The organism is Pseudomonas sp. Root569 (assembly GCF_001427465.1).
GTDB classification, from domain to species: Bacteria; Pseudomonadota; Gammaproteobacteria; order Pseudomonadales; family Pseudomonadaceae; genus Aquipseudomonas; species Aquipseudomonas synxantha.
The window spans coordinates 115,344-230,686 of record NZ_LMGQ01000029.1 but is presented as its reverse complement, the minus strand read 5'-3'; the positions used below and the strand labels follow the sequence as shown (position 1 = coordinate 230,686).

At 60.2% G+C, this 115,343-nt stretch carries 90 protein-coding genes, 1 tRNA gene and 1 pseudogene (2 of these 92 cut by a window edge); 51 read left to right on the top strand and 41 right to left on the bottom strand.

Annotated elements, in window-relative coordinates; translation table 11 throughout:
• Positions 1-38: the final stretch of a hypothetical protein gene (locus ASD70_RS27615; protein ID WP_046071900.1), read on the top strand. It extends 265 nt beyond the left edge of the window; only the last 38 of its 303 coding nucleotides appear in the window; its start codon lies beyond the left edge, outside the window; the stop codon is at positions 36-38.
• A 90-nt stretch (positions 39-128) separates the two neighbouring features.
• A complete protein-coding gene (locus tag ASD70_RS27610; protein ID WP_056847974.1) occupies positions 129-680 on the top strand; it encodes a hypothetical protein in 552 nt (183 codons plus the stop codon).
• 15 nt (positions 681-695) lie between these two features.
• Here the strand turns inward: ASD70_RS27610 and ASD70_RS29700 are convergent.
• The 3 genes and pseudogenes from ASD70_RS29700 to ASD70_RS27600 all read right to left on the bottom strand — a co-directional run.
• Positions 696-867: pseudogene (locus tag ASD70_RS29700) on the bottom strand (ParA family protein); the annotation flags it as partial.
• Between the two features lie 121 nt (positions 868-988).
• Positions 989-1,064, bottom strand: a tRNA-Asn gene (locus tag ASD70_RS27605).
• A 60-nt stretch (positions 1,065-1,124) separates the two neighbouring features.
• Entirely contained in the window at positions 1,125-2,021 is an 897-nt protein-coding gene (locus tag ASD70_RS27600) for a LysR family transcriptional regulator (RefSeq protein WP_046071898.1), read from the bottom strand.
• Positions 2,022-2,121: 100 nt separating this feature from the next.
• Here ASD70_RS27600 and lldD point away from each other — a divergent pair, with 100 nt between their 5' ends.
• Together lldD and ASD70_RS27590 are read left to right on the top strand one after the other, a co-directional pair.
• On the top strand, positions 2,122-3,252 hold the full coding sequence (lldD, locus tag ASD70_RS27595; protein ID WP_056847973.1) for an FMN-dependent L-lactate dehydrogenase LldD: 1,131 nt from the start codon (positions 2,122-2,124) through the stop codon (positions 3,250-3,252).
• 458 nt (positions 3,253-3,710) lie between these two features.
• Entirely contained in the window at positions 3,711-4,637 is a 927-nt protein-coding gene (locus ASD70_RS27590; RefSeq protein ID WP_046071896.1) for a GGDEF domain-containing protein, read from the top strand.
• Positions 4,638-4,658: 21 nt separating this feature from the next.
• On the opposite strand, the gene ASD70_RS27585 is transcribed toward ASD70_RS27590, so the two are convergent.
• The 5 genes from ASD70_RS27585 to trhO form a co-directional block, all read right to left on the bottom strand.
• Positions 4,659-5,435 carry a TenA family transcriptional regulator gene (locus tag ASD70_RS27585; RefSeq protein ID WP_232923421.1) on the bottom strand — a complete coding sequence of 259 codons (777 nt, stop codon included), beginning with the start codon at positions 5,433-5,435 and terminating at the stop codon, positions 4,659-4,661.
• 77 nt (positions 5,436-5,512) lie between these two features.
• Positions 5,513-7,975, bottom strand: a complete 2,463-nt coding sequence (locus ASD70_RS27580) for an EAL domain-containing protein (protein WP_046071894.1) — start codon at positions 7,973-7,975, stop codon at positions 5,513-5,515.
• Between the two features lie 71 nt (positions 7,976-8,046).
• Positions 8,047-9,849: an ABC transporter ATP-binding protein gene (locus ASD70_RS27575; RefSeq protein ID WP_046071893.1), complete on the bottom strand. Its 1,803-nt coding sequence runs from the start codon at positions 9,847-9,849 to the stop codon at positions 8,047-8,049.
• Positions 9,842-10,477 (bottom strand): DsbA family protein, encoded by a 636-nt coding sequence (locus tag ASD70_RS27570; protein WP_046071892.1) that lies wholly within the window; start codon positions 10,475-10,477, stop codon positions 9,842-9,844. Before ASD70_RS27570 ends, ASD70_RS27575 begins: the two co-directional genes overlap by 8 nt.
• A gap of 3 nt (positions 10,478-10,480) precedes the next feature.
• Positions 10,481-11,422: an oxygen-dependent tRNA uridine(34) hydroxylase TrhO gene (gene trhO / locus ASD70_RS27565; RefSeq protein ID WP_056847972.1), complete on the bottom strand. Its 942-nt coding sequence runs from the start codon at positions 11,420-11,422 to the stop codon at positions 10,481-10,483.
• Between the two features lie 236 nt (positions 11,423-11,658).
• Between trhO and ASD70_RS27560 the strand changes: the two genes are divergently transcribed.
• From ASD70_RS27560 to ASD70_RS27550, 3 genes are read left to right on the top strand one after another with little or no spacing between them, the layout of a single operon-like run.
• The gene (locus ASD70_RS27560; protein ID WP_056847971.1) at positions 11,659-14,097 is read left to right on the top strand and encodes a Tc toxin subunit A; all 2,439 of its coding nucleotides are present in this window, start codon (positions 11,659-11,661) and stop codon (positions 14,095-14,097) included.
• A gap of 36 nt (positions 14,098-14,133) precedes the next feature.
• A complete protein-coding gene (locus ASD70_RS27555) occupies positions 14,134-19,011 on the top strand; it encodes a neuraminidase-like domain-containing protein (RefSeq protein ID WP_056847970.1) in 4,878 nt (1,625 codons plus the stop codon).
• Positions 19,008-23,528 carry a SpvB/TcaC N-terminal domain-containing protein gene (locus tag ASD70_RS27550; RefSeq protein WP_056847969.1) on the top strand — a complete coding sequence of 1,507 codons (4,521 nt, stop codon included), beginning with the start codon at positions 19,008-19,010 and terminating at the stop codon, positions 23,526-23,528. The genes ASD70_RS27555 and ASD70_RS27550 overlap by 4 nt, the downstream gene beginning before the upstream one ends.
• A 55-nt stretch (positions 23,529-23,583) precedes the next feature.
• Here the strand turns inward: ASD70_RS27550 and ASD70_RS27545 are convergent, their stop codons facing one another.
• The gene (locus ASD70_RS27545; RefSeq protein WP_236708748.1) at positions 23,584-26,085 is read right to left on the bottom strand and encodes an RHS repeat-associated core domain-containing protein; all 2,502 of its coding nucleotides are present in this window, start codon (positions 26,083-26,085) and stop codon (positions 23,584-23,586) included.
• A gap of 549 nt (positions 26,086-26,634) precedes the next feature.
• Between ASD70_RS27545 and ASD70_RS27540 the strand changes: the two genes are divergently transcribed.
• The gene (locus ASD70_RS27540) at positions 26,635-31,230 is read left to right on the top strand and encodes a SpvB/TcaC N-terminal domain-containing protein (RefSeq protein ID WP_056847968.1); all 4,596 of its coding nucleotides are present in this window, start codon (positions 26,635-26,637) and stop codon (positions 31,228-31,230) included.
• A gap of 141 nt (positions 31,231-31,371) precedes the next feature.
• On the opposite strand, the gene ASD70_RS27535 is transcribed toward ASD70_RS27540, so the two are convergent.
• The 3 genes from ASD70_RS27535 to ASD70_RS27525 form a co-directional block, all read right to left on the bottom strand.
• On the bottom strand, positions 31,372-34,362 hold the full coding sequence (locus tag ASD70_RS27535; protein WP_056847967.1) for an RHS repeat-associated core domain-containing protein: 2,991 nt from the start codon (positions 34,360-34,362) through the stop codon (positions 31,372-31,374).
• A 137-nt stretch (positions 34,363-34,499) separates the two neighbouring features.
• Entirely contained in the window at positions 34,500-34,793 is a 294-nt protein-coding gene (locus ASD70_RS27530) for a BolA family protein (RefSeq protein ID WP_046071886.1), read from the bottom strand.
• A 6-nt stretch (positions 34,794-34,799) separates the two neighbouring features.
• A complete protein-coding gene (locus ASD70_RS27525) occupies positions 34,800-35,318 on the bottom strand; it encodes a DUF2059 domain-containing protein (RefSeq protein ID WP_003236690.1) in 519 nt (172 codons plus the stop codon).
• 195 nt (positions 35,319-35,513) lie between these two features.
• Here ASD70_RS27525 and ASD70_RS27520 point away from each other — a divergent pair, with 195 nt between their 5' ends.
• Positions 35,514-36,896 carry a class II fumarate hydratase gene (locus tag ASD70_RS27520; RefSeq protein ID WP_046071885.1) on the top strand — a complete coding sequence of 461 codons (1,383 nt, stop codon included), beginning with the start codon at positions 35,514-35,516 and terminating at the stop codon, positions 36,894-36,896.
• On the opposite strand, the gene ASD70_RS27515 is transcribed toward ASD70_RS27520, so the two are convergent.
• The 3 genes from ASD70_RS27515 to pap form a co-directional block, all read right to left on the bottom strand.
• A complete protein-coding gene (locus tag ASD70_RS27515; protein WP_056847966.1) occupies positions 36,893-37,849 on the bottom strand; it encodes a DMT family transporter in 957 nt (318 codons plus the stop codon). The two genes, ASD70_RS27520 and ASD70_RS27515, sit on opposite strands and share 4 nt — an antisense overlap.
• 569 nt (positions 37,850-38,418) lie before the next feature.
• On the bottom strand, positions 38,419-39,603 hold the full coding sequence (locus tag ASD70_RS27510) for a thiolase family protein (protein WP_056847965.1): 1,185 nt from the start codon (positions 39,601-39,603) through the stop codon (positions 38,419-38,421).
• A 180-nt stretch (positions 39,604-39,783) separates the two neighbouring features.
• A complete protein-coding gene (gene pap / locus ASD70_RS27505) occupies positions 39,784-41,298 on the bottom strand; it encodes a polyphosphate:AMP phosphotransferase (RefSeq protein WP_046071882.1) in 1,515 nt (504 codons plus the stop codon).
• A gap of 153 nt (positions 41,299-41,451) precedes the next feature.
• Here pap and mnmC point away from each other — a divergent pair, with 153 nt between their 5' ends.
• Positions 41,452-43,443 carry a bifunctional tRNA (5-methylaminomethyl-2-thiouridine)(34)-methyltransferase MnmD/FAD-dependent 5-carboxymethylaminomethyl-2-thiouridine(34) oxidoreductase MnmC gene (mnmC, locus tag ASD70_RS27500; protein ID WP_056847964.1) on the top strand — a complete coding sequence of 664 codons (1,992 nt, stop codon included), beginning with the start codon at positions 41,452-41,454 and terminating at the stop codon, positions 43,441-43,443.
• A gap of 7 nt (positions 43,444-43,450) precedes the next feature.
• Here mnmC and ASD70_RS27495 read toward each other — a convergent pair whose 3' ends face one another.
• Positions 43,451-48,265, bottom strand: coding sequence for an NEL-type E3 ubiquitin ligase domain-containing protein (locus ASD70_RS27495; RefSeq protein WP_056847963.1), 4,815 nt, complete (start codon positions 48,263-48,265; stop codon positions 43,451-43,453).
• 310 nt (positions 48,266-48,575) lie between these two features.
• Between ASD70_RS27495 and ASD70_RS27490 the strand changes: the two genes are divergently transcribed.
• The 4 genes from ASD70_RS27490 to ASD70_RS27475 all read left to right on the top strand — a co-directional run bounded on the left by ASD70_RS27490 (position 48,576) and on the right by ASD70_RS27475 (position 53,756).
• Positions 48,576-50,348, top strand: coding sequence for an N-acetylglutaminylglutamine amidotransferase (locus ASD70_RS27490; protein ID WP_056847962.1), 1,773 nt, complete (start codon positions 48,576-48,578; stop codon positions 50,346-50,348).
• 3 nt (positions 50,349-50,351) lie between these two features.
• Positions 50,352-52,097, top strand: a complete 1,746-nt coding sequence (gene ngg / locus ASD70_RS27485; protein ID WP_056847961.1) for an N-acetylglutaminylglutamine synthetase — start codon at positions 50,352-50,354, stop codon at positions 52,095-52,097.
• A gap of 171 nt (positions 52,098-52,268) precedes the next feature.
• Positions 52,269-53,453 (top strand): osmoprotectant NAGGN system M42 family peptidase, encoded by a 1,185-nt coding sequence (locus ASD70_RS27480; protein ID WP_056847960.1) that lies wholly within the window; start codon positions 52,269-52,271, stop codon positions 53,451-53,453.
• Between the two features lie 75 nt (positions 53,454-53,528).
• The gene (locus tag ASD70_RS27475; protein WP_046071876.1) at positions 53,529-53,756 is read left to right on the top strand and encodes a YheU family protein; all 228 of its coding nucleotides are present in this window, start codon (positions 53,529-53,531) and stop codon (positions 53,754-53,756) included.
• A 10-nt stretch (positions 53,757-53,766) separates the two neighbouring features.
• On the opposite strand, the gene csrA is transcribed toward ASD70_RS27475, so the two are convergent.
• Together csrA and ASD70_RS27465 are read right to left on the bottom strand one after the other, a co-directional pair.
• The gene (gene csrA, locus ASD70_RS27470) at positions 53,767-53,970 is read right to left on the bottom strand and encodes a carbon storage regulator CsrA (protein WP_046071875.1); all 204 of its coding nucleotides are present in this window, start codon (positions 53,968-53,970) and stop codon (positions 53,767-53,769) included.
• 127 nt (positions 53,971-54,097) lie between these two features.
• The gene (locus ASD70_RS27465) at positions 54,098-54,913 is read right to left on the bottom strand and encodes an SDR family oxidoreductase (RefSeq protein WP_046071874.1); all 816 of its coding nucleotides are present in this window, start codon (positions 54,911-54,913) and stop codon (positions 54,098-54,100) included.
• A 326-nt stretch (positions 54,914-55,239) separates the two neighbouring features.
• Between ASD70_RS27465 and ASD70_RS28770 the strand changes: the two genes are divergently transcribed.
• Positions 55,240-55,392, top strand: coding sequence for a DUF3309 family protein (locus ASD70_RS28770; protein WP_015885095.1), 153 nt, complete (start codon positions 55,240-55,242; stop codon positions 55,390-55,392).
• 71 nt (positions 55,393-55,463) lie between these two features.
• Here ASD70_RS28770 and ASD70_RS27460 read toward each other — a convergent pair whose 3' ends face one another.
• The gene (locus ASD70_RS27460; RefSeq protein ID WP_056847959.1) at positions 55,464-57,551 is read right to left on the bottom strand and encodes an LTA synthase family protein; all 2,088 of its coding nucleotides are present in this window, start codon (positions 57,549-57,551) and stop codon (positions 55,464-55,466) included.
• A 719-nt stretch (positions 57,552-58,270) separates the two neighbouring features.
• Here ASD70_RS27460 and ASD70_RS29040 point away from each other — a divergent pair.
• The 8 genes from ASD70_RS29040 (at position 58,271) to ASD70_RS27425 (ending at position 65,097) form a co-directional block, all read left to right on the top strand.
• Positions 58,271-58,447, top strand: a complete 177-nt coding sequence (locus tag ASD70_RS29040) for a hypothetical protein (protein WP_156382953.1) — start codon at positions 58,271-58,273, stop codon at positions 58,445-58,447.
• Between the two features lie 77 nt (positions 58,448-58,524).
• Complete coding sequence (locus ASD70_RS27455) at positions 58,525-59,742, top strand: YcaO-like family protein (protein ID WP_056847958.1); 1,218 nt, start codon at positions 58,525-58,527, stop codon at positions 59,740-59,742.
• Complete coding sequence (locus ASD70_RS27450) at positions 59,723-60,424, top strand: TfuA-like protein (protein ID WP_056847957.1); 702 nt, start codon at positions 59,723-59,725, stop codon at positions 60,422-60,424. Before ASD70_RS27455 ends, ASD70_RS27450 begins: the two co-directional genes overlap by 20 nt.
• A 10-nt stretch (positions 60,425-60,434) precedes the next feature.
• Positions 60,435-61,169: a hypothetical protein gene (locus tag ASD70_RS27445; RefSeq protein WP_046071871.1), complete on the top strand. Its 735-nt coding sequence runs from the start codon at positions 60,435-60,437 to the stop codon at positions 61,167-61,169.
• A gap of 3 nt (positions 61,170-61,172) precedes the next feature.
• The gene (locus ASD70_RS27440; RefSeq protein WP_046071870.1) at positions 61,173-61,445 is read left to right on the top strand and encodes a MoaD/ThiS family protein; all 273 of its coding nucleotides are present in this window, start codon (positions 61,173-61,175) and stop codon (positions 61,443-61,445) included.
• Position 61,446: 1 nt separating this feature from the next.
• A complete protein-coding gene (moeB, locus tag ASD70_RS27435; protein ID WP_082561487.1) occupies positions 61,447-62,571 on the top strand; it encodes a HesA/MoeB/ThiF family protein in 1,125 nt (374 codons plus the stop codon).
• 130 nt (positions 62,572-62,701) lie between these two features.
• Positions 62,702-63,922 carry an MFS transporter gene (locus tag ASD70_RS27430; RefSeq protein WP_235577329.1) on the top strand — a complete coding sequence of 407 codons (1,221 nt, stop codon included), beginning with the start codon at positions 62,702-62,704 and terminating at the stop codon, positions 63,920-63,922.
• A gap of 41 nt (positions 63,923-63,963) precedes the next feature.
• Positions 63,964-65,097 (top strand): spermidine synthase, encoded by a 1,134-nt coding sequence (locus ASD70_RS27425; RefSeq protein WP_056847955.1) that lies wholly within the window; start codon positions 63,964-63,966, stop codon positions 65,095-65,097.
• Between the two features lie 77 nt (positions 65,098-65,174).
• On the opposite strand, the gene ASD70_RS27420 is transcribed toward ASD70_RS27425, so the two are convergent.
• From ASD70_RS27420 to ASD70_RS27405, 4 genes are all read right to left on the bottom strand, one after another.
• Positions 65,175-65,366 (bottom strand): PLDc N-terminal domain-containing protein, encoded by a 192-nt coding sequence (locus ASD70_RS27420; protein ID WP_003172956.1) that lies wholly within the window; start codon positions 65,364-65,366, stop codon positions 65,175-65,177.
• A 68-nt stretch (positions 65,367-65,434) separates the two neighbouring features.
• Positions 65,435-65,965: a hypothetical protein gene (locus ASD70_RS27415; RefSeq protein ID WP_046071866.1), complete on the bottom strand. Its 531-nt coding sequence runs from the start codon at positions 65,963-65,965 to the stop codon at positions 65,435-65,437.
• A gap of 40 nt (positions 65,966-66,005) precedes the next feature.
• Positions 66,006-66,521: an ankyrin repeat domain-containing protein gene (locus ASD70_RS27410; RefSeq protein WP_046071865.1), complete on the bottom strand. Its 516-nt coding sequence runs from the start codon at positions 66,519-66,521 to the stop codon at positions 66,006-66,008.
• Positions 66,522-66,627: 106 nt separating this feature from the next.
• Complete coding sequence (locus ASD70_RS27405; RefSeq protein ID WP_056847954.1) at positions 66,628-68,454, bottom strand: long-chain-acyl-CoA synthetase; 1,827 nt, start codon at positions 68,452-68,454, stop codon at positions 66,628-66,630.
• Here ASD70_RS27405 and ASD70_RS29035 point away from each other — a divergent pair.
• Positions 68,453-68,761, top strand: a complete 309-nt coding sequence (locus ASD70_RS29035) for a hypothetical protein (protein WP_156382952.1) — start codon at positions 68,453-68,455, stop codon at positions 68,759-68,761. The genes ASD70_RS27405 and ASD70_RS29035 overlap by 2 nt on opposite strands.
• Before the next feature lie 100 nt (positions 68,762-68,861).
• A complete protein-coding gene (locus tag ASD70_RS27400; protein ID WP_003172952.1) occupies positions 68,862-69,140 on the top strand; it encodes a DUF3509 domain-containing protein in 279 nt (92 codons plus the stop codon).
• A 58-nt stretch (positions 69,141-69,198) separates the two neighbouring features.
• On the opposite strand, the gene ASD70_RS27395 is transcribed toward ASD70_RS27400, so the two are convergent.
• The 4 genes from ASD70_RS27395 to aroC form a co-directional block, all read right to left on the bottom strand.
• A complete protein-coding gene (locus tag ASD70_RS27395; RefSeq protein ID WP_046071863.1) occupies positions 69,199-69,468 on the bottom strand; it encodes a response regulator transcription factor in 270 nt (89 codons plus the stop codon).
• A gap of 211 nt (positions 69,469-69,679) precedes the next feature.
• On the bottom strand, positions 69,680-70,210 hold the full coding sequence (locus ASD70_RS27390; RefSeq protein ID WP_046071862.1) for an acireductone dioxygenase: 531 nt from the start codon (positions 70,208-70,210) through the stop codon (positions 69,680-69,682).
• Complete coding sequence (locus tag ASD70_RS27385; protein ID WP_046071861.1) at positions 70,207-71,370, bottom strand: MFS transporter; 1,164 nt, start codon at positions 71,368-71,370, stop codon at positions 70,207-70,209. The genes ASD70_RS27390 and ASD70_RS27385 overlap by 4 nt, the downstream gene beginning before the upstream one ends.
• Before the next feature lie 58 nt (positions 71,371-71,428).
• Positions 71,429-72,520: a chorismate synthase gene (aroC, locus tag ASD70_RS27380; RefSeq protein ID WP_046071860.1), complete on the bottom strand. Its 1,092-nt coding sequence runs from the start codon at positions 72,518-72,520 to the stop codon at positions 71,429-71,431.
• Between the two features lie 143 nt (positions 72,521-72,663).
• Between aroC and ASD70_RS27375 the strand changes: the two genes are divergently transcribed.
• Entirely contained in the window at positions 72,664-73,626 is a 963-nt protein-coding gene (locus ASD70_RS27375; protein ID WP_046071859.1) for an alpha/beta hydrolase, read from the top strand.
• A 99-nt stretch (positions 73,627-73,725) separates the two neighbouring features.
• Positions 73,726-74,529 (top strand): hypothetical protein, encoded by an 804-nt coding sequence (locus tag ASD70_RS27370; protein ID WP_046071858.1) that lies wholly within the window; start codon positions 73,726-73,728, stop codon positions 74,527-74,529.
• Positions 74,530-74,684: 155 nt separating this feature from the next.
• Here ASD70_RS27370 and prmB read toward each other — a convergent pair whose 3' ends face one another.
• A complete protein-coding gene (gene prmB / locus ASD70_RS27365) occupies positions 74,685-75,593 on the bottom strand; it encodes a 50S ribosomal protein L3 N(5)-glutamine methyltransferase (protein ID WP_046071857.1) in 909 nt (302 codons plus the stop codon).
• Positions 75,594-75,834: 241 nt separating this feature from the next.
• Here prmB and ASD70_RS27360 point away from each other — a divergent pair, with 241 nt between their 5' ends.
• The 5 genes from ASD70_RS27360 (at position 75,835) to ASD70_RS27340 (ending at position 78,611) form a co-directional block, all read left to right on the top strand.
• Positions 75,835-76,425, top strand: a complete 591-nt coding sequence (locus ASD70_RS27360; RefSeq protein ID WP_043051836.1) for a cysteine hydrolase family protein — start codon at positions 75,835-75,837, stop codon at positions 76,423-76,425.
• Positions 76,426-76,560: 135 nt separating this feature from the next.
• Entirely contained in the window at positions 76,561-76,881 is a 321-nt protein-coding gene (locus tag ASD70_RS27355) for a hypothetical protein (RefSeq protein WP_056847953.1), read from the top strand.
• A 75-nt stretch (positions 76,882-76,956) separates the two neighbouring features.
• Positions 76,957-77,514: a Smr/MutS family protein gene (locus ASD70_RS27350; RefSeq protein WP_046071854.1), complete on the top strand. Its 558-nt coding sequence runs from the start codon at positions 76,957-76,959 to the stop codon at positions 77,512-77,514.
• Between the two features lie 78 nt (positions 77,515-77,592).
• Positions 77,593-78,138 (top strand): GTP cyclohydrolase I FolE, encoded by a 546-nt coding sequence (gene folE / locus ASD70_RS27345; RefSeq protein ID WP_043051833.1) that lies wholly within the window; start codon positions 77,593-77,595, stop codon positions 78,136-78,138.
• 101 nt (positions 78,139-78,239) lie between these two features.
• Positions 78,240-78,611, top strand: a complete 372-nt coding sequence (locus tag ASD70_RS27340) for a glutathione S-transferase N-terminal domain-containing protein (protein ID WP_046071853.1) — start codon at positions 78,240-78,242, stop codon at positions 78,609-78,611.
• A gap of 120 nt (positions 78,612-78,731) precedes the next feature.
• On the opposite strand, the gene ASD70_RS27335 is transcribed toward ASD70_RS27340, so the two are convergent.
• Genes ASD70_RS27335 through ASD70_RS27325 form a run of 3 tightly spaced genes read right to left on the bottom strand, consistent with a single transcriptional unit; the run spans position 78,732 to position 81,668 of the window.
• Positions 78,732-79,052, bottom strand: a complete 321-nt coding sequence (locus ASD70_RS27335; protein WP_046071852.1) for an AtuA-related protein — start codon at positions 79,050-79,052, stop codon at positions 78,732-78,734.
• Positions 79,049-80,374 carry an acyclic terpene utilization AtuA family protein gene (locus ASD70_RS27330; RefSeq protein ID WP_056847952.1) on the bottom strand — a complete coding sequence of 442 codons (1,326 nt, stop codon included), beginning with the start codon at positions 80,372-80,374 and terminating at the stop codon, positions 79,049-79,051. The genes ASD70_RS27335 and ASD70_RS27330 overlap by 4 nt, the downstream gene beginning before the upstream one ends.
• 1 nt (position 80,375) lies before the next feature.
• On the bottom strand, positions 80,376-81,668 hold the full coding sequence (locus tag ASD70_RS27325) for a CitMHS family transporter (RefSeq protein ID WP_046071850.1): 1,293 nt from the start codon (positions 81,666-81,668) through the stop codon (positions 80,376-80,378).
• Positions 81,669-81,779: 111 nt separating this feature from the next.
• Between ASD70_RS27325 and ASD70_RS27320 the strand changes: the two genes are divergently transcribed.
• Positions 81,780-82,676, top strand: a complete 897-nt coding sequence (locus ASD70_RS27320; protein ID WP_056847951.1) for a LysR family transcriptional regulator — start codon at positions 81,780-81,782, stop codon at positions 82,674-82,676.
• 676 nt (positions 82,677-83,352) lie between these two features.
• On the opposite strand, the gene ASD70_RS27315 is transcribed toward ASD70_RS27320, so the two are convergent.
• Positions 83,353-83,955: a glutathione S-transferase family protein gene (locus tag ASD70_RS27315; protein ID WP_046071848.1), complete on the bottom strand. Its 603-nt coding sequence runs from the start codon at positions 83,953-83,955 to the stop codon at positions 83,353-83,355.
• A 307-nt stretch (positions 83,956-84,262) separates the two neighbouring features.
• On the opposite strand from ASD70_RS27315, the gene ASD70_RS27310 reads away from it, so the two are divergent.
• Positions 84,263-85,609, top strand: coding sequence for an NCS2 family permease (locus ASD70_RS27310; RefSeq protein ID WP_046071847.1), 1,347 nt, complete (start codon positions 84,263-84,265; stop codon positions 85,607-85,609).
• Positions 85,610-85,675: 66 nt separating this feature from the next.
• Positions 85,676-86,305, top strand: a complete 630-nt coding sequence (locus ASD70_RS27305) for a LysE family translocator (protein WP_056847950.1) — start codon at positions 85,676-85,678, stop codon at positions 86,303-86,305.
• Here ASD70_RS27305 and ASD70_RS27300 read toward each other — a convergent pair.
• Positions 86,292-91,514: a dermonecrotic toxin domain-containing protein gene (locus ASD70_RS27300; protein WP_056847949.1), complete on the bottom strand. Its 5,223-nt coding sequence runs from the start codon at positions 91,512-91,514 to the stop codon at positions 86,292-86,294. The two genes, ASD70_RS27305 and ASD70_RS27300, sit on opposite strands and share 14 nt — an antisense overlap.
• Before the next feature lie 160 nt (positions 91,515-91,674).
• A complete protein-coding gene (gene uraH / locus ASD70_RS27295) occupies positions 91,675-92,028 on the bottom strand; it encodes a hydroxyisourate hydrolase (RefSeq protein ID WP_046071844.1) in 354 nt (117 codons plus the stop codon).
• Between the two features lie 430 nt (positions 92,029-92,458).
• Between uraH and puuE the strand changes: the two genes are divergently transcribed.
• From puuE to ASD70_RS27260, 7 genes are all read left to right on the top strand, one after another.
• Entirely contained in the window at positions 92,459-93,385 is a 927-nt protein-coding gene (gene puuE, locus ASD70_RS27290) for an allantoinase PuuE (protein WP_046071843.1), read from the top strand.
• Positions 93,382-93,897 carry a 2-oxo-4-hydroxy-4-carboxy-5-ureidoimidazoline decarboxylase gene (gene uraD, locus ASD70_RS27285; RefSeq protein ID WP_046071842.1) on the top strand — a complete coding sequence of 172 codons (516 nt, stop codon included), beginning with the start codon at positions 93,382-93,384 and terminating at the stop codon, positions 93,895-93,897. Before puuE ends, uraD begins: the two co-directional genes overlap by 4 nt.
• Positions 93,898-93,938: 41 nt before the next feature.
• The gene (gene alc / locus ASD70_RS27280; RefSeq protein ID WP_056847948.1) at positions 93,939-94,934 is read left to right on the top strand and encodes an allantoicase; all 996 of its coding nucleotides are present in this window, start codon (positions 93,939-93,941) and stop codon (positions 94,932-94,934) included.
• 145 nt (positions 94,935-95,079) lie between these two features.
• The gene (locus tag ASD70_RS27275) at positions 95,080-95,583 is read left to right on the top strand and encodes an ureidoglycolate lyase (RefSeq protein WP_005789953.1); all 504 of its coding nucleotides are present in this window, start codon (positions 95,080-95,082) and stop codon (positions 95,581-95,583) included.
• Between the two features lie 51 nt (positions 95,584-95,634).
• Positions 95,635-96,918: a urate hydroxylase PuuD gene (locus ASD70_RS27270; RefSeq protein ID WP_056847947.1), complete on the top strand. Its 1,284-nt coding sequence runs from the start codon at positions 95,635-95,637 to the stop codon at positions 96,916-96,918.
• 187 nt (positions 96,919-97,105) lie between these two features.
• Complete coding sequence (locus ASD70_RS27265; RefSeq protein WP_056847946.1) at positions 97,106-98,455, top strand: nucleobase:cation symporter-2 family protein; 1,350 nt, start codon at positions 97,106-97,108, stop codon at positions 98,453-98,455.
• 233 nt (positions 98,456-98,688) lie between these two features.
• Positions 98,689-99,474: an outer membrane protein OmpK gene (locus ASD70_RS27260; RefSeq protein ID WP_056847945.1), complete on the top strand. Its 786-nt coding sequence runs from the start codon at positions 98,689-98,691 to the stop codon at positions 99,472-99,474.
• A gap of 111 nt (positions 99,475-99,585) precedes the next feature.
• Here ASD70_RS27260 and ASD70_RS27255 read toward each other — a convergent pair whose 3' ends face one another.
• Both ASD70_RS27255 and ASD70_RS27250 read right to left on the bottom strand, forming a co-directional pair.
• On the bottom strand, positions 99,586-100,734 hold the full coding sequence (locus ASD70_RS27255; protein WP_056847944.1) for a patatin-like phospholipase family protein: 1,149 nt from the start codon (positions 100,732-100,734) through the stop codon (positions 99,586-99,588).
• 30 nt (positions 100,735-100,764) lie between these two features.
• Positions 100,765-101,700 carry a lipid A biosynthesis lauroyl acyltransferase gene (locus tag ASD70_RS27250; protein ID WP_056847943.1) on the bottom strand — a complete coding sequence of 312 codons (936 nt, stop codon included), beginning with the start codon at positions 101,698-101,700 and terminating at the stop codon, positions 100,765-100,767.
• 119 nt (positions 101,701-101,819) lie between these two features.
• Between ASD70_RS27250 and minC the strand changes: the two genes are divergently transcribed.
• The 8 genes from minC (at position 101,820) to ASD70_RS27215 (ending at position 110,030) form a co-directional block, all read left to right on the top strand.
• Complete coding sequence (gene minC / locus ASD70_RS27245) at positions 101,820-102,557, top strand: septum site-determining protein MinC (protein ID WP_034117002.1); 738 nt, start codon at positions 101,820-101,822, stop codon at positions 102,555-102,557.
• Between the two features lie 200 nt (positions 102,558-102,757).
• Positions 102,758-103,570: a septum site-determining protein MinD gene (gene minD / locus ASD70_RS27240; RefSeq protein WP_003175251.1), complete on the top strand. Its 813-nt coding sequence runs from the start codon at positions 102,758-102,760 to the stop codon at positions 103,568-103,570.
• A 3-nt stretch (positions 103,571-103,573) separates the two neighbouring features.
• Complete coding sequence (gene minE / locus ASD70_RS27235; RefSeq protein ID WP_003175252.1) at positions 103,574-103,828, top strand: cell division topological specificity factor MinE; 255 nt, start codon at positions 103,574-103,576, stop codon at positions 103,826-103,828.
• A 96-nt stretch (positions 103,829-103,924) separates the two neighbouring features.
• Complete coding sequence (locus tag ASD70_RS27230; RefSeq protein ID WP_005789965.1) at positions 103,925-104,560, top strand: RluA family pseudouridine synthase; 636 nt, start codon at positions 103,925-103,927, stop codon at positions 104,558-104,560.
• 174 nt (positions 104,561-104,734) lie between these two features.
• Positions 104,735-106,024, top strand: coding sequence for a M18 family aminopeptidase (locus ASD70_RS27225; protein WP_046071837.1), 1,290 nt, complete (start codon positions 104,735-104,737; stop codon positions 106,022-106,024).
• A 228-nt stretch (positions 106,025-106,252) separates the two neighbouring features.
• Positions 106,253-106,429 carry a hypothetical protein gene (locus tag ASD70_RS29190; protein WP_164484829.1) on the top strand — a complete coding sequence of 59 codons (177 nt, stop codon included), beginning with the start codon at positions 106,253-106,255 and terminating at the stop codon, positions 106,427-106,429.
• A gap of 72 nt (positions 106,430-106,501) precedes the next feature.
• Complete coding sequence (locus ASD70_RS27220; protein ID WP_056847942.1) at positions 106,502-108,667, top strand: mechanosensitive ion channel family protein; 2,166 nt, start codon at positions 106,502-106,504, stop codon at positions 108,665-108,667.
• A gap of 16 nt (positions 108,668-108,683) precedes the next feature.
• Entirely contained in the window at positions 108,684-110,030 is a 1,347-nt protein-coding gene (locus ASD70_RS27215; protein WP_056847941.1) for an amidohydrolase, read from the top strand.
• Positions 110,031-110,139: 109 nt separating this feature from the next.
• Here the strand turns inward: ASD70_RS27215 and ASD70_RS27210 are convergent, their stop codons facing one another.
• From ASD70_RS27210 to ASD70_RS27190, 5 genes are all read right to left on the bottom strand, one after another.
• A complete protein-coding gene (locus ASD70_RS27210) occupies positions 110,140-110,364 on the bottom strand; it encodes an MbtH family protein (RefSeq protein ID WP_056847940.1) in 225 nt (74 codons plus the stop codon).
• 82 nt (positions 110,365-110,446) lie between these two features.
• A complete protein-coding gene (locus tag ASD70_RS27205) occupies positions 110,447-111,844 on the bottom strand; it encodes an aspartate aminotransferase family protein (RefSeq protein WP_056847939.1) in 1,398 nt (465 codons plus the stop codon).
• Positions 111,845-112,105: 261 nt separating this feature from the next.
• Positions 112,106-112,873: an N-acetylmuramoyl-L-alanine amidase gene (locus ASD70_RS27200; RefSeq protein WP_046071832.1), complete on the bottom strand. Its 768-nt coding sequence runs from the start codon at positions 112,871-112,873 to the stop codon at positions 112,106-112,108.
• A 124-nt stretch (positions 112,874-112,997) separates the two neighbouring features.
• A complete protein-coding gene (locus ASD70_RS27195; protein ID WP_046071831.1) occupies positions 112,998-114,320 on the bottom strand; it encodes an ATP-binding protein in 1,323 nt (440 codons plus the stop codon).
• Positions 114,317-114,997 carry a response regulator gene (locus tag ASD70_RS27190; protein ID WP_046071830.1) on the bottom strand — a complete coding sequence of 227 codons (681 nt, stop codon included), beginning with the start codon at positions 114,995-114,997 and terminating at the stop codon, positions 114,317-114,319. Before ASD70_RS27190 ends, ASD70_RS27195 begins: the two co-directional genes overlap by 4 nt.
• Positions 114,998-115,174: 177 nt before the next feature.
• On the opposite strand from ASD70_RS27190, the gene dsbD reads away from it, so the two are divergent.
• Positions 115,175-115,343, top strand: the 5' portion of a protein-coding gene (dsbD, locus tag ASD70_RS27185; protein ID WP_056847938.1) for a protein-disulfide reductase DsbD. Its footprint extends 1,559 nt past the window's final position; 169 of the gene's 1,728 nt are visible here — the first part of the coding sequence; its start codon is at positions 115,175-115,177; its stop codon lies off the right edge, out of view.

Genomic DNA, 115,343 nt, shown 5'->3' with positions numbered 1-115,343 from the left:
AGCCACAGGATCTTCCTGGCTTGCTTGGGGCTCAATAGCGTTGAATTCATCTGACCCTGCGTTGAATCCACGCAGGCTTTTGACGGTAGAATCGCTGCGAATCGAGCTCCACCAAGGATAGGAAAGCAATGTATTTCAATTTCATCACTCTGCTCACGCTCACATTGCTCACTGGTTGTGCAGCAATCCCTTACGAAAAGCCGCAAGACCAGTTGAGCATCCAGAAAGACTTGTCATTAAAACCTGAGGAAATTGTCACAATGACCCAGGTGAATTGGTGCGCCTACGCCTATGGTGAACTGACGCCTTGCCATCCTCAGGAAGTGCTGGGGGTTCAGACTCGGACAAAATTGATATTGGCCAGTTACGACAAGCCCCACTACAAAACAATTTTTGAAGTACAAGCCAGCGATGTCATGTGCGCGCACCTACAAACGCCGGTAGACACCACTCCAAATCTGTTTTTGTTCGCGCAACACTACGCCGTGCAGATTTGGCCAGTAGAGCCGAGTTTTAAACCGGATATAGCGAAGAAAAAACTCATCGTGGACACCATGCTCCAACCAGGAAAGCGAACCTTAGTGGGCACTGAAAAGGATTATGTGAAGGCCACGGGGCATGGGAGAGCAAGCATGACGATGACCGCTATCGTAAACCTGGTTAATCCTTGTGCGCTTTGAAACCAAAAAAGGTTGGTAGGTCCCTCCCGGCGTCTCATGCGTTAGCGTATAGAACGAGGACAGTGACGGCTGGGTATCGAGATCGACGAGTACGAAGACCCGCGTCGGCGCAGAACGCGCCTGGATTAGCGCCAACCGTGGCTTTCCCCGGCCCGCCTTTGGTTGAAACGACTGCAGCGACTTTCATTGGCCTTACCTCTGAATCGAAGGATTAGAGATGGCGTCATGGGAATCGCGCTAAGCGTTTGGATTGCTGGGTCAAATCCCAGGCAAAAAAAAGCCTGCATCTCTGCAGGCTTTTCTCTATCTGGCTCCACGACCTGGACTCGAACCAGGGACCCAATGATTAACAGTCATTTGCTCTACCAACTGAGCTATCGCGGAATGCGCCGTATGTTACTGATTAAAAAGAAGAAGTCAAGCGTTCCCTGACGCTCGTCGCAATTAACTCCCATGACCGCTTGAGAACCCCGGCTCCAGGGCCAAATCCAGCCAGGCCCGCGCCGCAGGTGGCAGGTGGGCACTGGCGCGCCAGGCCAGGGCGATGTGCCAGTCGGTGTGGGGTTCGTCCAGGTGGAGCAAGGCGATGCCGGCGTGTTGATGCTTGTGCGCCAGCATGCGTGGCAGAAAGGCAACGCCTAGGCCGGCGGCGACCAGGTCGACGATAAAGTCGATCTGCCCGCTGCGGGCGGTGACTTTGGGGGTCACGCCCTTGCGCTCGCAAGCGCTGAGGATCTTGGCGTTGAGGGCGAAGCCGGCTTCGAACAGGATAAATGGCGAGTCCGCCAGGTCGGTAAAGTCGATGCGCTTGCGATGCGCCAACGGGTGACTGATAGGCAGCACGGCGATCAGGGGTTCGTTGCGTACTGGCTGGTAGTCGAAGCCTTCATCTACCGGCAAAAGCAGGGCCGCGAGGTCGACCTCCCCCGCCTCCAGGCATTCACGCAGTTTTTTACTGCCGTATTCGGTCAGTTCGATATCGATGTCCGGGTAACGGCTGCGGTAAGCGGCAAACATAGCGGCAAACAACACGCCACATCCTACGGGCGGCAGGCCAATGCGTAGCACACCACGCTTGAGGCCGCGCAGGTCATTGATTTCAGCCACCAGGTCGTTGCGTTCGGCGAGTATCACCAGGGCGCGGCGGTAGGCAATTTCACCGGCAGCGGTAAGTTCGTTCTTATGGCCGAGGCGATTAAGCAGCGGCGTGCCCAGTTCGTCCTCCAAGGTCTTGACCGCCTTGCTGACGGTGGACTGGGTCAGCGCCACCGTATCGGCCGCCTGGGAAAAGCCGCCCTGGCGCACCACCTCGACAAACGCACGCAAGGTTCGCAGGTTCATCAGTATTCCCTTTGCGACTGGATAGCAGCGATAAAAGTTGTTTTTATCATGTCACAACTTTGCTTATGGTGTAGCACTTTGCCCTGTGGAGACACCGTAGATGATCATCTCGTCCGCTTCCGACTACCGCGCTGCAGCCAAGCGCAAGTTGCCGCGCTTTCTGTTCGACTACATCGACGGCGGCGCCTATGCCGAGCACACGCTGCGCGCCAATAGTTCGGACCTGGCCGAGATCAGCCTGCGCCAGCGCATCCTGCGCAATGTCGACAACCTGAGCCTGAGCACCGAGCTGTTCGGCACTGAACTGGCGATGCCGGTAATCCTCAGCCCGGTGGGCCTGACCGGCATGTATGCGCGGCGCGGGGAAGTGCAAGCGGCCAAGGCGGCGGCCAATAAAAACATTCCCTTCTGCCTGTCGACGGTATCGGTGTGCTCGATTGAAGAAGTGGCCTCGCAAAGCCCGCAGTCGATCTGGTTCCAACTGTATGTGCTCAAGGACCGCGGCTTTATGCGCAACGCGCTGGAGCGGGCGCAAGCGGCTGGAGTCACCACGCTGGTGTTCACTGTGGATATGCCGACACCCGGCGCGCGCTACCGCGATGCTCACTCGGGCATGTCCGGCCCATACGCGGCGCAACGGCGCATGTTGCAAGCGATCACCAAACCGCAATGGGCCTTCGATGTAGGCCTGATGGGTCGCCCCCACGACCTGGGCAATATCTCCAGGTACCTGGGCAAACCCACCCACCTGGAAGATTACATCGGCTGGCTCGCCAACAACTTCGACCCGTCGATCAGCTGGAAAGACCTGGAATGGATCCGCGAGTTCTGGAAAGGCCCGATGATCATCAAGGGCATCCTCGACCCACAGGATGCCAAGGATGCGGTGAGTTTCGGCGCCGACGGTATCGTGGTCTCCAACCATGGCGGCCGCCAACTCGACGGCGTGCTGTCCACGGCCAAGGCGTTGCCGCCGATTGCCGAAGCCGTGGGCGACGACCTGACCGTGCTGGTGGACTCCGGCATTCGCTCCGGGCTCGACGTGGTGCGCATGCTCGCCCTGGGTGCCAAGGCATGCCTGCTCGGGCGTGCCGCCGCCTATGCACTGGCCGCCGAGGGCCAGCACGGGGTGGAGAACCTGCTGGATATCTTCGCCAAGGAAATGCGCGTGGCGATGACGCTGACCGGGGTTACTTCAATCGCACAGATCGATCGCAGCACCCTGGTCTAGCCTTGCTGCTCGGCGATACCTCTCGACCTTAACGTATGCCTGGATTTTATCGTGATGGGAGCCGTGCTGTATTTGCGGCTCAATCCAGATGTTTTTTTATTTTCGGCAAACAACCTGACCCGCAAAGAGTAAAACTGAGCAAGCGGTAGCAACTCTAGCTCCAACCAGCCAAATAACTGGCGCCATTGTTTGCCAGACTTTTCTGACATTAAATACAGTCGATTGATTTATAAGGAGTTTTGTTGACTGTATAAACTTGGCACGAATCTCGCTCTAATACTCTTCAAGCAGGTTGGGCGATGACAAGACGTGCGGCAGTGCCCCGGGGTTATAACCCGAGGCAAAGCGGTTTAAACTGTTTCCAATGTTTTACGGTACTGAAGGAACAGTAAGACGCTTGGCGTTCGCCACTCTCATCCCGCCTGTAAGACAGCCAAGTGCTTAGAGGCCATTCGTTTATGAAAACACCCACCCAGACCAACGCAATTGACTTCGACAGTGCCAAATTGCAGCGCCTGGGATTGGGTCAGCCTTCCCTTCGCCCACGTCGCCCTGCAACACTCACCGAACTTCGCCAGCAATTGAGCCAGCAGCTGCAAACCAGCCTTGAGCCGGAGCGTATCCTCAGTCTGTTCTTTCGCGAAATACAGCGCTTGGTACCACTGGATGCGTTGCAATATCGCCATGCCGCCAGCGACCTGCGCCTGGAGTTCGGCCATCGTGGCCACCATTCGGTGAGCTACACCTTGAGCCACGAGGGCGAGCACTTGGGCGAACTGGTATTGCGCCGTAACCAACGCCTGATCGAAGAGGAGCTGAACCAGCTCGAGGCGCTGTTGGTAACGTTGCTTTACCCGATGCGCAACGCCCTGCTCTACCGCGCCGCCACCCGCAGCGCCCTGCGTGACCCGCTGACCGAAACCGGCAACCGCGTCGCCATGGACCAGACCCTGCAACGGGAAATCGACATGGCCAGACGGCACCTGCACCCTCTGTCGTTGCTGATGCTGGACATCGACCATTTCAAAAAAATCAATGACACCCATGGTCACGCCGCAGGCGACAGCGTGCTGCGCGCCGTGGCCGGGGCGATCAAGCGCCAGTTGCGTAACGTGGACATGGTGTTCCGCTTTGGCGGGGAAGAGTTTCTGATCCTGCTGTCCAACACCGGTCGCGAGGCCGCGAGGATGGTCGGTGAACGCCTGCGCCAGGCGGCACAAGCCCAGGACTACTGGGTGGAGGGCACGCGGATCGAATTGACGGTGAGCCTGGGCTGCTCGACGCTATTGGCGGCCGAGTCGGCTGAAAGCTTGCTGCGCCGGGCAGACAACGCGTTGTACGTGGCCAAGCGCGAAGGCCGTAACCGCTTGGCAATGGCGGGGTAAACCCCCGCCATCGCACTTACCTCACGCCTCGCTGGCGACGCGCATTGGGCGCTCGCGAACCGCCGCCTTGTCTTGGTCTTTCTGCGCGTTCTCCAGGCGCATGCAGCTTTCCAGGAACAGGTACATGTAGTCATAGCTCTTGCACACCGCCTGGCGCAGCTCTTCCTGGAGCGCCTTGCTCGGGTTGGTGCCGGCCAGGGTGCAGATGATTTCCAGGGCTTCCCACGGGTGGGCATCGTCGTACTGGGCGTGCATCTTGAGCCACTTCATCGCGCGCTTGCGATCTTCCTCAGGGAAGGCGGCAGCATACACACCGGTCGAGCAGACCACGGCGGACCACTCCCCAGTCGCCCCCTCGATCGCGTAGTTGGTGGCGGCAATCGCGACGATCAACGGATCGGCCGAACTGGTGTGCCAGCACCAATGGCTCAGTGCGTGCAGTTCCGGCGGTACGTCCTGCGCCTGCAGTTCTTCCAGGCTGACGCCGTGGGCACGCGCCCAGTGCACCCAATAATCGGCATGGTTGAGTTCCACACGGATATTGCGCATCAGCCAACGTCGTGCCATGTCCTCCCCCGGGTGGCGGGCAAACTTGGTCTTGGTCAGGTTCTGCGCCATGTACAAGGCAAACTGTTCGACCACCGGCCAACCACCAATGAGGTAGTGGCGCATGGTCTGGGCGCTGAGGGCGTTGTCGCGCATGCGCTGATACAGTTCGTGCTCGACAACCCGGCGCTTGCTCTCGCTACAGGCCTGGATCAATTGCTGCGCCCAGGCGGGGTAACTCGAGGCTTCCATAAGCGGGCCGGTTCTGTTGAAGGTGTCGATCACTGTAGGGCTCCTTTTAAGTGTGATTGTACAGACCAGCAAATGTTTCAGCGGAAAGTGCCGGGCGCCTTGAATAACAGTGGCTGCGGTCGCGCAGGTCGACACTGCAAGCTATCAAAGGTAAACAACTGCGGGCGTTCAATCAGGTAGCCCTGAGCGTAATCCACACCGATCTCAAGCAACGCCTGTTCGATCTGGGGTGTTTCAACAAACTCGGCAATCGTACGCTTACCCATGACGTGGCCGATGTGGTTGATCACTTCGACCATGGCGCGGTTAATCGGGTCGTCCAGCATATCCTTTACGAAACTTCCATCGATCTTCAGGAAGTCTACAGGTAAATGTTTCAAATATGCGAATGAGGACATTCCGGCGCAAAAGTCATCGAGAGAAAAATGGCAGCCTAAGGCTTTGAGTTCATTAATAAAGCGAATCGCACTACCCAAATTGGCTATAGCACTGGTTTCAGTTATTTCAAAACAAATCATTTCTGGCGGTATGTTGTAAGTGCCGAATTTCTCACGCAAAAAACCGAGAAAGTCATCATCTCCGATAGTTATGCCTGACAGATTAATCGCACACATCGCCATAGGGCGGCCCGGACGTTCATGCATGCAACGGGCGATAATCTTGAATACGTTCTCCACCACCCAGCGATCCAGGGAAGTCATCAAGCCGTAACGTTCGGCCGCGGGGATGAAACTGTCAGGCAGGATGATTCGCCCCGCCTCATCATGCAGACGCAGGAGAATTTCGATGTGCCCGTTGCCGGCTTCGGTCTGGCCCAAAGGCGAAATTTCCTGGGCGTAGAGACAAAAGCGATCTTCTTCAAGGGCCATGTGCAGCCGCTGCACCCAGGCCATCTCACCAAAGCGCAGGGACAGCTCGGAATCGTCGGCGTGGTAGACCTGCACGCGGTTGCGGCCCTTTTCCTTGGCCATGTAGCAGGCCATGTCAGCAGCGCGCAGCGAGGTTTCCAGGGTGGTCGGGGTTTGCGAGATATGCACCAGGCCAATACTGACGGTAGTCATGAACGGCCGGCCCTTCCACACAAAGTGCAGGCTCTGCACGGTATGACGCAAGCTCTCGGCGATCTTTTCCGCCACCGCCGGCGGACAGTTCTCCAGCAGGATGCCGAACTCATCGCCGCCCAGGCGCGCCAACGTGTCGCCCTCGCGCAAGTCCGATTGCAACAGCGCACAGATGTGGCGTAGCAACTCGTCGCCCGCGGCATGGCCGCAGGTGTCATTGACCAGCTTGAACTGGTCGAGGTCGAGGAACATCAGCGCATGTCGCCCAGTTTGCTGGCGTGTGGCGTGTTGCAGCACCTGTTCAAGGCGGAACTCGAATTCGCGACGGTTGGCCAGGCCGGTCAAAGCGTCGTGGGTCGCCTGCCAGGAAAGGTTGGCGATGTACTGACGCTCCTGGGTCATATCGTGCAGCACCAGCACCGCACCACTGATCTTGCCGGCGCTGCGGATCGGCGCGCCGACCAGGGTGACCGAGACGGTGCTGCCGTCCAGGCGCTGGATCAGCTTGGAATGCTCGCTGCCGCCACTGAGCTGGCCCTTGATGATGTGCTCGATCAAGGTGAAACCGTCGGGCTCGGCGTTTTCATCCAGCAACTTGAACAATGCCGCCAGCGGCAACCCCTGGGCTTGCTCCGACTTCCAGTGGGTCAACACCTCGGCCGCCGGGTTCATATAGGCAATGGCACCGTCGACGTCAGTGGTAATCACCCCATCGCCAATTGACTCCAGAGTGATCTGTGCACGCTCCTTCTCCGCTTGCAGGGCATCGGCGAATGCATGGCGCTGGGCCAGCAACTTATGGGTGCGCAGCAGCGCCAGCACGATCAAGCCCAGGGCGGTGGCCAGGTTGGTGATCAACAACAGGCGCAGGATCACCCGCGAACCTTCGCCCAAGGCATCGCTGAACGCCTTGGCGGCTGGGGTCACTCCCTCGTTGATGGCGATAATGCGCGCCTTCCAGCTACGCACGTCATTGTCCGTGACCTGGTCAGTGCCGATGGCGCGGTGCATCTCCCGGGCCAGTTCATCCAGTTGTTCCAGATAAGCATCGCCAACTGTCCACAGTTCAATGGCTTTTTCCAGATAACTGAAATGACGGAAGTTAAGGTACAGCCAGATCAGGCTGGGGACGTCATCCGGGTGATTGCCGCCCTTGAGGATGCCCAGGCGTGCGGCAGCCAGGTCAGGCGTGGCACTGTCCAGGGCGACACGCAACTCATGCCCGCCCTGGGGCACGGCAATGGCCTGTTGGTATTTGAGGTAAGTGGCGTCGTCACGGCTATCGGCATACAGCGTCAGGTAGTAGATCGCGTCCTTCTGGCCCTTGGACCACAAGCTTTCACCAGCCACATAGCCACGCACCGCAGAAAGCACGTAGAGACTGCCGCAGCCTAACAATGCCTGGAACAAGACAACGGCGATAAAGGGCCAGACAATACCCAACAACCGTGGCGTTCCGAGAGTCCGCTTTTGCTTCATGAAGTCCCTTGCACATGCACAGCTCAATACGCACGCGAAAATCCGCTTCCGATAGCACAGCCTAAGCTAAATCAACGCACTTGTTGCAGATGTCCGTACAGTTTTGCATACAATCCGCCATCGGCGATCAGTTGTTGATGATCGCCATCCTCGGCGATATGCCCGCCATCGAATACCAGCACCCGGTCAGCCTGCTTCACTGCAGACAGCCTGTGGGCGATGATCAGTGTAGTACGCCCACTGAGAAACCGCGCCAGTGCCTGGTGCAGGTTATATTCGGTAGCCGCATCCAGCGCCGAAGTGGCTTCGTCCAGAATCACCACCTTAGGCTCGGCAAGCACCATGCGGGCGATGGCCAGGCGTTGCCGTTGCCCACCAGAAAAGCGCACGCCAGAGCGCCCTACCACGCTGTCCAGGCCCAGCGGCAGTGCCTTGACAGTAGCCTCCAACTGGGCGATTTCCAGTGCCTGCCAGCAGGCTTGGTCGGAACGCGTGCGGCCCATGGTCAGGTTGGCGCGTACGGTGTCATTGAACAGCGCCGGGTGTTGCAGCACCACCGCGACGTTCTCGCGAATGGTTTCCAGGCCGATCTCCTGCTGGGTCGCACCGCCAAAACGAATACTGCCCGCCTGCGGGGTGTAAAGCCCCAGCAACAGTTGCACCAGGGTACTTTTACCGCCGCCGCTGGCGCCGACAATCGCAACCTTCTCACCCGGTGCGATGGCCAGGTTCAATTGGTCAAGCACCAGGTCTTCGCCGTAGCCGAAGTCGAGGCCACGCACCTCGATGCCGACGGTTTGGCGCCCACTGAACGGATCTGCGCCGCCTGCGTATTGCGGTTCATCGGCACGCGCCAACAGCTCGTTGATCCGCGTCAGCGCACCACCGGCCGCGTAGTAGGCGTATTGCAGGTTCAGCAGTTGTTCCACCGGGCCGATCATGAACCACAGGTAGCTGAACACGGCGAGCATCTGGCCGATGGACAGGTCGGAAAACAGCACGGTCAGCATGGCCGCCGCACGAAAAATGTCGATACCGAACTGGAACAGCAAACCACTGGCGCGGCTGGACGCGTCGGTTTTCCATTGGGAATGAATGGCGTAGTCGCGCACTTCCTGGGCACGCTGGCCAAGGCGCCCAAGGAAAAACCCCTGGCGATTACCGGCGCGCACTTCCTGGATGGCATCCAGGGTTTCCGTGAGCGCCTGGGTAAAACGCGAAGTACTGTCGTTCTCGAGCTTCTTGAGGTGCTTGACGCGTTTGCCCAACTGCACTGTGGCGTAGATCACCAGCGGGTTGAACAACAGGATCAGCAGCGCCAGTTGCCAATGCATCCACACCAGGATCGCCGAGGTGCCGACCAGTGTCAGCATCGCTACCAGAAAACGGCTGAGGGTTTCACCGACGAACTTGTCCAGGGTATCCAGGTCGGTCACCAGGTGCGTGGTGACCGTTCCGCTGCCCAGGCTTTCGTACTCGCCCAGGGAGATGCGCTTGAGGCGCTCGATCAGGCGCACGCGGATGCGATAGACGATGTCCTTGGCCAAGCGCGCAAACAGGCGCGCCTGCACCACGTTGAACACCAGCGCGCCACAACGCAGGGCCAGGGTCACCAAGAGCATCAGGCCGATATAGCCGGCGGCTTTCTGCCAACCCAGGGGCAATGCGTGGTTCATCACCTTGAGCGCAGCGTCGCCATGGCCGAGCAGCACTTCGTCCACCAGCAATGGCAACAGCAGCGGGATGGGCACACTGCACAGGGTCGCCAGTATAGCGACACCGTTGGCGACCCACAGGGATCTCTTGTGGCGCAGGGCCAGGCGGCGGATTTCCGCCCAGGTCAGGCGGTCGGTGCGTTGGGGTTGTTCATACACAGGCGGCTCGCTCCAACCAGCGGGCGAGCAAAGGCGACAGTTCGGACAGCGATTGGTAGCCGTTGGTCAGCAAGGCCAGTTGGCCATCGCGCTCGGCCAGCAAGGTAGGGAAGCCAGCGATGCCCAAATCCTGCACCCAGGTAAAATCGGCCGCCGTCGCCGCATGCTGCTCGGCGCGGTCGAAAGCGCCGGCAAACTCGATGCGTGGTATGCCCGCCTGCTCCGCCAGTTCCACCAGCACACTGGCAAGGGTCACATCGCGGCCCCCGACATAAAATGCACGCTGGATCAGGCCCAGCAACGTCCATGCGCAATCCGGCGCCAGGCTGCGCGCCGTGACGATGGCGCGGCAGGCCGGCTCGGTGTCGTAGACAAAACCATCAGGCAGAGCGCCCTCGAGCTTGAACGGTTGGCCGGTGGCCTCGGTGACGGCCTGCCAGTGCTCCAGGATATAGCGCCGGGTGGTCGGCTCCAACGCCGCGCCGCTGCCGGTGCGCAGACCGCCCACCACCAGGTGCACGTCCACGCCGGCCGCCTGGGCCTGCTCAACCAGCGCCTGCGCTACCGGAGCAAAGCCCCAGCACCAGGAACACATCGGGTCCATTACATAGAGCAGGCGCGCGGACATGGCTCAAGCCTCGGAAGGGGTTTGCTTATAGTTGAAGCCAATCGGGTGCGGCATATTGCGGGCCTTGGCCAGTTCGATCTGTTTCTGGCGGTCGATCGCGCTGCGACGGGTCTTCTCCGGCAGCTTATCCCAGCAATGGGGGCAACTGATGCCGGCCACATAATGTTCGGATGCGCGGTCTTCGATGCTCACCGGCGTGCGACAGGCATGACATTGATCGTAGTCGCCTTCGCTCAAGTCGTGGCGTACGGTGACACGGTTGTCGAACACAAAGCAGTCGCCCTGCCATTTAGTCTCTTCCTGAGGGACTTCTTCAAGATACTTCAGGATCCCACCCTTAAGGTGGTAGACCTCATCGAAGCCTTCGCTGAGCATATAGCTCGAGGCTTTTTCGCAACGAATGCCGCCGGTGCAGAACATGGCCACCTTCTTGTGCCTGGCCGGGTCGAAGTTGGCTTTTATATAGTCGGGAAATTCGCGAAAACTGGTAGTTTTCGGGTCGATTGCGCCCTCAAAGGTACCGATGGACACTTCGTAGTCGTTACGGGTGTCGATCAACAGCACTTCCGGGTCGCTGATCAGCGCATTCCAGTCCTTCGGATCAACATAGGTGCCGACCTTCTTATTCGGGTCGACGCCTTCAACGCCCAGGGTCACGATCTCTTTCTTGAGCTTGACCTTGGTGCGATAGAAGGGCTGGTCGTCACAGTAGGACTCTTTATGGTCAATATCGACCATGCGAGGGTCTTTTTTCAGCCAGGCTATCAGGCCATCGATGCCTTCGCGGCTGCCGGAAACGGTGCCGTTGATGCCTTCTTCGGCGATCAGCAAGGTGCCTTTGATGCCGTTGTCGACCATCGCCTGCAACAGGGGCTCGCGCAGGGCGACGTAATCTTCGAGGGTGACGAACTTATACAGTGCCGCCACGACAATCGGTTGAGTCATGGGTGTTGTCTCCAGGTGGCTACCCTCGTAAGGGGTGAACCGGATGCAGAAAAATGCAGGCCAAGCCGCGCGGCGCACATTCTAGCAAAACCACAACACCACTGCATCGACACTCAGTCACCGATATTTCCCTGACTCGCTCACGGCATTGGCTGACCTCGGCCCGTACAGCCTGCGTGATAGCGTCTTGCGTCGTCCAATGGATCCACCTTTGGGCTCACAGGAAGATCGATGACATGGAAACTTCAAACCGTTCTTTATTGGCCAGACTGGTGGAACGGCCCGTCCCTCCAGGTGTTGGGAAGGTCGAGTTCAGCAGCGCCATGAACCAACTCGGCTTCACCAGCATCTTCGACATCGTCGAGCTGCCCAAGGCCGAGTTCATCCGTCAACTGGCCCGCTACAATGATGACGATGGCGCCCACGCTTACGAAAACGCGTTGTCCTACGCCACGCAATTACAATGGCTGTACGACCAACAACCAGTCAACGCTCCCCCAGCCTCCACGCGTAGCAAACGCGACCTGGGATCCAACGTACCCAGCCTGCTCAACGAGGATTGGGGGAACGTCTGTCATCCCGATGCCATCGCCGCTATCGACTCACCGGTTGCCTACCTGCGCACACTGTTTCTTTTTGCAACTCAGCTTGAAAACAACGGGACGGGAACGCAACACAAAATCCTCCTGAGCCAGCGGCGCCCGGACCTGAAAAACTTACTGATTGACCACGACACGACCTTTGCCCAGCGCCCGCTGCTGACGCTGATCGATGTCCTGTTGCGCAACCAGATCAAACACCATCACCCGCAAGAAGAGTTGCACCTGCTGCTCAGCAAGCAACACTACCCCTTGACGCTGCCTTACCACCATCATCACCTGCAATGCCGCCTGGGGCTGTCGGGAACCCAACACGCCTTGGGCGAATTGAATTATCGACTCAGCAAGCGCCTGCCGTTTGACGATGCCGGCAACGCACTGTACGGCACGGTCAAAAAGCGCAATGGTGACGCGCAATGCCTGCTAAGCGAACTGAATCCGCAGCAGCAAAAGCTGTTGACGCAACCGCCCGTCACGGAGAGCACACTATTTGAAACCTACTTTGGCAGATCCCGTGCACCGGAAAACCTTGACGACTTTTTGAAATGTACGGCGCTGGACAGTACCCAGTTGCAAGCCCTCCTGGCGCAAAACAGTTTCGCCCCCCATGCCTCCCGCTCGGCGCCTAAACAAACGTTGCTGATCTATGGTGCCCGCTATGTCAATGGCACAGACCGTCTGCCCAAGCTGGAAGTCGGCCACGCCGACGGCGGGAAAATTGCGACACTACTCAATACCAGCCCCGACCGGTTCGACCGTCTGCATCGGATGATCCGCCTGCAAAAGTGGGTCGATCTACCGTTTGCCGAACTGGATACGCTGATCGTCAACGCCATGGTGCTTGAGGGCACCGCCAACGCCGCTCTTCAGATAAGCCACACCACCCTGCGCGCACTAGGTGTCTACCGCTACCTCCGTGGGCGCTACCGGCTCAAGCCGCTGGAGTTTGCGGCGTGGCTGGATCGCCTGCCCGTACAGGCCAGCGCCAACGAGCAACCCTTATTCGATCAGGTGTTCAATCGCACACTGTTGTCCGGGCGACCACTGGCGCTGGACGACCAAGTCTTCGATTCGCATACCCGCCAGCAGCTTTGCGCCGCGTTGGCGTTGAGTGACACCCCGGATTCGCTGCAACTGCTGACAGACGTGCTCCCCACCCCTGTCCTCAGGAACCTTGTCACATACTCCCGGATCTATCGGCTGGCACGCATCGCCCAGGTTTTCGGCCTTTCTGTGCTGCACTGCAAACAGCTGGCCGACCTGCTCGGCCCGTCCACCTGGAGCAAGCTGGCCACCCCCACATTGAGCACCGAGAGGGACTTTCTCGATGTACTCATGCAGTTGGACTGGGCCGTCACCTGGCTCAGGGACAGTAACACCAGCGTAACGCAGTTGCGCCAGCGATTGCTGCTGGAACCCGCCACTGATAACCCAGCGCTCAAGCGCTGGGTCGACTTACTGCCAAAGGGACTTGAGGCGTGCATCCAACAGTTCCTGGAACACCCGGCGCCGGCCCTTTACAGCAATGAGCTTAAGCTCTACTACAACCTGCATTTCAAAAAAACGCAGACTGAGCCCAAACACCTGATCCTGCTGGCGCCGGATATCACCACGCTGTTGCCGTTGCCGGTCAACAGCGCCTCACTGCGTCAATTACTGATCAACCCCCATTGGCTTGACAGCAAAAAATCACCCACAGGACTGATCGAGCTGAGCCTGGGCACACTCTATCTATTGCAGCGTTTCAGAGACTGCTGCGATACGTATGGCCTGGCGCAGGACAGCCTCTTGGCGTACTTCCAGAGCGCCAACAGCAACGGGCCTCAACCTTTCGATACCACGCTCAGCCAATGGTTGGGGTGGGACGAAAAAGAACTGCGGGTACTCACTGAGACCTTGCCCACAGGCACGGTCAAGTCCATGGACCAACTGGATTGGATCATGCGCTGTCGACAAGCCTGCACCATCACCCGGCTCTCCAGCCAAACGCTGCTCAACACCAGCGAACTGGATAACGCCAGCGATTTCAATCAATGGAAGCTCGTGGGCGAAGCCATCATCGCCGCACATCAATAACGGCTTACTCTCTACCAGCAGACTCAAGGAATGACCATGTCTGAGCCCCTCGACCAGCGCCTCAATGAAGCCTGGCGTGATGCCATGCTGAGCTACTATCTGGCTCACTGCATCAGCCCCGCCCTTAAAGACTCGTTGCGCGCACCCAGCGACCTGTACGACTACTGGCTACTGGACGTACAAGTCAGCCAAGCGGTGCCAACCAGCCCGGTCGCCAGTGCGATCACCAGCCTGCAGCACTACATCAACCGGATTCACTCGGGCCTCGAACCAGGTTATGAAACCCAGGGCATGTCGCCTCACGAGACCCTGGCCTGGCAGAACTCCCTGCACACTTACCCCCTGTGGAGCGCCAGCCAGCAACTGCGCTATCACCCGCAAAACTTCCTCGACCCCACGCTGCGCGAGGACAAGAGCCAGAGCTTCGAGCAACTGGAAAACGAGCTCAACCAGCATCGAATCCAGCCCGACACCGTGCAGAACGCCGTACAAGGCTACCTGTCACGGTTCGAAGAGGTCGCCAACATTCAGACGCTCAATGGCTACATCGATGGCAATGTCAAACAGTGGGATACCAGCACCTATTACTTCGTCGGCAAATCCACCAGCGATGAGCTCTATTACTGGCGTTCGCTGGACCTGTCCAAACGCTCCACCGTCAAGCCCGAGGGACCTGCGCCCCTTGCCTGGACAGACTGGACACCCCTCAACCTGACGTTTTGCGCCGATACGCCCGCCCACAGTATCCGCCCCGTGATGTTCAATCATCGGTTGTTCATTGTTTGGGCCGAGAGCATCAAGCCCGCCCCCTACCAATCTTTCAAGGCACCGGGAAACGGCAATGGTGACCACGAGAACGATGACTACGACGAAAAACAACGCCAGGCTGAGTGGCTGAACAGCCGGTTCGTGAAGTTTCGCCTGTGTTTCTCCTATAAAAAACTGGATGGCACTTGGAGCCTTCCGCACACGGGCCTGGAAGAGCACTGCGTTATGCGCAGCATCAACGCGCTCACGTCGGCGCAACTAATCAGCATCACGCAGACCATTGCCGTGGTCGATAGCCGTTCCCCTCACACCCTGTTCCTAGGTATAACGGCCACTACGCTCAATCATGGCAGCGGCCAAATGGGCGAGTTCTTCCAAGCCATCAGTGTCGATCAGTCATTAGGGATAAAAATCGTCGCTTGTGCGGGCAGCCCTGGCCGATACAAGATCGTGCCGGGTTCAGAAGTTGCGCAGGAAACCGTCAGGTTGCTGGAAGCCTATGAGTCCACAAAAAATACGCCACTGCAGACCGCTTTGTTGGGCGGCGTCGATCAGGACAACGTATTTTCCAGCGTGGTGCTCCCCTCGTTCGCCCACCAATACTTCCGTCTGTTTTTCGATATAAACAAGGACAACTTACAATTCAAGACTCACGTAGCGCAGGGAGAGGACAAAAGCACGGTAGTCCTGGAAGCTCACACCCCCCAAATAGAAGATCAACAGAAGTGGAACTTTGAATCCAAAAGCACCGATATAGGCACCACCGATACTGCCACCACAAATTTTGATCCCGTCACCAACGAGTTCGTCTTTACCTCGAAAATCGCTAAGCCCTTCCTGCAGACTTACAGCATCACCCTTGCCTCCCATTACGCCCAGGTGAGCATTACCCTGGTCACCAACTCTGCGTTGCATGACCCGACTTTATCCGAAGTTGAACTCATCAACGGCTCAGTCCTGAGGATCGACTGCGCGATATTCCCCGAAGTGAAGGCTACGTATCACTCGATGTTTTTCAAAAACCCCAGGACCGGAAAAAGCTATTCCAACGCCATTTATGACAGAGGCTCCATATTGTTCAGCCTCGACAAAATAGAGACGGTAACGAGGAAAGACTTGAGAAGAGGGTATGAAGGTCAATCCTATACCGCCTTTGAATTCTCCCTGGCCGGGAAGCTTCTCAACAAAAATGCATTCCTGCACTTATATACCCATTATCAGGATCCCTTCCTGACGATACTCGACCGCTACAGCGGCTATAACCTGCCCGGTGACGAGACCGCCAACCAGAAACTGCACTTTGTGAACGACGTGAGGCTAGAGTCCACCCACACTTCCGCGCCCATTTTGCGTTTCTACAAGCATGTCATCATGCAGTCCAAACTCACCGACGTGCCGACTCCGCAAGCCATCAACAACAACACCGCCCAAATCCTTAACTACACGGACACCGAACACGAAAGTCTGGCGGGTGCCTCGCCCGAATTAGCAGCCGGGCACCTGGCGAGTACACGGATAACGTTACCCAATGAGCAACCCGCCTCAGCCATCACGGTGATCCATGGGGTCATCACGCTTGAGAGCCAAGAGAATAAGGTGAAGGTTCTCGGCTACGCGCTCAAGGCAGTCAAATGCTCCCTTGCCACATCCGTTGCCGTTGACAAGTCTGCGCATTCCCCGCGTATCACGCGCCAGCAGCAAAAAACCGGAGAGACAACCGAGCACATTGATTTTTCCACAAGCTTCGCCCCGGCTATCCCAGCAATCCGGCTCAATACCACCGTTGCGAGTAAATTGACCCAGACTGCCACGCTCGGCTTCGACCCATCACTTTTACGATACCCCGAGGACTGGACGGAACCGGCGCTGGACGCAGGTGCCTCCCCCGAGCCTCTGGATTTTCAGGGTGCCCACGGTAAAAGTCTGCGCGAACTGTTTATCTATTTACCCTGGACCATCGCCCATTACTTCAACCAGCAACAGCAATACGCTTACGCCGAAACCTGGTTGCACTACCTGCTTGACCCTCACCACCCGAACAAGGGGGCTCTCGGCGCGCTGCCAAGCCACCCCGTGGAGCTGAGCTACGCCTGCCAACACCCCGAGAGCCCGCATTACCGGGCGCTGAGTTTTCCGATATACCTGCGCAAAGCGTTGTACCACCTCAATGTGGATATTTTGATCAACCGGGGCGACGCGGCTTATCGCCAACTGAGCCCCGACAGCCTGGCAGAAGCCAAACTCTGGTACATCCAGGCGCAGAACCTGCTCGGCATGCGTCCGACGGTCACGCGCGCCGATACCTGGACGTCGCGTGATCTGAACGCACTGGCGACGACATCCTCCCAGGCAATACGCCGGTTGGAACATCAACCCGAATACACCTCGCTATTGTCCCAGCAGTGCAAATTCACCGGGCAACACGCCTGGTTTACAGACAGCCCCTATTTATACCGGCCGTTGAATACGCAACTGGTAGCACGCTGGGACACATTGGAGAGTCGCCTGCACGGGCTACGCCATCATCTGGATATTTCGGGCAAGCCTTTACGCCAGACACTTTTTGCGCCCCCCTTGTCACCTGCCGCGTTGCTGACGCGCAACGCACAGGGGGCTGCGAGTGGCGCCAGTGCCTATCTACCGAGCCGTCCTGAAGTGGGTCACTACCGGTTCCAGGTCATGCTGGGGCACGCCTTGAGTGCGGTCGACAGCCTGGCGCAGTTCGGCAATACGCTGCTCACGCTGATCGAGCGCAAGGAACAGGCGCACTACCTTGAGGTGCAACAGCAAAACGCCTGGCAGTTGGCCGAACTGGTGCTGACCCAGCAGACCCAGGCCCTGGCCATCGATGAAAAAAACAAAGACGCGCTGCGCCGCAGCCGAGCAATCGTCGAGGGGCGATTGGAATTCGTGACGCGTCAGTTGCGTGAAGGTGTCAGCACCGGTGAAATTTCGGCCGGCCAGCACTATCTGGAGAGCGCCGCGTGGGAGAGAAAAGTCGCGATTGCCGGGATGGGCGCCGGGGCCGCCATGCTCGCGCCCAATATCTTCGGTACGTCGTTCGGTGGCATGCGTTTTGAGGGCGCGTTCCATGCCTTCCAGGCCTTCGCCCAGGGCGAAGCCAACACCGCTCGCGCCAACGGTAATGACCTGGAGCGCACTGAACAGTTAAATCGTCGCGCTCAGGAGTGGGCCCATGCCGAGCAACAGGCCCGCCTTGAATTGGCCCAGATCGACACCCTGCTGCTGGTGCATGCCGAGCAGGAAAAAGCCACTCGCCTGCAACTACACAGCGCCCGCACCGCATTGGCCCAAGCCAAGTCCGCCTACCAAATGCTCGGCATGCGCTTTACCGGAGCACAACTCTATCAATGGCTCACTGCACAACTGAGCACCTTCTATTACGCGCTGTATGACAGCGTCCACTCCCTCTGCCTGGCCGCTGAAGCCTGCTGGCAGTATGAGACCGCCGACAGCCGACAGTTCTTTCAAACTGGGGCCTGGCATCACACATCCCGCGGACTGTTAAGTGCCGAAAGCTTGAAACTGAACCTGGTAAAAATGAACACCGCGTACCTGCAACACACACCACGCGAGCTGGAAATCAGCAAAACCGTGTCACTGCGCCATCGCCTGATCGAGTGCCTGGTCACGACCGACAAACGCCCAGCCGAAATCACTGCTCCCGCCAAAACCTGGGCTGAGCATAAGGCGCAACTGGTAAGCAGCGGTACGATCAGTTTCGCCCTGACTCAGGCGTTGCTGGATGAGGACTACCCTGGGCACACCCTGCGCCGGATCAAGCACGTCAGCGTCTCATTACCTGCCTTGCTGGGACCTTATGAAGACATCAAGGCGACACTGACCCAGACCCGAAATGAGATCCAGATGCCCGACGGCACCACCAGGACCGACTTCAGGGCACACCAGCAAATCGCCTTGTCACGTGGGCTGGACGACGACGGCCTGTTTACCCTCAACTTCGACAACGATCCACGTTACCTGCCGTTTGAATACACCGGGGCAGTGTCGTGCTGGCGCTTGAACTTTACCAATCCGCTGCAACAAAAAGCCCTGCTTGAATCCATCACCGACATCATTGTCCATGTGCGCTATACCGCAAGGCCTGGCAGGAGCGATACATGAGCAACCCAGCGAATGAATCGCCCCTGAAGGTGCCTTCGCTGCCCAATGCCGGCACCGTCATCGAAGGGGTCGCCAAAGGCTGGGGCAACGTGGGCGCCGATGGTACGGCGACCTTCGAGGTTGCGTTGCCGATTTCCACTGGCCGTGGTTATGCACCCACGCTGTCATTGACCTATCAAAGCACGGCGGGTAACAGTGCGTTCGGCTTTGGCTGGGACGTCAAGCCTGGTGCCGTCACACGGCGCACCCAGCAGGGCGTCCCCCATTACACCGCAGCTGATACGTTCCAGGGCCCGGATTCACAGCATTGGATGCCCGAACGCACCACTGAGGGCACGCTTGTACAGACGCAGCGTGACCATTTTGACCAGGTGCCGCTGGGTCGCCGCTACCTCGTCACGCGCTACTTTCCCAGGGTCGAACGGCGTTTCGAGCGCATCGAGCATTGGCACTCAGACGGCGACGCCGCCGGGTTCTGGCTGATCCAGGCGGCTGACGGCAGCCGGCATGTGTACGGCAAAACCTACGCGGCGCGCATCGCTGATCCCGACAACCTGAGCCATGTGGCGCAATGGCTGCTCGAGGAAAGCCTGAACGCCCATGGCGAGCATATCGGCTACCAGTACCTGGCCGAGACCGATACCGGCACTGCCCCCCATGACTGCCGAGCCCAGCGTTATCTGCATAAAGTGTGTTATGGCAACGTCAAGGCCAGGGAAAAAGAGACACTGTATCTGCTCAAAAGCGACGACCTTTCCAGTCAGGCATGGCATTTTTACTTGCTGTTCGACTATGGCCAACGCACCACCGCCAGCGACGCGCTGCCTTCCTATGAGGCCCTCACCCCGTGGCTCTCACGCGAAGATGCGTTTTCCAACTTCATCTTTGGCTTTGAATTACGAACACTGCGCCTATGCCGGCAAATCCTGATGTTTCACGTCTTTGCGGATGAGCCCGACATGGGGCCCAGCCCTATACTGGTCAGGCGCCTGAGGCTCGAACACCACACCTTTCGCAACGGGCTCAACACTCTGCTCGCGGTCTACGAGCAGGCCGTTGATGCCCAAGGAACACTCACCAGCCTGCCGCCGCAAGAATACCTGTATCAATCCTCGGGCCTGAAACTGGATACCCGGCGCTACCAGCGTTTCGTTGACGTGCCGAGTCTCAATGACGGCCAGCGCTATCAACTGGTGGATCTATACGGCGAAGGCGTGCCGGGGATCCTGTATCGCGGTGATCAAGCCTGGTATTACCGCGCACCTCAGCGAGCCGAGGCGTCCACAGGCGATCAAGTGGCATACGCTGCCCCTCAAGAACTGCCTGCTATTGCGGTGGCAGACCGTTCACGCCCGGTCTATCAGGCCTTGCTTGATATAAACGGGGACGGACGTTTGGAATGGGTGCTGGCCCGACCGGGTATGAGCGGCTTCTTCAGCCTGGCCCCTCAACGCAAAGAAGCGGGTTTCGTACGGTTCGACGCGTTCCCGGTGGAGTTCTTGCACCCCCATGCGATATTTGCCGACCTGATGGGCAGCGGGTTGGCTGATCTCACGCTCGTGGGCCCGCGTAGCGTGCGCCTGTACGCCAATCGGCAAAGCGGTTTCGGACAGGGCGTCGAGCAGGCGCACAGGGTTGACGGCGACGACTTGCCGTCCTTCACCCGTTCTTCCGCCGACTGGGTCGGCTTCAGCGACATACTTGGCAGCGGCCAGCAGCACTTGGTGCGTATCCGTCACAACGAAATCAAATGCTGGCCCAATCTGGGCCATGGGCGGTTCGCCAAGGGTAGAGTGTTGGCTGCCCTGCCCTTCAGAGAAACGACCTTCAACGCCGCCAACGTATTGCTGGCCGATCTGGATGGCTGCGGTGCCAGCGACCTGCTGTACCTGACGACCGATGAAGTACGCATTTTCACCAATAAGGGCGGCAATGGCTTTGCCACAACCCCCTTGGTATTACCGTGGCCATCCGGCGTACAGTACGACTCCCTGTGCCAGGTGAACGTGGCGGACCTGCAAGGCAATGGTTACGCCAGCCTGGTCATCAGCGTCACGCACCCGCATCCGCGCCATTGGCGCTACGATTTTTTTGATCGCAAGCCCTGTTTGCTCAGCGGCACTAACAACAACCTCGGCGCGCAAGTCGAGGTGCGCTATCGCAGCAGCGCCCAGGAATGGCTGGACGAGAAAAAGCAATATCAAAGTGAAGACAAGCCTGCCGTTAGCCAACTGCCATTCGCGCTCAACCTGATTAACCACCAGGAATGGCGCGATGAGATCAGTCATCAGCGGCTGACTCAGCGTTTCAGCTACCGGCAGGCGTATTACGATGCCGATGAGCGCGCCTTCCAGGGTTTCGGATTGTTGCTGCAAACCGACGAAGAAACCCGCAACAGCGAAGTTCCCGTAGCAGGTTCGCAAACCAAGCGCTGGTTTCACACCGGCCAAGCGCTGGACATGCCCCAGGACCATTACAGCCGCCATGACGCCGACGCCACCAAACTCGGCCCCACATTGCTGGCGATACACGATGCACCCGAACAGCCGCAACCGACAGACCATCACGACAGCTTGATTGCGTCGCCCACGCCACCGCAAGTCCGGGCGGCAGCCTACGCGCTCAGGGGCCTGCCGGTACGGGTGGAGGTGTTCGACCTTGACTCGGCCAAGCGCACACCCAGCTCGGTGCAGCAGTACCGCTATCTGGTCCGTCGGTTGCCCCAGGCTGGCTCAGACCCCACGCCACGCATGCTGCCGCTGACGCTGGAGTCGGTACACTATCAATACGAACAGGTGCCCGATGATCCGGTCTGCGAACACCAGGTCAACCTGCGCTGGGACGCCTATGGCAGCCTGGTCCACAACGTCACTGTGCACGGCGCGCGGCGCAAGGCCGCCCGCGATGCGCCTCCGGCACTGCTCAAGGATGAGCATCAGCAACAATGGTGGCGTGATACCCACGACCCGGCTCAGCAGGTCTTTTACCTGAGCGAAACCTTGGCGCAATGGATTCATCTATCAAACGACGACCAATGGCGATTGGGTTTGCCCTATCGTCGACGCGACAACGCCTGGACCCTGCCCAACGGCCAGCCACCTGCCGGGTTGAACACGACGGCGATCAACTACGAGACGTTGATCAACCGGCTGTCAGGACCGCTGGGGCCGCGAGCACCACGCGAGCTGATCGGCTTGTCGATCCAGTACTATCGTGAACCGGGCGGCAAGGGGCTGACCCTGGCCCCTGGAACTGCAACCTTCCAGGGGCTGGCTGATTATCAAGAAACCGCGGAGCTGGCCCCTGACGCGCTGCAGGCGCTGGAGAACATTCCCGACATGCCGGGCCAACCCGCCGAAGACCTTCCGAGCCGACTGCGCCGAATCGGCTATCGCCCCATGGCGGTGTTTTTCCATGCCAATGATCAGGAACGCCAAGCGCCTTCCCTCTGGTCGATCCGCCGTCAGTTTCCACGCTACTTCAACGCCAAGCACTTCTATCGCTTACGCACCTGGCGCCTGACGCTGGCCGAGAACGAAACCACGCTGACCTATGACGCTTACGGGCTTCAGGTCATCCAGGTGAAACAACCCGACGGCTGCATCACCCGCGTCCAGCACGACTACCGTCTGCTGCAGCCGATCAGTATCACCGATCCCAACGGCACGACCGAGCAAGCCCTCTACGATGGGTTCGGTCGTTTGATCGCGACCAGCATTCAAGGGCAAGAATCGGGAAAGTCCATCGGTTTCGGGCAATTGTCAGCGTATCGCAGGCCGCTAGACACACCTATTGAACTCGCAATTCAAACACCCGCAACCCTCCTGCGCGAAGCGGCCAAAGCCTGGCTCTACGACGCGTTCAGTTGGATGGGCTCGATCGCCACCGCAGACAGGCAGGCGGACTGGGTCACTCAGCGCTACCTCTTGCCCGACGGGCACATACGCGCCACAGCCAGGTTGCGCTTGAAAAAAAAGGCCAGTACGTTGAGCGCGAGTGAGAAAGCCTTGGCTGACCTGATCCAAAAGATCAGGCGCGAACCCGCACGAAGCCTGATGTTGGCCGCTGATCGCTATACCGACGATCAGGAACAGCTCATCCACATGACCCTGGTCGCCCAGGACGGCTTTGGCCGCATCTTGCAAAGTAAACAGAAAGCCGAGCCGGGGCCGGCCTATGCCGTGGACGACAAGGGTGACCTGAGGGTCGAAAACGGCGCCCTCCAGACGGTTCAGGCTGACCCACGCTGGTGCGTCAACGAGCACACCGAATACAGCCCCAGGGGGCTGATTATCCGGGTGTATCGCACCTATTACGCCGACCACCATAGGCACATCGACGGTACCCCCCTGCTGCACAGCGACACACAGTTTCATGACGCCCTGGGGCGGCCCGTGCGTACTCTCACGGCCCGAGGGGGAATGCGACAAACCACCTACTGGGCCTGGTACACCGTCAGCGAGGATGAAAACGATACCTGGGAGCCGCCTCCGGCAGGGCAAACCTCTAAACCTTAACCATGTAACCACCGTGGTCGATGCCGCTGAGTCACCGCCACGGTGATTCGTTCAATCAGCGTACCGCCCGCCTTGAAGCCCTGGAACTGGCGGGTTTATAGCTGCGCCACGCGGACGAGTTGGATTCCCAAGGCGCATCGACCCGCTGTTGGTGCCGATAGAACGTCACGCGGCCTGCCAGTTGCTGTCGATGCCGATAAAGCCAGCGCAGTTCCGAACCTGTGGCAGAAGACTGGGACTTATCGATTACCCGATTCAGGTCCAGATCATCAAGAGCAAAATGCACATGGCGCATGCTTTCAGGGTCCGTCAGGGTCTTCAATGACGACTTACTGATGCGGCTGACCAACTTATGCTGGAAGTCAATCAAGTCCACGTCTATGTAGTCTTCAAGGGTGCGCTCGAATGAATAGTCGCCAGAAGCAAGATCACTGACAAATTTCTTCGCGAACTCCCGGTTGGCGGTGGTCGATGTACAGCCCGAATACTTCGCCACAACAGCGCCATAGAACTGCTGTGCGACCTGTACGCCTTGCTCACTGATCGTTTGCCTGTACCTGGCCTCGCTCATCCTGCCGAGCCCGTACCGAACGTGCGCACTGACGCTTTCTGCCAGCGCCGCTGTTGCCGGCCCTATTTCATCAATTCCGACATAGGCGGCCATGATGTCTCCACGTGCCGTCAGCTTCGACCAGAAGCTACGATAGCTACGCACAGTATTCGCCAAGCCGAAAAGGATATCGCCTCGACCTGGTTGGAATTGCTCGCCGAACAACGTTTGCCCACCATCGGCATCCCTGAACCGCAAGGGATTGCCCAGCGCCATCGCATACAGATTCAAACCGTCCACGTCACCCAGTGGGTCCGGACTGATCCAGCGTTGCAGCCACGGCGCGTAATACCGATATCCGTAGTAATACAACCCTGTCGCGTCGCGCTCCTTGCCCGCGTAGCGGCGAATCTTATAGTTGGCTCGCTGCGTATCGTTGGTAGCCCACCACGCCGTCATGCCATACGGATAGTAGTGCTCCTGGCTCAGCAACTGCGCGTGCTCGTCCAGCTCAAGTAAACTGCTGCTGAGGTGATCGAGGATGCTGAATTGCAACTTCTCGGCGCTCATATCACTGGGGCGACCGTGCTCCCATTGCAACACCGTGACACGACCGCCGCCCGTATCAATCTCCAGCACGTTCAAACGCTTGCCAGGTTGTATATGCAGGTGCAAACCCGGCAAGTAGCACGTCAGTTGCGTATGGGGTTTACCCGCGACCCGTTGGCTTCTGATCTTGGCAGCCCGCTGGCCCTGGCCGTCGTAGAGGTAATTTTCCACATCAGGATCACCCTGTTCACGCCGCACCTGGGTGGCATGGGTGAGTTGATTACGCACGTTCCAGCCTAACCGTTGGCCGCCGCCCAGCGATTGCTGGTTACCGTTGGCATCAAACATCGTCGCCCAGTGTTGCGCCGCACCGTCAGTGACCGACAAGGCGCGATTGCTGCCCACCGCTACACTCATGTCCCGGGTATACCCTGCGCCACTGCTCGCCACATGGCGCAGGCGTGTCAGGTTGCCATGCTCGTCGTAGGTATAATGCTGGGTGTAATTGCGCCAGAGTCCGTCGCCGGTTGCACCAAACGCCACCCGCCCCGGGGCTGCCTGACCACCGCTGCCAACAGCATTTTCCCGACCGCTGGCCTGGGTTAACTGGTAAAGACTGTCGTACTGGTAACGACTGACCGCATCAATGCGCGCATTGCTGTGCCATTGAGTCGGCTGGGCCTGGTCGCTGAGGCTGAGGATATTACCGACCGGGTCGTACTCGTACACAAGGTCCTGTAAAGGCTGGATAGCCTCGCCCTTGCGATACACCGTCAACTGCAGCAAACGATTATCCTCAGCGGCGTATTTCGCCACTTTGGTGACTTCATTGCCTAGCCGTTCGGACTCCACCAAGCCGCTGGCGTTGTACACGCGCTGGTTCATCAACACTTGGCGTGTACCCTCACGCAGGGTCAGCGCAACCTCCTGCAGCCAACCTTGCCGCCCATAGCGCCAGTGCCGGCGATTGCCCCTGGCGTCGATCTGCTCCAGCAGCGCCCCCAAGGCATCGTAGCGCCAGGTCGTGGTATGGGCTTTGGTTTCCAGCTGTTCAGCTTGATTGTCATCGCTCGATGGCCAGTCAACTGCCGAAGTGTCCATGCGAAACCGTCGAGTCTGCTTGATGACGTTCCCACCGATCCCGTACTCATCCATCAACACAACACCGGCCGGGTCCGCGTGACGAATCAGCCGTCCACAACGGTTGCCGGCCACCTCGGCTGCCCCATAGGCCAGGCGCTCTACACAACGCGGCCGTGGCTCATTCGCAGTCTGTTCAAATACTGCCACCGGGCGTAGCAGACGGTCGTAGCGTTGCTCCTGATGGGCTTGACGCGAATCCCAGGTGTGCAACGGCTGGCCCGCTTCGCCGCGTAATATCAGGCGCCAGCCGGCATCGGCGCTCTCGGTGCGAACCGTCTCGCCCGACAGACTGAAAATGTTCGATTGCGATGCCACACCGCCAGATCCCCGCGCACATTGCCGCGGGTCCCACTGACCGGACAAAAAACCACTGGCCCCAAAAACCTGTCGGGTAACCCGTGCCTGCGGAGCCTGGGTCACGCTCTGGCGGTGATATTCAACGGTACGTACAGCCAGTCCGCGAGGATCCGTGGCCTTCAAGGTAGGTGTATTTCGATGCAAAGAATTAGACATGAACTCATGACCTGACTAGCTAAGGTCAAAAAAACTCTAGGGAGCTGCTCTGTGCAGTGGGGGTATTACGAGGATGTTTTATGTGTCTAATTACAAGGACTGAATACCATTGGGACTGCTACGCAGCCCAACGAGAGCAAGCGTTATCGCCACAGATACTGGGCTGCGGCGGTTTAAATACCTATGCCCGGCCCCGTCAACCTGCGTGATAGCGTTTTTTCATTGCCCGCCGAACCCATCGGCGGGAGTGAAGGAACGTATGAATATGCAAGCCGACAGCAGCTCCTTGCTCGCTCAACTGATTGACCACACACACCCTTGCACCCCCGCCGCAGCCAGTTGGGGTCAGGCATGAGCGACGACACTCTCAAACTGCAGGTCAATACCCCGACACTGCCCAAAGGCGGTGCTGCCATCCAAGGCACCGGCAAGGGCTGGGGCGATATCGGCTCCAGTGGTACAGCAAGCTTTGAAATTCCCTTGCCGATCTCTCCCGCGCGCGGCTATGCGCCGGCCATGTCGCTGACCTACCACAGCGGCGCCGGTAACGGCCCCTTCGGCCTGGGCTGGGGGCTGCCCCTGGGCGCCGTCAGCCGGCGTACCTCCCATGGCGTGCCTGACTACACGATGCACGATGTATTGGTGGGCCCCGACGCGCAAATCTGGCTACCTGAACGCGACGCCAACGGCGTGATCAGCAGCAGCCGCCTTGCTTCATTCAAAGGCTTGCCACTGTCCATCGCGTATACGGTCACCCGCCACTTCCCCAGGGTCGAGACCCGCTTCGACCGTATCGAACACTGGCAATCGGCAACCGACACCGCCGGCTTCTGGCTGATACACAGTGCCGATGGCAGTCAGCACTTTTACGGAAAAACCCCCTTGGCCCGAATTGCCGATCCGGACCACGCGCACCACGTGGCGCAGTGGTTGTTGCAGGAAAGCCTGAATGCCCACGGTGAGCACATTTATTATCACTACACAAAAGAAACCGATAACACGCGCTACCCCAGGGATTGTCGAGCCCGGCATTACCTGGAAAGTGTCTGCTACGGCAACTTCACCGCCCGTGAGCACGAGCAGCTTTACCTCTGGCAGACCGACGATAAACCGGACGTGGGCTGGCACTTTCAATTGCTCTTTGATTATGGTGAACGCGCCCTTGAACTGGATAGGCGGCCGACGTACCAGAAAATCCGGGATTGGCCGGAACGACCCGACCCCTGCTCGGATTTTGCCTTCGGCTTCGAGTTACGCACCCTGCGCCGGTGCAGCCAGATCCTGATGTTTCACCACTTCCCCAAAGAAGCGCGAATGGGTGCCGAGCCGGTACTGGCCAAGCGCTTGCTGCTGGAATACCACGCACCCAGCCATGTCAGCCTGTTGAGCGGGGTCCATGAGCAGGCCTTCGACAGCGCGGGCAATAGCGTGAGCCGCCCGCCGCTGGAGTGTTTTCATCAATCGAGCCATCTCAAGGTCGACCCGGACCGCTACCAGGCATTCAATGCATTGCCCAAGCTGCATGACGGTGATCGTTATCAACTGGTAGATCTGTACGGCGACGGCCTGCCCGGTATGTTGTATCGCGCAGACAACAGTTGGTATTACCGTGAACCGCTGAGGCCGCAACACCCGCAAACCAGCGACGAGGTGAGCTACGGTGCGGCGCGGGAGTTGACGCGGGTGCCGGTCGCCGACAGCACGCGGCCCATCCACCAGGCGCTGGCCGATGTGGATGGCGACGGGCGTTTGGACTGGCTGGTGGCCGGGACCGGGCTCAACGGTTTTTTCAGCCAGGACGAACAGCACAATTGGTCAGTCTATACGCCGTTCGATGCATTCCCGTCGGAGTTCTTCCACCCCCAGGGCATGCTCGCTGACTTGATGGGGGCAGGCCGTCATGACTTTGCGATGATCGGCCCGCGTAGCGTACGCCTGTATGAAAATCGCCGAACATCCGGCTTCGCACCCGCCACTGAGGTGCCGTATACGCCCGACGATGGGTTGCCGATCATTTCCTACTCACCCAATGAACTGGTGGCGTTCAGCGATGTACTCGCCACGGGCCAACAGCATCTGGTGCGTATCCGGCATAACGAGGTGAAATGTTGGCCGAACCTGGGTCGGGGTCGTTTCGCCCGGGGTTTTGTATTGGCTACATTGCCGTTTCGTTATCAAACGTTCAATGCGGCGCATGTACTGCTCGTCGACCTCAATGGCGGCGGCGCGGCAGACCTGCTGTATTTGAGCGCCACTCACTTGAGTATTTTCCTCAACAAAGGCGGCAACGGCTTTGAGACACAGGCGATCCACGTCCCTTGGCCAGAGGGCGTGCAGTATGACAACCACTGCCAGGTCAGCGTTATCGATGTGCTCGGCCTGGGCTGTCCAAGCCTGATCCTGACCGCAGCCCACCAGACCCCCAGCCACTGGCGCTATGACTTTTTCAGCCAGAAGCCCTGGCTGCTCACGCGCACCTACAACAATATGGGCGCCCAGGCGTCGATCAAATATCGCAGCAGTGCCCAAGAGTGGCTGGACGAGAAACGCGAGCTGCATGCCAAGGGCCAACCTGCGATCAGCCAGTTACCCTTTGCGCTGCTGCTGGTCAGCCAACAAACCCAACGAGACGAGATTACCGGCAACCAACTGACCCAACACTGGCGCTATCGCCAGGCTTATTACGACCGCACGGACCGCGAATTTGGTGGTTTCGGGCTTGTGCTGCAAACCGACACCGAGAGCAGCAAAGACACGCAACACACCCAGGGTTTCAGCGCCCCCGTGCGCACCAAAACCTGGTTTCATACCGGGCAATCCATCGACATGCCCACCCTCGGCCATAGCACTCACGACCCCCAGGCCAAAGCCATGGGCCCCACGCTGGTCAGCCGCTACAAAGCGACGTCCGGGGCACAGCCGCTGGATCACCACGACGACTTGATCAGCGATCCTGCGCCACCGTTGGCACGCGAAGTGGCACGTGCACTCAGCGGCAGTGTGCTACGGGTGGAGGTGGCAGCGGCGGAGCCGGCGCACGACACCCTACCCTATTGCGTCAAGCAACAGCGTTATCTGATCCGCGAACTGGCGCCGAACAATGCCCATACGCCCTATGCCCGGCTACTGCCATTAGCCCTGGAGTCGATCAGCTATCAGTATGAAGGGGTGGAAGACGATCCCGTGTGCCAGCACCAGATCAACCTGCGCTGGGACGCCTATGGCTGCCTGGTGCATGGTGTCACCCTGCATTACGCCCGCCGTACCAGCGCCTACGGCTCACCACCCGCCGTGCTGGTCGATGAGTATCACAAGCGTTGGTGGCGCGATACCCATGACAGCGCACAGCAGTTCTATTACCTGAGCGAAACGCTGGCACAGCACATTCATCTGGACGACGCACAAAACTGGCGTCTGGCCTTGCCGTACCGCCAACGAAACAATGCCCTGGTGCTGGGCAAAGCGCCAGCGGCCGGTGGGTTAGAGCTTGGGCGTATCGCCTATGAAAAGTTCATCGACAACCACGACGGGCCATTGGCCGCAGGCGCCAAACGCGAGCTGAGCAGTTTGTCGGTGCAGCGCTATCGACAAGCCGGTGGCCTCGGTAAAACCCTGGAGCCCGGCGTCGCCAATGCCCAGGCCTTGACTGACTACCTGGAAACCGCAGAGCTGGATGACAACGGCCTGAATGTCTACAAGCACATACCGGCGATGCCTGACCAACCTGCGGTTGATCTGGTAAAAAAGCTCAGCGACAGCGGCTATCACTCCATGGAGCTGTTTTTTCTATTCGACGGCGAGGTGCCGCCCGAGGAAAATCGTCTATGGTCGATTCGCCGGCACTTTCCGCGCTATGGCAAGGCTACCCAGTTTTATCGGTTAAGGGCGCTGCGGACCACCAAGGCCCATGGCGAAACAACACTCAACTATGACCCCTATACGCTGCAAACCGTGCGTGTAAAGACGCCGGACGGTTGTGTGACCAAAGCCGAATACGACTATCGCCTGCTGCTGCCGACAAAAATTGTCGACCCCAATGGCAATATTCAAGAAGCGCTGTATGACGGTTTTGGGCAAATGCTCGTCAACACTTTTCGCGGCCACGAACATAACCTCACAGTGGGTTTCGCCGCGTTGGAGAGCTACCGCCCGCTCAAGGATGTAACGCCCGCGTTTGCCATAGAAAACGCGCAAAGCGTGTTGCAGAGCATGGCCAGCCTACACTGCTACGCCCCGTTCAGTTGGATGGGCGCGGTCGACTTGGCCATGGTCAAGCCGGAGTGGGTCGCCAAAGCCTATCTGCTCCCCAGCGGGCATATCCGCGCGGGTGCGAGGGCACGTCTGAGTGCACGAGCGCGCCAGGGTAGCGGTCGCCAGGGGCTCAGCGACAGCGACAAACAACTCCAGGCGTTGATCGACAAAGCCAGCCGGACCCCGGTGCATGGGCTCATGTTGCAAGCCGACCGCTACCCGGACGATGCCGCCCAACAGATCCGCATGACCTTGACCTGTTGGGATGGCTTTGGTCGTACCTTGCAGACCAAGCAAAAGACTGAGCCAGGCCTGGCCAATGCGCTCGACGACCAGGGCAACCTGCTGGTCGACAACCTACCCGATACGGTACCCGGCACTTTCAAGAAACAGCTGCGCCAAGTGCATGCCGACCCCCGCTGGCGCGTCAGCGAGCGTGTTGAATACAACAACAAGGGCCTGGTCATTCGCATCTACCGCCCCTACTTCGCTGACAAGCACGCCTACGTCAATGATCATTCCATGCGTGAGCTGGGCCACAGCGACCGACAGTTCTACGACCCTCTCGGCCGCCCGACGAAGACATTGACCGCAGCAGGATTCATACGGCGTACCACCTATTGGGCCTGGTACACCGTCAATGAGGATGAAAACGATACCTACGAAGAGCTGCAAGCTCCCTCTCCAAAGCACTGACAGACGAACGATAAGTGCCCGGCTGACCGGATCGTCAAAGCGCGTGCGCTTTCCAGTTTTTGTTCGCTCCCACGCAGAGTGGGAACGGTCAACGCAGGCTTGAATCCGTGGCAACCCGACAGGACGGCGGCCCATTCCCCCCTACCTGGAGCGTGGGCTTGGGCGCCAGCTCGTCGCCAAGGTCGAATATCCGCCCCTGGCGAACTGTACGAACAAGCTGCGCCATTCGGTCAGCGCGGCAATCATGCCGCGGGCCGCCATCACAAGGTTGCGTGTCATTCGGCCTTGGGCGGCCATGGGCAAGCCCGTCAGCGCAACGGCCAATGCCTCGACACCGGACGCGGCCCAGTGCGTCCACACCTGATTGAACATTCTGCTCAGCCCACCGTGCATCGTCGCGGCAGGGTCTGGCAGCTGCAGGGTCTGGCCATGGGGATCGTGGACAGCCGTTGGGTGACCGCCACGAATCATCGTTCCCGCCGCTGCATCGTAGGCTTCTATTGCAGGTGAAACATTGGGTAGCATCAGCGCAGGCACTTCCCCGCCGTATACCGCGTTGGCCACGGTAGCAAGGGCATAGGCCGCCGTCGCCCCGGCGGTGCGCGTCAACCTGCCGCGCAGGGGCGTGCTGCCCCAGGAGACGCCAGTACCGTGCCCACGGAGGACCTGCTGCGCGAGTTCCCTGGAGAGCGCGCGCACATGCCCGCCCAACCGCTGGACCGCTACCGGGTCCCAGCTGTGCTCGGCTTGATCACCTATCGAGTCGCCATAAACGGCATATCCCATGCCCGCGGCACCTGCAAGAACAGCACCTACATGGGGTGCATATTGCGTCCAGTTACCGACAATACCAGTGCTCATATGTGCCGTGGACACTGCATCCAGTGCCGCAACGGTCATGCGCAAGATTTGATTGCGTTGCGCCGTCGGCTGGATGTTGCTGAACACCGCCAGATCGACACCCGTCCAGAAGGTATTGGAAATATAGGCGGATAAACCATCGCGAATCGCAGCCGATGAAGCCGCTTGTATCCTGGGTCGCAAAATGAGCTGCATATGCGCGAGCCTGCGACTGATGGAAAGCCTGCGTAGTTGAGTCTGCCGAGGTTGTTCCAAAGCCGGTGTCGCCGTCAGCCCCTGCTCATCGATCTTGCTGACGGGGTTGCCGCCGACCATGGCGTACAAATTCAAACCGTCAGCATCGCCGGTCGGGTCCGGGCTGATCCAGCGATACAACCACGGCGCGTAATACCTGAAGCCGTAGTAGGACAGCCCACTGGCATCGCGCTCCTTGCCCGAATAACGGATGAATTTATAGCTCGCCTCGCTGGCGCTTTTCGCCGCCCACCACGCGGTACCGCCGTAGGGATAATAGCTTTCCTGGCTAAGCAGTTGCGCCTGCTCGCCCAGCTCCATAGTGCTGCTGCCCAAGTGGTCCGATAAGCCGTAACGGATCTGCGCATCCTGGCGGACGCCCGAGGGGTGGCGATCCCAAATCAGGACGCGGACGGTGGTAGTACCGACATCGAGGTTGAGTACATTCAGTTGCTCACCCGTTGCGCTGTCATGGCGAACTTCCAGTTCCGGCAAGTAGCGCACTTCGGCCGTATGCACCACGCCCCGGGCCTGGGAGACCCGGCGTTTGAGGATGCGCCGACCGGTGGCATCGTAGGCGTAGCGTTCTTCATCGTCGTTGCCGCCCTCACGCCGCAGCTGCGTGAGGCGCACCAGTTGATTGCGCACATCCCAAGCCATCTTTTGATCGCCTCCCAGCGTTTGCAGATTGCCGTTGTCGTCAAAGCCCTGCCCCAACCCGGGCGCGGTCTTGCCATAGGCCTGCGGCAGAAAATGATTGCTGCCTGCGGCCACGCTCATCTGCCGCGTGAAGCCCGTGCCGCTGCTGGGCACATGCTGCAACTCAAGCAAATTGCCGGCAACGTCATAGCTGAACCGCTGGGTGTAGCGACGCCATACGCTGTCGTCTGTCGAGCCAAACGCCACCCTCGCCGGTAACGCAGGACCGGCGGTATTGCCGGCGGTTTCGCGGCCGGTGGCCTTGGTCAGTTGCGATAACGTGTCGTACTCATAAAGGCTGGCCGAACTGATTCGGGTGTTGCTCGACCATTGCGTCGGCTGGGCAAGGTCATCGATGCGCACGATGTTGCCAACGCCGTCATAGTCGTAGCTCAGGTCTTGCAACGCTGCGCCCGGTTGTGCGGGCAGACGGGCGGTCATTTGCCGCAAGCGACCATCGAACTCGCGGTATTGCATGGTGCGCACAACACCGTTGCCGGCGCGTTCACTGAGCACCTGGCCGGCTGCGTTATATTCGCGCTGGCTCAACACCTGCGTAGACGCGCCGCCCATGGGGGTGACGAAGATACTCGCCGGTAGGCCGTCAACGGCATAGGCGTAGTCGACGCGATTACCCTTGGCGTCCGTGTGATGCAAGCGTTCACCCAGCGCGTTAAACCCAATGGAGGTCTGGAACCTCTCGGGCTCCAGGCGCACCTCGCGTTGTGCATCGGCTTGGGGCCAATCCAACGCAGCATCCGCCTGCCGGAAGCGTCGGGTCTGCTGCTCAACCTGCGCGTGCAGCCCATAGAATTCGTGGAACACCGAGCCGCCACCGTCATCGTGGCGAACCACTTGGCCACAGCGGTTGCGTGCAGCCTCTTCAGCCGAGGGTAAAGCATAGGCAATACGCTCGACGCACAGCGCTTGCTCGTCATTGGCCGCCTGCTCGAAGACGGCGACCGGGCGTAGATATTGATCGTAGTGATGAGTCTGGTGAGCGCCACGCCCATCCCACTCTTCCAGTAAATTCCCGGCTTCGCCCATCAGTGTCAGTCGCCAGCCGGCGTCCACGCTGTCGGTGCGCAACACTTGTCCGCCAAGGCTATAGACCGTGCGTTGATTAGCCGGGGTGGCAGGCTGAGAGCGTGACAACTGCGACAGACGTGGGTCCCATTGTTCAATCATCATGCCCGTACTGCCAAACACCTGACGATGAATGCGCGCCTGCGGTTCAACCTCTGCGCTTGAGCGGTGGTAATCGATGTTACGAACAGTTAACCCACGCGGGTCGAATGCAGCCAGGGACGGCGTGTTTCGATGGATGGAAGCAGACATGACCTCAAGACCTTAGTGCTGGATATGTAATCCTGAAAGCCTAGGGATGAGGTGTGGAGAAAGGTGGTGCTGGAGGATGTTTTGTGTATCCAGGTACTGGCATCGCCCCGACCCGCTCGCGCGGGTCGGGGCTGCGCTCAATGCCCGCCGGCGCAGGTCGGCGAGGCCGGGGCTGCGTCGATTTTCGCCCATTCATCAGGCGTATAGGTATGCAGCGCCAACGCATGAAACTCGCTCATCAGGTCACCCAGGGTGGCGTAGACCTTCTGGTGGCGCTTGACGCGGTTGAGCCCCTCGAACTGCGAGCTGACCAGCACGGCCTTGAAGTGGGTCTGCAACCCACGACTATGCATATGGCTCTCATCCAGCACGTCCAAGTGTTGCGGCTCCAGGGCGGCGAGCGCCGTTTCGATACGCTGTTGCATGGTCATTCCTGCTTACTTCTTCTTGGCCGGTGCGGCGGCTTTTGGCGTCAGCTCGTTGGTCATGTCTTCCAACAGCTTGTTCACCACCGGCACCGCGCTTTCCAGCTTGGCCTGGGTCATCTGGGCCGATTGCTGGGTCAGTTGTGGCATTTTTTCCAGGACTTTCTTGCCCAGTGGCGACTGGTAGAAAGCTACCAGGTCCTTGAGTTCCGATTCGCTGAAATTGGTGGTGTAGAGCTTGACCATGTCCGGTTTAAGCTTCGGCCAGCCGATAGCCTGGTCCAGGGCAGCGTTGGCCTTGGCCTGGTAGCTGTCCAGTACAGACTGCTTGGCGGCAGGCGCCTTGGTCTGTTCGAAGCGCTGGGCGAACATTTGCTGCACTTGCATGTACACCGGGGTCCCCAGCTTGTCAGCATGGGCCAGGGTAAGGAAGGCTTCGGCACTGGCGTTGTGGCTGGCGGTATCGGCAAAAACCTGGCCGCTGGCGCAAACCAGAGCAACCGCGGTACAGATGGCACGAAGACGAGTCATCGAGTTTCCTTTTCTAGCAGGCGAGGTAAGACCCCAAGGGCGCCCATTCTGCGCCTAAAAAACCTCGCGGCTCAACCCCACCCCACGCAGGCCCTGGTTTTGCGGGGCGCAATGGCACAAATACCGATTTAGGGAACCCACGGCAGCCGTCAGGGCCTAAACTGACCAATCACGACTGGATAAGGAGGGTGCCCGATGAGCCGTATCGAAACCGACAGCCTGGGAGAAGTACAGGTCCCTGATGATGCGTATTGGGGCGCGCAAACCCAACGTTCGCTGGTCAACTTCGCGATTGGCGAGCAACGTATGCCGCTGGCGGTATTGCATGCCCTGGCCCTGATCAAGAAGGCCGCCGCCCGGGTCAATGACCGCAACGGCGACCTGCCCGCCGATATCGCCCGGCTGATCGAACAGGCCGCCGACGAGATCCTCGAGGGTCAACATGACGACCAGTTCCCTCTGGTAGTCTGGCAGACCGGCAGTGGCACCCAGAGCAACATGAACGCCAATGAAGTGATCGCCGGTCGCGCCAACGAACTGGCAGGCAATAACCGCGGCGGCAAGAGCCCGGTGCATCCCAATGACCACGTCAACCGCTCCCAGAGCTCCAACGACTGCTTCCCTACTGCCATGAGCATTGCTGCAGTGCAGGCGGTGCATCAGCAGTTGCTGCCGGCGATTGCGACCTTGTCCGGTGGCCTGGCGGAGCTGGCTGCACGGCATATGAAGCTGGTCAAGACCGGGCGCACCCACATGATGGACGCCACGCCGATCACCTTCGGCCAGGAACTCTCGGCGTTTATCGCCCAGCTCGATTACGCAGAGCGGGCGATCCGCAGTGCCCTGCCCGCCGTGTGCGAGCTGGCCCAAGGCGGCACAGCGGTGGGCACCGGGCTCAATGCACCCCACGGCTTTGGCGAGGCGATTGCTTCCGAGCTGGCAGCGTTGTCGGGCCTGCCCTTCGTGACCGCGCCGAACAAATTCGCCGCCCTCTCCGGCCATGAGCCATTGGTGACCTTGCACGGCGCGTTGAAAACCCTGGCCGTAGCGCTGATGAAAATCGCCAATGACCTGCGCCTGCTAGGTTCAGGCCCACGGGCCGGCCTGGCCGAAGTCAAGCTACCGGCCAACGAACCGGGCAGTTCGATCATGCCGGGCAAGGTCAACCCCACCCAGTGCGAAGCGCTGTCGATGCTGGCCTGCCAGGTGCTGGGCAACGACGTGACCATCAGCATGGCCGCCAGCCAAGGGCACTTACAGTTGAATGTGTACAAGCCGGTGATCATCCATAACCTGCTCGAATCGATCCGCCTGCTGGCCGACGGCTGCAACAACTTCCAGGAGCACTGCATCGCCGGTCTTGAGCCCGACGCCGAGAAAATGGCCGAACACCTGGAGCGCGGGCTGATGCTGGTCACCGCACTCAACCCGCATATCGGCTACGACAAATCGGCAGAGATCGCCAAGAAAGCCTACGCCGAAGGGCTGACACTGCGCGAAGCCGCGCTGGAGCTGGGCTACCTCACCGACGCCGAGTTCGACCAGTGGGTACGTCCGGAAAACATGCTCGGTAGCTAAACCGCCATGCGCAGCCGCCGGGCCTTGAGCCCGGCGAGCAGCGACGGCGCCAGGGCGACTGCAGCTGACCCCAAGACCACCACGAATGCGCCGAAGTAGCCCAGGGCGTTGATCTCTTCGGCCTGGACATAATCCGGCCACAGCCACGCCGCCAGCGCCACCGCGACAAAGGTCACCAGCGGCGTCAACGCCAGGGTCGCACTCACCCGCGACGCCTCCCAGTGGGCCAGCGCTTCGGCAAACGCGCCATACGCCACCAGCGTATTCATGCAGCACGCCAGCAACAGCCAGCCTTGCAGGGGGCTCAACTGCAACGCCTCCAGGGGATGCGCCCACGGCGTGAGCAGCAACGCGCAGAACAGGTAGATCACCATCATCACCTGCAAGGAATTCCATACCGTCAACAATTGCTTCTGGCCCAAGGCATAGAACACCCAGATCGAGGTGGCCAGCAGGATGGTCAGCACCCCGGCGGTATAAGTGCCCAGGGACGTCAGCAACTCCACGAGGCGCTGATTGAAAAACAGGCCGAAGCCGATAATCAGCAGCACCAGGCCGAGGACCTGCCCCAGGCTGAAACGCTCCTTGAAGACAAACACGCTGGCGATCATCAGGAAGATCGGGCCCATCTGCACCACCAATTGGGCGGTGCCGGGGCTGAGCATCTTAAGGCCAACCAGATACAGCACGTAGTTACCCACCAGCCCGCACACCGCCATGGCCACCAGCCAACCGCCCTTGGGGCCGAGCACCTTGCGGCTGGGCAGGCGCTTGGTGGCGGCGAGGTACACGAACAAGCAAGTGCCGGCCACTGTGAGACGAAACCAGGTGACGGTGATCGGGTCCATGACCTGCAGGACCTGCTTGAGCTTGATCGGAAGAATGCCCCACAGAAAGGCGGTCAGCAGAGTCAGCAAGAAACCGTAGACCCAGCGGCCGGAAGAGATGTGCATGAGTGCCCCAAAAAAAGCCAGAGGTGGAGGAGCAGCCATTCTAGGGGTAAGTGACCAGATTCGGATACGTGGATGGCCAAATGTGGGAGGGGGGCTTGCTCCCTATAGCGGTGGGTCAGCCAACATCAATGTTTGCTGGGCCGACGTCTTCGCGGGCAAGCCCCCTCCCACATTTGATCTTCGCCGCTTTGAGCATTTCGTTCGCTTAACTGACTGGCATTAGGGCTTGCCCCCGATAGCCATGGTTATCTATACAACTCTGACGTAGCGACCCTCAGTAACCACGATGCGAAGCGAGCCGCTCTTGATAGCCGCCCCGCGCCATGGATGGCGCGTGGCGGCGGCCCCCCAAATCCATGGCGGATTACGGGCACACCGAGCCTGGGCGAGGTGCCGAGTGGTGGGGCGAGGACCTTTTGCTCACTTTTGGGTCCTTCCAAAAGTGAGCCGCTGTAAGAGCGGAACCCTAAGTGGCCGTTACCGCAGGAATGGATATGTACTCGATCTAATCCAACATGCTGGCCGGCTGTCAGGTCGCCATCGGGGGCAAGCCCCCTCCCACATTTTGATCAGCTTACGGCTTCGAAGAGCCCAGTAGCGCCCATGCCGCCGCCCACGCACATGGTGACAATGCCGTAGCGCAAATTACGGCGTTGCAGCCCCCGCACCAAATGCCCCACCTGCCGCGACCCGGTCATGCCGAACGGGTGGCCGATGGAGATCGAGCCGCCATTGACGTTGTACCTGGCGTTATCGATCTCCAGGCGGTTGCGTGCATACAGGCACTGCGAAGCAAAGGCTTCATTGAGCTCCCACAGGTCGATATCCGCCACCTTCAAGCCCTTGGCCTTGAGCAGCTTGGGCACCGAGAACACCGGGCCGATGCCCATTTCGTCCGGCTCGCAGCCGGCGACGGTAAAGCCACGGAAAAATGCCTTGGGCTTGAGCCCCAATGCCAGGGCTTTTTCCAGGCTCATCACCAGGGTCATTGAAGCCCCATCGGAGAGCTGCGAGGAATTGCCCGCCGTCACCGAGCCATCTTCGGCAAATACCGGTTTCAAACCACTGAGACTGGCCAGTGTGGTGTCCGGGCGGTTGCAGTCGTCGCGGTCCACCACGCCATCGAGGATCTGCACTTCACCGCTGTGCTTGTCCTCGACCTTATACTTGACCGCCATCGGCACGATTTCATCATTGAACAAGCCATCGGCCTGGGCCTGGGCAGTGCGCTGCTGGCTCTGAAGGGCGTAGATGTCCTGCTCCTGGCGGGTGACCTGATAGCGGCGGGCGACGATTTCGGCGGTCTGCCCCATGGGGAAATAGATGCCCGGCACCTGCTCTTTGAGCAGTGGGTTGATCAGGTTGTCGGTGTTGACGCTTTTCATGGTCAGGCTGATGGACTCCACACCACCGGCGACAATGATGTCGCTGCAGCCCGAGGCAATCTGATTGGCGGCGATGGCAATCGCCTGCAAGCCCGACGAACAGAAACGGTTGAGGGTCATGCCCGCCGTGCCGGTACCCAGTTGCGAGAGCACCGCCACATTACGCCCGATGTTATAGCCCTGGGCGCCTTCGTTGGAGCCGGCGCCGACGATGCAATCCTCCACGGTGGCCGGATCGATGCCATTGCGGGCCAGCAGCGCGTTGACGCAATGGGCCGCCATGTCATCGGGGCGGGTCTGGTTGAACTTGCCACGAAAGGACTTGGCCAGGCCGGTTCGCACGCTGTCGACGATCACTACTTCACGCATGGGCTTACCTCGATCTTGTGGTTGTGGATCGAGGATAGAGCCAGGCCCGGCCGGCTGCGATGATCATTCACTGCATAAATGCAAAAGCATGGGGCCAACACACGGTCTACCTGATGTGTGGCGATCCAATGTGGGAGGAGGCTTGCCCCCTCCCACATTTGGACCATTGTTCGATCCGCGCTATTTCTTTTTCTTTTTGTCGTGCTTGTCGGTTTTATCGAATGCGTCTTCCAACGCACGATTGATGGTGCGCAGCACCTTGACCCGCGCCCAGCGCTTGTCATTGGCTTCCACCAGGGTCCAGGGCGCCACCTCGGTGCTGGTGCGATCAACCATGTCGCCCACGGCTGCACGGTAGTCGTCCCATTTGTCGCGATTGCGCCAGTCGTCCTCGGTGATCTTGAAGCGCTTGAACGGGATCTCTTCACGGGCCTGGAAACGTTCCAGCTGCGTTTGCTTATCAATGGCCAGCCAGAACTTGACCACGATCACGCCAGCATCGCGCAACTGCTCCTCGAAATCATTGATTTCGCCATAGGCGCGCATCCAGTCCGTCGGGGTGCAGAAGCCCTCGACGCGTTCCACCAGCACACGGCCATACCAGGAACGGTCGAACACGGTGAACATGCCGCGTGCCGGGATCTTCTGCCAGAACCGCCACAGGTAGGGTTGCGCGCGTTCGTCTTCGCTGGGCGCGGCAATCGGCACGATATGGTACTGGCGCGGGTCCAGGGCGGCGGCCACACGACGGATCGCGCCGCCCTTGCCCGCCGCGTCGTTGCCCTCGAACACCGTGACCAACGCGTGCTTGCGCATGCGCTTGTCGCGCATCAGGCCGGAGAAGCGCGCCTGCTCGGTGATCAGTTGCTCTTCATAGTCGTCCTTGTCCAGGCGCAGGGTCATGTCGAGGCTGTTGAGCAGGCTTACCTGGTCTACGGCCGACGGCAGCGGCGCCGGGTTCATGCCGCTGGCCTTGCCCTTGGGCATTTTCAAGGCATTTTGCAGGCCTTCGAGCAGGATCTTGCCCACGGTAAGGCTGCGGTAATTGCTGTCCACCCCTTCGATCACATGCCACGGCGCGTAATCCCGGCTGGTACGGCGCAGCACGCGCTCACCGAAATGCACGAACTTGTCGTAGGTCTTGGACTGCTGCCAGTCCAGCGGGCTGATGCGCCAGCTGTGCAACGGGTCGTCGGCCAGGGCCTTGAGGCGTGCCTTCATCTGCTTCTTGGACAGATGGAACCAGAACTTGAAAATCAGCGCGCCTTCGTCACAGAGCATTTTTTCCAGGCGCTCGGCACCGGCAATGGCCTGGTCGAGCCGGGCGTCCTTGATCTGCCCATGCACCCGGCCTTGCAGCATCTGGCTGTACCAATTGCCGAAAAAGATACCCATGCGGCCCTTGGCCGGCAGCTGCCGCCAGTAGCGCCAGGCCGGTGGGCGCGCCAGTTCCTCGTCGGTCTGCTGGTCGAAGGTACGCACTTCGATCAGGCGCGGGTCCATCCACTCATTGAGCAGCTTGACGGTCTCGCCCTTGCCGGCGCCCTCGATGCCGTTGATCAGGATAATCACCGGGAAGCGTTTCTGCTGCTGCAGTTCGTACTGCACCTCCAGCAAGGCTTCGCGCAGGGCCGGCACTTCGGCGTCATAGGTGTCTTTGTCGATGGCGTGACCGATTTCGGCGGATTCGAACATGGGCAGCTCCGTTTCAAGATGGCTCAAGACTAGCGGATTGGGCAACGACCTGGGGCAGGAAATTCCACCCGCGCTTGTCTTGGGTCAATTCAACCCCTGTTGATCGGCTAGAATGGCCGCCTTGTCTTTGCCCGCTTTCCTTTATGAGCCGCCATGAACCCCATCACCCACGCCCAGCTCGACTGGGATGACCAAGGCCGCCCGCACTCGCGGGTGTTCGACGATGTGTACTTCTCCGACCAGTCGGGCCTTGAAGAAACCCGTTATGTGTTCCTTGAGCAAAACCGCCTGCAGGAGCGCTTCGCCGCCTTGCCTGCGGGAGGGCGACTGGTGATTGGCGAGACCGGCTTCGGCACCGGCTTGAATTTCCTCTGCGCCTGGCAACTGTTCGAGCAGCACGCCGCAGCCGGTGCGCAGCTGCATTTTGTCAGCGTGGAAAAATACCCGCTCAGCCACCCTGACCTGCAACGTGCCCTGGCCCTCTGGCCTGAACTGCAACCCTTGGCCGAACAACTCTTGGCGCAATACATCGCCATCCATCAGGGCTTCCAGCGCCTGGTGCTGGGCCACGGTCGCGTGACCCTGACCCTGTTGATCGGCGATGCCCTGGAGCAACTGCCGCAACTGGATGCACAGATCGATGCGTGGTTCCTCGACGGCTTTGCCCCGGCGAAAAACCCCGATATGTGGACCGCCGAGCTGTTCGCCGAACTGGCGCGCCTGGCGGCGCCGGGCTCGACCATCAGCACCTTCACCAGTACCGGCTGGGTGCGACGGCTGATCAACGCGGCGGGCTTCAAGATGAAGCGCACGCCGGGCATCGGCCACAAGTGGGAAATCCTGCGCGGTGAGTTCGTCGGCTGGCCAGCCGATATTCCCAGGCCCACGGCTACACCACCGTGGTTCGCCCGCCCAACAACCCACTACGCAGAACGCCGCGCCCTGGTGATCGGTGCGGGGCTGGCCGGTTGTGCCACCGCGGCCAGCCTGGCGGCACGGGGCTGGCAGGTGTGCCTGCTGGAGCGGCATGCGGCGCTGGCCCAGGAGGCGTCCGGCAACCCGCAAGGGGTGCTGTACCTCAAGCTGTCGGCCCATGGCACCACACTGTCGCAGTTGATTGTCAGCGGGTTCGGTTATACCCGCAGGCTGCTCGAACAACTGCAGCGTGGCGTGGATTGGGACGCTTGCGGCGTGCTGCAACTGGCGTTCAACCCCAAGGAGGCCGAGCGCCAGGCACAACTGGCGCAGGCCTTTGCCACGGACCTGTTGCACCCGGTCGATGCGGCCCAGGCCCAAGCCTTCGCTGGGGTGGCGCTGGACCAGGGCGGGTTGTTTTTCCCCGAGGGCGGCTGGGTCCATCCGCCAGCGTTGTGCGAGTGGCAGGCCCGCCATCCAGGCATTGAGGTGCGCCTTCATCAGGAGGCGCTGACTTTGCAGCAGGTCGACGGCCAATGGCAGGCCCGTGATGCCGAGGCGTTGATCGCCAGTGCACCGGTGGTGATCCTCGCCGGGGCCGCCGAGGTCAAGCGCTTCCCCTTCAGTGCCGCCCTGCCCCTCAAGCGGATTCGCGGGCAAATCACCCGCTTGCCGCAAACCACTGAAAGCCAACGCTTGAGCACGGTGGTCTGCGCCCAGGGCTACGTCGCCCCCGCACGTCTGGGCGAACATACCCTGGGGGCCAGTTTTGCGTTCAACAGCGACGACTTGACGCCCACCCTGGCCGAACATGTCGATAACCTGAGCCTGCTACGGGAAATTTCCCAGCCCCTGCTGCAAGCCCTGCATGCTGACAGCGCACCACTGGAAAGCCTGCAGGGGCGTGCGGCATTTCGCTGCACCAGCCCCGATTACCTGCCCATCGTCGGCCCGCTGGCCGATGCAGCGGCCTTCGCCCAAGCCTACGGCGTACTCGCCCGGGATGCCCGGCAAGTGCCCGATACGCCCTGCCCTTGGCTGGACGGCGTGTACATCAACAGCGGCCATGGCTCACGCGGCCTGATCACCGCGCCCTTGTCGGCAGAACTGTTGGCGGCCTGGCTGGATAATGAACCGCTGCCGTTGCCCGCCAGCGTGGCTCAAGCGTGCCATCCCAACCGCTTCGCCTTGCGTGAATTGATTCGCGGCAAGCCCCGGCAGACCCCATGAACCCTGCCTAGCGAATCTCGCACACCCCCAGTTCGTCAGCGCGCATGGCCGCCAGGGTCAGGCGCTCGAAGGCCACCTGTTCGGCGGTGGCCTGCTCCTGCAGAATGCCGTTCATGCGCGACCTGAAGACCTCGTCCTCAAGGTCATCGCCTTGTTCGAACACCTCTTGCATCCGCGCTTCGAACGGCTCGTTAAGGGTTCTGAAACTGGCGGCATAGGCGCGCTTGAGGTAATCCGTCCAGAACGGCAGGTCATTGAGAAAACGCAACAGCTCGGGTGAAACCTCTGCGGCCTTGATTTTGATTTCCGCATCGCTCAGCGCCGCCGGGGTGACACCGCTCAAGCCGGCATAACGCATGTGCCTAGGCTGCCCTGGCAGATAGAAACGGCTGGCCAGGCCGGTGCGGTAGGCCAGGCTGACTTCCAACGGATCGCCGCCGGGGTTGGCGATGCTGTGATTGCGCGCAATGCTTTCCAGGCGATCAAGCCGATACAGGCCGCGCCCCAACGCCAACAACGGCCTGGCAGACAACTGGCCGCCCTCGACCTGCCGGCGCGCATCGCTGATCTCAACCAGGATTTCCAGGGCGCTGAAGCTCACCGCCGCGCCGTCATCGCAGTTGTATGGGGTAGCGGCCCGGTCGAACACTTCAGTAGCCAGTTCATCGCGCTGGCTGGTCGCCTCGAGTACACGCCATACGCGCCGGGACATGTCTTCACGCACATGCTCGCTGTCAGCCGCGCCGCCCAGCTCGGCCAGCAACTTGAACAAGCCGTCACTGGACCTGTCATCCTTCAACATCCGCCATATCACCTCTTTTGGCGCGTAGTCGGCCAGCCGCAAATCCGGCATCCACAACTCGCGAGCGGCCTGCTCGTTCAAACGCGCAATATCGTCTTCGTAAAAGCCCATGCCCACGCCGCGCTGGCGACGGTAATCGAGCACTTGCCGGCTGGTGGAGGCCGACAAGGGGTTGTGGCGCAAGTTGATACCTTGGGTGCGTTGTCGAGGCGCCGTGAACAACCAAGCCGGCAGCTCGGTAATGTCGTTCTCGCGCAGGTCCACACTGGTCAGGTAGGGCAAGCGCCACAAGTGTTCGGGAAAGCTCTTGAGCCGGCAGTCACGCAAGATCAGTTGGTGCAGGTCGAACAGGTGATCGACCCTGGGCGGGTCAATCAGCGGGTTGCCCGCCAGGTTCATGATCCTCAGGTTGCGCAGGTCTGCCAGCTTGGTGCGCGTGTAGGCGGTCAACGCCAGTTGATTGTCATCCAGGTACAAGGCTTGCAACTGCGGCATTCGCGACAGCGCCTCCGGCAAGCGCGTCAAGCGGTTACCCGACAACTCGAGGGACGTCAGCCCGGTGAAGTGCTTGAGGAAATACCCCACCTCATCCCCCACCCCCATGTTCTTCATTGTCAGTTTGCGCACGTGCTCGAACTTGATCTGGGGTGGCAAGGTGGGCAGCGGCCCGCCGATCATTTCATCAAGTGACAGGCTGGCTTCTTCGTTCAATCCGGTCATCCTTCGCCAACAGTCTTTGATGCGCTGCACGATGATCTTGCGACTGAACCGCGCGTCCGCTGGCGTGCCCGGGATTTTCGTCAGCGCGGCGCGGTCATGGCGCCAGGTGCTGAGCACTGAGCGCAGGGTTTCATAGTCGTCCTGCAGGCCCTTGACCGCACGGGCACGTGCCATGTGATCAGCCCCCAGGCTTTCGATCAGGCTTGAAGCCTGGGCATCATCGAGCAAGGGGTAGAGTTTTTTCACCTTGCGGACCAGTGCCGCCGGCTGCGGCGTAACCTGCGGCGGTGACGCCTGCACGCAACCTTCGCCCCACGACGGCAAGGATTCGGCAGAGACACGCCGCAGATGCCCAGCCACCAGGTCACGCTCATCCCCGACCCGCCAGCGTAACCTCAACTGCAACTGCGTGGCGCCCCGCTCGCCGGTGGAGTAAATCCCCAGGCCGGTGCGCTCTGTGGCTGAAAGCGTGTTCAACAGTGCCTGGTAAAAGCCCAACGGGCCTGGCAGCGGCTCATGCAGGGAGCGACCCTGCTCATCGAAAGCCTGGTAGCCCTGACCAGACTTGACTACCTTGCGCAGGCGGGTCGCCGTGGCATTTTCCAGCTTGCCAATCAAGGCACCGTCCAACGTCTGCTCATGCACTTGCACGCGCAGCTGCGCCGGCCATCCCGGTAACCGCCCCAGCAGGCTGACCGCCAGGCGTTGAGTCGATTCGGTGGCCAACGGCGGCAGGTAGAAGCCGGCCACCGCACGGTCTTCCTGCAGCTCGCGCCACGCCTGCCTGGCACGCTGCGACAGGCGCAAGGGCACGCTGGCGGTATTGCGCAAATACAGGCGTTCCCATGACGACGCCTGGGCCAATAGCTCCTCGGCCATCCCGGTGGGCAATTGCGCGAAGCGGTGTTTGAGCACGCCGGCAATGCCCGAAGCGGGCCGATCAGCATGTTCGCAGAGCTGGTCGAACAGCGTGCGGTAATGCCGTTTTACCCCCGCCAGCAAACGCGTACGCAGCAGCTTATGGGCCTGCTGGATGTCGGTTTTTTCGCCCAACAGCACGTCGCGTTCCTTGTCGCTGAGGGCCTCGAGCAGCGTGTGCATCACCTGGCCGTCCTTGAGTTGCTGCTCACTGACGTGGATGCTCATGTCTTCGTAATCGAATGGAGCGGTGTCGGGATAGCGCTTGAGCAAATTACCCTCGGCGTCCAGCAGCTCGAAAAACCGCCCCTTGGGCCACCCTTCCAGCATCGGCAAGGCCAGCATTTGCACGGTCCCCGTACCGGCATCTGGCTGGCTCTGGAATTCCAGTTGCCAGGCCAGGTCGCGGATCAATTGCTCCTGGCGCCAACGCATCACACAGTCGCGCAGCCGCTGCGGCAAGGGCTGGTTGTACTGCGCCAGTTGGCGTAACCAGGGCAACCGGCTGTTGGTGGTGCTGATGATTTCGTCCAGGCGGCCATCGGGCAGTGATCTCAAGCCGGGCGACAAGCGCTCAAGTACATAGTTCGGGCTGTTCCACTGTTCGACCTGCTCGGCCTGATGACGCCAGCCGCCGAAGCCGTTGTGCTCCAGCAGCGGGCAATAGGCCGCTTCACGCACCGGATGCAGCACGCGCCAACGACCGATGCCCGCATCGAAAAACACCCGGTAGATCGCGCCGTCAATCGCGATATAAGAGCGCCCTTGATATTGGTAAATGCCTTTGTAGCTAGGGTTGGCAAGCACCTCAGGAGTCACCGACTGCTGGTAGGGGCGCAGATCACGTCGCCACAACCGTGATTGCCCCTGGGCGGACTTGACCGCCTCGAACTGCTCGAAATAACTTGCCGGCGTGCTCGAAGCGCCCTTGAACAAGGCGCCGACAACTTTGCCCCCGGCTGCCAACAGTGCCATTGACGCGATGCCTGTGGCCACATTGGTCATATGCTCCAGTGCCTGGGTCTTGTGCTCGTGTCGCCAATCCTGGACGCCCTCGAAGACCTCGCCCAGCAGTTGACCCACGCCTACCCCCAGCATCAACTGGCCCAGGCCCGGCACAAAAAAACCGGCAATATTGGCCAATGTCAGGCCCAGCTCCACATAACGTTCGTTCAGCGATCTGCGAGCCTCCTCGTCTACCTCCGCCACCGGCACCGCCAGTACCCTGGCATCCAATTGCGCCTTGCCGACATAGGCATCGAAAAAAAACCGCGACACACCGACGGTGACCGACACCGCCTCAAGGCTTTCCACGGCTTTACGGGTATCAAAACGCTGGAAAAAGTCCACGCGCTCGGATTCGTCCAGATAGCCCTTGAAAAATTCGCGATAGGCTGGCTCCTGCAGCTTGGACGACAGATAGCCCTTGAACGCCGCCAAGGTGTCGTACTCGAACCATGGGCGGGCTGGATCGTTGGGCATGTACACCACGCAGCGCCCCGGGGACAGGCCCTGGCCGGTGCTGCCGGAAAATACCAGCACGCTCCATGCGCATGCCTGGTCGATGTTCAATCCATGCCAGACCAGAGCACGGCCCTCCAGCAACAGGTCGCGGGTTGGATAAGTGTCCCTGCCCGACCACAGCACCTTGAATAACAGCGTGCCGGTCTGCGTGGTCACATGCCCCTTGCCCATGGCGACATGCAGGTCCAGGCGCATGTCACTCAGCTTGAGCCGGCCAATGTCCCTGGCGGACGGGTTATAGGCATCCACCGTCGTCACCTCGCCAGGGGCGGGCAAGTCGAAGACCTCGCGCAGATGTTGCTGATAGGCCGCCCCCAGGTCCAACTCACGACAATAGCCGGCAAACTCGACGGCACTCATGGACTCGACCTCAAGCCCCGTACCGACGTCGCGCACCAGTGCACCGATGCCCAAGCCGCCGTCCTCAGCCTGGGAGGCGCTGAAATTCTGCATAGCGGCCTGCAGCAGCGTGCGCTTCTCGACCGTCACCGTCATCAACAGCGGCCCAAGCAGGTCGGGGTTGGCGTTAGTCATCGAGCGATGGGGCAACTCCAGCACATCGTGCTTTACATCCAACTGCTGGCCCTTGGAGAGCAGCAATGCTTCAAGTCGCTCGCTGCAGAACTCGTCGAGCGGCTCCAGGTTTTTCAATAGCCTATCGAGCGTCTCGCGCAATACCTCACTGTCCTCATGCTCACGCTTGATATGCGCCAGGCTGCGGGCGTCGGCATGAACCATCCAGCCGGGCAACCGGTCGAGCAAAACTTGGGTTATATCCAAATCCTGGGTGGCCTCCAGCAGTTTGCCGGGCAACTGCGCCCACACCGTTGGCGTAACCACCTCACTTACCTGTGACATCCATGACCTCCATGACAACCTTGAATAATGACGCTCCACCATATGCCCGCCGCCGCCGGGAATGGGTTTGAATACCTGCTGGTTTGCGCGGGCTACCGCCCCATAATTTGCGTGCAACCTTGACCTATCTAACGCCCCCGCCACGCAGCCCGCGGCGGGCCGTGGATGCTCACCAGCGCCTGAGGCCCCGACTGCTTATAACTTATCGTTCTAAAACTCCACGGGTATGCCTGGGTCAGTTTCAGGGTACCTGCGCGTTCAGCGCGCGATGTGTTGACCTCTCCCCAACGGAAAAACCGGTAAGGACTTTATGTGTGGATTAGCTGGCGAGTTACGCTTTGATCATCAACCTGCCGACCTGGCAGCGGTAGAACGCATCACTCATCACCTCGCCCCCCGAGGCCCCGACGCATGGGGCTTCCACGCCCAAGGGCCGATTGCCCTGGGCCACCGTCGCCTGAAAATCATGGACCTGTCGGACGGCTCAGCCCAGCCGATGGTCGACGCCCAACTGGGGCTGTCCCTGGCTTTCAACGGCGCGATCTATAACTTCCCCGAACTGCGGCAAGAGCTTGAAGCCCTGGGCTACGCCTTCTATTCCGGCGGCGACACCGAAGTGTTGCTCAAGGGTTATCACGCTTGGGGTGAGGCGCTGCTGCCCAAGCTCAATGGCATGTTCGCGTTCGCTATCTGGGAACGTGACGCCCAGCGCCTGTTCATCGCCCGTGACCGCCTGGGCGTGAAACCTTTATACCTGTCGCGCACCGGCCAGCGCCTGCGCTTTGCCTCGGCGTTGCCGGCGCTGCTCAAGGGTGGCGATATCAACCCGATCCTGGATCCGGTGGCCCTTAATCATTATTTGAATTTCCATGCGGTGGTGCCGGCCCCGCGCACCTTGCTGGCGGGCATCGAAAAGTTGCCACCCGCCACCTGGATGCGCATCGAGGCCAGCGGCAAAACCGAGCAGAAAACCTGGTGGACCCTGCCCTATGGCCCCCGTGAGGATGAGCAGAACCTCAGCCTTGAAGACTGGACCGACCGCGTCCTCGACAGTACCCGCGAAGCCGTGGCTATCCGTCAACGCGCCGCTGTGGATGTAGGCGTGCTGCTCTCCGGTGGTGTCGATTCGAGCATGCTCGTCGGTCTGCTGCGTGAAGTTGGCGTGCAGGACCTGTCGACTTTTTCCATCGGCTTTGAAGATGCCGGTGGCGAACGCGGCGACGAATTCCAGTACTCGGACCTGATCGCCAAGCACTACGGCACCCGCCATCACCAACTGCGCATCGCCGAGAGCGAAATCATCGAGCAATTGCCGGCGGCGTTCCGCGCCATGAGCGAGCCGATGGTCAGTCATGACTGCATCGCCTTCTACCTGCTGTCGCGGGAAGTGGCCAAGCATTGCAAGGTAGTGCAGAGCGGCCAGGGCGCCGATGAACTGTTTGCTGGATACCACTGGTATCCGCAGGTGGATGGCGCCAGCGACCCCTACGCCGCGTACCGCGATGCGTTTTTTGACCGCAGCTACGACGACTACGCGGCCACCGTCGCGCCGAAATGGCTGACCGCCAACGACGCCGCCGGTGATTTCGTGCGCGAACATTTCGCCATGCCGGGCGCGGATGCCGCGGTGGACAAGGCCCTGCGCCTGGACAGCACGGTGATGCTGGTGGATGACCCGGTCAAGCGGGTCGACAACATGACCATGGCCTGGGGCCTGGAAGCGCGTACGCCGTTCCTCGACTACCGCCTGGTGGAGCTATCGGCCCGCGTGCCGGGCAAGTTCAAGCTGCCCGACGGCGGCAAACAGGTACTCAAGGAAGCGGCGCGCCGGGTCATCCCCAGCGAAGTCATCGACCGCAAGAAAGGCTACTTCCCGGTGCCCGGCCTCAAGCACTTGCAAGGCGACACCTTGAACTGGGTGCGTGAACTGCTGCTGGACCCGAGCCAGGACCGTGGCCTGTTCAACCCGGCCATGCTCGACCGCTTGCTCACCGACCCCCAGGGCCAACTGACCCCGCTGCGCGGCTCCAAGCTGTGGCAGTTGGCGGCGCTGAACCTGTGGCTCAGCGAACAAGGAATCTGATCGATGAAACCGAATGCCGCGGCGTACAGCCAACGCTTACTCAAGGGCCAGGCGCCGACCTACGAGCGCCTGCAAGCGCGCCTGGCCGAAGATGGCAGCCCACTGGCCGCCGAGCCGATTGCCGTGCATTGCGGCTGGGGGCGGTTGCTGATCGGCCATACCTTCCCGGACCCGGCCACCCTGGCCCAGGAACTGCTCAATGAGCAGCCCGGCGAGCGCGACATCGCGCTCTACGTGGCAGCGCCCCAGCAGATCCTCGGGATAGACCCGCAGCAGTTGTTCCTGGATCCGTCCGACACCCTGCGCTTGTGGTTCAGCGATTATCGCCCGGCAACCCGGGTGTTTCGCGGCTTTCGCATTCGCAGGGTGCAAAGCGATGCCGATTGGCAGGCCGTCAATCAGCTGTATCAGGGCCGCGGCATGTTGCCCGTCGACGCCGAGCGCCTGACGCCGCGCCATCAGGGCGGCCCGGTGTACTGGCTGGCCGAGGACGAAGACACCGGGGCAGTGATCGGCAGCGTGATGGGCCTCAATCACCATAAAGCCTTCCAGGATCCGGAAAACGGTTGCAGCCTGTGGTGCCTGGCCGTCGACCCGCAATGCACGCGGCCCGGGGTCGGTGAAGTACTGGTGCGCCACTTGGTGGAGCACTTCATGAGCCGTGGCTTGAGCTACCTGGACCTGTCGGTGCTGCACGATAACCGCCAGGCCAAGAGCCTGTACGCCAAGCTCGGCTTTCGCGCGTTGACCACCTTTGCGATCAAGCGCAAGAACGGCATCAACCAGCCGCTGTTCCTCGGCCCCGGGCCGCAGGCGGAGTTCAATCCCTATGCGCGGATCATCGTCGAGGAAGCCCATCGGCGCGGCATTGATGTGCAGGTCGACGATGCCGATGCGGGCCTGTTCACCCTCAGCCATGGCGGGCGCCGCGTGCGTTGCCGGGAGTCCCTGAGCGACCTGACCAGCGCCATCAGCATGACCCTGTGCCAGGATAAGAGCCTGACCCACAAGGTGCTCAAGGCCGCCGGCCTGCAACTGCCCTCGCAGCAGTTGGCGGGCAGTGCCGACGACAACCTGGAGTTTCTCGATGAACACCAGCACATCGTGGTCAAGCCACTGGACGGCGAGCAAGGCCAAGGCGTGGCGGTAGACCTGCGAACCATCGAAGAGGTGCAGCAAGCCATCGAAGCGGCGCGCCAGTTCGATAGTCGCGTATTGCTGGAAAGCTTCCACGAAGGCCTGGACCTGCGCATCCTGGTGATCGGTTTTGAAGTGGTCGCCGCCGCGATTCGCCGCCCTGCCGAAGTGATCGGTGACGGCCAGCATTCCATCCGCGCCTTGATCGAGGCCCAGAGCCGACGTCGCCAGGCTGCCACCGACGGCGAGAGCAAAATCCCTCTGGATGCGGAAACCGAGCGCACCCTCAAAGCCGCAGGTTATGACTACGACAGCATCCTGCCCCGGGGCGTGCAACTAGCCGTACGGCGCACCGCCAACCTGCATACCGGTGGTTGCCTGGAAGATGTCACGGCGATCCTGCACCCAACGCTGGTGGACGCTGCCGTGCGTGCTGCCCGCGCCCTGGATATTCCCATGGTCGGCCTGGACCTGATGGTGCCGGCGGCCGACCAACCGGAGTACGTGTTTATCGAAGCCAACGAACGGGCCGGGCTGGCCAACCATGAACCGCAACCTACCGCAGAAAAGTTTGTGGATTTGTTGTTTCCGCACAGTCAGCCGACCGCTTGAGGCTTGTGTTGAATGTGAAACCGCTATCGAGGGTAAGCCCCCTCCCACATTTGCCTGTGTTCACACATCAAGGGTGGGATGGGGCTTGCCCCCGATGAGGCCGGCACAGGCAACGAATCGCTCAACCCTTTCATCGAAACCATCGATGCCCACTACTCATCAGGAGTTTCCATGACCCGAACCATCCCCGAACCCGATCTCGCCTACCTGCAAAAAGTGTTGCTGGAAATGCTCGCCATCCCCAGCCCGACCGGATTCACCGACACCATCGTGCGCTACGTCGCCGAACGCCTGGAAGAACTTGGCATCCCGTTTGAGATGACCCGGCGCGGCACCATTCGCGCCACTCTCAAGGGCCAGAAAAACAGCCCTGACCGCGCCGTCTCCGCGCACCTGGACACCATCGGCGCCGCCGTGCGTGCAATCAAGGACAACGGCCGCCTGACCCTGGCCCCGGTGGGCTGCTGGTCGAGCCGCTTTGCCGAAGGCAGCCGGGTCAGCCTGTTTACCGATAATGGTGTGATTCGCGGCAGCGTGTTGCCGTTGATGGCCTCCGGGCATGCGTTCAACACTGCCGTGGATGAAATGCCGGTGAGCTGGGACCACGTGGAGCTGCGCCTGGACGCCTACTGTGCCACCCGCGCCGATTGCGACTCCCTGGGTATCAGCGTCGGTGACTATGTGGCCTTCGACCCGCTGCCGGAGTTCACCGAGAGTGGGCATATCAGTGCTCGCCATCTGGATGACAAGGCCGGTGTCGCCGCCCTGCTTGCCGCGCTCAAGGCGATCATCGACAGTGGCGAGCCGCTGCTGATCGACTGCCACCCGCTGTTCACCATCACCGAGGAGACCGGCAGTGGCGCGGCGGCCGCCCTGCCCTGGGATGTCAGTGAGTTTGTCGGCATCGATATCGCCCCGGTCGCCCCCGGCCAACACTCCAGCGAACATGCGGTGAGCGTGGCGATGCAGGACTCCGGCGGGCCGTATGACTATCACCTGTCGCGGCACTTGCTGCGTCTGGCGGCGGATAACGACCTGCCGGTGCGCCGCGATCTGTTCCGTTATTACTTCAGCGATGCGCACTCGGCGGTGACTGCCGGCCATGACATCCGCACCGCTCTGCTGGCGTTCGGTTGCGATGCCACCCATGGCTACGAACGCACCCATATCGATAGCCTGGCTGCGCTGAGTCGCTTGCTGGGCGCGTACATCCTTAGCCCGCCAGTGTTCGCCAGCGATGCGCAACCGGCCCAGGGCTCCCTGGACCGGTTCAGTCACCAGATCGAGCATGAGACCCAAATGGAGAGCGACACCCGCGTACCGTCGGTGGACAGCCTTGTGGGTCAGAAGTCCTGACCCTGGCACCACCTGATACTGGCAACAAAGGTCCCGGCGCAGTAGCATCGCCGGGATTCTACCCCCGAGGCTTGTATGCTGATTCCCCACGATGCACTTGAAGTCGACACCCTGACCCGCCTCATCGAAGACTTCGTCACCCGCGACGGCACTGATAATGGCGACGATACGCCCCTGGAAACCCGCGTGCTGCGCGTGCGACAGGCGCTGACCAAGGGCCAGGCACTGATCGTCTTCGACCCCGATAGCGAGCAATGCCAACTGATGCTCAAGCACGATGTGCCCAAGCATCTGTTCGACTGAACACCTGCGCCTAAAGATTGGGGACCGGCACAGGATGGGTGGCGGGCCCTTGGTGTTTGAGAATCTTCTGGTACACCTCGGCTCGGTGCACTTTGACGTCCTGTGGCGCGTCGATGCCGAATTTCACGTGGGTACCGTTTACTTCAAGGATATGCACGACGATGTCATCGCCGATGGAGATGGCTTCGCCTAGAGTGCGGCTCAAGACCAGCATGGCGGTTGTCCTTTTCGAGTGACAGGACCCTGACCATGCGCCCTTGAAAATGGACCGGCAATGGCTTGCGATCAAATCAGGCGCTGCCTACACAGGTAGGTAATTTACCTGACAGACTTCGCCCGGATCAGCCTTTAACGGCTTGGGCCTTGGCGCGCATTTTGTCAGCCATCAGCGTCATCTCGTCATACAGCAACTGCGGGTTTTTCTGTTTCAGCGCCCAGGCCATGCGTCCTTGCTCATGGGGCAGGATCATGAATTCGCCTGCGGCCACGCGCTGGTAGATGTAATCAGCGATATCCGTCGCGGTGATGGGCGAACTCTCAAGCAACTTACCCACCTGCGCCTTCATGGCCGGGGTCGGCCCTCGGAACGAGTCGAGCAGGTTGGTCTGGAAAAACGACGGGCACACCACATGTACGCCGACTTCCTGCTGCTTGAGCTCCACCAGCAGGCTTTCCGACAACGCCACCACGCCGGCCTTGGCCACGTTGTAGTTGCTCATGGCCGGGCCTTGCATCAGCGCGGCCATCGACGCAATGTTGATGATCCGGCCCTTGCTCTTTTCCAGCAGCGGCAGGAACGCCTTGCAGCCCTTGACCACGCCCATCAGGTTGATTGCGATCTGCCAGTCCCAGTCCTCCAGGGACAGTTCGGCGAAGAACCCGCCTGAGGCCACGCCGGCATTGTTGACGATCACATCGATGCCACCCAGCTTCACCTCGCACGCCTGGGCCAGCGCAGTGAGCTGGCTGTAGTCACGCACGTCACAGCGCTGGGTAAACCCATCACCGCCCGCCTCGCGGACCTGCTTGAGGGTTTCCTGCAAACCGGCGTCGCTGACATCCGACAAGGCTAACTGCCAGCCCTCACGGGCCCAGCGCAGAGCGATTTCACGACCCAGGCCGGACCCGGCGCCAGTGATCATCATGCGGTTTTGCATAGGAAGTGCCTTGTGGTTCACGAAAGAAGTGACCGGCAGTGTAGCGAAGGTTTTTCCTGCACCCACGCACCATCAGAGTGATGAATGCCCCAGGCAAACCGCGGGCTCGGTCGGATGCCTGCGTATAGCCTAAGTTCAATAAACTTCAACTAATAAGATGGATTTGCGTACGCGTTAAAAGAAATAAGCGACTGAGCAAAATGCTTTAAAAAAACACGGAATTTTCTGTGAAGTAAAAGAGTCGGAGTTAGTAAGGCGCCCGTAATCAGATAGACGGGGGTATCGTAAATAACCGGTCTTTACCAAAGACCTATAAGGAAAAAACCATGAGCCTCATTCTGATCATTATCCTGATCCTCCTGCTGGTGGGTGGCCTGCCGGTGTTCCCGCACTCGCGTAACTGGGGTTACGGCCCATCGGGTATCCTCGGTGTGGTGTTGGTAGTCCTGCTGGTACTGCTGTTGCTCGGCCGGATATAAACGCCGCGCCAAGCGTTTAAGAAGCAAAAAAAAGAGGCCTTCTAGAAGGCCTCTTTTTTATTGCCGGTCAGTTAGTCCGGCTTACCATCCACCACACCCGCGGTGTTATCCAGCAGGCTCTTGGTTGCGGTTTGCAGGAACGACTCTAGTTTCTGCTTAAGTGCAGCTTCGTCCGGCGATTCCGGGATCACCTTGCCGGTCGGCTCGGCGCCCAGTGTGTATTCCCACAACTTGGGTGGCATTTCCTTGGGCAATACCAGCACACGGTCACCGGTGAGCAAGGCTACGGTCTGGTCGCTGCCCGACGGCTTGATCACGCCGAAGCCCTTGTCGCCTTCCGGCAGGTTAAGCAGGTCACGGCCCCAGCACTGGTGCAGGGTGTCGCCGCCCAGGCGGCCCATGATGGTCGGCACGATGTCGATCTGGGTGCCCACCGTGTGATCACGCTCACCGAACTTCTCCTGCATGCCCGGCGCAATCATCAGCATCGGCACGTTGAAGCGGCCCAGGTCCATCTCGGTGATCTGCTGCTCGTTGCCAAAGCCGTGGTCACCCACGATCACAAACAGAGTCTCCTTGAAGTACGGCTCCTTACGGGCCTTTTCAAAGAACTGGCCCAAGGCCCAGTCGGAGTAGCGCATAGCCGTCAAGTGCTCGTTGAGGCTGCCACGATCGGTGACTTTTTCAACCGGCAATGGCGTCGGCAACGCGTACGGCGTGTGGTTGGACAAGGTCTGCAGCAGCGCATAGAACGGCTTGCCGCCTTCACGGGCTTTCAATTCTTCCAGGCCACGGTTGAACATGTCCTGGTCGGACACGCCCCACGTCGGGTCGGAGAACACCGGATCCACAAAGTCATTGCGGCCAATGAAGTTGGTCATGCCCTGGTTGCTGAAGAACCCCGACTGGTTGTCCCAGGCGAAATCGCCGTTATAGACGTACACATCGTCGAAATCACGGGCGCTGAGCAACTGCGGCAGGCCCGACAGCTTGTGGCTGCCTTCCGGGGTCTGCATCAGGTACTCGAAACCCGGCAGGTTCGGGAAGCAGGCCATGGTGGCGAACATACCCTGGTGGGTGTGGGTACCGTTGGAGAAGAAACGGTCGAACAACAAGCCTTCCTTGGTCAGCTTGTCGAAGTACGGGGTGATATTGCCCGGACGTCCCAATGCACCCACCGAGTGACCGGCGAAGCTTTCCATCAGGATCACCACGACGTTCTTGATCGGCAGGGTCTTCTCGGCCGGTGGCGTGAAGTCACGGCGCACGGCGGCGGTGTCGGTATCCACCAATTTTTCCTGCGGCAACACCAGCATGTCACGCACGGTCTGGGTGGCCAATGGCTGTTCCAGGGTGGCTTTCCAGATATTGGAGCGATCTTCGGAGAAGCGCGACTTCGCCGCAGCGATCAGCGACAGGGTGCCATTGAGGCCCAGCTGGTTGGCGAAGTTGGAATCGGTGGTGTAGACATCACCCCAACGCAGCGGCGGCCCCTGACGCAGGGTGCCACGGATGGCGACCACGGCGACCAGCAGGCACACCACGAACACCGCGATGCGGCTGTACCACGGTGCCACCTGGCGCGTGCTGATGGTGCCGCCGCTGAACGGGCCGCGTGGGCGCGTTGCGCGATCGGCGCCCTTGAAGGCCATGCTCAGGATCAGCGTGCCCACGGCCCAGGCCAGCAGGTAACGCACCACCGGGAACCCGTACCAGAGCATGCTCATCACGGTTTTCGGGTCTTCCTTCACATACTGGAAGACCAGGCCGTTGAGGCGCTGGTGGAATTCGCGGTAGAAGTCCATCTCCATCAGGCCCAGGAACAAGGCGATGCTCGACGCAATGGTCAGCCACAAGCGGAAGAACCCGCGCGCCGCCATGGCCCGCACACTGAACAGCGCCAACAACAGCGGAATCAGCAGGTACATGACCAGGCGGATATCCAGGCGCAGGCCGTTGGCGAACGCTTCCAGGAACGTCGAGGCCGGCGTATCCAGGATCATCTCGCGGTTGTAGACCAGCAACGCCAGGCGCAGCAGGGAGAACATCACCATCATGACCAGTGCGCACAGCAGCGTGTAAGCCAGATGGGATTTGACGGTCGGTTGCAGCAGGCGATTTGCAGCTCGCTGCTGATTCAGGGCGTCCGGGTTTGCCATGTCGTTTTAGGACCCATTGGAAGTTTAAGTTGCGAAATAAGGCAGTGGCGTCCGTCCCTCGCCCAGGCTGGCTGGGGTAGGCGGTTAACGCGGCGGCACAAATGGTGCCCGATCAAGGCCGGCAAGGCTATTAATTACTGAACGTGCAACCTGGCTGGGTCTTTAGAAGCCCCAGGGATAGAGCCTTGCCAGGCGAATACAGCCGGCGAATTGTCTTGGATGGAATGTGAAAATTCTGTGCAGCGAATATCTCGATACACAAAATACGAATGGCCCGGTCATTCTTCGGCCACGCAGCTGAAAAAAATTATCGGTACGGGTGGGGCATCGCAGGTGCCATTGTTACGCCATCAATTTTGCGCGGTGTGCCCACCCATTGCACCGGTAATTTTGCCGAAGGCAGTCGTCCCCATTATGGGGGTCATGAAACCGACTGGACACGCACCCAATCACCGAAGCCAAGTCATACACCAAACTACGCATCGCTGTTGCGCGCGACGGCGCAAACCTGCTGCTGCATTAGACTTCGGCACATTTTGCATGAAATGCAGACGCGCAGATCAGCCCATATTTTCAATTAACTATTCAGCCATTTCATCGCAAAAAGGCAGAATTGAAAATAATTGTATTGTCTTGACACCCGCTCCCCCGCCTGCAAGTTTCATAGTCGTTGCGCAACACACATCCTTAAACGCAATGCTATGGATAGGAAAAACAAAATGGACGCTCTCGTTAACAATGCAACTTTTGAACTGGAACTGGATTCGGAAACCGCGGAGAAGTTTTCCGTCATTCTGAACGATGAAAGCCTGATGCATGCTGGCTTTGTCGCACACCAGTCGAACAACAACGTGTTGACGCTGGCCCTGGCTGAAGAAGTGAAAATCGCAGCCTGAAAAAACGGGAGGGAAGTCATTCCCTCCCGTTTCCAGTGTGTGCTTGTTTAACTTTCATCACGCCAAGGTAACAACTTATGCAAAGGCTTAGTTCGAGCCTTCGTCGTCGCAGTGCCGAAGAAACATTATCCATCATCACCAACGACCTTGCCCCACGCCTGGGCATTACCCGAGTAACCGACACAACCTGGCTGGACCGTATCGGCATCCCAGTGTTTGCCAGTATTCGACCCGATGCCCTCAAGGGCTCGCTGTGCGTCAATGCAGGCAAAGGCCTCAGGCCAGCCGAAGCCAAGATAGGCGCGTACATGGAGGCTATCGAATTCAGCCTTGCGCAATACAATACGGCCCAACTGACACTGGTGGAGAGCACTCCTCGGCAACTCATCGACAGCCATGAGGGCCGCATAGCGTTCAATCAGTTCTGCATGCTGTATGGCTTCTCTGCCAATGCCGACGCGCTCATCATGGCCATCGAAGTCGAAGACGTATTGCGCGAGAAAAAGGTCCTTGCACCCGCCGAACTGGTGTTCATTCCCTACCCCGAGAACCCAGGGCAACAACTCTTTGGAGAAAGCTCCAGTGGCCTGGCCTCCGGCAATGACTTGGTGGAAGCCTCGGTGCATGCGATGTGCGAACTGATGGAGCGCGATGTCCAGGCCTTCAATCACCTGCATGACCGTTCCTGCCTCGTCCATCTGGACCAGTACAGCGCAGAGATCGCTGCCCTGATCAGCAAGGTCAATGACGCCGGCCTGAGCCTGTCGGTCCGCTACACCGAGAACTGCTTTGGACTGGCCTACTTCCAGGCGTTCATCATGGAAGAGTCCCCCCAGGCCCCCATCTCTGTGGCGACTGGCTCAGGGCTGCATCCGATCAAGGAAATCGCCTTGATCCGGGCAATCTGCGAAGCGGCCCAAAGCCGTCTGAGTCACATCCACGGTGGCCGGGACGACATCATTGAGCGGGTCAAATACTTCGAGAAGAAAGGCCGCTCCGTGGAGCTTGAAGCGATCTCACGCTTGCGTAACGTGGCGACCTCCCGTGAACAGATGATCGATTACTCCGCCATCGACTGCCAGGAAGCCGCGATCCCCACCATCGAAGCGGCCTGGACGTTGCTTATCGAGCGGTTGCAGGCCATCGGCCTGAGTAGCGTGCTGAGGGTCGTGCTTAGCAAGGCTACGGACGACATCACGGTGGTCAGAATCATGATTCCGGGGCTTGAAGCCTTTGAACCCGGGTTGAAAAGGGTCGGTCCGAGGTTACTTACGTATGTCAAACAAAGCGCTTGAACCCTGCACGCTATTTGCGGGCCCTTCCCTGCAAGGCATCGACAGCCGACTGCTGTGCAGTGACGACCTGGTGGTATGCCCGCCCGTCAAACGCGGCGACATAGAACGCCTGGTCGCGCAATCGCCGCCTTCGGACCTTGCGATTGTCGATGGGGTGTTCCATGCACACCCTGCAGTCGGGCATGCCGAGATCCTGACGGCGCTGAACGCCGGTTGGCGCATTTGGGGCCTGTCTTCCATGGGGGCCATTCGCGCCTGTGAAATGGACAGGTTGGGAATGACCGGCTTTGGCGAAGTCTATCGGCAATTCGCCAGCGACCCGGACATGTCCGACGACGAAGTGACATTGGTGCACCAGGCACAAGCGCCTTACCTTTCGCTCAGCGAGCCGCTTATCCATATCCGGCAGTTTTTGAAGCACTGGACGGCGGAGCAAATCATCACGCCAGCCCACGCACAGCAAACCCTGCACTACCTGAAAAACATGTGGTACGGACATCGCACGCTCAGTTGTCTGAAAGACGCCTTGATAGCACTGCCTGTCGCGGAACCCGCCATAGACAGTGCCCTGGCCAACTTTTCGGCCTACAGAATAAAAAGTCTGGACTTGATCGATTTTCTCAAACTGAAACCATGGACGAAGACGGTAAAACAGAATGTCGCCATCAGAGATACTGTGTGAAATAAACGGCTTGCCGTTTGTAAATCCACACTTCAACAGCACCAAACTTCTAACCCTCGTCGCCGTTGTACGCAGGAATATTGCGGGCAGCGAGTTACCGTTAGCCACTTATCTGCAACCTGATTTTGCCACCGACCTGTATCACCAGCACGTCGAAGGCGCGCCTGAGTTTCCACCCCATCAAGCGCTGGGTAACGCCGAGCAGTTCATGCTGGCCGAAGCCAGGAGCAACCTTAAAGCCTTGCTGCCGCACTGGAGCAAACTGTTCGATCTGCCAGTGAATATCTATAAGTTGCTGACGCACCAGGTCAGCCTGACCAATCCGGTGCTGCCGCAACAGATGTTCCTGGGTGAAGACGCGTTCACCAGCATCACCGATCTTGAGGAACTGCTCGTGCATGAGCTGTCGCATATCTGGTGCAGCATGATCGCCGAGATTTACGACTTCCAGCTCAAGGACAGCGCGAACGACTACGTGCTGCCATCGGGCACCGGCGGCAAGAACCCTCGGGGTGTCCTGCTGGCTTGCCTGTTTGCGGTCAGCGCCGTGAACTATCACCAGCGCCTGGTGGCGAGCGGCTCCGGGCGGGCGCGCCCCGAACGGCTGGATTTTCTGCACCAGTATTTCCTGCAGAGCCTGGCCACGCTCCAGGCATCCGCCGAATTGTCTGAAATCGGCAAGCTGATCACCTCCAGGCTGGATACATTCTCCAGTGAACTGACCACTGACAACGCTCAAGGATGACCCATGGCAGTCGTACACTTTCCCCGGCAGTTCATGCCTTACACCGACCAACATAAAACCCACGAGGCCGAGGGTTTGTGTGTCAATGATGTACTGGGCAACCTGACCGCGCGGTTTCCCGCGTTGATTGGCCCGGTGTTCTCCGAGGACCTTCATCCCCAGCCGTTCGTGGGCTTGTTCGTCAACGGCATGCCGGTAATGAGTGCGCAAGACCGCGGCCGCGCCCTGGACAGTAATGCGCAGTTGATTCTGATCAACGCCGTGGCAGGTGGCTGACATGCAGTGCGACCTGAAGACGGACACCTCCCGTTATGCCCGCCAGATAATCCTCAGTGAAGTCGGTGCCCTGGGCCAGCAACGTCTCAAAGACAGCAAGGTGCTGGTGGTCGGCGCCGGCGGGCTCGGCTGCCCGGTGCTCTTGTACCTGGCGGGCGCCGGGGTCGGCACGCTCGGCATCGTTGATAACGACATCGTCGACCTGAGCAACCTGCATCGACAGATTCTCTATGGGATGGCCGATGTGGGCGAACTGAAAGTGTCGGCCGCCAAGCGGCGCGTCAACCAGTTGAACCCGGACATCGTCGTCGATACCTTTGCCACCACGCTGAACCCGGACAATGTGCTGTCGCTGCTGGCGAGCTACGACATCATCGTCGACGCCACGGATAACTTCGACACCAAATACCTCATCAGCGATGCCTGTGTCGCCGGTGAGAAACCGATGGTCTATGCCTCGATCAGTCAGTTCGAAGGCCAGGTGTCGGTATTTAATCACTACCACCAAGCCACCCAGGAGCGGGGGCCGTGCTTTCGCGATCTGTTCGAAACCCCACCGCCTCCACACTTGACGCAAAACTGCGCGCAAGCTGGCGTGCTGGGTGTCATACCTGGCCTGCTCGGTTGCTTTCAAGCCAACGAAGTGCTCAAGCTCATTCTCCAGACAGGTGAGCCATTGAGCGGCAAATTGTTGTCCATCGACTGCCTGGACAACACCTTTCACCTGTTGAGCGTCCATAAAAACCGGAACCGCCTTCCCGCACCCACCCTGGGGGCTTCCACCACGCCTGCATGGCGTGACAGCGACTGGCTGTCGCCGGACAACTTACATGATTGGCTCGAGTCACAAGCACCCTTGCAACTGGTCGACGTACGCGACAGCCATGAACACCTGCACGCTTCGCTGGGCGGCCGCTTGATTCCGCTCAAAGACATACTTGATCGCCGGCAAGAACTGGATACCACCCGGCGTATCGTCTTCTATTGCAAATCCGGAGTCAGGAGCAAGGCCGCCCTGCTGGCGGTTCGCAGCATCCACCCGCACGCGGAACTTTTTAGCCTTGAAGGTGGCATCGAGCGCTACCTGATGACTTTTCCTGACAACGCCACGCTGGTCGCGCCGTGAACGCCGCTGATTGCACAGTTACCCTCTCCGTATCAAAGGTCCCTCAATGAGCGCAAATTCTTCAGGCATCACCTGGGGTTTTCCCGGCATCGACCGACGTCTGCTGAAAGTGCAATTCAGCTTTTTGCTGATGGTGCTGGGGGGCCGCTGCAATCAACTGGCGGTGGCCTGGTGGGCGTTACAGGAGACCGGGTCTGCACTTTATTTTGCCAATATGATTGCCTGCTCCATCGCAGCCGAGGTATTAGCCAAACCCCTGCTGGGGTGGCTGGGGGACAAGTACAACAAGATCCTGATCATCAAGCTGGCTTCCTGGCTCAGCTTGCTGACTGCCTTGTTGATGGTGGTACTGTCTGCCACGGGGTCTTTCAACCCCTGGACAGTGGGCGCGCTGATGATGATCAGCAGCGCGATCGTCGGCGTACGCGATCCGCTCCAGGCGTCGATCATTCCTTTATTTGCGGACGACGATAAAGTCTCCCTGGCCTTTCGCACCAAAAGCGTGATGTCGTCCTTTTCGATCCTGCTGGGGCCCGTCATGGCCAGTGGGTTGATCTATGGGTTCGGGATCACATTTGCGTTTGCCGCCGATTTTGTTGCGATTCTCTTCGCCGGGGCGCTGATAGCGACCATACCTAACCCCGTCGGTGCCACCAGCCACAGCGACAATGCCCCCGCCACCAGCGGCTGGCGCATGATCTACTCCGGCTTCAAGGTGGTGTATGGCGTGAAGGTCGAGTTTTACCTGGCCATTGTCGCGATGCTGATCAACTTTGCCTTGTTTCCCTTTTTCACCATCCTGCTGCCACTCTACGTAAAAGACGTCATCCACTATCCGGTCACTTACATCGGTCTTCTGGACTCATGTTTCGGACTGGGGATTCTGGCAGGCAGCTACAAAATCATCGGCTGGTTATCCGATCGCCTTCCCCGCGACCTGTGTGTATCCGCAGGCTTTGCGTTACTGGGGTTAAACCTGGTGGTGGTCGGCACCGTGTCTTCGTCGTTGCTGGTGCCGGCGGCCTTTTTCTGCGGGGGCGTCGGCCTGATGCTGATCAACATCCCCACCTCGGCCGTGAGGTTACTGGCAACCCCCAAACTCCATCGCAACCGGATCTTTGCCACGGTGGCGTTTCTCTCTGCCGCAGCCAGCCCCTTGGGCAGTTTCGCGATGACCGGCCTGATCGCCCATCTGGGCGTCGCGCTAACCATCACCGTGCTGGGCCTCATGGTGCTGCTGTTGTCGTTGCTGGTGTTTCTGGTACCCGACTTCAAAACGTTCATGCGCACCCAGGACACGCAACTGAGCGATGCCTACCTGGACAAATACCCGGCAGCGTTCGCGCGCTGACGCGTCTCGTCATCACCCACCACTTGCAAATGGAGTTGCCTTTGACCACGTCAGACCTCGAGGACCGGCCTGAACCCGCTCGCCATGAACAGATCTTCTGCGGCCAATATTATGACGACATGGGGTGCATCGGCTTCCTGGGCGACCCGTCGAAATCGGACATCTCGGTGTTGATGCTGGGGCTTTCGGATGGCGTGGCGCTGGCGCCGATTGCAGCCAGTACCCGGGTGACCCGCCTGTTGGCCGTCGACCTGGACGAGACCGCCGCCGTGCGAAGCCTGGAAAACCGCAACCGACTGGCAGCGCATCTGCGCTTTGACAGTGTGGTCGACGATGCCGCGCACTTCCTGGACGCGACCTCCGAGCGGTTCGATGTGATCATCGTCGATCTCTACACCGAGGAGGGTTACGCCCCGATCGTGTTTGATCAGGGGTTTCACCAACGGCTAAAAAGGCGCCTGAACCCTCGCGGTCATGTGGTATTCAACGGTTTTGGCGTGCCCATGAACCTAGAGCCGTTCATAGGTTTTACCCCGCAGGCCTGGCTGGCTAAGCGTCTGAATGACAGCTGGGGCGACATTCACCACCTGCCCCACCGACGCAATGCGACGTTCATCATCGGCCCACCGCCCTCCACCACTGCAGCCGTGGGGTCGTTGTGTGTCAGTGACCGGCTGTTCATGGACCTCATGGGCCTTCGCCTGCGCTACCTGACGCCCACGGTTATCCAAGACACGCCGGATGTACCACCAGCACTGGACTTCGCAGGGATTGATCAGGAGGTGCATAAACGTTGGGTGGGTGCGTTACCGGCCTTGTCCGCACTGCTTGCGCCGCCGTTGGTGCTGGGCAAACCCGGCGATCTGCTTGAGCTGCTGGATCACCCGCAAGCTTGCCTGGCACTGCAGGAGCGCCTGCTGAAAGACCCATCATCACTGCGCACCACCCTGGCCTTGCTGATCGCAGGTGAGGTCAACTTCTCTGATCGTGATATGTCATGGTTGCCGGACTGGGTCGTCGCGACCCTGGACAATAGCGTCGAAGCACGCCCTCGAGACTGGCTGGAGGGGCTTCTTCCTTACGCCTATGGCGTTATTACCCACAGGACCCGCGGGGATGCGAACAAGGTGGAGGGCTTCCGCAGAGCGCTGGATCGATTGTCACAAGCAGCGTGACCCAGCTACGCGGCTGCGCCTGCGGTGCATCAGACGCACCGTAGACCCAGCCGCGCTGCACCGCCTCTACGGCGGCTTCAGATCCGCACGTTACCGCGTGGCCCGGCAATCGCCCAGATGATCAGGCCCAGTACCGGCAACAACAGGATCAACAAAATCCACAGCACCTTGGCGCCCGTGCTCGCGCCGCTTTTGAACACGTTGATGATCGCCCAGATATCCAGCGCGAGGATGATCAGGCCAATCAGGCCATTAAAAGTGGAACCCATGGTGTCGCTCCTAAGTGAGGGCATGCCCTTGTAGGATAGCCAGGCCTGGCAGGGGTTCCGTTTTATTTTCAGACGTGTACGGCAATCTTCAAGGCTTCCAGGGATGGCTCAGCCTTGATGCCGACTTCGGCACACAGCTCCAGCACCCGTGGCAGGTCGTTGCCAAATACCAGTACCGCCTGGATCTCGTCGTCCAGCAACTGGCTGAAGTTCATCAGCACATAACCGCCATCTTCCGGGCTCAGGGCACTCATCTGGATCTGGATACGGTTCAGCGCAGTCAGGTCTTCGGTCTTGGCCAATTGCTTGGGCTTGAGGTTGAACGCCACGCCCGGGCCGAACGACGCGACGATCTGGGCAAACAGGTCGACGTAGGTATCGGCCTGGAACAACACCGTGTCCGGCAAGCTACCGACCACCACCCATTCACCCAGCGGGATCGGGAAGCTGTCGTCGTAGTTGATATCCGGGTTGGCCGTCAGGAACGCCGCCGGGTCCGCGTAGGCCTGGGCCGCTTCATCGGCGATGCGCGCTACCTCGTCGTCGCCCATGACGCCGGCGCTGATTTTGCTGATGAGTTCGACGAGGGCGGTTTTCATGGGCGATCCTATGGCGGGCGGGTTTTGGAGGGCGCGTAGCCTACACCAGTTTCTGCAACTGCGCCGCCGTATCCACCGCGCCCATGGTCTTTGCCGCCGCCAGCGCAGTGGCACCCTGTGCATCGGTGGCCTTGGGGTTTGCGCCCTTGCTGAGCAGGTAATCAACCATTTCAACGCGGTTGAACATCGCCGCCATCATCAAGGCCGTACGCCCGTCCGACGACGCCGCCTCAACCGGCGTGCCGCCGTCGATCAGCGCCTGCACCACCGGCAGGTTGCCTTTGAACGCCGCGCCGGCAATCGGCAACTGGTTCTTGTCGTTGGCGATCAAGGGGTCGGCCTTGAATTCCAACAGTACTTTTACCGCCTCAGGATGACCGTGGTAGGCCGCGAGCATCAATAAGGTGTCGCCATTGTGATTACGAAAGTTGGCCGGCAAGCCCTTGGCCAACAACGCCGCGAGCATGGCGGCGTCGCCACGGCGGGCCACGTCGAAGACCTGCTCGGCAAATTCGGCAGCTTCGTCTTCGGTCATTTGTTTGGGCTGGTCTGACATGGGGGCTCCTTGCTTAGGCGGCTTATGTAACTGAATAAGGCGCTCAGTGTCGCGAGGGAGTTCCCCAGTGTCATGGCTTTTTTGTCAAAAGCCGTCATAGCCAGAATCAATAACGGAAGTGTCCGCCCTGGATCTGGACCAGCAGTTGCCCGGTGACCGGCACATAGCTGTCCGTACCTGGCAACCAGGCGTAGACCGGATCATTGCCGGCCTTGCCCGGGTCGAATGCCTCCTCCTTGAGCTTCACTTTCTGGTACTTGAAGGTGCCGGTGGTTTCCATCTTCACCTTGATCCGCAGAAATAGTGGCACCGCATAATGCGGCAACTGGCCGTGGGCGAATTGCAGCAATTCACGCATATCCAGAGCGGCCAGGGATTCTCTGGGGGTGATGGCGACCATGCCCGCACGACCATTGGTGTTTTCGATCTCGACACCGTAGGCCACCACCTCGGCGATCTGCGGGTGTTGCAGCAGGACGTTTTCCACTTCGGTGGTCGAGACGTTTTCGCCCTTCCAGCGATAGGTATCGCCCAGGCGATCGACAAATTGCGCGTGGCCAAAGCCAATGCTACGCACCAGGTCGCCGGTGTTGAAATAGCGGTCGCCCTTTTCGAACACGTCGGTCAGCACTACCTTGCGGTTCTTTTCGGGGTCGGTATAGCCATCGAAAGGCGATTTCTCATCGATTCGCGCCAGCAACAGGCCCTGGCCACCGGTGGCGACCCTGTGCATGAACCCGTCACTGCCGCGCAGCGGCTCATTCGTGTCGTGGGCGTAATCCACCAGCGCCCAATGCTGCAGGCAAAAGCCGATGGTGTTGTCGAAATTCAGCACATTGGTGAAGCCGATATTGCCGTCGCTGGCGGCATACAGTTCGCAGATATGCTCGACCCCATAACGCTGCTTGAACGTTGCCCACACACCGGGGCGCAGGCCATTGCCGACCATCTTGGTCACGCGGTTATCGCGGTCCTGTTCGCTGGGCGGCTGGTCGAGCAAGTAGCGGCACAACTCACCGACGTAGCCAAGGGTGGTCGCGTTGAACCTGCGCGCATCGTCCCAGAACTGGCTGGCACTGAATTTGCGCCGGATGGCGAAGCCGGACGCACCAATAATCGCCGAGCCCCAGCACACACACAGGCCGGTGGCGTGGTACAGCGGCAAGGTGCAATAGAGGACGTTCTGCGGGCCCATGTCCAGTGCGATGCTGCCGAAGCTCACGGCGGTCTTGGTCCAGCGCCCGTGCTTCATGATGCCGGCCTTAGGCAAGCCGGTAGTGCCGGACGTGTAGATATAGAAGCAGGGGTCGTTGAAGAAAACCTGCGCGGAGCTCGTCGGGTTGTCTACCGGGCCGTCGGCGCTGGCAGCCATCAGGTCGATGTAGCCTGCGGGCGTCGCGCTGCCGGGTTGATCTGCGATGAACCAGGTCCGCTCGGCCGGAATCCCGACCTGATCGCGCACCGCCGCGTAGGCGCTCGACAATTCCGCGCCTACCACGATGGCTGCGGGCTTGACCAACGTCAGGCTGTGCACCAGCGGCGCCTGGGTTTGCGAGGTGTTGAGCATGGCGCAGATGCCCCCCAGCTTGGCCACGGCCAACACGCTCAACAGCAACTCGGGGCGGTTCTCGATAAACAGCGCCACCACGTCACCCTTGCGGATGCCTTGGGCCTGCAGGTAGTGGGCGATGCGATTGGCATGCTGATTGGCGTCGCGATAGCTGATCGCGCTGTCCGCATAAAGCAAGGCGTTGCCATCTGGGTTGCGCAGCGTGGCTTGCTCGAAATGCCAGCCCAAGCCGCAGGGTTGCCTGGGGTCAGTGACATTGCCAGCGCGCATGCCGCGGACCACTCGCGGCAGTGCTCGAACGATAGCAGGCACCTTGCGCAGCATCATGCTCCAGGTGATGAGGTCGTTTTGCGGATTGCTCATGGCGGAACGTCCCTTTTCTTATTCTTGGTCTGGTCGAGAAACATCGACGGCCCCATGGGAATTCGCCGAATGGCTCGCAGGAAAATACGTCAGCCATTCTTTGGCTGTACACGCAGGATTTGAAAAGTTTTGTATCCCAGGCGGCGGCGGCCATTGGCGATGGAATTTTCTGGGAAAAATCGTGGTCAATAGTGTGGAGGGCCAACGGCCCAGCGTGAAAAATGCCCGACCCGGTAGCGCAAAATGCAGGATGCACGATGGACCTTCATGCAAAATGCACGAAAATGAAAACCGCAAAAAATTATAAGTAGCTGATTTATAAGGTTTTTTTAAGACAGGCAATACTGGCACAATCACTGCACCTATCACTCCATGCTTGCCAACTTGAGCCAACGGAGCTGATAGACATGAGCCTGATCCAAGATAAATTCGCTTCAGTATTCTCCAACTACGACGTCACCACCCAACCACGTCCAGACGGCGGCATCCTGTTGACCCTGCGCAACAGCGAAGGTAAGCAGGTCAAGCGTTCGATCTCTTACCAGCAGCTGCACACCGCTGATCAACTGACCTGGGTGATCAGCGCCATTCGTCGCGACCTGGCCGAACAAGCCAGTGAGCTGCCACAGATTTCGATGCTGCAAAGCCAGAACCGGTTTGCCCTGCCGACTTACCATTCGGCTTAAGTCATCGACGTGAAAAGGGCCGCGACGCTTTTAGGCTTCGCGGCCCTTTTTTATGCCTTCAACACAAGCCCTGGCGGGAGGCTTCATTCATCGCCTGCACACGGTTGGTGACATCCAGCTTGCCGTAGATATTGCGCAGATGGAATTTCACTGTGGCTTCGGAGGTGGCGCGAATCTGGCTGATCTCCCAGACGGTCTTGCCCTCTGAGGCCCACCGCAGGATCTCCAGCTCCGTCGGCGTCAGGGGCTTGCCAGACAAGCTCAGGCGCTTCCTGACAGCCGTGGGTACGATAACCAACGGGGGATATGTCTGCTCTGGGCCATTCATTGCTCTCTCCTTTGATATCTGCTGATGCGCTGCCACCTTTCGGATTCCTCCTATTGACAGATGGCTTAAACATTGACGCGGAACAGAGAGTTACATAACGAATGGAGTGAAAGCGTAAAGGACAGAATAAACAGCTTCGCCCTACAACTAATTGAGTTTCTTCCCACAGCAAATTCCAACTTGCCTGGGTTGAATATTCAATTTTTTATGCTTAGTCGTCCAATTCCGGAAAACGAACAGCTATATCGTCGCCGGTGAGTTTTGGTTCCCGGCCTTGAGCGGTGTCGAACAAGCGCAGCGTTACACAGTGCGGGTTCTCGCCCATATCGAACCAGTGGGGTAAACCTGCCGGGATGATCAGCAGGTCATGTTTCTCACAGCGCACGCCGTACACATAATCGTCTATATGGAGAGTGAACAGCCCCTGGCCGGCGACGAAGAAGCGTACGTGATCTTCACTGTAGGTTCGTTCGGCCAGGCACTGGGCTCGCAACCCGTCCTTCTGTGGATGATCATTCTCTACGCGAATCACTTCCACGGCGGCGTAGCCGAGCGCATCGATCTGCGCCCGGTACGCCTCGATCATTTCAGCCTCACTGGCGCCCTTTTCGACCGGGCTGGGCTGCCAGCGCTCAAAGCGAACGCCGTGCTCGGCCAGGATCGACCGGATGTCATCGACATGGGTGAGCACCTTGTTCGGGGTATCCGCAGTGGCGATGGGGTAGACGGCTACATAACTCATTGCATGGCTCCTTGGTTCGGCTCTTGCAATCGAAGGCCAATGATAATGGCGGCGGCCAGGGCCGCGGCGCTGGCGATACTGAATGTCAGGGTCGGCCCCAGCAGGTTCCAGCTATAGCCGGAATACAGGGCACCGAGGGCGCCGCCCGTGCCGGCCAATGCCGCATATAGCGCCTGGCCCTGGCCTTGCTGGCGGTCACCGAAGCTGCGTTGCACAAAGGCAATTGCCGCCGCGTGAAAGCTGCCGAACGTGGCGGCGTGCAGCAGCTGCGCCAGGAGCAGCACCCAGAAAAATTCGGCGAACGAGCCCAGCAGCAACCAGCGCAGCGCCGCCAGCAGGAAACTGGCCAACAGCACCCGACGCACGGAAAAGCGCGCGAGGATGCGGCTCATGGCCAGGAACATCAGCACCTCCGCCACCACCCCCAGCGCCCACAACAGGCCGATCACACCGCGGCTGTAGCCCAAGTGTTCCAGGTGCAGGGTGAGGAAGGTGTAGTACGGGCCATGGCTCATTTGCATCAGCGCTACGCAGGCATAGAACGCCATTACCCCGGGACTGCGCAATTGTTTGAGGAAACCGTCACCGGCCAGGCGCTTGCCGTGGCTGGTGGGCTGCGCGTTCGGCACCCACAGGCTGGCACCAATGATGCCGGCCATGATCACCACGACCACCACCGGGTAGATATCCAGGCTCAGCCAGTCGAACAGACGCCCCATGATCACCACAGTGAGGATAAAACCTATGGAACCCCATAGGCGGACCTGGCTGTAGCGCGAGGTCTGCTTGTGCAGGTGGGCCAGGGTGATGACTTCAAACTGCGGCAGCACCGCATGCCAGAAGAATGCGTGCAGGGCCATGACCATCGCCAGCCAGGCGTAGGTCTTGCTGACAAAGATCAGGCAGAAACTGGCCAGGGTGCACACCGCGCCAAACCGCACGATGGCCAGGCGCCGGCCGGTGTAGTCGCCGATCCAGCCCCACAGGTTAGGCGCCACGCAGCGCATCAGCATGGGGATGGCCACCAGCTCGCCGATGCGCGCACTGGAGAATCCCAGGTGATCGAAGTAGAGCGCCAGGAACGGCGCCGTCGCCCCCAGCAGGGCGAAGTAGAACAGGTAGAAGCTGGAGAGGCGCCAGTACGGGAGCGGTGGGGTCATTTCAGGCGGGGCTGCTTCGCAGCCCGGCGCGAGCAAGCTCGCACCTCGCCACAGAACGTCACAGCTGGCCCAGTACCGGCGTACTCACGCGCACATCGGCATTTTGCCCACGGTTGCGCAGCAGATGGTCCATCAGCACGATGGCCATCATGGCCTCGGCAATCGGCGTGGCCCGAATACCGACACACGGGTCGTGGCGGCCCTTGGTGATCACGTCCACCGGGTTGCCATGCACATCGATCGAGCGGCCCGGCGTGGTAATGCTCGAGGTCGCCTTGAGCGCCAGATGCGCCACGATCGGCTGGCCGGAGGAGATACCGCCGAGGATGCCGCCCGCGTTATTGCTGAGAAAACCTTCCGGGGTCAGCTCATCACGGTGTTCGGTGCCGCGTTGGGCGATGCAGGCAAAACCGGCGCCGATCTCCACGCCCTTCACCGCATTGATGCTCATCAGTGCGTGGGCCAGCTCGGCGTCGAGGCGGTCGAAGATCGGCTCGCCCAGGCCCGGTTTCACCCCTTCGGCCACCACGGTGATCTTGGCGCCGACGGAGTCCTGGTCGCGACGCAACTGGTCCATGTAGGCTTCCAGCTCCGGCACCTTGTCCGGGTCGGGGCAGAAGAAGGCATTGTCTTGCACGCTGTCCCAGCTCTTGAACGGGATCTCAATCGGGCCCAGCTGGCTCATGTAGCCACGGATGACGATGCCTTGGGTGGCCAGGTATTTCTTGGCGATGGCACCGGCAGCCACGCGCATCGCAGTTTCCCGCGCCGAGCTGCGGCCACCGCCACGGTAGTCGCGCTCGCCGTATTTATGATGGTAGGTGTAGTCCGCGTGGGACGGGCGGAACAGGTCCTTGATCGCCGAGTAGTCCTTGGACTTCTGGTCGGTGTTGCGAATCAACAGGCCAATGGCGCAGCCGGTGGTGCGGCCTTCGAAGACCCCGGAGAGGATTTCGACCTCGTCCGGTTCCTGGCGCTGGGTGGTGTGGCGGCTGGTGCCGGGCTTGCGGCGGTCCAGGTCGCGCTGCAGGTCTTCCAGGCTCAGCTCCAGGCCAGGCGGGCAGCCGTCGACAATGGCGACCAACGCCGGGCCATGGCTTTCGCCCGCGGTGGTGACGGTGAACAATTTGCCGAAGGTATTGCCGGACATGCAGGGCGCTCCGTGAAATCAGTTGAATCAAGTCAACCGTAATAACTTAAGACGGCCAGTATACGCAGGCTAACCGACTAGTTCATCCTCGAAACCTTACCGGTAGACGTTGGTCCAACCGGCACCTCTCTGATGATGGCGCGATGATGCTGCGAGTTTTACTGTTCACCCTCACCCTGTTGACCACTGTGGCCCAGGCCGCCTCCCCTGTCGTACTGCAACGCCCGATCAGCCTGGACACCGGCAGCGGCGAGCTATTTGGCTCGTTGCTGTTACCGCAGTCCGACAAACCGGTGCCGGTAGTGCTGATCATCGCCGGCTCCGGCCCCACCGACCGCAATGGCAACAGCGCCGACGGCGCCCGCAATGACAGCCTCAAGCGCCTGGCCTGGGTGCTCGCCCGGCATAACATCGCCAGCGTGCGCTACGACAAGCGCGGCGTGGCCGCGAGCCTGGCGGCCACGCCGGATGAGCGCAACCTGACACTCGACGCCTACGTGTCCGACGCAGTGGCCTGGGGCAAGTTGCTCAAGGCCGACCCGCGCATGGGCCCGTTGATCGTGCTGGGCCATAGCGAAGGCGCCCTGGTGGCCGCCCTCGCCGCCCCGCAACTGGCGCCGGCCGGGGTCATTTCCCTGTCGGGCAGCGCCCGCCCGGTGGACCAGGTGATTCGCCAGCAACTGGCCGATCACTTGCCCCCTGCCCTGTTGCTGCGCAGTAATCAAATCCTCGACCACCTCAAGGCCGGCCAAGTGGATGCCGATGTGCCGCGCCCGCTGGAGGGCATTTTCCGGCCGAGCGTGCAGCCTTACCTGATCAGCCTGTTCCGCGCCGACCCGTCGGCCGCTTTCGCCAGGCTGAGCATGCCGGCGTTGATCATCCAGGGCACCAACGACATCCAGGTCGGTGTAGCAGATGCCCGGCAACTGAAAAAGGCCAAGCCCGACGCGCAGTTGACGGTGATCGAAGGCATGAACCACGTGATGCGCATCGTGCCCAACAACGTCAAGCAGCAACTGGCGTCCTACAACGACCCGAAACTGCCCCTCGCCGCTGAGCTGGGCCAGCGCATCATCGGCTTTATCGACGGACTTCAACCCCGTTAAGCGACTATTGGCCTCCAGTCCTGGGAAAAACGGCCGATAAGCCCTGGGTCGACAGTAAAAAGACTGTCGGCTCGCCGGGCTTGGACAGGATCGCGCCGCATGACAACCACCGAAGCAACACCCGAATCGACTGCCGACACCCCGACTGGGCCCGAGGCCGTCGTGGCGCCGGCCCTGCCGTGGGCGGACGTCCACGCCGAACATTTCAAGATGCTGCGCCTGGCGCCCCTGGCCACCGACCGTGCCACCGGTGCCAGGCCGTTGCGCTTCGTGCAGTTCGGCTATGCCGAGCGCCATGACAAACATCACAGCTTGCTGCGCATGGTTATTCAGTTGCCAGGCCAACGGGTGCGTCGCGAGCAGAATCACTTGGATATCTGGGTCGATCACGATAAACACCGCGTGCACTTTGGCCCGGGCAACAGCTTGGAAATCGAACCGGCCAACCGTGGTCTCGGCCGCTTCCTGGTCGCCCAGGCCGCCGCATGGGCAAAGAAGAAGTGGTCACACTACCGCGTCGATGGCGTGGACCTGGCCAACAAGGACGCCCTCAACGAAGCCACGCGCCTGCGCCGCGATCATTTCCTGCGTATCCAGGGCTTTGATGTGGCCTATGCCGATGTGCAGCACCTCAAAGGCAATGTACAGCCGGGCAAGGTCAGCGGCGTACTCGACAGCTGGAACACCGAGAAGGTGCAGTTCGTGGAGATTCTCGAAGCCGCGCAGATGCTGCAACAGGCCGAGCAGAACCTGATGGAACAGGAAGTGAAGTTGCGCAAGGAGGAGGAAAAGGTCACCAAGTTCAAGCGGGAGGACAGCGGGCTGCGCTTTACCATTACATGCCTGGTGGCGTTTACGGTGTTTCAGGCGGGGTTGTTGATCTGGATTGCCACGCACCGGTAGCAGACTGGAATGCAATTGAAAGTGTGGGAGGGGCGGTGCGACGATTCGACTTGCCCCCGATAGCGGTGTGTCAGTTAGCAATGCATCTACTGACACTCCCCCATCGGGAGCAAGCCCCCTCCCACATTGGCCCAGTTTTTTCAGTTAAACCTGGGTTAAACCCTGGCAGCGAAAATGGCCTGATGTTGGCGACACTGCTCAGCCGTCAACATGAACACCCCATGCCCGCCACGCTGGAAGTCCAGCCAGGCGAAGTCCACTTCCGGATACAGCGCTTCGACATGCACCTGGCTGTTGCCCACTTCGACAATCAGCAACCCCTTCTCGGTCAGGTGATCGGCCGCTTCGGCGAGCATCCGGCGTACCAGGTTCAGGCCGTCGTCACCGCAGGCCAGGCCCAATTCCGGCTCGTGCTGGTATTCGTCGGGCATGTCGGCGAAATCTTCGGCATCCACGTAGGGCGGGTTGGACACGATCAGGTCGAAACGCTGGCCAGGCAGGCCGTCGAAGCCATCGCCCTGTACGGTGTAGACGCGCTCGTCGACGCCGTGGCGCTCGATATTCTGATTCGCCACTTCCAGGGCTTCGAAAGACAAGTCACCCAGCACCACTTCAGCGTCCTGGAACTCGTAGGCACAGGCAATGCCAATGCAACCAGAGCCAGTGCACAGGTCGAGGATGCGTGCCGGCGGCTGGGCCAGCCATGGCTCGAAGCGGTGTTCAATCAGTTCGCCAATCGGTGAGCGCGGAATCAACACGCGCTCATCGACGATAAACGACAGGCCGCAGAACCACGCCTCTTTCAACAGGTAGGCAGTCGGCACACGCTCATGGATACGGCGATGCAGCAAGCGCTGCACATGGGAGATTTCCTCTTCCTCCAGGTTGCAATCCAGGTAGCTGTCGGCAATTTCCCATGGCAGGTGCAAGGCGCCGAGCACCAATTGACGGGCTTCGTCCCAGGCGTTATCGGTACCATGGCCGAAAAACAGGTCTTCCCCATGGAAACGGCTGACAGCCCAACGGATGTGGTCGCGCAAGGTGCGCAGGCGGGAAGTGATCACGGGGGCAGACTCCTGGAAAAAACGACTGGCGATTCTAACAGCCTTCACCTGTACGGACGATGTACGAAAACCCCGGCGCCGTACGTCGGATTTCATCCAATTGGCCCGCTTTGTGTTAAACAGGCTCACCTCTTGACATGGCTGCACGCCAGCAACGGCGTACCTTACGATAGTAGCGATTCACAGAAGCGCTCAGCCAGTGGACAATGTCGCAAAAGCCCCACTCACAGGAGCCCCCAGAATGTCCGTTCCAAAGACGATGTTTCAACTCAGCGGTCGCGGTTACGCAGCAGCCAACCTCAATCATGCGACCCTTGTGATCATCGACGCCCAGAAGGAATACCTCAGCGGCCCACTCGCCCTTTCGGGCATGGACGCGGCTGTCGAGCATATCAAGCAACTGTCGGCGGCGGCACGCAACGCCGGGCGCCCGATCGTGCATGTGCGCCACCTGGGCACCGTCGGCGGCCTGTTCGACCCCCAGGGCGAGCGCGGCGAGTTCATTCCGGGCCTGGAGCCTGAGGGTGACGAAACCATTATCGGCAAGCTGCTGCCCAGCGCCTTCCACGGCACCGGCCTGGAAAAACACCTGCAGGACCTTGGCTCTCTGGACCTGATCGTCTGCGGCTTCATGAGCCACTCCAGTGTCAGTACCACCGTGCGTGCGGCCAAGAACCTGGGCTTTCGCTGCACCCTCGTGGAAGACGCCTGCGCCACCCGCGACCTGCCTTACAAGGGCGGCATCCTGAGTGCCGAGCACGTGCAGCAGACCGAAATGGCGATCATGGCCGACAACTTCGCCACCCTCGCCTTGACCAAAGATCTGATCTGATCACTCCCCAATGAGCGGCGTATTGACTGCGCCGCTCATCCGCAAAGCCCTCTCATTTGGCGCTTTTACCTCGAGCACTGGAACAACCTGTGTATCTTCCGGTCGAAGGGCCGATACCCTGGAGGAAAGGTCGGAATGAAGATATCCGATGGTTTTGATGCTCGTCGCTTGCGCCCCAAGGGCCCCAGCAACTGGCGTCTGCGCCTGGTAGCCGGCATTGCCGCGTTGCTGGCCATAGTAGGCGTGCTGTTGGCGGGCGCTGGTGGCGCCGGCCTGTTTGGGCATTCACCGGCACTGGGCGAACTGAATGCCAGCCCGGGCGGCTCGGCGATCCTGTTAGTGATTGGCCTGCTCGTAATATGGCTGGGTGTATGGCTGTGGCGCCGCAGCCGTCGGCGGATGCGCCAGCCATTGTCGTTGAATATCGCCTCGCACCTGATGAAAAAGCACGAATGATGGCGCTTGGATAGCGTTTCCTGCGCCCTGGCCGCCGCGATTTAGGTAAACTGCCCGCCCTTCGCGGAGGCTGACATGCAAGACGACGATTTTTCCCTGTTCAAGAACGAGCTGCGCGGCGTCAAGCCGATCAAGCACGACCGCGCCGACACCGGCAAACCCAAGACTGACCGGGCGCAGATCGCCAAGCTGCGCCAGGCCGCGACCGTGCGCACCGATGCCACCACGGTGGATGGCCTGTCAGACCAGTTCGTCATCGACGTCGGCCCCGAAGATGAGCTGATGTGGGCTCGCGACGGCGTGCAGGAAAGCCAGATACGCAAGCTCAAGGCCGGCCAGATCCCGTTCGAAGGCAGCCTCGACCTGCACGGCATGAACGTGGAAAAAGCCCGGGAAACTTTGTGGGCCTTCCTCGCCGAAGCCACCCGGTTCGAAATCCGCTGCGTGCGCGTCACCCACGGCAAGGCGGTGCGGCTGGACGGCAAACGGCCGATGATCAAGAGTCACGTCAACACCTGGCTGCGCCAGCATGCCCAAGTACTCGGCTTTGCCTCCTGCCAGCCCCGCCATGGCGGTGCCGGCGCGGTGTATGTGATGCTCAAGCGCACCATGCTGGAGGGGCGCGACGAGTAACAAGTGCTATCGTCAGGCTTGCAGCGATGTGTCCGCCACCGTAACCTTGCGCTTTGCGAAAATCCCACAGGTAGTTTCATGTCCCTGGAACAGAATTACACAGAGATTCTCGGCCAACTCGGCGAGGATGTCTCCCGCGAGGGCCTGCTCGACACGCCAAAGCGTGCCGCCAAGGCGATGCAGTATCTCTGCCGCGGTTATGCACAGACCCTCGAAGAAGTCACCAACGGTGCCTTGTTCAGCTCCGACAACAGCGAAATGGTGCTGGTCAAGGACATCGAGCTGTACTCGTTGTGCGAACACCATCTGCTGCCGTTTATCGGCAAGGCTCACGTTGCCTATATCCCAAGCGGCAAAGTGCTGGGCCTGTCGAAGGTCGCACGGATCGTCGACATGTATGCTCGCCGCCTGCAGATCCAGGAAAACCTCAGCCGCCAGATCGCCGATGCCGTATTGGAAGTCACTGGCGCCCTGGGCGTGGCCGTGGTGATCGAGGCCAAGCACATGTGCATGATGATGCGCGGTGTAGAGAAACAGAATTCGTCGATGATCACCTCGGTGATGCTCGGTGAGTTCCGCGACAACGCCGCCACCCGCAGCGAGTTTCTCAGCCTGATCAAGTAACAGGCCTCGCTTGAAAAAACCGGCGTTCATCGCCGGTTTTTTTTCGCCTGCAGAAATCAGGTAAGCTGCGCCCCCTCAGTTATGGGCAAGAGGTAACAGCCATGTTCGTCAAAGCACTTCGAGTGGGCCTCGGCCAAATCATCATCGCAGGCGATTTCCTGACCCGCCCACGCAAAAAACAGCGCCCCGCCGAACAACAGGCACTCGTGAACGAAGCGGCCAAGAGCCTGACGCTGTATCAGTTCCACGCCTGCCCGTTTTGCGTCAAGACCCGCCGTACCCTGCATCGCCTAAACGTGCCGGTCGCTCTCAAAGACGCGAAGAACAACGAGCAGGACCGCCAGACTCTGCTGGAGCAAGGTGGCAAAATCAAGGTGCCGTGCCTGCGCATCGAAGAGAATGGCCAGACCACCTGGATGTACGACTCCAAGGTGATCATCGATTACCTGGACAAGCGCTTCGCTGCAGTCTGAAGCACGCTGCAGTCAATGTAGGAGCGAGCTTGCTCGCGAAAAACTCATAGGCACCGCGTTTACTCAGGAAGCACGCGTTATCGTTGACGTTTTTCGCGAGCAAGCTCGCTCCTACAGAAATCAGGTCGGTGTTGTCAGGTCCAGATCCAGCAGTGCCGAGCCCAGGCACTTGCCGTGGGCGTCCAGGGCCAGTGAGCGGGTCACGCCCCCACGCAAGATCCCCGGCAACACGAAGTTCAGCGCCTGCACATTCGGCAATTCATAACGCCGAACGGGGGCCGCTAACGGGTCCAGCAAATCCTTGAAAAACGCTGTGACGCGCTCCACCGTAAGCTGTTCGCACAGCAACGGGTAGTCTTGTGCGCGATAGGCAATGATCGAGATGTTCGACGTGTCGCCCTTATCCCCGGTACGGGAATGGGCCAGCGTATGCAGTTTCATTCTTCAATCCTCGGTTTCACCGCTTCACGGGGCAACAACAACGACGCCACCGCCACCACTTGGCGCACGTTCTTGCTCGCGCCTCCACCACCGCTAGGGCCGTTGGTATAGAGGGTTTCCACTTCATTGCCGACGCGCACGGCTTCACTGCGGTCCTCACAACGAGCCGCCACGCGCAGACGTACTTCCCAGGGCTCAACACTGCTGCGCTGGCCGTGCAGCGCGTCCATGCCGACCAACTCGGCGCGCACCTCCTGCATCTTCACGCCCATCAACTCCAGACGTTTGAGAACAACATCCCGCGCCAGTTTGGCCCGTGCGACAGCACCCGGACCGCCGTAGGACATCTGCCCCTCACCGATCCAGCCATCCAGATAACCGACGCTGACCTTCAACTGTTCAGGCCGGGCACGGCCATCAGCGCCCTGGACACGCACCCGGTCGACGTTCTCCTCGACAAACCCCACCTGGGAAAAATCGGCGGTCACATCCGGGGTCAGATAGGCGGCAGGGTCATGCACTTCGTAGATCAATTGCTCGGCGCATGTGGCCCGGCTGACCCGCCCCCCGGAGCCTGCGACTTTGGTGATCAAGGCGTGGCCATCCGCATCTACTTCAGCCAGCGGAAAACCCAGGCGCGCCAGGTCATCCACATCCTTGAAACCCGGGTCGGCAAAATAACCGCCACTGACCTGGCCTGCGCATTCGAGCAAATGCCCGACCAAGGTGCCGCGGCCCAGGCGTTGCCAGTCATCAAAGGCCCAACCGAACTCAAACATCTGTGGCGCCAGGAACAACGAAGGGTCGGCCACACGCCCGGTGATCACCACATCAGCGCCGACACGCAGCGCCTCAAGAATACCGTCCACACCCAGGTAGGCATTCGCGGAAATCAGCCGCTCGCCGAGGGAACCGACGGTCTGGCCGTTATCCAGCAACTGCTCGCCAGGCAAGGCATGCAGTACATCATCGCCCACCACGGCCACCACCTTGAGGCCAAGGCCGAGTTCGGCGGCAATACGCCGTACTTCAATGGCAGCCGCCAGCGGGTTGGCCGCGCCCATATTGGTGATCACACGCAGGCGGCGACGCCCTGCAAGCCGTCCGACAAAGGGCAAGACCCGGCGCATGCGCTCACCCAGCAACGGGTCGTAACCGCCCTGCGGGTCGCTGATACGCACCTGCTGCGCCAGGGCAATGGTGCGTTCGGCCAGGCATTCGAACACCAGGTAATCCAGGTCGCCCTGTTCGGCCAGTTCCACAGCCGGTTCTATGCGGTCGCCGGAATAGCCAGCGCCGGAACCGATACGCAATGTATTCATCTCAAATCACTCCCAGGAGCAATGCCGTCAGGGTCATCAACACCGAGGCGGCAAACAGGAAAGGAATGGTGAAGCGCTGGTGATCGGCCAGTTCGATCTTGCACAGGCCCACCAACAGGAAGGTCGCGGGGGTCAGCGGGCTGACCGGGAAACCCGTGGTGTGCACGCCCAGCAACGAGGCCTGGGCCACTTGCAGTGGGTCGACGCCCAAGGCCTTGCCAACTTCGGCGATCACCGGCATCACACCGAAATAATAGGAATCGGGATCGAACAACATGCTCAGGGGCATGGATAAAAAGCCCACCACTGCCGGGATCAACTTGCCGTGACCCGCCGGAATCTGCGCCACCGCCACTTCGGCGATGGCCTTGAGCATACCGGTGCCTTGCATGATGCCGGTGAACACCCCGGCGGCGAGCAGGATACTGGCCATCGTCAGCGCGGTTTTCGCATGGGCGTCGATGCGTGCACGCTGGGCGTCGACGTTGGGGTAATTGATACACAGCGCGATCACGGTGCCGAGCATGAACATCACCACCGGATCGACCCAACCGGCGATCATCACCACCATCACCAGCACGGTCAAAATCAGGTTGAGCCAGAACAATCGAGGGCGGCGCAGCTTGATATCTTCATCACTGAGCACCCGTTGCGGCACCGCATCCACCGTCGAACCAGCGCCCAGGCCGAGGCGTTTTTCTTCACGATGGCCCAGCCACCAGGCACAGGCGAAGACAAAAATCAGCCCGACGATCTGCACCGGGATCAACGGCTGGAACAAGTCAGCGACAGGCACATGCAGGGCTGCCGACGAGCGTAGTACCGGCCCGGTCCAGGGCAGAAAGTTGACCCCCGCCGCCATTGCGCAGACGCAGGCGAGGATGCGCTTGTCGATGCCCAGCCGCGTATACAACGGCAGCATCGCCGGCACGGTCACCAGAAAGGTGACTGCGCCGGAACCGTCCAGGTGCACCAGCAGAGCCAGGGTGGCAGTACCAACGACAATGCGCGTAGGACGCGTCCCTACCGTGCGCAGGATCCGATCAATGATGGGGTCAAGCATGCCGGCGTCGGTCATGATCCCGAAAAACAGGATTGCGAACACAAACATGCCGACCACGGGGGCGACGTTCTTGATCCCGGTAATGATGAAGGCACTGGTCTGCAGGCCGAAACCACCGAGCAGCGCGGCGATGATCGGCAAGGCGATCAGGGCCACAAGCGGTGAGAGGCGTTTGCTCATGACGGCAGCGAGCAGGCAGAGAATGGTGATGACACCCAGGGTTGCGAGCATGGGTTACTCCAGGGCGGCCTGGTTGGCCGGTTATTGTTTTCCCTGGAGTATTGGAAGCGGGTTAGTCTTTGTAAATTGGAATATTCGGCCTAGCACGTTCGGAAAAACAGAATGAAAAACTCGATCCAGCACATCCAGGCTTTCCTTGCCGTTGCCCGCACCGGCAGTTTCACCAAGGCCGCCAACGAGCTGCATCTATCGCCGTCGGCCCTGACCGTGCAGGTGCAACAACTGGAAGACTGGCTCGGCGTCGCCCTGCTCGACCGCAGCCCACGCCACGTGAGTATTACCGCTGCCGGCCAGGAGGCCCGCGGGCCGATGGAAAAACTGCTGCTGGACCTGGACAACATCGTCACCGGCTCCCGCGACCTGGCCGCCCTGCGCAGGGGCGTGGTGACCATCGCCGCCCTGCCTTCGGTATGCGCCGGCGCCCTGCCCCCGGCCTTGCGCCTGTTCCGCGAACGCTTCGCCGGTATTGAGGTGCGCCTGCATGATCTGGTGGCCCATCGAATTCATGCCCAGGTCCGCAACGGCGAGGTGGATTTCGGCGTCGGGGTACGTGCGCGCTTGAGTCACGGCCTGGAATTCGTGCCGGTGCTGAATGATCGTTTGTGTGCTTTTGTGCCGCAGAATCATGCGCTGACTCGCTTTCGATCACTGACCCTGGAACAACTGGCAGACCAACCGATCATCCTTACCGGACGCGACAGCAGTGTGCGCGAACAGGTGGACGGCCTGTTTGACGAGACCCGGCTGACGCTGAACGCGGGCATGGAGGCCAACTACATGTCGACGGTATTGGCGTTGGTGCGCCAGGGATTGGGCATCAGCGTGCTGCCGGAGTCAGCGGCAGACAGCCTGGAAGGATTGAAGCGGATCGACATCGAGCATCCCGGGGTAAATCGAGAGATTGGCTTGATCAGTCGCAGTGGGATGACGTTGAGTCCGGCAGCACAACGCTGCTTTGAACTGCTCAATGAAGAATTATCTGATACGCCGCTGCGCTGAATGTGGGGGCTTGCTGCCTGGCAGCTTATCGCTATCTAACTGTGGGAGGGGGCTTGCTCCCGATGGGCATGGGTATCTACACAACTCTGACATGCGACCGTCAGTAACCACGATGCGAAGCGAGCCGCTCTTGATCTTGATCTTGATCTGCTTTTGATCTTAGGCGCCCCGTTAAACCACGCTGGCCGCAATTCGACAGGGATTTGGGGGGCAAACCGGCAGGGATGCCGGTTTAGCCGCCCCGCGCCATGGATGGCGCGTGGCGGCGGCCCCCCAAATCCCTGTCGAATTACGGGCACACCGAGCCTAAGCGAGGTGCCGAGTGGTGGGGCAAGAGCGTTTTGGTTACTTTTGCGCTTTTCAAAAGTGACCCGCCGTAAGGGCGGAACCAATAGCGGCCGTCACTTAAATAATGGATATGTACTCGATCCAACCGAACATCCTGGTCGGCTGTGAGGCCGCCATCGGGGGCCCCCTCCCACATGGGCCGGCGGCGTACCAGAAGTTGTGTAGATACCCATGTCCCGATGGGGGAATAACAGTCATAAATTATTAACTGACCCACCGCTATCGGGAGCAAGCCCCCTCCCACACTTGGATCGCGGTGCATCAGTCAGATAGCTGTACGCTGTAAGGCCGCTAGTAGGAGCAAGCCCTCCTACCTTTGCGCCCGTGTTTAATCCACCATCGTCACATGTTTCGGATGCCTGGCCACGCGCTGCAACCACGCCTGTACCGCCGGGTAAGGCGCCAGGTCGAAGCCCCCTTCATGGGCCACATGGGTGTAGGCATACAGCGCAATATCGGCAATCGAATACTGCTCACCCACCAAGTACGGCGTGGCTTGCAGCTGGCGCTCCATGACCCTCAAGGCTTTGTAACCGCCCTTGTGGGTGGTCTTGTATTCCTCAAGGCGATCTTCCGGCATGTTCAGGTAGAACTGGATAAACCGCGCCACCGCGATATACGGCTCATGGCTGTACTGCTCGAAAAACTGCCACTGCAATACTTGGGTACGCAGGCGTGGTTCCGTGGGCAAGAACTCACTGCCATCGGCGAGAAAGTTAAGAATCGCATTGGACTCCCACAGGCAGGTGCCATCTTCCAGCTCCAATACCGGGATTTTGCCGTTGGGGTTCTTGGCCAGGAATTCAGCGGTCTCGGTGTCGCCGTTGAGGATGTCGACATCGATCCATTGATACGGGATGCCCAGCAGATTGAGCATCAGTTTGATTTTGTAGCAGTTGCCCGACTTGTAATCGCCATAAACCTTGTACATGGGGCTCCCCTTATGCTGCTTGTGCGCTCTGACCGAATGCTTGCGCCGATAAGGTGCGGGTGTCGAGGGATTGTTTCAAGGTAACGGCCAGAATAAATAGCCCACACGCCTGGAAATCCGCCTTTCATCCCCTTTTGCCCAGACAATCGAAAACATTATTTGCTTTATTTGTATACAAAAGCATAATTCGCTTCGTGCGAGTTCCTGACCTACTGGTCAACAAACCCGCCAGTACCTCAAAGCGCCGTTGCCCACTTAAGGTGCCCTGCGCTGGACATAACAATAAAACCCTTGAGGAGTACTCGCTGTGGATAGCCGCAAAACCGAAGCCCCTACGCTTGACCTCGCCGCGCCGCAAGGTGGCTGGCTGGAACGCCTGTTCAAACTGCGTTTGCATGGCACCACAGTGAAGACCGAGCTGATTGCCGGCCTGACCACGTTCATCACCATGGCCTACATCATCTTCGTCAACCCCAATATCATGGCCGATGCAGGTATCGACCATGGCGCGGCGTTCGTCGCCACCTGTATCGCCGCCGCCCTGGGTTGCCTGCTGATGGGCTTGTACGCCAACTGGCCGGTGGGCCTGGCGCCGGGCATGGGCCTGAACGCGTTTTTCACCTACACCGTGGTCGGCACCATGGGCTACACCTGGGAAACCGCGCTGGGTGCGGTGTTCATTTCCGGCGTGCTGTTCATGGGCCTGACACTGTCGCGGGTGCGCGAATGGCTGCTTAATAGCATTCCGGTGAGCCTGCGCCATGCCATGGGCGCAGGCGTCGGTTTGTTCCTCGGGGTGATCGGTCTGAAGACCGCAGGCATCATCGTCGACAGCCCTGCGACCTTGATCAAGCTCGGCTCCCTGCACGAACCTGCACCGCTGCTGGCGGCGGTGTGTTTCCTGCTGATCGCCATTCTCAGTTACCACCGGGTATTCGGCGCGATCCTGATCAGCATCATCGCCGTGACCCTGGCCGGTTGGGGCCTGGGCTTGGTGCACTACAACGGCATTCTTTCCACGCCACCGAGCCTGGCACCCACCTGGATGGCGATGGACATCAAAGGTGTATTCAATGTCAGTATGATCAGCGTGGTATTTGCATTTCTTTTTGTACACATGTTTGATACCGCCGGTACACTGATGGGCGTCGCGCAACGCGCCGGGCTGGTGAATGCCGATGGCAAGATCGATAACCTGTCGCGGGCGTTGAAGGCCGACAGTGCGTCCAGCGTGTTTGGCGCCATGGTCGGCGTGCCGCCGGTGACCAGCTATGTGGAAAGTGCGGCGGGTGTTGCCGCAGGAGGTCGTACCGGCTTGACTGCGGTGACCGTGGGCGTGCTGTTTGTGGCGGCGATGTTCTTCGCACCGCTGGCTGGCATGATTCCGGCATATGCCACCGCTGGCGCGCTGATCTACGTCGCGATGCTGATGATGGCGAGCATGGCCCATATCAATTGGGATGAAGCCACCGACAGCATCCCGGCGATCGTCACCGCGATCATGATGCCGCTGACGTTTTCGGTCGCCGATGGGATCGCCCTGGGCTTTATCACTTATGTGGCGCTCAAGGCCGGCACCGGCAAGTACCGCGAGATTTCCGTCAGCCTGTGGGTGCTGTGCGCGATCTTTATCGCCAAGTTCATCTTCCTGTAGGTCGGGAATAGCTGAAAGAATCGCCTCACCTCCGGGTGAGGCTTTTGCACCAATGGAGGACTGTAAATGACCCTGGAAACCTGGCTGCTGTTCAGCGGCGCTGCATTGATTGTGATCCTGATCCCCGGCCCGCTGTCGCTGCTGATGATCAGCAACAGCCTCAACTACGGCCTGCGCCGTTCATACCCGGCGTTTCTCGGCGGCGTGATTGCCTCGATCTGCCTGCTGAGCGCCTCGGCCCTGGGCCTGGGCGCGCTGTTGCTGGCATCGGAGCAGTGGTTCAGCGCCTTGAAAATCGTCGGCGCACTGTACCTGTTCTATCTTGCCTGGCAGAGCTGGCAGCAAGCGCGGCAACCGGCCCACGTGGCCCAGTCCTCGCAGGCACCGGCAGTGCCACGCTTTCGCGCTCTGTTTGGCCGGGCTTTTGTGTTGGGTGCCAGCAACCCCAAGGACATCCTGTTTTTCGCCGCCTTCCTGCCGCAATTTCTCAACAGTCAGCAAGCGTTCTTTCCACAGCTGCTGGTCATGATTGCCACCTGGGCTGTGCTCGACCTGCTGTGCAAGCTGGCTTACGGCCTGGGCGCCCATGGCACCGCGCGGTATCTGCGCAGCGGCAAGGGCCAAAGCTGGTTCAACCGGGTGAGCGCCGCACTGTTCGGCGGTGCCGGGGTGGTGTCGCTGCTTAAGGGACAGTAGCCAATTTGATGAAGTAAACACTGGCAGGCACTCGTCCAAAGACTGGCCATTGAATGCCGGCCATGATCGAAACCAGGCGCCCTTGCTCCAGCGCAAGTTTAACCTCGGCGTCTGCTGACGCACTTTTGCGCAGCCAACGCTCCTTGAACTTGCCCAACATCCTGATGCTCCCCTTCTCAAGCCACTGATATGCCACGTAGTACAGTCGGTTTGGAGAATTGGGATGAGTTGCGATCAAATCCGGTATCACACCCGCCCTGTCGCGTGCTACCGGGAGCTCCCGCACAGTGAAACCCTGATCATTGAGTACCCTCTGAATTGCCACTCGTTGCGTAGCCTGTCTAGCTGCAACCAGGTGCTTGTCTCTCTGGAGCCTGGCCTCTAAAGGGACGGCCGGAGTGAAGTCTACCCGCGTAAAACCAGGCGCTTTACCATCGAAACCGATGTGTATGTACGCATCGCCCAGGTCATGGGGACGCAACATCCGCAGCAAGTCATCCGTCTGGCCAGGCCGCGCAGGGGGTTGGGGTATCCATTCGTCGAGCGCCGCCCGCAGGTTGAGCAGATGAGTGGCCGTTGCAGGGCGCTCCGGGCCTGATAACTCAATCAACCTTGCGACGGTGAACTCCCGGCTGTGGGTTGTCATGGTGGGGAACGCAGTGCCCACAGAGTCCGTCAAAGGTTTGTCGAACAGGGGGGCATGGAACCGCCATTCACTGGCTTGAACATGGGTTACCGGAACAGGCTGCTCAAGCGTTTGCGTAACCGTCCAACGCTCAATGTCAGCACGGGCCAACGAAACCAGCGGCTCATTCCTGTGGATAAACTGAATGCCCTGCAGGGGAGCCTGGTTGCCCTCGGGAAGCATCCTGTAATAGCTGCTCAACGGATACATCAGATGGGTATTGGCAGGTGCCACCCGGATGACATTGTGGGGAAAACCTCGAGCATCCGGATCAATGTAAAACACCCCGGCAGACGGAGACCGCGATATTTGCCCCACTTCCCCGGGTGGGATGCGCCAATTTTGCCAATGGGTAGCCGTTGAGCTTGATTGCACAATTCTGGTTTGTGTAGCAGTACGCACAATCGGCGGTTGCCAGTCCTGCACCGTCTGCGCTTGCCCGCGCCACGGGTTGAGCACGCCCGAACTGGGCCCCGGTTGTGGTGCATCGGCCCCCAGCAACCACTCCCTGGGCTGGTCGATGTTCAAGAGCAATTCATCTTGCCCATCGCCCTGGGTTTTCTTCAGGCGCAGCGCCGATTCATTCTTACGTTGATACACCGAGTAGGCCTCTTGCCCCTCGGTAACCATCTGTTGGCCATTCTTCACATACCGCCCCTTGCCTTCCGGCCACTTCAACTCAACGGCGCCCTCCAACCCACTCAAGGATTTGAAATGCCCCAGCAGACTGAGCGGTTTGCCAGGTGACACTCTCAGGCCGGCGAATGCGCCACTGGCGAACCCATGGTGGCGATGCAAATGCGACAAGGAGGGCCGCGCAACACGCATACCCTTGGGAGCAGGGAGAAAGGACAACAACACATCGAGGAACGCCATCAGGGTAAGGAACGCTACATCCACGGCGTCATGGGCATCGCCGCTGAAATGATAGCGCCGTGCCGCGAGCAGCATTTCATACAAGCTGATACCCACGCCCAACACCGGCACGAATGACAACAGCCCCCGAATGCTCGCGGCGTGCTGTTCGCCCAGGCGTTGCTCGCGATATGCCTCTAATACCTGGGAAGAATTGGACTGGGCCTGGGCACGGCGTTGCAGCTCGAACATCCGCGCGTGGGCCAGCAGCGCCCTGGCGTTGCCCTGGGACGTGGTCACCATCGCCAGCCAAGCATCGGGCGCCAGCGCAATCTGCTCGCTGATTTGTACCTCGACACTGCTTTGGTCTACCGCTGGAACCTTGTGTCGCACCGTGAAAAAACGGAAGAGCTGCCTGACAAAACGCGCAACCACCGGTACATAAACCCGGCGTATAAATAATTGGCGGGGTTCCATCTGCGGATCTTCGTCGGGATAGCTGTTGACGGCCTGGACCTCCCAGTCGGGCGCCACCTGGCCCGCCAACGCCTTCAGGTTCAGGGACAAGGCGCCGACCTTGTTCAAGGCTTGCTCGGCCAGGGCCACGCTGGCGTACTCGGCGATGGGTGGGCTTTCCAGCGCGGCGGGCCAATACACGACACACAGCCCGGAAAGGCTGTCGTGCATGACCAGTATCCCGGCGATATGGCGATCATGTTCCAGGGTATGGCCCACCAGACGCACCAAGCCCAATTGCACATCCAACCCATCACCTTTCAGATCGCTCGCCACCTGCGCCGCCATGACGCGGCTGAACACACGTTGCGCCTGATCGCTCAAGCCTTGCCGGATCGCGCTGTACACCTGCATCTGGGCCCTTTGCTGCAAGGCCCGATAAACCAAGGCCTGGGACAGGCCCGGGGCAGGCACCTGGGTCGATGCCGACGGGTAGAACGCACGCCGGATCAGCTTGTCGTATTCTCCGCCCACGTCCAGGGACGCAAGGGTCTTGACCAGGTAAGACACACTCAGCCGGTCTTTCCATGCCGAGTCCAGCCAGCGTGCCCGGTTCAAGCGCCAGCGGGTCCAGGGGGCCTTGGGGTCAAGGTTATGCAGCGCCAGTTGCAGCAGGCTGAAGGTGGTGCGCTGCTGACTGACAGTGATTTTCGCATTGCGATCTCCTACCGCGCATTGGCTTGACCAGCTACACATTTGGGAACTCACATCATCAGGCATATCGAGCAGCGGTTTATCGATATCCAATTGCGGGTAAAACCCGTCTTTGCTCAAACGGGCGATCAGTGCCTGGCGAGCAAAGGATTCCAGGTCAGGCAACTCCAGCCACAGTTTTTGTTCAACCGCCCAGGCATTGGCCAAGTAGCGGCGACACAGGCCCCTGTAGTGCTGGCGTTGGGCGCGGGTTGCCGTGGCCAGCCAGGCGGGCAGCTTGCTCGCCTGGCTGGCTGCCAACTGCAACAGGTTGAGATTGGCCACGGCCAGGGTTCGTGCATCATTGGCCGGGACCAGCAGGCCGTCGAACAATTCCTGGGCCAATAACAGGCGGCTCAGCTGCCGGTCACTCACCTCGCTGAACAACCGCTTTCCCTGATCAATCAGCTTGTTCATCGCGACGTGATGTTGCATATGCTTGATAAACAGGTCCTTGATCACGGCGCGCTTGATCATTTCATAGCTCACCACCAGGGATGCCCCCGTGGGCAACGCGCTGATCGCCGTGCGTGCCTGTTCCCGCTGGTGCCGCCCGATACAGCGCCACAGCATAGAGCCATCGCGGCTTTTCAGGCTGGCTTCAAGCGCCTCGGCAAAAGCATTCAGGGAATCAAACGCTACCAGCCCTCCGTAGCGGCCGGCCACATATAGCAGCACCGGGTACGAGGCGCCGGGGTTGGCTTGGGCCGCGTTGCCGGTCACCAGCACCGCGCCGAGCAGCGGGTACAAGGTAGCGGCATCGCCGCCCACCGCGACTTGCAGCACGCAGGTATCCGTAGCCTTTTGCCCAGGCTGCCAAGCTTCACTCAACGCCGCTTCCAGGTGCACAAGGTGGGCATCGCTGATCAGGTTCAGGCGCTGCTGCATCTGTGCCTCATACAGCAACGCACTCAGCTGTGCCGCACCCAGCAAGGAGCCACGATTGCGCGAGCCCTCGGGTTGCTCCTGCCAATAATCTTTTTTGAACACGCGATCCGACGGCCCCCGGGCCCATTTGCGCGCTGCCGCTACCTGGGCCTGCCATTGGCGCTCAAGACTGAGGAAATCCTGGTAGGCCACGCTGCCCTTGCCCACGTCCGTCGCGTCGAGCAGGCCCATCAGGGCTTTTTCATAACGTTTGAGCTGCGCCTCGCGGGTTTTCCACGCAAGCTCCGGCGCCAGATGCCCTGCCACAATCTCGCCGCTGCGGCGCTGCCGATCCCACTCCAGCAAGATCTGCAGGGTATGTCCCAAGCGCGGGAAGGTGACCAGGCGCCGGCGCCCTTTCTCTATAAATTTGAGCAAGCGCCACACATCGGGCGCCGCAGACGCGTTCGCGCCCTGAAGGCCCACTGCGGCGTGATTGATCGACAAGGCGCACGCCAGTTCGTTATCCCATTGCCCGTCCAGCACCTCGCTGGCGCTGGCGAACAGCGCGTCGTCACGCAACAGGCTCCCGCGCTGAGGGATGAACGGCGTGGGGGTAACGCTGGGCGCCTCACACAGTTCATGCCAACGCCGCAACGGCAGGCACTGCCACAACACACGACTCAGCGGGCCATTGACCAGTATCGGTAGGTCGCACACCAATTGGTGCCAGGAACCGAACTCGTAGAACTGGCGAAACAGGCCGGGCAGATACACCACGTGGGGCGAATCCCCCTCACCGCCCTCGCGATAGATATGCAAGGCCCCTGGAACCGGCACGCTGCGCTGGTTGGTGCCGGGCCACATGACCCTGCACACATGGACATTCGCCCATTCGCCGCCGGCCCGCTGACGCTGGTCGCCGTCGGGTATTTCGAGCAATTTGCGCAGCATGTCAAAGCCGCTGTCAGACAGTTGATACAAGCGATGGGCCAGCAACGCATTGGCGGCGAACAACGACGTACGCAATTGCGCCCAGCGCCCGCGACGGGTCAACCACGAACCATGGGCCAGCTGTTGCCAGTACTCACGGGTCGCCTGTTCGATGCGCCCGAGCAAGGTCAACCCCTTGACTCGCACAAGCGCATCCGAGGCCGTATAGGGCAAGGTACGGGCCGGATCGTCCTTGATGCTCAGCGTGGTGAAGTGGTTGATATTGACCGGCACATAGGGCTGGATCAGCAAAGCCAGTGCGCGCTCGGTCAGGCTGTCGATCTTCTGGGCCGGGGCCGGTGGCCGCGGTTCGGTGAACAGCACGGTGTCCGGGTCCAGGCCAAACGCCTCCTGCAGCGCGCTGCGCACGATGCCCAGCACCCTGGGCGCGCGCCCGAGCAAACCACTGAGGGTCTTGGCCGCTTCGCTGGCGCTGGCCTGTGCTTCGTGGAGCCGATTGATTTCCAGGCTGGGTTGCGTGACTGCGTTGAGCCGACGGGTCAGCAGCGTGCGCATCGCCTCGTCGCGGTCTGCCGATGTAGTGTGCGGGTCATCGAAGTCGAGCTTATCGGCCCAGGTGGAGGTGGTGTCAGTGCTCATGGCGGGCTTTCCCGTACAGAAAAAGCCGAGCCTAGGCACCCCGGCCACCCAGGGTGCGTTACATAGTTGGGCGCGGCGCACGGGCCGCGGGCAAAAAAAAGCCCGCAGTGTGCGCGGGCGAAACCAACGAAGAGCATTGGGGGTAAAGCGCGGTGACGACTCAGCTACCGCGGTAGGTGGAGTAGCTGTAAGGCGAAATCAGCAGGGGCACATGGTAATGATCCTGTTCGGCGCTGATGCCGAAGCGCAACACCACCACATCGAGAAACGCAGGCTCCGGCAATTGCACACCACGGGCTCGGTAATAGTCGCCGGCACTGAATTGCAACTGGTAGACACCGCTGCGGTAGTCGTCACCTTGCAGCAGCGGCGCGTCGCAACGGCCGTCGCTGTTGGTCCGGGCGCTGGCAACCAGTTGCAGCTGTGTACCTTCGACACGGTACAGCTCGACCTTGATCGCGCTGCCGGGGCAGCCGTGCGCAGCGTCCAAAACGTGTGTGGTCAAACGTCCCATAGCGTTTACGCGCCTCCTGAAGTCAGTAGAAGAGAAACCCGCACTTTTTCAGGGCAGTGAAAAAGTCGGCGATGGTCGATTAAGACACTTTCAACAAAAATTGTACACAATAAATTCAACCTACTCATCGCGTCTCTTGACCTGCCCCCTGTAGGAGCGAGCTTGCTCGCGAAAATCGCCAACGATACCGCGGGTCTTCAGGAGAAACGCGGTGACTTGAAGTTCTTCGCGAGCAAGCTCGCTCCTACAGTTCTATGCACCTACGCAGACAGCGCAATTATTTTGCTTAAATTGACCGGTCAGGCAGGTTTCTTGCAACCCTTGTAAACCGACCGTTCAGAAAAAATGCAGAAATGCACACTTACAAAGTGGGGAATAAGTTGTATACAATCACTCATCGCCACCTCGACGAACAAGAAGGAAGACTGCAGTGAGCGCTGACTACCCACGCGACCTGATCGGTTACGGCAGTAACCCTCCTCACCCCCATTGGCCGGGCAAGGCACGCATCGCGCTATCGTTCGTACTCAACTACGAAGAAGGCGGCGAGCGCAATATCCTGCATGGCGACAAAGAGTCCGAAGCCTTCCTCTCGGAAATGGTCTCGGCCCAGCCGCTGCAAGGCGAGCGCAACATGAGCATGGAGTCGCTGTACGAATACGGCAGCCGTGCCGGTGTGTGGCGCATCCTCAAGCTGTTCAAGCAATTCGATATTCCGCTGACCATCTTCGCCGTGGCCATGGCCGCCCAACGCCACCCGGATGTGATCCGTGCGATGGTCGATGCCGGTCACGAAATCTGCAGCCATGGCTACCGTTGGATCGACTACCAGTACATGGACGAGGCCCAGGAACGCGAGCATATGCTCGAAGCGATCCGCATCCTCACCGAGCTGACCGGCGAGCGCCCACTGGGTTGGTACACCGGGCGCACCGGCCCCAACACCCGACGGCTGGTAATGGAGGAAGGCGGCTTCCTCTATGACTGCGACACCTACGACGACGACCTGCCTTACTGGGAACCCAATAACCCCACCGGCAAGCCGCACCTGGTGATCCCCTACACCCTGGACACCAACGATATGCGCTTTACCCAGGTGCAGGGTTTCAACAAGGGCGATGATTTTTTCGAGTACCTCAAAGACGCGTTTGACGTGCTGTATGCCGAAGGCGCCGAGGCACCGAAGATGCTGTCCATCGGCTTGCATTGCCGCCTGATCGGCCGCCCTGCCCGCCTGGCCTCCTTGAAGCGTTTTATTGAATACGCCAAGAGTCACGAACAGGTGTGGTTCACCCGGCGTGTCGACATTGCCCGCCATTGGCAGCAAACCCACCCCTACACGGGAGCGGCGAAATGACTGCATTCCAGACCTTGAAACCTTCGACCTTGAGCCGCGACGCTTTCGTCCAGGCCTTTGCCGATATTTACGAACACTCGCCATGGGTGGCCGAAAAGGCCTTCGAGCTGGGCCAGGATGCTTCGATCGACCAGATCGAAACCCTGCACCAGCGCATGAGCGATATCCTGTTGAGTGCTGATCACACCCGCCAATTGGCATTGATCAACGCTCACCCGGACCTGGCCGGTAAAGCCGCCGTCCAGGGCCAACTGACCCAAGCCAGCACCGATGAGCAAGCTGGCGCGGGGATTCACCAATGCACGGCCGAAGAGTTTTCTCGCTTCACCGAGCTGAACGACGCCTACAAGGCCAAGTTCAAGTTTCCCTTCATCATGGCGGTAAAAGGCAGCAACCGGCATCAGATCCTCGCCGCGTTCGAAACGCGCATACACAACTCGGTAGACACCGAGTTCAAGTGCGCGCTGGACGAGATCAACAAGATCGCGTTGTTCCGTTTACTGACCCTCTAAACGACCATCCCCAGCCACTCTATCTAAGGCAGACAAGAAGAATGAAAGCTTACGCCGTACCTTTCGAGAAGTTCGTCAACCTGGCCGACGCCCGCCTGGGCACCAAGATCATCTCGGTGACCGATGACTGGTTCGCCGACGCCAACCGACTGTTCCAGCCGACCCCGGCCGTGTGGAAGGAGGGCGTTTTCGATGACAACGGCAAGTGGATGGACGGCTGGGAGTCACGCCGCAAGCGCTTCGAAGGCTACGACAGCGCGGTGATCCGCCTGGGCGTGCCGGGTTCGATCAAAGGTGTGGACATCGACACTTCATTCTTCACCGGCAACTTCCCGCCGTCGGCCTCCCTGGAAGCCTGCTTCCTGGCCTCGGGCGAGCCGGACGCCAATACCCAGTGGGTGGAAGTGCTGTCGGCGGTCGAGTTGCAAGGCAACAGCCACCACTACCACGAAATCAATAACGACCAGGCGTTCAGCCACCTGCGCTTCAACATTTACCCGGATGGCGGCGTAGCCCGTCTGCGTGTGTACGGCGTGCCGTTCCGCGACTGGTCTTCGGTGGGCGACAACGAACAGGTCGACCTGGCTGCCGCGCTCAATGGCGGGCGTGCCCTGGCCTGCTCCGACGAACACTTCGGACGCATGAGCAACATCCTCAACCCGGGCCGTGGCATCAACATGGGCGACGGCTGGGAAACCGCGCGTCGTCGTACACCTGGCAATGACTGGGTGATCGTCGCCCTCGGCCACCCGGGCGAGATAGAGAAGATCATCGTCGACACCCTGCACTTCAAGGGCAACTACCCGGACACCTGCTCGATCCAGGGCGCGTTCGTGAAAGGTGGCACCGACAGCCAGATCGAAACCCAATCGCTGTTCTGGCGCGAACTGTTGCCGGCGCAGAAACTGGAGATGCACGCCGAGCACACCTTCGCCGAGCAGATCACGGCACTGGGGCCGATTACCCATATCCGCCTGAATGTGTTCCCGGATGGCGGTGTGAGTCGCCTGCGCGTCTTGGGCAAAGTATCGAAGTAATGCTGAGACTGTAGGAGCGAGCTTGCTCGCGAAGATCGTCAACGATAACGCGCCCATCCTGGATACACGCGGTGTTGTTGAGTTTTTCGCGAGCAAGCTCGCTCCTACACTGATCCAATAACAATTCAAGATTAAGAAGACAGCCATGCGCACACTGATGATCGAACCCCTGACCAAAGAAGCCTTCGCCCCTTTCGGAGACGTTATCGAAACCGACGGCAGCGATCACTTCATGATCAACAACGGGTCGACCATGCGCTTTCACAAATTGGCAACGGTCGAAACAGCACAGCCCGAAGACCACGCCATCATCAGCATCTTCCGCGCCGACGCGCAGGACATGCCGCTGACCGTGTGCATGCTGGAAAGACACCCGCTGGGCAGCCAGGCTTTTATTCCGCTGCTCGGCAACCCCTTTCTGATCGTGGTCGCGCCACTTGGCGATGCACCTGTATCAGGCTTGGTCCGCGCCTTCGTCACCAACGGCAGGCAGGGCATCAATTACCATCGCGGCGTCTGGCACCACCCGGTGCTGACGATCGAAAAGCGGGATGACTTCCTGGTGGTTGATCGCAGTGGCACAGGCAATAACTGCGATGAGCATTTTTTCAAAGAGGATGAGCGGTTGATCCTCGCCCCCCACCAATAAGAGAAGGCCGGATCACCCGACAACAAGGGTGACAGGCGAGAGGTAAAGACTGTGGAAGCACATTTGATGGAATGGCTGAACCTGAGCGTGCGCTGGGTTCACATGATCACTGGCGTCGCCTGGATCGGCGCTTCGTTCTACTTTGTCTGGCTGGAAAACAACCTCAATCGCGTCAACCCCAAGAGCGGCCTGGCCGGTGACTTGTGGGCGATCCACGGTGGCGGTATCTACCACCTGGAAAAATACAAACTGGCCCCGCCAACCATGCCGGACAACCTGCACTGGTTCAAATGGGAAGCCTACTTCACCTGGATGTCGGGCGTCGCGCTGCTGTGCGTGGTGTTCTACTGGAACCCGACGCTGTACCTGCTCGCCCCCGGCAGCAGCCTCAGCGGCACCGAAGGCGTGTTGCTGGGCATCGGATCGTTGTTCGCCGGCTGGTTCATCTACTCCTTCCTCTGCGACTCGGCCCTGGGCAAGCGCCCTGCCCTGCTCGGCTTGATCCTGTTCGTGCTGTTGATTGCGGCGGCCTACGGCTTCAGCAAGGTGTTCAGCGGCCGCGGTGCCTACCTGCACGTGGGCGCGGTGATCGGCACAATCATGGTCGGTAACGTGTTCCGCATCATCATGCCGGCGCAACGCGCACTGGTGGCGGCCATCGCCGAGAACCGCACGCCGGATCCAGCGCTGCCGGCCAAGGGCCTGCTGCGTTCGCGGCACAACAACTACTTCACCTTGCCGGTGCTGTTCATCATGATCAGCAACCACTTCCCGAGCACCTATGGCAGCCAATACAACTGGCTGATCCTGGCCGGGATCGCGGTAGCGGCGGTGTTGGTGCGGCACTACTTCAACACCCGGCACAACAGCCAGAAGTATGCGTGGACCTTACCGGTGGGCGCGTTGGCGATGATCAGCCTGGCGTACGTGACCGGGCCCAAGCCGGCTCCGGAAGTGGCAAAGGCACCTGCAGCGATCGAGTACCAGCCACTGCCGGAAACGGCATTGGGCGGGGGTTTGAAGCCCGCAGCGCCTGCCGCGCCTGCCGCTGAGCCGGCACCGGCCCAGGCCACCACCGACTTCGGCCAGGTGCACCACGTGATTGAGCAGCGCTGCACTGTGTGCCATTCGGCCAAGCCCACTAGCCCGTTGTTCAGCACGGCGCCGGCAGGGGTGATGTTCGACACACCGGCACAGATCCAGCAGCAGGCCGCGCGCATTCAAGCACAGGCCGTGGCCAGCCAGATCATGCCGTTGGGCAACATCACCCAGATGACCCAGCAGGAGCGGGATTTGATTGGTTCCTGGATCAACCAGGGGGCGCGTACCAATTAACTATGTACATCACCCACTGTAGGAGCGAGCTTGCTCGCGAAGGACGTCAACGATATCGCGCACATGCTGAATGAACGCGGCGCTCTTGGGTTCTTCGCGAGCAAGCTCGCTCCTACAGGAATTGCGAACAGCGCTAATGGCAATTGAATGCCAAACAACACAAAAATAAAAAGATCCGAGGTGTTGCATGACCGAGTTAGTCGAACCGCAGATTCCTGCCGCGCCCGCCATGGTGCGGCTGCCCCTCTTGCAACTGATTCTGGTTGGCCTGCAACACGTCTTGCTGATGTACGGCGGCGCCGTCGCCGTGCCCCTGATCATTGGCCAGGCCGCGGGCTTGAGCCGTGAAGAAATCGCCTTCCTGATCAACGCCGACCTGCTGGTGGCCGGGATCGCCACCATGGTGCAATCGTTCGGTATCGGCCCGGTGGGCATCCGCATGCCGGTGATGATGGGCGCCAGTTTTGCCGCCGTCGGCAGCATGGTCGCCATGGCCGGCATGCCCGGTATCGGCTTGCAGGGCATCTTCGGCGCGACCATCGCCGCCGGGTTCTTCGGCATGCTTATCGCACCATTCATGTCCAAGGTCGTACGCTTTTTCCCGCCGTTGGTGACCGGCACCGTGATTACCGCCATCGGCCTTTCGCTGTTTCCCGTGGCCGTGAACTGGGCCGGGGGTGGCAGTGCCGCCGCCACGTTCGGCTCACCGATCTACCTGGCGATTGCCGCCCTGGTACTGGCCACCATCCTGCTGATCAACCGCTTCATGCGCGGCTTCTGGGTGAATATCTCGGTGCTGATCGGCATGGGCCTGGGTTACGGGTTGTGCGGTGTTATCGGCATGGTCGACCTCAGTGGCCTGGCTCAGGCGCCCTGGGTGCAGGTGGTGACGCCGTTGCACTTCGGCATGCCCAGGTTCGAGCTGGCGCCGATCCTGTCGATGTGCCTGGTGGTGGTGATCATCTTTGTCGAGTCCACCGGCATGTTCCTCGCCCTGGGCAAGATCACCGATCAGGAGGTCACGCCGAAGATGCTGCGCCGCGGCTTGCTGTGTGATGCCGGCGCGTCGTTCTTTGCCGGTTTCTTCAACACCTTTACCCACTCCTCCTTCGCGCAGAATATCGGCCTGGTGCAGATGACCGGCGTGCGCTGCCGTTCGGTCACCATCATGGCCGGCGCATTTTTGATTGTGCTGAGCCTGCTGCCCAAGGCGGCCTATCTGGTGGCTTCGATTCCACCCGCGGTACTCGGCGGCGCGGCGATTGCCATGTTCGGCATGGTGGCGGCGACCGGGATCAAGATTTTGCAGGAAGCCGACATTGCCGACCGCCGTAACCAGCTGTTGGTAGCGGTGAGCATCGGCATGGGCCTGATCCCCGTGGTACGCCCGGAGTTCTTCGCGCAGTTGCCGCTATGGATGAGCCCGATTACCCATAGTGGCATCGCTATGGCCACCCTCAGCGCGTTGTCGCTGAACATACTGTTCAACATCCTGGGCGGCGCTGAGCGCGTTGCCGTTGAGCACGTCCACACCTGAAGCATGCTCCATTGTCGTCCTGAGCGCGCTGTAACGGCGCACTTGAGCCAGGACGTGGGAGCCAGTATTCTCCGCGCCCGCTTGAATCGACGGTTTTTAACCGCCTTGGCGCGGCTTTTGCTGTAAGCATAAAAGCTGACCAATCAGATGATTTTTTCAGCGAATCCAAAGGCGCCACATCAGAGCGCCAGATTAGAAAAAACATAAAAAAACTTTAACTCGGGAGCAACCGAATGAAACCTATGTTCAAGGGCCTGGTGCTGGCAGGATCCCTGCTGGCCGCCGGCCAAGCCGGAGCCGGCGACTTGTTGCAATGGCAGAACAACAGCCTGACCTACCTGTGGGGCAAGAACTTTACCGTCAACCCGCAGATCCAGCAAACCGTCACCTTCGAACATGCTGACGCATGGAAGTATGGCGACAACTTCTTCTTCCTCGACCGTATCTTTTACAACGGCAAGGAAGACGGCAACGTCGGCCCCAATACTTACTACGGCGAGTTCAGCCCACGATTGTCATTCGGCAAGATTTTCGACAAGGACCTGTCGTTCGGCCCGATCAAGGATGTGTTGCTGGCCTTCACCTACGAGTTCGGCGAAGGCGATAACGAGTCCTACTTGCTCGGTCCTGCCATCGACTTGAACATTCCTGGCTTCGACTACTTCCAGCTGAACTTCTACCAGCGCCAGACCGAAGGCAACCGCCCGGGTGACGGCGTCTGGCAGATCACCCCGGTGTGGTCCTACACCATTCCCGTAGGCAACTCCGACGTGTTGATCGACGGCTTCATGGACTGGGTGGTGGACAACGACAAGAACGCCCGTGGCACTTATCACGCCAACCTGCACTTTAACCCGCAGGTCAAATACGACCTGGGCAAGGCGCTGCATTGGGGCGACAAGCAGTTGTATGTGGGTTTTGAATACGACTACTGGAAGAACAAGTACGGGATTGAAGACAGCGGCGCGTTCAAGACGACCCAGGACACAGCGAGCTTCCTGGTCAAGTACCACTTCTAATAAACACTGCTGGACAAAATGTGGGAGGGGGCTTGCTCCCGATAGCGGTGTGTCATTCAAAGTATCTGTGACTGAATCGCCGCCATCGGGAGCAAGCCCCCTCCCACATTTTCAGCTCTGCGTCAGGCCGAGGAATCGCGACAACTCCTCACGTTTGGCCAGCGCATCCTTGCGCCCCAACTCGATCAATTCGCTGCAATACCCCGCCTCGAACAGCAAGTAACTTAATACCCCCGCGCCACTGGTCTTGGTCGCCCCCGGCCCACGCAAGAACAAACGCAACGCCGCCGGCAATTCCTGGCGATGCCGCGCAGCGATCTCGTCGATCGGCTGGCTGGGCGCAATCACCAGCACTTCCACCGGCGCCAGGCCCTGTACCGCTGCATCAGCAGGCACGACGCGGCTGAACTGGTTCAAACGCTCCAGCAGTTCGATATCGCTTTCCAGGCTGTCGATGAACGTGCTGTTGAGCATATGCCCGCCAATTTGCGCCAGGGTCGGCTCCTGGCCGGTGTAGGTGCGTTGCACCGAAGGCTCATTGCCCCGTGGGTTGCCGCTCACGCCGACCACCAACACGCGGCTGGCGCCCAGGTGCAGGGCCGGGCTGATCGGCGCCGACTGGCGCACCGCGCCATCGCCGAAGTACTCCTGATCGAGCTTGACCGGCGCAAACAACAGCGGAATCGCCGAACTCGCCAGCAGGTGCTCCACCGTCAGTTGGGTGGGCACGCCGATCCGTCGATGGCGCAACCAGGCATCGATGGTGCCGCCGCCCTGATAGAAGGTCACCGCTTGCCCGGATTCATAACCGAAGGCCGTGACCGCCACCGCCTGCAAATGCTTGCAGCGAATGGCTTCGTCGATGCCGTCCAGGTTCAGGCGTTCTTGCAACAATTCGCGCAGCGGCGAGCTGTTGAGCAGTGCCACTGGTACCTGTGCGCCCAGCCCCAACAGGCTGTGGATGAGGAAACGACTGGCCTGGCGTATCACCCCCGGCCAGTCGCTGCGCAGCACTTGGTGACTGCGAAACCCCTGCCAGAACGCCGTCAGTCGCTGGATAGCCGCACGGAAATCGGTGGCCCCGCTGGCCAGGCTCACCGCATTGATCGCACCAGCCGACGTGCCGACAATCACCGGAAAAGGATTCGGCGCCCCTGGTGGCAGCAACTCGGCAATCGCCGCCAATACCCCCACCTGATACGCCGCTCGCGCCCCGCCGCCAGAAAGAATCAAGCCTGTGACCGGTTCAACTGGGCGCATTGCGTCACTCCATGTGGGAAAAGCCAGCGCTTATCGGCGGCGTTTTTCGTACAGCTTGGGTTCACCCGCCGGTCGGCTCTTGAAGCGGCGGTGGGTCCACAGGTATTGCTCGGGGCATTCGCGTACCGAGGCTTCGACCCATTGGTTGATGCGCAGGCAGTCGACTTCGTCGGTTTCGCCGGGGAAGTCGATCAACGGCGGATGGATCACCAAGCGGTAACCGCTGCCATCGGCCAGGCGTTCCTGGGTGAACGGCACAACCAGCGCCTTGCCCAGGCGTGCGAACTTGCTGGTAGCGGTGACAGTGGCGGCCTGGATGCCGAACAGCGGCACGAAGATGCTTTGTTTGGCGCCGTAGTCCTGGTCCGGTGCGTACCAGATGGCCCGGCCGGCACGCAGCAGCTTGAGCATACCGCGCACGTCGTCGCGCTCCACGGCCAGGGAATCAAGGTTGTGGCGTTCGCGGCCACGGCGCTGGATAAAGTCGAACAGCGGGTTGCCGTGCTCGCGGTACATGCCATCGATGGTGTGTTTCTGCCCGAGCAGCGCCGCGCCGATTTCCAGGGTAGTGAAATGCAAGGCCATGAGGATCACGCCCTTGCCTTCCAACTGCGCCTGCTTGAGGTGTTCCAGCCCTTCGACATGGGCCAGGCGCGCCAGGCGCGGCTTGGGCCACCACCAGCTCATGGCCATCTCAAAGAAGGCGATGCCGGTGGAGGCGAAATTTTCCTTGAGCAGGCGTTTGCGTTCCTTGGCGGACTTTTCCGGGAAGCACAGCTCAAGGTTGCGCGCCGCGATACGGCGGCGATCGCCGGCCACGCGGTACATGCCCACGCCCAGCAGGCGACCAATGGTCAACAGCGCCCGGTACGGTAACTGGGTGACCAGCCACAGCAGGCCGAGCCCCAGCCACAGCAGCCAAAAACGCGGGTGAAGAAATACAGCTCGAAAACGCGGGCGATCCATTACAGATTCCGGTAAAGACAAGGGCCGCGCATTCTACAACGGTTCGACTCGGCTTGCGGCGGGTGAGTGTTCTCGTTATAAGTCTCGACACTTTTCGTGACAAGCCGCTTTCGCCGACCATGAGCCAAACCGAACCGCTAGACCAAGATCCCGTGTTCCAGCTGAAAGGCAGCATGCTCGCCATTACCGTGCTGGAACTGGCCCGCAACGACCTCGATGCCCTGGACCGCCAACTGGCCGCCAAGGTCGCCTTGGCGCCGAACTTTTTCAACAATGCCCCGCTGGTACTGGCCCTGGACAAACTCCCGGCCGGCCAAGGGGCGATTGATTTGCCCGGGCTGATGCGCGTATGCCGCTCCCATGGCTTGCGTACCCTGGCGATTCGCGCCAGCCGTATCGAAGACATTGCCGCAGCCATCGCCATTGAACTGCCAGTACTGCCACCGTCCGGCGCCCGTGAGCGTCCGCTCGAACCATTGGTCGGTGAAGAGAAGAAAAAACCGGAAAAACCGCCCGAGCCTGCGATCAAGCCAACAAAGATCATTACCTCGCCCGTACGCGGCGGGCAGCAGATTTACGCCCAGGGTGGTGATCTCGTGGTGATCTCCTCGGTCAGCCCGGGGGCGGAACTTCTTGCCGATGGCAACATCCATGTATACGGCCCGATGCGCGGACGCGCCCTCGCCGGCATCAAGGGTGATACCAAGGCCCGGATTTTTTGCCAGCAGTTGACCGCTGAGCTAGTGTCCATCGCAGGCCAGTACAAGGTTTCAGAAGATTTGCGCCGTGATCCGCTGTGGGGGGCTTCGGTGCAGGTCAACCTGTCGGGCGATGTGTTGAACATCATCCGTCTTTAACGGATACTGCCGCATTTTCCAAGCATCTCTAGACTCTGATAGCAAAGCGAAACCGGCAAGACTTGTGTAGGAATATTTGGAAGTTGGTGTTTCCCTGCGGAAACTGCATCTTTTTCCTACAAAGGCTGTCCGCCTGCAGCGAGTTCCAAGAGATGTTTTTCAGGGACTGAAAAGTCCTTTTTCCTTAGGGGTGAAACACCTTGGCCAAGATTCTCGTGGTTACATCCGGCAAGGGTGGTGTGGGTAAGACCACCACCAGCGCCGCTATCGGTACCGGCCTCGCTCTGCGCGGCCACAAGACAGTCATCGTCGACTTCGACGTCGGTTTGCGTAACCTCGACCTGATCATGGGCTGCGAACGCCGCGTGGTGTACGACTTCGTCAACGTAGTCAACGGCGAAGCCAACCTGCAACAGGCCCTGATCAAGGATAAGCGCCTTGAAAACCTGTACGTGCTGGCCGCCAGCCAGACCCGTGACAAGGATGCGCTGACCAAAGAGGGCGTAGGCAAGGTCCTCGCCGAGCTGAAAGAAACTTTCGAATACGTGGTATGCGATTCCCCGGCCGGTATCGAGACCGGTGCTCACCTGGCGATGTACTTCGCCGATGAAGCCATCGTGGTGACCAACCCGGAAGTCTCCTCGGTACGTGACTCGGACCGCATGCTCGGCCTGTTGGCCAGCAAGTCCAAGCGCGCCGAAGAAGGCCAGGACCCGATCAAGGAACACCTGCTGCTCACCCGCTACAACCCTGAGCGCGTCAGCAATGGCGAAATGCTCGGCGTTGAAGACGTGAAGGAAATCCTCGCCGTGACGCTGCTGGGCGTGATCCCGGAATCCCAGGCCGTGCTGAAGGCATCCAACCAGGGCGTGCCGGTGATTCTCGACGACCAGAGCGACGCCGGCCAGGCGTACAGCGATGCCGTGGATCGCTTGCTGGGCAAGACCGTGGAACACCGCTTCCTCGATGTCAAGAAGAAGGGATTCTTCGAGCGTATCTTTGGAGGCAACTAAACAATGAAATTTCTCGACTTCTTTCGCGCCAACAAAAAGCCAAGTACCGCGTCGGTAGCGAAAGAGCGTCTACAGATCATCGTGGCGCACGAACGCGGCCAACGCAGCACGCCGGACTACCTGCCAGCCTTGCAGAAGGAACTGGTCGAGGTGATCCGCAAGTACGTCAATATCGGTAACGATGACGTGCATGTCGCCCTGGAAAATGACGGCAGTTGCTCGATTCTGGAACTCAATATCACCCTGCCCGATCGTTGATCGAAAGGGCGGTCGCCACGGCGGCTCGGTCACCTTGATCCCTCTTCGGGAGCCAGGTGGTCGAGCCGCCGTTGGCGTTTGTTACGAGGCTGTTTAATGCCGCTGTCCAATATTCATATCCTGCATCAGGACGATGCCGTCCTGGTGGTGAACAAGCCGACCCTGCTGCTCTCGGTGCCGGGTCGCGCCGACGACAACAAGGATTGCCTGATTACCCGCCTGCAGGAAAACGGTTACCCCGAAGCCCGTATCGTCCATCGGCTTGACTGGGAAACCTCGGGGATCATCCTGCTGGCCCGGGATGCCGACACCCACCGCGAACTGTCCCGCCAGTTTCACGACCGCGAAACAGAAAAAGCCTACACCGCCCTGGCCTGGGGCCAGCCGGAACTGGACAGCGGCAGCATCGACCTGCCCCTGCGCTACGACCCGCCGACCAAGCCACGGCATGTGGTGGACCACGAGTTCGGCAAGCACGCCCTGACCTTCTGGAAAGTGCTGGAGCGTTGTGGCGACTGGTGCCGCGTGGAACTGACGCCGATCACCGGGCGCTCGCACCAGTTGCGTGTGCATATGCTGTCCATCGGGCATCCGTTGCTGGGTGATGGCTTGTATGCCCATGAACAAGCGTTGGCTGCCTGGCCGCGGCTGTGCCTGCATGCAAGCATGCTCAGTTTCACCCATCCACAAAGCGGCGAGCGCTTGCGCTTCGAGTGCCCTGCCCCGTTCTAGAATTGGCAATACAATCAAAACTGTGGGAGGGGGCTTGCCCCCGATGGCGGAGTGTCAGTCACTGTATTTGCTCACTGACACACCGCAATCGGGAGCAAGCCCCCTCCCACATTTGTTCTGTGCACTTCTGGCCATCGAACGGTAAACTCCGCGCATTGCTGTCTGGAGCTATTTATGCGCGAAGCGTTGAATCAAGGCCTGATCGACTTCCTCAAGGCCTCCCCTACTCCTTTTCATGCCACTGCCGCCCTCGCCCAACGCCTGGAAGCGGCCGGTTACCAGCGTCTCGACGAGCGCGACACCTGGGCCACCGAGGCCAACGGTCGCTATTACGTGACCCGCAACGACTCCTCGATCATCGCCTTCAAGCTCGGCCGTCACTCGCCGCTGCAGGGCGGCATCCGCCTGGTCGGCGCCCACACCGACAGCCCATGCCTGCGGGTCAAGCCCCAGCCTGAGCTGCAACGCCAGGGTTTCTGGCAGTTAGGGGTAGAAGTCTACGGCGGCGCGCTGCTGGCACCGTGGTTCGACCGCGACCTGTCCCTGGCCGGCCGCGTGACCTTCCGCCGTGACGGCAAGGTCGAAAGCCAGCTGATCGATTTCAAGCTGCCCATCGCGATCATTCCCAACCTGGCCATTCACCTCAACCGTGAAGCCAACCAAGGCTGGGCGATCAATGCCCAGACCGAGCTGCCGCCGATCCTCGCGCAATTTGCCGGTGACGAACGCGTGGACTTCCGCGCCGTACTCACCGAGCAGTTGGCCCGCGAGCATGGGTTGAACGCTGATGTGGTGCTCGACTACGAGTTGAGCTTCTACGACACCCAAAGTGCCGCGGTCATCGGCCTCAATGGCGATTTCATCGCCGGTGCGCGCCTGGACAACCTGCTGTCGTGCTACGCCGGCCTGCAAGCCTTGCTGACCAGCGAGACCGACGAAACCTGCGTGCTGGTGTGCAACGACCACGAAGAAGTCGGCTCCTGCTCGGCCTGCGGCGCCGATGGCCCGATGCTGGAACAGACCCTGCGCCGCCTGTTGCCCGAAGGTGATGAGTTCGTACGCACCATTCAGAAATCCCTTCTGGTATCGGCCGACAATGCCCACGGCATACACCCCAACTACGCCGAGAAGCATGACGCCAACCACGGCCCGAAACTCAACGCCGGCCCGGTAATCAAGGTCAACAGCAACCAGCGCTACGCCACCAACAGCGAAACCGCCGGGTTTTTCCGCCACTTGTGCATGGCCGAGGAAGTGCCGGTGCAGAGTTTTGTAGTACGCAGCGACATGGGTTGCGGCTCGACGATTGGGCCTATTACCGCCAGCCACCTGGGCGTGCGTACCGTGGATATCGGCTTGCCGACCTTTGCCATGCACTCCATTCGTGAACTGTGCGGCAGCCATGACCTGGCGCATCTGGTGAAGGTGCTGGGTGCGTTTTATGCGAGCCGCGACCTGCCCTGATTTGATGGGCGAAATGTGATCGAAGTGTGGGAGGGGGCTTGCTCCCGATGGCGTCGTGTCAGGTTCACATATTTACCTGATATACCGCCATCGGGAGCAAGTCGAATCGTCGCACCGCCCCTCCCACATTGGGTTCTGTGTACTGCCAAACTGACTTGCATCACCTGCACTTCCTGCAATCGCGCCTAGACTTGTCAAAACTTCCACTGTGACAAGGCTATTGCTCCCATGATCTCAATGTCCTCCTTCCACGCCATGCTGATTCCCATCGTGATCGGCATGATCATGCTCGCGGTCGGTTTCAACTTTCGCGACAAGCCCCTCGGCGTGTTCGGCATGTGGATCGGCATGCTGTTGATCCTGGGCACCGTGGTGTACAAGATTCTCGCCAAACTGGCGGAATGATAAATGCGCTCGCATTGGGCATAGCGGCCTCGTACACTCGGTCAATTCGTCGTTTTCAAGGTTGACCGCCTCGTGTTCTCCCGTCTGTTTGCCCTGCCCTGCTACCTGATGATCGCCCTGCTCACACTGCTGCCGTTCACGTCCGCCCAAGCCGTAGGCTTGCCCGGCATGCTGGGCGGCTCCAGCAAGACCCAACCCCAGGCCGAAGTGCCGCTGGGGCAGTCGCTGGACGAGGTGATCAAGACTCTGGAAAACGATCAGCAGCGCACCCAATTGCTGAGCGACCTGAAGAAACTGCGCGCCGCTACGCAAAAGGCCCAGCCCGCCGCCGAACAAGGCGTGCTCGGATTGATCGGCAGTACGCTGTCAGGCTTTGAACAGCAGTTTTCCGGCGCCGACAGCCCGCTGGGGCGCTGGTCGAATGAAGTCGATCTGGCCAAGGATGAACTGGGTGCGCTGATGCTGCCGGCCAACGAGTGGCTGCCGATCATCTTCGGCTTTGCCGTGATCCTGGCGGTGTGGAGTCTGCTGGCTGCCGCGTTGATCTGGCTCAGCCACCGGGTACGCGAGCGCTTCGGCCTGCCCGAGGAGTTGCCGCAACACCCGCGGACCTGGGACATGCTGCGCTTTGCCCTGCGCAAGCTCGGGCCCTGGCTGATCGCCCTGGTGATCACGGTTTACCTCAGCTACGCCCTGCCGTCATCCCTGGGTAAATCACTGGCGATGGTGCTGGCCTATGCCTTGGTGATCGGCACCTGTTTCTCGGCGATCTGCGTGATTGCCTTCTCCGTGCTCGACGGCCCACACCGCCACCGCGCCCTGTATATCCTGCGCCACCAGGCGTTCCGCCCGTTGTGGTGGATCGGCAGTTTTGCCGCCTTCGGTGAAGCCCTGAGCGACCCGCGCCTGGTCGAGGCGCTCGGCCAACACCTTGCCCATACCGCCGCGACTGTGGCCAATGTGATGGCGGCGCTGTCCACAGGCGTATTTATCCTGCGTTTCCGCCGGCCGATCGCGCACCTGATCCGCAACCAGCCGCTATCGCGTCGCCTGACCCGTCGCGCCCTCACCGACACCCTGTCGATCATCGGCACCTTCTGGTACATCCCGGCCTTGCTGTTGGTGGGTATCTCGCTGTTCGCCACCTTCCTGTCGGCCGGCGACACCAGCACCGCCCTGCGCCAGTCGCTGCTGTGCACGGTGCTGCTGGTGTTGTGCATGGTGATCAACGGCTTGGTGCGCCGCCACGCCCTCAAGCCGCAACGCGGGCACAAGCGCCATGCGCTGTACTCCGAGCGCCTCAAAGGCTTTGTCTACACCCTGGTGCACCTGGTGGTGTGGCTGGTGTTTATCGAGTTGGGGCTGCGGGTGTGGGGCCTGTCGATGATTCGCTTTACCGAAGGTGACGGCCATGAAATAGCCGTGAAGCTGTTCGGCCTCGCAGGCACCTTGCTGTTTGCCTGGCTGATCTGGATCCTCAGCGACACCGCGATCCACCACGCCCTGACCCGCTCACGCAAAGGCCTGGCCAACGCGCGTGCGCAAACCATGATGCCGCTGATCCGCAACGTGCTGTTCGTGACCATCTTCATCATCGCCGCCATCGTGGCCCTGGCGAACATGGGCATGAACGTCACGCCACTGCTGGCCGGTGCGGGCGTGATCGGTATCGCCATCGGCTTTGGTGCGCAGTCGCTGGTAGCCGACTTGATCACCGGCTTGTTCATCATCATCGAAGACTCCCTGGCCATCGACGACTACGTAGACGTCGGCGGCCACCTCGGCACGGTGGAAGGCCTGACCATCCGCACCGTGCGCCTGCGCGATATCGACGGCATCGTGCACACCATCCCGTTCAGCGAAATCAAGAGCATCAAGAACTACTCCCGGGAGTTTGGCTACGCGATCTTCCGGGTGGCGATCCCCTACAACATGGAAATCGACGATGCGATCAAGCTGATGCGCGATGTCGGGCATGCCATGCGCAACGACCCGCTGCAACGCCGTAATATCTGGTCGCCGCTGGAGATCCAGGGTGTGGAAAGCTTCGAGTCCGGCAGTGCGATCCTGCGCGCACGCTTCAAGACCGCACCAATCAAGCAGTGGGAAGTGTCGCGGGCGTTCAATCTGTCGCTCAAGCGCCACCTGGATGAAGCCGGGCTCGACCTGGCGACACCGCGCTTGAGTGTGCAGGTGGTCACCGCCGGCACGGTGCAGGAGAAAGAACCAGAACAATAAAGAAGGAGAGGTTTGTATGCGTTTGAACGGTTTGAAACATCAATGGGTGCTCGGCTTGCTCTGCGGGGTTGCCAGCAGCGCAGTGATTGCCGCCAGCAGTGGTCAGGATAGCGCCCGGGAGGAAATAGCCGCCCAGGCGAAGATCCTTGAACCGAGCCTGCTCGAAACCCGCCGCGATATCCACGCCCATCCAGAGCTGGGCAACGCCGAAACCCGCACCGCAGAATTGGTCGCCAAACAGCTGCGCGAGCTGGGCCTTGAGGTCAAGACGGGCGTGGCGCGCACCGGCGTCGTCGCCGTCTTGAAAGGCGCCCTGCCCGGCCCGACCGTGGCCCTGCGCGCCGACATGGATGCGCTGCCAGTCAAGGAAATCGCCGACCTGCCCTTCGCCTCCAAGGCCAAGGGCACCTACCTGGGCAAGGAAGTCGACGTGATGCACGCCTGCGGCCACGACGCCCATACCGCGATCCTGCTGAGCACTGCGAAAATTCTTACTGGCATGCGCGAGCGTTTGCCTGGCACCGTGGTGTTCTATTTCCAACCGGCCGAAGAAGGCCCCAGCGACTTCAGCCCCGACGGCAAGAACACCTGGGGCGCGAAGATGATGGTGCAGGAAGGCGTGATGAAAGCGCCGAAGCCGGATGCGGTGTTCGGCCTGCATGTGTGGGCCGGCGTACCGGCCGGGCAGATCGCCTACCGCCCGGGCCCGACCCTGGCCAGCTCCGACGACCTGCGCATCAAGATCCTCGGCAAACAGACCCACGCGGGGCAGCCCTGGAACGGCATCGACCCGATCACCGTCGGCGCACAAACCATTGTCGGTTTGCAGACCGTGGTCAGCCGCCGCACCAATATTTCGTCATCGCCCTCGGTGGTGAGCATCGGCACTATCAACGGTGGCACCCGCTACAACATCATCCCCGAGTCGCTGGAGATGACCGGCACCATCCGCTCCTATGACTACGGCATTCGCCAGAAGCTGCATGCAGATGTGCGCCAGACCGTAGAGAAGATTGCCGAAAGCGGCGGCGCCAAGGCCGAAGTGACGATCATCGAGAAGTACGACCCCACCATCAACAACCCGGCACTGACCGAGAAAATGCTGCCGAGCCTGCGTTGGGCAGCCCGGGATGACGTGGTGCAAGGCCCGTTGGTAGGAGGCGCGGAAGACTTCTCGTTTTATGCCAAGGAAGCGCCGGGATTGTTCGTGTTCCTGGGGGTAACGCCGAGGGACCAGGACATGAGCAAGGCGGCGCCGAATCACAACCCGGGGTTCTTCGTGGATGAGTCGGCGTTGGTGGTGGGGGTGAGGACGCTGGCGTCGCTGGCGACGGATTACCTGTACACCCACACACCCCTGTAGGAGCGAGCTTGCTCGCGAAGTACTTCAGAGCGCCGCGTTTACTCAGGGTGACCGCGGCGTTCTTGCGTTCTTCGCAAGCAAGCTCGCTCCTACAGGGTATTGTGGTGAATCAGTTGGCCAGCGCGGCGCTGTCCATCTTCTGGCGCAGGCTCAATGGGCGCATGTCGGTCCACACTTCCTCGATATAGGCCAGGCACTCTTTCTTCATGCCGCTCTTGCCTACGGTGCGCCAGCCTTCGGGCACGGCCTTGTAGTCAGGCCAGATCGAATACTGCTCTTCGTGGTTGACCACTACCTGAAACAGGATGTCATCGCGGTCAAATACTGAGGTCATTGCTGTTCTCCGTCGCTCAAAGGCTGGCTGCGCACCACGCGCAGCACTGATATCTGTAGAAACGTATCAAGGGCCTGGAAAATTAGACGCCGGCAACCGCCGCCGCCAAGGCGCGCCCGAAGATCTCGGCCACTTGGTCGATTTCGCCGGCGGTAATCACCAACGGTGGCAGGAAGCGCACTACGCTGCCATGGCGCCCACCCAGCTCCAGGATCAGGCCGCGCTTGAGGCACTCACGCTGCACCAGCGGCGCCAACTGGCGATGCACCGGTGGGTGGCCCTGGACATCCGGCGTGCCTGTCGGGTCCACCAACTCCACCCCCAACATCAGCCCGCGACCACGGATATCCCCCAGTTGCGGGAAGTCGCGCTGCAAGATGCGCAGGTGTTCCGCCAGACGTTCACCCATGGCCGCCGCATGGCTCGCCAGGTCGTGTTCCCTGAGATACCGCATGACCGCCGAGCCCGCTGCCATCGCCATCTGGTTGCCCCGGAACGTACCGGCATGGGCGCCCGGCAGCCAAGTGTCGAGCCAGTCGCGATACACCACCACAGCCAACGGCAGGCTGCCGCCAATGGCCTTAGACATGACCACCACGTCTGGGATGATGCCGGCGTGTTCGAAGGCAAACATCTTGCCGGTGCGCCCAAAGCCACTCTGGATTTCATCGACGATCAGCGCCACACCGGCCTGCTCGGTGATACGCCGCAGGCCGCGCAACCAATCGAGGTCTGCAGGAATTACACCGCCCTCGCCCTGCACCACCTCAACAATCACTGCCGCCGGTAGCAACACGCCCGCCTCCGGATCGTTGAGCAGGTTTTCCAGGTAATGCAGGTTGACCTGCACACCTTGCGCGCCGCCCAAACCGAACGGGCAACGGTAGTCATACGGGAACGGCAGGAATTGCACGCCATTGCCGAGCAACGCGCCCAGGGGTTTTTTCGGCCCCAGGCTGCCCATCAGGCTCAAGGCGCCCTGGCTCATGCCGTGATAGCCACCCTGGAACGACAGCACAGTGCTACGCCCAGTGGCGGTGCGCACCAGCTTCAATGCAGCTTCTACCGCATCGGTGCCAGTGGGGCCGCAGAACTGGATCTTCGCTTCCCGCGCCAATTCAGAGGGCAGCAAGCCGAACAGGTCCTGCACGAACTGATCCTTGACCGGCGTGGTCAGGTCAAGGGTGTGCAGCGGCAGTTCGTCGCTCAGCACTTGCCGGATGGCCTGGATCACCACCGGGTGGTTATGCCCCAGCGCGAGCGTCCCGGCACCAGCCAGGCAGTCGATGAAACGACGCCCTTCGACGTCTTCCACATAAATACCTTTGGCGCGCTTGAGCGCCAGAGGAATGCGCCGCGGGTAGCTGCGGGCGTTGGACTCCTGCTGGCGCTGGCGGGCCAGCAACGGGTTTTCGTCGAACTGATAGAGCGTTTCCGCAGGCGCCGCGGCGTCTTCGGTACGGCTGGTAGCGACTGACATCTCTGGATCCCTCGATACGCGGGTGATGGTGACCAAACTGCCGATCCGTTGGCGTCTGGCCCAAGGGCATGCGCACGGATTTCCTGTTCTGGAGACGCATCAGCGAGATGAGGATTTAGGGAACGGGCTGGTTAACTGATGAATGAAGATCCAAATGTGGGAGGGGGCTTGCCCCCGATAGCGGTAGGTCAGTAAAAAATATGCTAACTGACACACTGCTATCGGGGGCAAGCCCCCTCCCACATTTGAACAGCGTTCGAATCAAATTCCGCGGTATTTTTCGTTCAGCGCATACAGGATCGCGCAGGTCTGCGCATCCAGGACGCCGCGATAATCCTGTGACCGAAAGTGCATCTGGAATGCCCGGGTTCGCAGCTCGAACGCCTGGCGATTCTGCGCCGGCTTATACCCATAGCGCTGGAAAGCCCGCTCCACCTCGACCTCGGGTGGCAACCTGACACTGAACCGGCGCTGGTACATCGCGCGCGTGGCCTCATCAAACCAGGCCCCCAGCCCCGCTTCATGCAAGCGACACCAGGGGAACCGCGGCCCCGGATCACTCTTGCGCCAATACGCCACGTCCGCGTGACCGACGATGTCAGTGGCGGTGATCTGCGGATAGCGTCCAAGGATGTCGCGGATCAAGGCAATGAGCATATCGACCTGAGCGTTGGGATACGCCGGAAAATTGAATACGCCCTTGTCGTCGCGCGCCAGGTTGACGATCTCGATGCCAATCGACCGGCTGTTGAGGTTGTCAATCCCGTCCCAGTCGCTCACCCCCGCATGCCAGGCACGCTTGTCCTCATCCACCAGGCGGAACACGCGCAACTCTTCATAACCGGCAGCACGGTAACTGGGCTCATCCGGGTCGGGCAACAAATAGTGAGCGCTCACGCCACCCTGGGTCAGGGTGCGCAAGGCCGAGGCAAAGGGCCCGGCGGTGTAATGCAGGATCACCTGCCGCACGCTTTCGCCGTCGCGGTCATTGAAATCCCTGGCAGGAAAACTGGTATCGATTACCAACATAAAAAGAGCCGTCCTTTTCATTTCGGACCGAATCATTCGGCCCGTTCAAGCGCAAAAAATTACCGCCATCCTGAAGGTGTCAATGTCAGGCAGGCGGTAATTATTTGGCACGTGAAAAAACGATTCAGCGACGCAGCGGCATGCCCAGGTCAACCCGCAGCCCATCGGGCTGGCTGTCGAATGCCAACGAGCAGGAGCAGCGCTGCACAATCGCCTGGACGATCGCCAGGCCCAGGCCACAGCCTTCGCTGTTGCCGTTGCGCCAGAAACGCTGGGTGAGGCATTGCAGGTCTTCGCTGGAGATCTGCTTGCCATGGTCACGCACGCGAAACAGCACCTGATCGACACTGCTGGACACGCTCAACTCCACCCGGGTATCGGCCGGAGTGTGGCGCAAGGCGTTGTCCAGCAAGTTGCGCAAGGCCGCGACAGCCAGGCCCACGGGCATCTCCACCGGGCTGGCGGCAAGATCGTGGGCCAGGACCAGGTCGATCCGACGATTGTCGCCAGCGTTGGCATCCTGGATCGCCAACCTGGCGACTTCCTCGGCACTGGACTGCAAGCCGTCGTCAAACGACAGGCTGCCTTCCACCCGCGCCAGCAGCAATAACTGCTCCAGGGTGCGATGCAAGCGGTCGGCGCCTTCCTCGGCGTGGGCCAGGGACTGGTCGCGGGCCGCACCCTCGGTCATGCGCGCCACTTGCAGGTGGGTTTTGATCGCCGTCAGCGGACTGCGCAGCTCATGGGCGGCATCACCGGTAAGGCGGCGCTCGCGCTCAATAGTCTTGGCGATGCGTTGCAACAGTTGGTTCTGGGTGTCGAGCAGCGGCTTGAGCTCGCTGGGTAACGGATGGATCTGCAGCGGTTCGAGAGAGTCCGCACTGCGGCGCATCAAGGCGTCACGCATGCGGTTGAGCGGCACCAGGCTTTGGCCGATGCCCAGCCACAACAGGCACAGGCAACCCAGCAAGGCCACGCCGACGGGCACCGAGGCGGCGAGCAGGATCGACAGGTTCAGCGCCTCGCGCTCCACCTGGCGGTCGGCGGTGGTGATCAGCAAGTCGCCACGGGACAAGGTGAAAGTGCGCCAGCCCACGCCATCGATCATCTGATCGCGAAAACCGCTCCTGCGCGACTCCAGCCCTTCCTCAGGCGTGGTGTGGCTGCGCGCCAGGATCTCGCCGCGCAGCGAGCTGACCTGGCACGCCATGCCTCCCGGCACATTCAGCTGTTCGGTGCGCAGATGTGCGCCACCGCTGACACTGGCCAACCCCGGCATCTGCTCGGTCAGCCCCGCCACCATGCGCGCCGAGGCCACCAGGCGCTGGTCGAGGGAGAACATCATCTGGTTGCGCAAATCGTTGAGCATCCAGGCGGCCGCCAGCACCCAGATCAGCACAAAAGCGGCGCCCAGCTTGAACGTCAGGCGCAGGCGCAGGCTCTTCACTTGCTGTTCTCTCCAGCATCCGCCGGGCCCAGGCGATAGCCAAGGCCGCGCACGGTCTCGACGATGCCGTTGCCCAATTTGCGCCGCAGGTGATGGATATGCACATTGAGCGCATTGCTTTCCAGTTCGTCGCTGAACCCGTAGACGCTGTCCTTGAGCTGCTCGCTAGACAGCACGCGGCCCTTGTTGTGCAGCAGCGCCTGCAACAGCGCCTGTTCGCGACGTGACAGGTCCACCGGCTGGCCACCCAGGAAGGTTTCACGGCTGCTGGGGTCGTAGGCCAGTCGCCCGTGTTCGATCAGGTTGACGCTGCGCCCCGCCACCCGGCGCAACAGGGTTTGCAGGCGGGCGGCGAGTTCGCGCAGGTCGAAGGGCTTGAGCAGGTAGTCATCGGCGCCGGCTTGCAAACCATCGACGCGGTTGGTCACCGAGTCCCGCGCCGTGAGGATCAGCACCGGAATCTCCAGGCCTTGGCTGCGCTGTTGTTGCAGCAGCTTGAGGCCGTCTTCGTCCGGAAGGCCGAGGTCGAGCACCATGATGTCGAAGGCCGCCGCCTTGAGCATCGCCCGCGCAGCGCCAGCCGTGGCCACGCGCTCCACGGTAAAACCCTGGGCGGTGAGGCCGGCCACGATGCCGCTGGCGATCAGTTCGTCGTCTTCGCAGACCAGTACGTGCATGCTGAGCCCTTCATAAAAGATGCGGGTGATTAGAAAAGGCACGGATTAAGCGCGCATTATGCGGTCAAAGTTCACAACATCAGATTTTCCCTACACTCTAGAATAGCGTCCGGTTAATCATCGGTTAATCAGCGCCACACATTGTGTGCCTCACTTGCATCGAACTAAGGCTTGACCATGCGGCATCTGTTTATCTTTCTGCTGGTGTTGTTCGCGGGATTCGCCCAGGCAGCGCCGGGTAACCCCTTCGAAACCAAACCTGATTTTCTCCCGGTGGGCAAGGCCTTCACTTTTACCTCCGAACGTCTTGAAAGTGGCGAAACCCAACTGTATTGGCAGATTGCCG

Bases quoted from the DNA above. Each gene is read 5' to 3' on its own strand.
- ASD70_RS27395 (WP_046071863.1), bottom strand. From the start codon at position 69,468: ATGAATGGCCCAGAGCAGACATATCCCCCGTTGGTTATCGTACCCACG.
- minE (WP_003175252.1), top strand. From the start codon at position 103,574: ATGAAATTTCTCGACTTCTTTCGCGCCAACAAAAAGCCAAGTACCGCG.
- ASD70_RS27200 (WP_046071832.1), bottom strand. From the start codon at position 112,873: ATGTTGGTAATCGATACCAGTTTTCCTGCCAGGGATTTCAATGACCGC.
- ASD70_RS27465 (WP_046071874.1), bottom strand. From the start codon at position 54,913: ATGCAAAACCGCATGATGATCACTGGCGCCGGGTCCGGCCTGGGTCGT.
- ASD70_RS27555 (WP_056847970.1), top strand. From the start codon at position 14,134: ATGTCTGAGCCCCTCGACCAGCGCCTCAATGAAGCCTGGCGTGATGCC.
- ASD70_RS27405 (WP_056847954.1), bottom strand. From the start codon at position 68,454: ATGAGCAATCCGCAAAACGACCTCATCACCTGGAGCATGATGCTGCGC.
- ASD70_RS27255 (WP_056847944.1), bottom strand. From the start codon at position 100,734: ATGCGCCCAGTTGAACCGGTCACAGGCTTGATTCTTTCTGGCGGCGGG.
- ASD70_RS27210 (WP_056847940.1), bottom strand. From the start codon at position 110,364: ATGACCTCAGTATTTGACCGCGATGACATCCTGTTTCAGGTAGTGGTC.
- ASD70_RS27590 (WP_046071896.1), top strand. From the start codon at position 3,711: ATGAAAACACCCACCCAGACCAACGCAATTGACTTCGACAGTGCCAAA.
- lldD (WP_056847973.1), top strand. From the start codon at position 2,122: ATGATCATCTCGTCCGCTTCCGACTACCGCGCTGCAGCCAAGCGCAAG.
- ASD70_RS27420 (WP_003172956.1), bottom strand. From the start codon at position 65,366: ATGGGTTCCACTTTTAATGGCCTGATTGGCCTGATCATCCTCGCGCTG.
- ASD70_RS27475 (WP_046071876.1), top strand. From the start codon at position 53,529: ATGCTGATTCCCCACGATGCACTTGAAGTCGACACCCTGACCCGCCTC.
- ASD70_RS27215 (WP_056847941.1), top strand. From the start codon at position 108,684: ATGCGTTTGAACGGTTTGAAACATCAATGGGTGCTCGGCTTGCTCTGC.
- ASD70_RS27455 (WP_056847958.1), top strand. From the start codon at position 58,525: ATGCAAAGGCTTAGTTCGAGCCTTCGTCGTCGCAGTGCCGAAGAAACA.
- alc (WP_056847948.1), top strand. From the start codon at position 93,939: ATGAAAGCTTACGCCGTACCTTTCGAGAAGTTCGTCAACCTGGCCGAC.
- ASD70_RS27230 (WP_005789965.1), top strand. From the start codon at position 103,925: ATGCCGCTGTCCAATATTCATATCCTGCATCAGGACGATGCCGTCCTG.
- ASD70_RS27350 (WP_046071854.1), top strand. From the start codon at position 76,957: ATGCAAGACGACGATTTTTCCCTGTTCAAGAACGAGCTGCGCGGCGTC.
- pap (WP_046071882.1), bottom strand. From the start codon at position 41,298: ATGTTCGAATCCGCCGAAATCGGTCACGCCATCGACAAAGACACCTAT.
- folE (WP_043051833.1), top strand. From the start codon at position 77,593: ATGTCCCTGGAACAGAATTACACAGAGATTCTCGGCCAACTCGGCGAG.
- uraD (WP_046071842.1), top strand. From the start codon at position 93,382: ATGACTGCATTCCAGACCTTGAAACCTTCGACCTTGAGCCGCGACGCT.
- ASD70_RS27375 (WP_046071859.1), top strand. From the start codon at position 72,664: ATGATGCTGCGAGTTTTACTGTTCACCCTCACCCTGTTGACCACTGTG.
- ASD70_RS27600 (WP_046071898.1), bottom strand. From the start codon at position 2,021: ATGAACCTGCGAACCTTGCGTGCGTTTGTCGAGGTGGTGCGCCAGGGC.
- ASD70_RS27535 (WP_056847967.1), bottom strand. From the start codon at position 34,362: ATGTCTGCTTCCATCCATCGAAACACGCCGTCCCTGGCTGCATTCGAC.
- ASD70_RS27260 (WP_056847945.1), top strand. From the start codon at position 98,689: ATGAAACCTATGTTCAAGGGCCTGGTGCTGGCAGGATCCCTGCTGGCC.
- ASD70_RS27490 (WP_056847962.1), top strand. From the start codon at position 48,576: ATGTGTGGATTAGCTGGCGAGTTACGCTTTGATCATCAACCTGCCGAC.
- ASD70_RS27525 (WP_003236690.1), bottom strand. From the start codon at position 35,318: ATGACTCGTCTTCGTGCCATCTGTACCGCGGTTGCTCTGGTTTGCGCC.
- ASD70_RS27570 (WP_046071892.1), bottom strand. From the start codon at position 10,477: ATGTCCGCGCGCCTGCTCTATGTAATGGACCCGATGTGTTCCTGGTGC.
- ASD70_RS27440 (WP_046071870.1), top strand. From the start codon at position 61,173: ATGGCAGTCGTACACTTTCCCCGGCAGTTCATGCCTTACACCGACCAA.
- ASD70_RS27390 (WP_046071862.1), bottom strand. From the start codon at position 70,210: ATGAGTTATGTAGCCGTCTACCCCATCGCCACTGCGGATACCCCGAAC.
- ASD70_RS27250 (WP_056847943.1), bottom strand. From the start codon at position 101,700: ATGGATCGCCCGCGTTTTCGAGCTGTATTTCTTCACCCGCGTTTTTGG.
- ASD70_RS27415 (WP_046071866.1), bottom strand. From the start codon at position 65,965: ATGAAAACCGCCCTCGTCGAACTCATCAGCAAAATCAGCGCCGGCGTC.
- ASD70_RS27540 (WP_056847968.1), top strand. From the start codon at position 26,635: ATGAGCGACGACACTCTCAAACTGCAGGTCAATACCCCGACACTGCCC.
- ASD70_RS27330 (WP_056847952.1), bottom strand. From the start codon at position 80,374: ATGAATACATTGCGTATCGGTTCCGGCGCTGGCTATTCCGGCGACCGC.
- ASD70_RS27355 (WP_056847953.1), top strand. From the start codon at position 76,561: ATGAAGATATCCGATGGTTTTGATGCTCGTCGCTTGCGCCCCAAGGGC.
- ASD70_RS27610 (WP_056847974.1), top strand. From the start codon at position 129: ATGTATTTCAATTTCATCACTCTGCTCACGCTCACATTGCTCACTGGT.
- ASD70_RS27430 (WP_235577329.1), top strand. From the start codon at position 62,702: ATGGTGCTGGGGGGCCGCTGCAATCAACTGGCGGTGGCCTGGTGGGCG.
- ASD70_RS27275 (WP_005789953.1), top strand. From the start codon at position 95,080: ATGCGCACACTGATGATCGAACCCCTGACCAAAGAAGCCTTCGCCCCT.
- minC (WP_034117002.1), top strand. From the start codon at position 101,820: ATGAGCCAAACCGAACCGCTAGACCAAGATCCCGTGTTCCAGCTGAAA.
- ASD70_RS27370 (WP_046071858.1), top strand. From the start codon at position 73,726: ATGACAACCACCGAAGCAACACCCGAATCGACTGCCGACACCCCGACT.
- ASD70_RS27410 (WP_046071865.1), bottom strand. From the start codon at position 66,521: ATGTCAGACCAGCCCAAACAAATGACCGAAGACGAAGCTGCCGAATTT.
- ASD70_RS27480 (WP_056847960.1), top strand. From the start codon at position 52,269: ATGACCCGAACCATCCCCGAACCCGATCTCGCCTACCTGCAAAAAGTG.
- csrA (WP_046071875.1), bottom strand. From the start codon at position 53,970: ATGCTGGTCTTGAGCCGCACTCTAGGCGAAGCCATCTCCATCGGCGAT.
- ASD70_RS27265 (WP_056847946.1), top strand. From the start codon at position 97,106: ATGACCGAGTTAGTCGAACCGCAGATTCCTGCCGCGCCCGCCATGGTG.
- ASD70_RS27585 (WP_232923421.1), bottom strand. From the start codon at position 5,435: ATGGAAGCCTCGAGTTACCCCGCCTGGGCGCAGCAATTGATCCAGGCC.
- mnmC (WP_056847964.1), top strand. From the start codon at position 41,452: ATGAACCCCATCACCCACGCCCAGCTCGACTGGGATGACCAAGGCCGC.
- ASD70_RS27520 (WP_046071885.1), top strand. From the start codon at position 35,514: ATGAGCCGTATCGAAACCGACAGCCTGGGAGAAGTACAGGTCCCTGAT.
- ASD70_RS27320 (WP_056847951.1), top strand. From the start codon at position 81,780: ATGAAAAACTCGATCCAGCACATCCAGGCTTTCCTTGCCGTTGCCCGC.
- moeB (WP_082561487.1), top strand. From the start codon at position 61,447: ATGCAGTGCGACCTGAAGACGGACACCTCCCGTTATGCCCGCCAGATA.
- ASD70_RS29040 (WP_156382953.1), top strand. From the start codon at position 58,271: ATGGACGCTCTCGTTAACAATGCAACTTTTGAACTGGAACTGGATTCG.
- ASD70_RS27225 (WP_046071837.1), top strand. From the start codon at position 104,735: ATGCGCGAAGCGTTGAATCAAGGCCTGATCGACTTCCTCAAGGCCTCC.
- ASD70_RS27530 (WP_046071886.1), bottom strand. From the start codon at position 34,793: ATGACCATGCAACAGCGTATCGAAACGGCGCTCGCCGCCCTGGAGCCG.
- ASD70_RS27190 (WP_046071830.1), bottom strand. From the start codon at position 114,997: ATGCACGTACTGGTCTGCGAAGACGACGAACTGATCGCCAGCGGCATC.
- ASD70_RS27300 (WP_056847949.1), bottom strand. From the start codon at position 91,514: ATGAGCACTGACACCACCTCCACCTGGGCCGATAAGCTCGACTTCGAT.
- ASD70_RS27400 (WP_003172952.1), top strand. From the start codon at position 68,862: ATGAGCCTGATCCAAGATAAATTCGCTTCAGTATTCTCCAACTACGAC.
- ASD70_RS27335 (WP_046071852.1), bottom strand. From the start codon at position 79,052: ATGAAACTGCATACGCTGGCCCATTCCCGTACCGGGGATAAGGGCGAC.
- ASD70_RS28770 (WP_015885095.1), top strand. From the start codon at position 55,240: ATGAGCCTCATTCTGATCATTATCCTGATCCTCCTGCTGGTGGGTGGC.
- ASD70_RS27550 (WP_056847969.1), top strand. From the start codon at position 19,008: ATGAGCAACCCAGCGAATGAATCGCCCCTGAAGGTGCCTTCGCTGCCC.
- ASD70_RS29035 (WP_156382952.1), top strand. From the start codon at position 68,453: ATGGCGGAACGTCCCTTTTCTTATTCTTGGTCTGGTCGAGAAACATCG.
- ASD70_RS27495 (WP_056847963.1), bottom strand. From the start codon at position 48,265: ATGTCACAGGTAAGTGAGGTGGTTACGCCAACGGTGTGGGCGCAGTTG.
- ASD70_RS27385 (WP_046071861.1), bottom strand. From the start codon at position 71,370: ATGACCCCACCGCTCCCGTACTGGCGCCTCTCCAGCTTCTACCTGTTC.
- ASD70_RS27580 (WP_046071894.1), bottom strand. From the start codon at position 7,975: ATGAAGCAAAAGCGGACTCTCGGAACGCCACGGTTGTTGGGTATTGTC.
- ngg (WP_056847961.1), top strand. From the start codon at position 50,352: ATGAAACCGAATGCCGCGGCGTACAGCCAACGCTTACTCAAGGGCCAG.
- ASD70_RS27450 (WP_056847957.1), top strand. From the start codon at position 59,723: ATGTCAAACAAAGCGCTTGAACCCTGCACGCTATTTGCGGGCCCTTCC.
- ASD70_RS29190 (WP_164484829.1), top strand. From the start codon at position 106,253: ATGATCTCAATGTCCTCCTTCCACGCCATGCTGATTCCCATCGTGATC.
- ASD70_RS27560 (WP_056847971.1), top strand. From the start codon at position 11,659: ATGGAAACTTCAAACCGTTCTTTATTGGCCAGACTGGTGGAACGGCCC.
- ASD70_RS27325 (WP_046071850.1), bottom strand. From the start codon at position 81,668: ATGCTCGCAACCCTGGGTGTCATCACCATTCTCTGCCTGCTCGCTGCC.
- ASD70_RS27340 (WP_046071853.1), top strand. From the start codon at position 78,240: ATGTTCGTCAAAGCACTTCGAGTGGGCCTCGGCCAAATCATCATCGCA.
- ASD70_RS27460 (WP_056847959.1), bottom strand. From the start codon at position 57,551: ATGGCAAACCCGGACGCCCTGAATCAGCAGCGAGCTGCAAATCGCCTG.
- aroC (WP_046071860.1), bottom strand. From the start codon at position 72,520: ATGTCCGGCAATACCTTCGGCAAATTGTTCACCGTCACCACCGCGGGC.
- ASD70_RS27510 (WP_056847965.1), bottom strand. From the start codon at position 39,603: ATGCGTGAAGTAGTGATCGTCGACAGCGTGCGAACCGGCCTGGCCAAG.
- ASD70_RS27205 (WP_056847939.1), bottom strand. From the start codon at position 111,844: ATGTCAGTCGCTACCAGCCGTACCGAAGACGCCGCGGCGCCTGCGGAA.
- ASD70_RS27515 (WP_056847966.1), bottom strand. From the start codon at position 37,849: ATGCACATCTCTTCCGGCCGCTGGGTCTACGGTTTCTTGCTGACTCTG.
- ASD70_RS27315 (WP_046071848.1), bottom strand. From the start codon at position 83,955: ATGTACAAGGTTTATGGCGATTACAAGTCGGGCAACTGCTACAAAATC.
- ASD70_RS27305 (WP_056847950.1), top strand. From the start codon at position 85,676: ATGACCCTGGAAACCTGGCTGCTGTTCAGCGGCGCTGCATTGATTGTG.
- uraH (WP_046071844.1), bottom strand. From the start codon at position 92,028: ATGGGACGTTTGACCACACACGTTTTGGACGCTGCGCACGGCTGCCCC.
- trhO (WP_056847972.1), bottom strand. From the start codon at position 11,422: ATGACTCAACCGATTGTCGTGGCGGCACTGTATAAGTTCGTCACCCTC.
- ASD70_RS27360 (WP_043051836.1), top strand. From the start codon at position 75,835: ATGTCCGTTCCAAAGACGATGTTTCAACTCAGCGGTCGCGGTTACGCA.